The following is a 114,534-nucleotide window of genomic DNA, read 5'->3' as shown; positions in this document are numbered from 1 at the left end:
GGCGCCATCATCAGCCCGTACATCGCGATGCTGGGGATCGTCTGCACGATATTGAGCACCGGCATCGCGACGGTGCGCACCGCCGCGATGCGCGCACAGGCGATGCCGAGCGGCACGCCGGCCACGAGCGCGGCGGCGACCGAGCCACCCGCGAGCGACACGTGACGAATCGCTTCGCGCCAGAAATCGTCGCTGCGCACCGCGTATTCGCGCATCACGGAGAGGCCGTCCCACCAGCCGCTCGCGAGCGGCACGGCAACCGCCGCGATCGCGACGGCGAGCGCGGCGAGACGCCGCCACGGGCCGAACGCGAGGCGCGCGAGCGCGTCGGCGATGAGCACGGCCCACGCGAACAGCAGCAACCAGACGCCGGCGTCGGGCGACACGCGGGCCAGCATGTCGTCGGGCGCGACGACGTGCGTCGCGGCCGCGCCGACCGCATATGCGAGCGTCGCGAGCCCCGCGCAGCCGGCGGCGAGCCGCCACGCGGGGCGGCTCGCCGTCATCGCCCACAGCGCGCCGACGGTCCACAGCGCGGCCAGCGCGGCGCCCTGCATCGCCGGCAGCGCGGCGAACACCGACAGCCCGGTGCCGGCCGCGATCCGGTTCGGCCGCAGCACCGCGAACGACAGGCCGAACACGGCGACGATCGTCAGGATGCCGATCAGGATGCCGACCTTGTCGAGCGTGACGCGCCGCGCGGACGCGGCCGCGCGCTCCGTCATTTCACGAAACCCTTCGCTTTCAGGTAGCTTTTCGCGACGCCGGCCGCCGGCTCGCCGTTGAGCTGGATGCGGGCGTTCAGCGATTGCAGCGTCTTCAGGTCGAGGCTCGCGAACACGGGCTTGAGCAAGTCGGCAATCTGCGGATGCGCTTTCAGCGCGGCTTCGCGGATCACCGGCGCCGGCGCGTAGACGGGCTGCACGTGCTTGTCGTCGTCGAGCACCGCGAGGCCGCTCGATGCGATGCCGCCGTCGGTGCCGTAGACCATCGCGGCGTTCACGCCGTCGGTCTGGTTCGCGGCGGCCTTGATCGTCGCGGCCGTGTCGCCGCCGGACAGCACGACGAGCTGCTCGGGCTTCAGCTTGAAGCCGTACGCTTTCTCGAACGACGGCAGCGCCGATGCGCTGTTCACGAATTCGGCCGAGGCCGCGAGCTTCACCTTGCCGCCGCCGGCCACCCACTTGCCGAAGTCGGAGAAGGTCTTCAGGTGCTGCGACTGAGCGACGGGCGCAAGCAGCGCGACGCCCCACGTGTTGTTCGCGGGCGCCGGGGCGAGCCACACGAGATGGTTCGCCGCGTAGTCGAGTTTTTTCGCGGTGTCGTAGCCCTGGCTCGCGTTCTTCCACACCGGGTCGTCGGCCTTGTTGAAGAAGAACGCGGCGTTGCCCGTGTATTCGGGGTAGACGTCGATCTCGCCGCTCGTGAGCGCCTTGCGCACGATCGGCGTCGTGCCGAGCGCGATCTTTTCGGTGACGGGAATGCCGTGGGCCTTCAGCACCTGCGAAATGAGGTTGCCGAGCAGGTTGCCTTCGGTGTCGATTTTCGACGACACCACGACGGGCGTGTCGGCGTGCGCGCCGGGCGCCACGATGGCGGCGGCGAACGCGAGGCCCAGGATCCGGGCGGGCAGGGCGAGCTTCATCGGGGCCAATCTCCAGGACGGGGGCGTACGCCGAAAGTTACTTGACTGAGCGGGCTTTGGCAAACCGCGTGCGGCGGCGTGTCCACAGCCGGTGTGGGGATAACCCGCATCCGTCATGCGGGCTTGTTACACTGAAATTCGTTCCCCGCCTGCGGACATTTGCTGACATGAAGCCCGAGCTGCTGGTCCTCATCGCGCTGCGCGGCGACGCGCATCGCGAGATCGCCGCGTCGTTCGACGTGCGTTATGCCCCGACGCCCGATACGCGCGAACGCGCGATCGCCGAACACGGCAGCACGATTCGCGCGGTGCTGACCAACGGCAGCACCGGGCTGACCGCCGCCGAGATCGACCGGCTGCCGCAACTCACGTTCGTCAGCGCGCTCGGCGCGGGCTACGAGCACATCGACGTCGCGCATGCGAAGGCGCGCGGCATTGTCGTGGTCACGGGCGCCGGCACCAACGACGATTGCGTCGCCGATCACGCGTTCGCGCTGCTGCTCGCGGCGGTGCGCAACGTCGTGCAGCTCGATGCGAAGACCCGCGCGGGCGTGTGGCGCGACGGGCTGTCGATGCCGCCGAACGTGTCGGGCAAGAAGCTCGGCATCGTCGGGCTCGGCAAGATCGGCGAGAAATGCGCGCGCCGCGCGGCCGGCTTCGACATCGAGATCGGTTATCACAACCGGTCGGAGAAGCCCGTGCCGTATCGCTATTTCGACCGGGTCGACGCGCTCGCGCAGTGGGCCGATTTCCTGATCGTCGCGACGCCGGGCGGCGTGGGCACGCGGCATCTGATCGATCGCACCGTGCTCGACGCGCTCGGCCCCGGCGGCTTTCTCGTCAACGTGTCGCGCGGCAGTGTTGTCGATACCGCTGCTTTGGCGGACGCGCTGCGCGAACGGCGCATCGCGGGCGCGGGGCTCGACGTGTACGAGGGCGAACCGGAGCCGCCGCGTGCGCTGACGGATCTCGACAGCGTCGTGCTCACGCCGCACATGGGCGGCTGGTCGCCCGAGGCGCTCGATCGTTCGGTGCGGCAGTTTCTCGACAACGCGGCGCGGCATTTCGCGGGGCAGCCGGTGTTGACGCCGGTGTGAGCGCCGCGTGGCGGCGTCGAATCAGTCCGCCTGCTTGCAGAATGTCCAGTAGAAATCCGGCAGGTTCGCCGGCTTGTCGGCATCGAGATCGATCCAGCCGAACTGGTGGTGCTCGTCGCTCAGCACGATGTCATGGCGATCGACCTCGCACTGGAAGCACACGATCAGTACGCGCTTGCCCGGCACGACCTCGCACGAGCGGCTGCCCACGTAGCGGATCGCCGACGCGACGATTCCGCATTCTTCCTCCACTTCGCGGGTGACCGCGTCTTCGAGCGATTCGCCCGCTTCGGGCCAGCCGCCCGGCAGCTCCCACTCGTCGCGGGGATTGCGCAGGAACAGGACGGAACGGCCATTGCGGACGATGGCTTTGGCGCTGAGAGGAATCATGGGGGCTCACCGTAGGCATTCGATTGCCGCAGCCTAGCGCAGGTGTTCCCTTCTTGCAGCGATGCCCCCGCCCGCATCGACGCGGATGCGGGCGGGGGAGACGGCAGCGTCAGGCTGCCAGCCGGCGCACGGCTACGCGCCCGTCGATGATGACGCGAGCGGCACCGTCACCGACGTGCCGGCCGGATCGAGCGTCAGGCCCGTGCCGGGCGTCGGTCGCAGCGTCGCCTCGTAGTCGCTGGAGAGGACGACGAGCCCCAGCCGGTGGCCGGCTTCCAGCCGGTAGTCGCGCGGCATGAAGGTCAGCTTCAGGTCGTACGGCATGCCGGGCAGCACCGGTTGCGACACCCACTCGGACAGCCGGTTGCGCGGGTCGGTCCATGCGCGCGTGACGATCGTCGCCGTGCCGTCCGGCGCGCGGTCGACCAGCAGCGCCGTCACGTTCGCGACGCCCGTGAAGGTCAGCCTGACGTGCGCGGTCGCGGTGCCGGAGATGCGCGTGGCGGCTGTCAGCGGGGCCGTCTCGAAGCGGCTGCGGTTTTCGCCGGTCGGCGTGTTCGCCAGCGTGAGCGCGGGAATGCGCGCATCGTCGGTGAAGCGCGCGAGCGGGCCGCCGCTCGGCAGCCGCAGCAGCGTGCCGGTACCGGCGCCGTCGCCGCCCGCGAAGTACGTAACCGGCGTGGCGCGCCGCGCGGCCCAGTCGGCTTCCTTCAGCAGCGTGCCGTCCGCCTGCGCGATCACCGCGCGCGGATCCTGCTCGACGCCGTTGTCATAGCCGATCAGGTAGCGCGTGAACCAGCGGTTCACCTCCGCGGTCCACGCGTCGGCCATGCCCGGCACGCGGGTCGGATCGGTGTGCTTCAGGCGATGCAGCCACAGCTGGGTCGGCACGCCCTGGCGTCGCATCGCCAGATACCACGACGTCGACTGGTCGACGCGCACGTTGTCGTCGGTGAGGCCCTGCGCGACGAGCGCCGGCGCGACCGCGAACCCGGTCGGGATGTCGCGTGCGGCCCAGAACGGCGAATAGTCGCCGGTCTTGCGGTCTTCCTGCTGCAGTGCTTCGTCGATCAGGTGCGTGCAGCGCTCCGGATGCGCGTTGGTCAGCAGCGCCTTGATGTAGACGTCGACGTCCTCGCCCTGATAGCCTTCCGGCGCGCGCACGAGGCCGCCCGAGCGGTAGTAGCCGTACATGTTCGACAGCCCGGCGATCGGCACGATCGCGTCGAGCCCGCGCGTGCGCAGGCTGGCGACCATCTTCGGCAGCGTGCCGTCGTACGACACGCCGTACATGCCGACGTGGCCGGTCGACCAGTTCGCGACGACCGTCTTGCCGTTCGCGTCCTTCGCGGTCGCATCGCGGCCGAGCCAGCGGATCACCGACGCCATCGCGACCGATTCGTCGCGCGTCAGGATCGTCGGGCAGCCGTCCGAGCCGGCGGTGCCGAGCGAATCCGCATAGACGATCGTGAAGCCGCGCGGCACGAAATAGCTTTCGATCCACGAGCGGCCGGCGGCAGCCGCCTCGACCTGCTGCAGCATCCGCGATTGCGGCGCCGCGGCCAGGATGCGGGCGGACGCCGATGCGGGCGCGCCGGCGGTCGCGACTGGATGCGGCGTGCCGTCGAGTTCGACGTCGACGTCGTGATTGGGGCTGTCGGCGAGCCCGGCGTAATACGGGCTCGCGAGCACGATGACGGGCGTGCGCGCGCCGTTCGCGGTTTCGGATGGCCGCACGATGCGTACGTGGATGCGGTCGCGCGTGCCGTCGCCGTCGGAATCGACCGGCGTGTCGACCCACGCGTTTTCCTCGATCGTGCCGCCCGACAGCGACGGCTGCACCTGGCCGTTGCTGATCACCGGCTTGTAGCGTCCGCCGCTCGCCGGATTCGCGTACGGCACGCCGGACGGCGAAAAGCGCGACGCGAGCGATGGCGTATTGGCCGTGTCGGCCGCGGCGGAGGCCCCCTCCTGTTGGCCCTGCGCGAGCGCTGACACGCCCGCCACGCTGCCGCCGTCGTCGCCGCCGCACGCGGCGAGCGTCGCGGCCGCCACGAGCGCGGGCAGCCATGCGCACCGCACTCCGGTTCGATGAATGTTCATTGAATCGACCTCGTCTCTTGTGTTTGTCTGGAACCGGCTGGCTCGCGATACGCCCCCTGCGGCCTGGCCGGGTGCTGCGTCGGATGAAGCGGAACTGCACCATCAAAAAACGGCGGGCGAGATGGATCAGCGTCTCGCCCGGTGCCGGCGCGCGTCAGGCGGCGCGCATCCGGCCGGCGTCGAGGCGAGTGCATCGCCCCGAACGGAAATCGTCAGTGCGGCGGTTCGCTGCGAATGCAGGACTGCGAATCAAATGCGGGCATGCCCGGGATTCCTTCAGGTTTCGAATGAAACGGAACGGCACGATGCAATGAGGCGGGAATGTTGCGAACGGCGGTGCTGCAACGGCAGGAAAGCGCGACGCGAGTCGGCACGCTGGCCGGATTGCTTTCCGGAAGCTTGCGCAAAAGTTATCTCAGCGAAATGCCCGTGTCAAACTTTTTTAGTTCGGGTCAAACAAAGTTTCGGCGTGCGTGGGGCGGGCGATCTCAACTTCCGCGGAATCCGTCCGTAAACAATGAAAAACGCGCTGAAAACGAGAGAGAGGGCAATGACGATTCCGGTCACGGCGGCGGGCGGCCTTACGCTCGCGCAAATGGCACAGGCGGCCCTCGACGGGCGTCAGACGACGGACGCGACCGCGTCCGGCGCACCGCAAGACGAGCCGATCAGCATTCGGGCAATCGATCCGCAAGCGCAGCAGGCGGCGATGACGAAACAGTTGTCGATGGTGGGCGACCTGTCGATGAAGCTGCGCGGCGTGACCGACGCGCTCGCGACGAGCCTGCAGGATATCGTCGCGAAGCGGCCGGACCTGGCCGATGCGCCATTCGATTTCATGACCGACGCCGGCCGGATCAAGGTCGTGTCGAAGACGTTGACCGACAGCGATCGCGCATGGATCGAGTCGACGCTGAATGCGAACGCCGGCCTCGTGCTCGCGACGCGCGCGTTTCACGAGCAGGCCGTCGATATCGCCGCGCAGGGTGCGGCCGTGCGAGGCGACACGTTCACGGACAGCGATCGCGCGGCGGCGAGCCAGGGCGCCGACACGCGCTTTCACTTCATGAGCCTGCTCGACCGGTCGGTCGCGGACAACCCGCCGCCCGTGCCGCCCGGTGGGCACTTCACCACGCAGGACGGCACGACGCTGACGATCGCGCCGTCGGCCGGCAGCGCGCGCGGCACGCTCGCGTTGCTGGACGCCGCACGCCAGCTATCGTCGGGCACGGCGATCTTCGTCGATGCGTCCGGCAACAAGTCCTACGGCATGCGCGTGGAACTCGTCAACGTCGGCTTCGACGTGCTCGCCGGCTACACGCCGGACGGCGGCAACAGCGTCGGTTTCCACGAGATCGCGTAACGCCGCGCCAATCGAGCCGGTTGCGTCTACTCGTCGCGCAACGCTTCGGCGGGCCGCACCCGTGCGGCGCGCCAGCTCGGGTACAGCGTCGCGACGCACGACATCAGGAACGCGGCCGACGCGATCTCGATCACGTCGAGCGCCGACAGCTTCGACGGCAGCGCGCTGAGGAAATACACGGACGGCGTCAGGAAGCGGATGCCGAGCAGTTGCTCGATCGCCGGCAGCACCACCGGGATGCTCACCGCGATCGCGCAGCCGAGCGCGACGCCTGCCAGCGTGCCGGCGAGGCCGATCGTCATTCCCTGGATCGCGAAGATCTTCATGATCGAGCGGGGCGGCGCGCCGAGCGTGCGCAGGATCGCGATGTCGCCCTGCTTCTGCGTGACCGTCATCACGAGCGACGACACGAGGTTGAACGCGGCGACCGCGACGATCAGCATCAGGATCAGCGACAGCATGCGTTTCTGCAGCCGCTCGGCCTCGAACCACGTGCGGTTCTGCCGCGTCCAGTCGCGGATATACAGGTCGCCCGACAGCGTACGCGACAGCGCCAGCGCGACCTCCGGCGCACGCTGCAGATCGTCGACGCGCAGCCGGATACCGGTCGGCGCGGGCACGTTGAACAGTTGCTGCGCATCGCGGATGTGGATGTACGCGAGCGCGCTGTCGTACTGATAGTGGCCCGACTCGAACGTGCCGACCACGTTGAACTGGCGGAACCGCGGCAGCGCGTCGCCCAGGCGCGCACGGTTGCCGGGCGCGAAGAACGTGATGCGGTCGCCGATCTTCACGTGCAGTGCATCGGCGAGCGCGGCGCCGAGCACGATGCCCATCTCGCCCGGCGCGAGCGCGTCGAGGCGCCCGGTCTTCAGCTTGCGCGCGATCTCGGACACGCGCGGCTCGAGCACGGGATCGATGCCGCGCAGCGCGACGCCCGTCACGTTGCCCGCGTTCGTCAGCAGCGCCTGCGCGTCGACGTAGGGTGCGACGGCACGCACCGCCGCGTTCTGTAACGATTCGTGTGCGGTCAGCCGCCAGTCGGGCATCGCGCCGGACGGCGAGAAGATTTCCACGTGCGCGAGCACCGACAGCATCCGGTCGCGCACCTCGGTGCGAAAGCCGTTCATCACCGACAGCACGACGATCAGCGCGGCCACGCCGAGCGCGATGCCGGCCATCGCGGCGCCGGCGATGAACGACACGAAGCCGTCGCCGGCCGAGCGCCGGCCGCCGCGCGCGTAGCGCAGCCCGATCTGCCATTCGAACGGGAGTTTCAAGCGGTTTCCTTTCATTTCGATTCGATCCTGCCGAGCCGCGCATTCTAGCGAACGTGGCGCGACCGTGTGCAGCCGTCGGGTCGCGACGGCCCGCGACCAGCCGATATCCGACCGCCTGCCGGGTCGGCGACGTATCGTGGACGGCGCCCGCGTGGGCCGCAACGGGTCGAAGCCGTGATGCTGCACGAGGACCGCTGGTTCCGGTGGCATCCGGGTTTCAATCCGTACGGGCTCGCGTGCGGCGCATGGATCACCTACGTGCGCGGCGGGCAGGACGCGATCGACCGTGCGCTGGCCGCGTCGCGTAACCGGCTGTATGCGCGCTGGCTGACGACGCATCCGGGCGATGCGTCGCTCAAGCCGCTGTCCGCGTTGCCGTTCGACGCGCCGCATGCGGTCGACCAGACGCTCGCCGCGCGCAACGATACGTGCGACATGGGCGTGAAGGCGCGGGTCGGCCCCGCGAACTTCTTCGATCGCTCGATCGACGGGCAGGTGAACGGCATGCGCGCGCGGCGCTCGCCGGGCTCCACGCTCAAGCCGTTCGTCTATGCGCCCGGCATCGACCGGGGCGTGCTGCATCCGGATTGCCGCGATGCCGGGCAGGTCGAAGGCGACCCGCCGCGCGTCACGTCGTCGCTACGCGGCAGTCCGTATGCGATGCGCGTGAAGACCACCGACGAAACGTGCATCGCGTTCAACGCGACCGCCGATGCGACCGCGCATGCGCTGTACGGGTTCGTCAACGATGCGTACGTCGGTCGCAGCGCGCCGGGCGACGCGCTGTTCTGGCAGCCGCGCACGGCCGGCAGCTATACGGTGCGGGTGGTCGACGATCACGGGCGCAGCGATCAGCGGCCGCCGGGAGTAGGGCTGGAGCAGTAAGCAGGCGCGGCCCGCTCGCGCGGTTCAAACGCTGTAGCCGATCCGCAGCACACCCCATGGCCGTCCGCCGACGACGATCGGCGCGGACACGTCCTTCATCAGCGCGAACTGGCCGTTGCCCATGTCGCGCCGATAGGTCTGCAACAGGAACGGCTTGTCATGCGCCACGGACATGCGCGCCGTGCGGTCCGTGTAGATCCGGCGGTTCCGGCAATTCGCCGCGTTCCACGCGGCGTCCGAGCGCTGAGGCAGCGAGAACTTGCGGTTGTGGGTCGGCAGGTAGCACTGCCGGTCGAAGCTCGCGCAATAGACGATGCGTTCGTCGAGATCGAGCACCGGCTCCTGGACGGCCGGCAGCACGCGATCGGTGAACGCGGTGAAGCGCGTCATGAACTGCTGCGGGTCGGTGCCGGGAATCGGTTCGTAGTGCGCGTCGAAGAGCGCGTCGAGTGCGATGTCGCCGCGCCCGACCGCCTCCTCGAAGAGTTTGCCGATCGCGGCGGCCGTGCTGCGCGCGGCGTCGATCAGGCGCGTGTCGGGCGATTCGATACCGGTCGCGGCGGTGAGCTCGATCAGCGTCTCGGAGACGGAGAGCAGATTGCCGAGCCGGTCCTTGGCCTGCGAGAAGTTCTGGGCCGAGTTCTCGACGCCGGACGCCATCTCGCCCACCTGTTCGTCGAGACGATGGCACTGCGTCTCGATCTCGTCCGTCAGCGACGCGATCTGTTCGGCCTCGCCGGCGAGTTCGGTGATCGCGTGACCGGTCGCGTGCACGACCTCGCCGATCGTGCGCGTGCCCTCGCGCACGCGATGCGCGCGGGCGGCGTTGTCGGTGCCCTCCGCGAGCAGGTGTTCGGTCTGCTCGGCGAGCCGCGCGAGGGTCGTCTCGATCTGGGCCGTCGCCTGCCCGGTCTTCGCGGACAGGTTCTTGACCTCGGCCGCGACGACCGCGAAGCTGCGGCCCGACTCGCCGGCGCGCGCGGCCTCGATCGCGGCGTTCAGCGCGAGCAGGTGGGTCTGGCGCGCGATGACGGAGATTTCCTCGGACACGGCCCGCACGTGATCGAGTGCGTCACGCAGCGCGCCCATCTGGTCGCTGATCGTGGTGACGCCCTCGACGAGGCCGTGAATGTCGGCGAGCGAGGCCTCGATCGTCTGCTGCGACTGCCGGACCGCATTCGACGCATTGGCGCTGACGTCGCGCACCTGCTGCGCGGCCTCGGCGATCCGGTGGTTGCCGCGCAGCGTGAGGGCGGCCGATTCGCGCAGCGTGTGGCACACCTCCGCCTGTCGGGCGACGCGGGCCGCGACTTCCTCGACGTGACCCGACACGTCGCAGATCTCGATGCCCAGCCTGCCGGCCTGTTCGGCGATGTCGCCGACGAGCGCGCGCGACGAACGGCGGCCGCGGCCGATTCCGAAGAAGTTCACGTTGGTGGGTCTCCTTGAGGACATGCGCACCGGGTTCCCGGCGGATGGTGGGCGTGCGTTCCTGACTTGACGGCTGCACGGCCGCGGACTTGAGGTCGGGTAAACATCGAGATCGGCATCCCCGACGGCCGGACCGGCGCCGGGCGGGGCGCGTTTGCACCACGTTTGCGCCACGTTTGCCGTGGCGGCCGCGCGGCGGCGTGACGAGGGACGGGCGGCGCGTGGCGGCCGCCCGTCCACAGGCGCTGCGTCAGAACACGTGGTGAATGCCGGCGTTGACGCCGACCGTCGTGCCCGGCAGCCCGTACAGCGCGCCGCCCGTGATGCCGAGGCCGGTATTCATCGCGCCGTGGTTGTTGACGACGCCGACCTGCGCATACAGGCCGGTTCGCTTCGACAGGCTGTAGTCGGCGCCGATCGCGGCCAGCAGCGAATGATTGTGCGAGTCGTTGCGGTCGGTCGTGTACCACGCGCCGGTGTTCAGGTCGAGGGCCGGCGTGACGCGGTAGTCGAGGCCGGCGCTATACACGTTGTTGCTGAACGAGCCGGCGACCTTGTAGCTCGTGAACGACGCCTTGCCGGTCACCGGCCCGAACGTGTAGGCGGCACCGATCGTGCGGCCGACGAACGCGACCGTGCTCGGCACCGGCGTCGGGGACGTACCGCCGTTGCCGTCGTAGAGCGCCGCGTTGAGCATGAAACCGCCGTTCGTATAGGTGAGGCTGCCGGAATACTGGCGTCCCGCCTGGAAGTCGCCGGCCTTGCCGCCGAAGCCGAACATCGCGCTGGCCGTCAGCCCGGCGATGGTCGGGCTCGTGTACGAAATCGCGTTCGGGTTGAAGAGGCCCGTGACGAGCACGTTGTCGACGTACGGAACCAGCGCGGCGCCGAAGTGCGAGACGTTGCGCGGATCCGATCCGAGGATCGCGAGCACGAACGGCGAGAACTGCAGGCCGACCTTCGTTTCGCCGAAGCCGCCGTCGATTCCGACCCATGCTTGGCGGCCGAAGAAGCTGCCGTTCGAGTGGCCGAACGCGCCGTCCGTGATGTTGAAGCCGCTTTCCAGCTTGAATCGCGCGTGCAGCCCGCCGCCGAGATCCTCGGTGCCCGTGATGCCGAAGTTGGTCGGCGTCATGCCCGTGTCGGTCAGCGCGAACTGGCGTCCGGCGTTGCCGCCGGTCGCCGAATCCAACGAGCGGCTCGTATAGAGCAATGCGGCGTCGAGGTCGCCGTACAGCGTGACGCTGCTCTGCGCGAAACTGCTGCTTGCCGCCGCGCCCAGCAGCGCCGCGCAAATCGTCCATGTCCTGCTCTTCATCGTCTGTCTCCGTTTTGTGAGTGTTGTAATACGCACAACTGATTAAACCTTCGTTGGCGGAAGCGCTGCGAGCCGCCTGCATGCCGTGCCGTCGGGGAACGCACGGCGATGCTTCTCGCCGGCGCGAACGCGGCCGCGAGCCCGGCGTGGGAAACGGGCCAGCGGCCGTGCTGCGACGCCGCGGTGAAGCGATGCGCCCGCCGTGGCGGGCGGCGTTACATCGAACGGTTCAACTGCTCGAGGATGGCCGGGTTCTCGAGCGTGGACGTGTCCTGCGTGATCGCTTCGCCCTTCGCGAGCGAGCGCAGCAGGCGCCGCATGATCTTGCCCGAGCGCGTCTTCGGCAGGTTGTCGCCGAAACGGATGTCCTTCGGCTTCGCGATCGGTCCGATCTGCTTGCCGACCCAGTCGCGCAGCGTCTTCGCGAGCGCCGCCGCTTCGTCGCCTTCCGGGCGCGAACGCTTCAGCACCACGAACGCCACGACCGCCTCGCCCGTCGTATCGTCCGGACGGCCGACCACCGCCGCCTCGGCCACGAGTTCATGCGACACCAGCGCCGACTCGATCTCCATCGTGCCGAGCCGGTGGCCCGACACGTTCAGCACGTCGTCGATCCGGCCCATGATCGTGAAGTAGCCGGTCTCCTTGTCGCGCACGGTGCCGTCGCCGGCCAGATAGAGCGTGCCGCCGAGCTCTTCCGGGTAGTAACTCTTCTTGAAACGCTCCGGGTCGCCCCAGATCGTGCGGATCATCGCGGGCCACGGGCGCTTGACGACCAGAATGCCGCCTTGCCCGTTCGGCACGTCCTGCCCCGTCTCGTCGACCACCGCGGCCGTGATGCCCGGCAGCGGCAGCGTGCACGAACCCGGCACGGTCGGCGTGGCGCCCGGCAGCGGCGTGATCATGTGGCCGCCGGTCTCGGTCTGCCACCACGTATCGACGATCGGGCAGCGCTCGTGGCCGACGTGCTTGTGGTACCACATCCACGCTTCCGGATTGATCGGCTCGCCGACCGTGCCGATGATGCGCAGGCTCGACAGGTCATGGCTCTTCGGATGCACCTTGTCGTCGGCTTCGGCCGCCTTGATCAGCGAACGGATCGCGGTCGGCGCGGTGTAGAACACGGTGACCTTGTGATCGCCGATCATCTTCCAGAAGCGGCCGGCGTCCGGATACGTCGGCACGCCTTCGAACACGACCTGCGTGCCGCCGCATGCGAGCGGGCCGTAGGTGATGTACGTGTGGCCCGTGACCCAGCCGATGTCGGCCGTGCACCAGAACACGTCGTCGGGTTTCCAGTCGAACGTCCACTTCATCGTCTGCGCGGCCCACAGCAGGTAGCCGCCCGTGCTGTGCTGCACGCCCTTCGGCTTGCCGGTCGAGCCCGACGTATACAGGATGAACAGCGGATGCTCGGCGCCGACCCAGGTCGGCTCGCAGCGGTCGGATTCGCCGTCCACCAACTCGTGCATCCACAGGTCGCGGTCTGCATGCCAGTCGATCTTGCCGCCGGTGCGGCGATAGACGATCACGCTCTTGACCGCTTCGCAGCCGCCCAGCGCGATCGCCTCGTCGGCGATGCTCTTGAGCGGCAGCGTCTTGCCGCCGCGCGCCTGCTCGTCGGCGGTGATCAGCGCGACCGCGCCGACGTCGACGAGCCGCTCGTTCAGCGATTTCGCGGAGAAGCCGCCGAACACGACCGAGTGGGTCGCGCCGATGCGCGCGCAGGCCTGCATCGCGACGATGCCTTCGATCGACATCGGAATGTAGATGACGACGCGATCGCCCTTGCCGATCCCGCGTTTCTTCAGCGCATTGGCGAAGCGCGATACGCGCGCGAGGAGATCGGCATAGGTGACGCGGGTGACGGTGCCGTCGTCGGCCTCGAAGATCACCGCGACGCGCTCGCCGTGGCCGGCTTCGACGTGACGGTCGAGACAGTTGTACGACGCGTTCAGCTCGCCGTCGTCGAACCAGGTGTAGAACGGCGCGTTGCGCTCGTCGAGCACCTTCGTGAACGGCTTGTGCCACGTGAGGCCTTCGCGCGCGAGACGCGCCCAGAAGCCTTCGTAATCCTGCTCGGCCTCGGCGACGAGCGCGCGATAGGCCGGCATGCCGGAAATGGTCGCCGTCTTCTCGAGCGCCGCGGGCGGCGCGAACTGACGGGTTTCGTGAAGAACCGATTCGATCTTGGACAAGCGTGTCTCCATGCGTTCATGTGATTCCTGACGGCGCTCGGGAAAACGCAACATGCGTGCCAGTCGCGTGACGGATGGGGGCATGCGGCGCAAGCCGCGACAGTCCGGCGTGTCGCGCCCGCTCCCGGCTAAGCGGCGGCATCGCGGACGGTAGCGCGATGCGGCGCGGCGTTCAGAAATGCAGCAGGTCGTGTTGCAGTCCTGAGCAGTTGAGGCGAGCCGGCGGGTGATCGTCCGGCACCGCCGCGTCAGGCGAGCAACGAGCGAAGTGCCGGTGCGTGCCTGAATTGCCGGATGCGTTCGAGCGCCGATACCTCGAGCTGACGAACGCGCTCGGCCGACAGGTTCAGTTGCCGGCCGATCTCGCGCAGCGAATACTCGTTGTCGACGTCGATGCCGTACCGCAGGCGCAGAATCCACGCTTCGCGTACCGGCAGGCTGTCGATCAGCTCGGCAACCGCCGCGCGCAACTGACCGGCGCTCGCGGCTTCTTCCGGCGTCGGCGCGACGGCGTCGATCGTGACGTCGCACAACGTGAGGTCGTGATCGGGCGAAACCGGCAGGTCGGCGGAGATCGGCTCGCGCACGATGCTCATCAGCTCGCGCACCTTGTCGACCGGCAGTCGCATCTGCGGGGAGAGCGCTCGTGCGTCGGCGACGTCGCCGGTCCGTTGCCGATGGATGCGCGCGAGCCGTGACAGCTTGTTGAGCGAATCGACCGTATGTGCGGGCACGCGGATCGTGCGCCCCAGATCGGCGAGCGCATGCGTGATCGCCTGCCGGATCCACCACGTCGCATACGTCGAGAATTTGAAGCCGCGCCGGTGATCGTAGCGATCGACGGCCTTCATCAGGCCGATATTGCCTTCCTGGATCAGATCGGCGAACGGCAGGCCGCGGTCGGCATAGCGTTTGGCGACCGACACGACGAGCCGCAGATTGCTCTGGAACAGCTTCGTTCTCGCGGGCTGCATCGCGCGCTCGATCCGCGAGAGCCGCGCGTCGAGCGCGATCGCGATGTCGAGCGGCAACGGAGACTGCGCCGCGAGGCGAGCGAGCGCGCCGCGCGCGTCGATCAGCGCCGGCGCGTGGCGGGCTAGGGTGGCGGCGCAGTCGGGATGCGCGGCGCTGCATGTGTGCAGCCATGCGCGTACGTCGTCGCACGGCGTGAAGAGTTCGTGGCGCGCGGCATCGAGCGGGATGCCCGTGGCGACCAGCGTGTCGACGAGCCGTTTTCCGAGCGTGCGCGCCTGAGTCGCGCGCTCGCCGTTCGCTTGCCTGATACGCTCGATCGCGCGCGAGGTGAAGCGGATTCTGCCGGTCGACGCGGCCGCCTCGCGCAGCAGCGCCCGGTAAGCGGTGGACGCGAAGCCGTCCGCGTGCAATGCGTGCTGCATCGCCGATGCCGGTGCACCGGCGCGTTCGAGTGCTTCGACGACCGTATCGCGCCATGCGGGGCTGTCGAGGGCAAGGCCTGCGTCGTCGTCGGGCGCGGGTGAGGCCATGCTTGGATCGTCGGGTAACGTCGTCGGCGCACTTGCGGCCGATTCGGCATCGCCGGCAAACCCCGTCACGTAAACCGACGCCGCCACCTTGCCGGCGCGGATGTCGTCCGCGATCGCCGCGACGGCCGCGAGTGCCGCCGGATCGCGGCTCAACGCGTCGATGCATGCCGCGCGGCCGCTTTCGAGACGAAGCGCGAGCGCGATCTCTTCGTCGCGTTCGAGCAGCGGCGTCGCGCTCATTTCCCGCAGATAGAGCCGGATCGGGTCGTTGGTCCGGCCCGCGAGCAGATCGTCGGCCGCGAGCGGCGTCGATGCGTCGGCGAACGGCGACGCGACTTCCGTCACTTGCGCGAAATGACGGTCGAGCGTCCATGCGGTGTGCGCGCCGGCATGCTCGCGTACGTCGATGCCGAGCTCACGCAGCATCGACGCGGCGGCGTCCACATCCGCGCCGTCGGCCGCGTCGTCGGGCAACGCATCGGCCATTTCGCCGTGCGTCACGTAGCCGCGATCGATGCCCAGCGCGATCAGCGCATGCAGATGCGCGGCGCGGTCGGCGTGGGCGCCGCGACACGGCGACGGCGCGCCGTCGCGTTCGCGAGCGGGCCCGGCGTCAAGCGAGCTTGGCATAGACGTTGCACCAGCCTTCCGCGGCAACCGTCTTGCCCGCGAACATCGGGCACGTCCCCGAGGATTCGCCCGCGGCGGCCTTGTAGAAGCGGCAGTTCGCACACGTCTGGCCGGCCTGGTACTTCGGGAACTTGCCGGCGTCGACGGTCGTCGCCTTGGCGCGGTAGCCGAGCGTCTTCGCCGTCGCGTCGTTTTCGTCGACGGGCGGAGCGGCGGCGAATGCGCGCGTGCCGGCCGCGAGCGCGGCGCACAGGCCGGCGGCCTGCACGAAGAAGGTTCTGCGATGACGGGAGATCATGATGCGGTCCTGAATGAAATGAACGGAAAAAGCCCGGCCCGCGCGCCGGGCATGTTGCCCGGCGCGGCGGTCGATCGAAACGAAAGCGGGTGGAGCGGTTACTTGCGCGGCCCGGCGATCAGCGGCGCCTTCGACGCGTTGGCGATCTCGGCGGTCAGCTTGCTCTTCGACGCGTCGTAGCCGTTCGAATAAAGCAGGAACGCCATCAGATCCTCGTATTCCTGTGCGGTCATCTTGCCGGGGCGATCGGCCGGCATGTTGCTCGACATGTACAGGAAGATGCCGCCGACCGTGATGTGCGACTTGCCTTCGGGCGCGAACGATTCCCCGCTCAGCGCGGGTGCGGTATTGCCCTCGAGCTGGTCGCCGTGGCATTTCGCGCACGCATCGCCGTAGAGCTTCTTGCCGTGCTGCACCTGAGCCTGGTCGAACGACGGGACGCCGCTGCCTTCGCTCGTCGACACCTTGATGAAGCCGGGCCGCTGCGCGGACGCGATCGCGCCGTCGAGAAACCGGCCGGGCACGCGCGAGGCGGCGGCTTGCGCGATGCCGTCGGGCAGCGTCCAGCCGCGCGTGAGCGACGCGAGGCGGCCGTTGCCGCTCAGTTGCGACAGCGTGGCGTCGATGCGCTTTTGCAGCGCGTCCTTGCCCGGCCCGAACGCGAACGACAGTTGCCAGTCGGAGTACGGCGACGACGTCGCCGCCACCTGGAACCGTTGTTTCGGATGCGCACGCTCGTACGCGACGACGCTCGGATACCAGACGATCGCGCGTTGCGCGCGGCCCGCGGCGAGCGCGCCGATCGTTTTCTCGCTCGTGTTCTCGAGATCGAAGCGGGCATTCGTCTGCTGCGCGGCGATCAGCTGCGACGGGCTGCCGTAGGTGGCCGCGATCGTTTCCTTCGCGCCGGACGGCGCGGGCGCATCGCGCAGCGAAACGCTGACGTAGCCGGAGCGCAGATAGCCCTGCGAGAACGTCATCTTCGATCCCGACGCATCGGCGATGGCCGAACGCGGGAAGCCGGCGATCACGTCGCAGTCGCGTTCGAGCGATTTCGTCAGTTCGCTGGCGGAGATGCCGTCGTCGTCGCCGTTGTCGTCGACGCCACGTGTGTTGAAGGTCGCGGCGATGCCCGCGGTGCGGAACACTTCGCGCGCGACGGCGCGATCGAGCGTGGTGGTCGGGCTGCCAGGCAGCGTGCAGATGCGCACGCCGGCCGATGCGGTTGCCGGTGTCAGCGCCACGCCCACGGCGAGCAGACTGGCGACGGCGACGGAAGTGAGACGAGTATTCATGGTCGTGTTTCCGGTTGAAGCGGGTGGGGCGTCGCGCCCGCATCGGGCGCATGCGGGCGCGACTCGGGCGTGGCGCCGGGTCAGTTGAGCGCGAACACGTAGAGCGTGCCGCCGCGCGGAACGTCCTTCGCGATGTCGGCCATCGGGCCGCCCCAGATCGGGTTCGCGCCGCCGTAGCCGGCGAGCACCGCGACATACTCCTTGCCGTCGACCTCGTACACCGACGGCTGCGAAATGATGCCGCTCGCCAGTTGCGGGCTTTCCCACAGCACCTTGCCGGTCGCCGTGTCGAACGCGTACAGGTGGCCGTCGAGCGAGCCGCTGAACGCGAGACCGCTCGCGGTGGTCGCGACGCCGCCGTTCCACGGTTTCTTCGACCAGTGGCTCCACAGCTTCTTGCCGGTGTTCACGTCGATGGCCGTCAGCTCGCCGTAGCCTTCGCTGCCCGGTTCGGGCTTGATCTCGAAGCCTTCGCCGAGATACGGCAGGCCTTCCATGTAGCTGACCGACTTGCCGGTCAGGCTCATGCACGCATGCAGCGCCGGCACGACCGCGATGTTGCGTTCCTGGTCGTACGAGATCGACCACCAGTTCTTGCCGCCGAGGAAGCTCGGGCACGTCTCGATCGTCGTGCCGGCCTTCGGGAACTTCGACGCGTCCTGGATCGGCTTGCCGTCTTCCGTGTAGCCGGTGACCGACAATGCCTTCACGAACGGCGTCGCGTAGATCAGCTTGCCGGTCGTGCGGTCGATCGCGTGGAAGAAGCCGTTGCGGTCGGCGTGGATGATCGCGTCGTAGTCCTTGCCCTTGTACTTGATGTCCGCGAGGACGGCCGCGTTCACGCCGTCGTAGTCCCACGTGTCGTTGTTCGTGTACTGGTAGTGCCACTTCAGGTTGCCGCTCTTCGCATCGAGCGCGAGCAGCGAGTCGGAATACAGGTTGTCGCCCGGGCGCAGCGCCGCGAGCCACGGGCCGGGGTTGCCGACCCCCCAGTACAGCGTGCGCGACGCGGCGTCGTACGTGCCCGTGAGCCACGCGGCGCCGCCGCCATGGCTCTGCATGCCGTCGGGCCAGGTTTCCGCGCCCTTTTCGCCGGCGGCGGGGATCGTGTAGCGTTTCCAGACCTGCGAGCCGTCCTCCGGATTCAGCGCCGCGATGTAGCCGCGAATCCCGTATTCGCCGCCGGACGTGCCGACGACGATCGCGCCGTCGATCGCGAGCGGCGCGAGCGAGAACGCGTAGCCGAGGCCCGGCTCGAACATCTGCTTCTTCCACACGAGATTGCCGGTCTGCGCGTCGAGCGCCGCGACTTCGCCGTTCAGCATCGCGATGTAGACGTTCTTGCCGTACAGCGCGACGCCGCGGTTGACGACGTCGCAGCACGCGGTCTTGAACGAGGCCGCGCCGAGCTTCGGCTCGTATTTCCACAACTGCTTGCCGGTCTTCGCATCGAATGCGTAGACGTTGTCCTTCGGCGTCGTCACGAACAGATAGTTGCCGTTGACGATCGGCGTGGCCTCGAAGCCCTGCTTCAGGTCGGCCGGGAACTTGTACGCCCACACCTGCTTGAGATTCTTCGCGTTCGACGCGTCGATCTGCTTGAGCGGAGAATGCGAGCGGCCGTCGTAGGTGCGGTAGTAGGTCAGCCAGCCCGGGTCGCCGTGTGCATCGGTCAGGCGCTGGTAGGTCACGGCCGGGTAGTCCGCGGCCGCTTCGACGAGGCCGGGGTTCAGCGCGACGGCGGCCGCCACCGCGATTCCGATCGTCGCCAGCCGGCTCGCTGAAGCCGAGAGTTTCTTCATGGTTGTCTCCTGGGTCATTGTGGTCGCACCGCCGCGAACGTTGCGTCGCGCCGGCACGGTTGGGGTTTCCGGGCCGAGTGCCCTGCCCGTTACGCAAGTCGCATGCCATCGCGGCCGGAAGCCGGTACGGTGCGGCACACCGGCGCATCGCAGGCGATGCGTCGAGCGACGGCGTGCGCGGCGACGTCGACGCAGGTGTTGCATTCAGGTACACCGTCGCGCGTGAAGTGTTGCCAAACATGACAGGTGGCGCAGTCGGCCGGACAGCGGCGCGCCGGTCGCGCGCATCGCGTACCCGAGTGATGCGCGGCGCGGCGTGCACCGTTCGTGCTCGCGGTACTGGCACGGTTCTCGCACGCCGGCTTCGCGACAACCCGTCGCCGTGCGGTGCATCGCACGCGCCGGCGGAATAAAAGTGCGGAGACAACGGAATGATCAGGAGACCAAAGGCCGCCGGGTGGTACGGCGCGATGCGGCATGGCCGGCGTGCGCGATGCGTTGGCGTGACCGTTGGCACGTTGGCGCTGTTCGGTTTGCCGCCCGGCAGCGTGCGCGCGCAGCAGCCGGCGGACGGCGGCACGATTGCGCCGGCCGAGCCGCCGGCCGTCGTGCTGCCCGCGGTGGTCGTCGTCGGCACGACGCCGCTGCCCGGGATCGGCACGCCGCTGTCGAAGGTGCCGGCGAACGTGCAGACGGTGCGCGCGGCGGAACTCGACGCGCAGCACCGCGCGACGCTCGCCGATTTCTTCGCCGCGAACCTGCCGAGCGTGACGATCTCGGACGCACAGGGCAACCCGTATCAGGCGGACGTCAACTATCGCGGCTTCGCCGCGTCGCCGCTGCTCGGCACGCCGCAGGGGTTGTCGGTGTTCGTCGACGGCGTGCGCGTGAACGAGCCGTTCGGCGACGTCGTGAACTGGGACATCCTGCCCATGCAGGCGATCGACCGCGTGCAGCTGATTCCGGGCTCGAACCCGGTGTACGGGCTCAACACGCTCGGCGGTGCGCTCGCGATCACGACGAAGAACGGCAGGTCGAACCCGGGCGGCGAAGCGGAGGTGTCGGGCGGCTCATGGGGCCGCAAGACCGCCAGCGTCGAGCAGGGCGGCACGATCGGCTCGAACCTCGACTACTACGCGACCGCGAACGTCGCGAACGACGGCGGCTGGGCCGACCATAACGCGAGCCGCGTGCGGCAGGCGTTCGGCAAGCTGCGCTACACCGATGCGGACACGACGCTGTCGATTGCCGCGGGCGGCGCGGACAACACGCTGTCCGGCACCCAGACGATCCCGCGCTCGTTCCTCGACAACCGGAAGCAGGCGTATACGTATCCGGACCGTAACCGCAACAGCGCCGGCTACCTGACACTGTCGGGCGAGCGATTTTTCGGCGAGCACGTCGAGCTGAGCGGCAACGCGTACTACCGGCACCTGCGCAACACCAACACGAGCAGCAACAACAATACGGACTACGGATCGGTGGACGAGGACGGCGCGATCGACACGGTGCAGGGCAGCAATGCGCAATCGACGATCGTCACCGACAGCTACGGCGGCAGCGTGCAACTCACGCTGCTCGGCAAGCTCGGCGGGATGGCGAACCGGCTGGTCGCGGGCGTCTCGGCCGATGTCGCGAATTCGAGCTACGTCGCGTCGTCGCAGGACGCATCGTTTACCGATGCGCGCGCGGCGATCGGCATCGGCGATTTCGTTCCGCAGACCAGCGCGAAGACGCGCAATGCGAACGTCGGTGTGTACCTGAGCGATGCGCTGTCGCTGACGCCGCACTGGACGCTGACGCTGTCGGGCCGCTACGACTGGTCGAAAGCGCGGATCGGCGACGAGAGCGGCGTGCAGCCGCTGCTCGACGGCAGCCATGTGTTCTCGCGCTTCAACCCGGCTGTCGGACTCAACTGGAACCCGGTGCCGGGCTTGACCGCCTATGCGACGTACAACGAAGGCATGCGTTCGCCGACCGCGATCGAGCTCGCGTGCGCGGACCCGGCCGCGCCGTGCTCGCTGCCGAACGACTTCATCGCCGACCCGCCGCTCGAGCCGGTGATCTCGAAGACGTTCGAGGCCGGCATGCGCGGCCGCATCGGCGCGGCGACGACCTGGAGCGCCGCAGCCTACCGCACGACGCTGACCGACGATATCCAGTTCATCAGCAGCCCGGCCAGCGCACAGGGCTACTTCCGCAACGTCGGCGATACGCGGCGGCAGGGTATCGAGCTCGCCGGCCGCACGCGGGTCGGCCCGCTCGGTGTCGGGCTGTCGTACAGCTATGTCGACGCAACCTACCGATCGTCGTGGACCGAACACAGCCCGGCGAATTCGACGGCCGACGCGAACGGCAACGTGACGGTCAAGCCGGGCGATCGCATCCCCGGCATTCCCGCGCATACGGTGAAACTGCGGCTCGACTACGCGGCGACGCCCGCGTGGGACATCGGCGCGAACGTGACCTGGCGCGGCGGCGTGTATGCACGCGGCGACGAGAACAACGGGGACGTGAACGGCCGGCTTGCCGGCTACGTGCTGGTCGATCTCGACATGCGTTACCGGATCACGAAGCGGTTCGAGGTGTTCGCGAGCGTGACGAACCTGCTCGACAAGCGCTACGCGAGCTTCGGCGCACTCGGCCAGAATTTCTTCAACGGGCCGAACCATACATTCGACGGCGCCCGTCCGGTGAACGAACAGTTCGTCGGGCCGGGTGCGCCGCGCGGCGCGTGGGTCGGCGTGCGCTACGCGTGGGATTGAGCGGCGCGCGATCGCGTGTGGCGCGCTTGCGTGTGTCGTCGCGTCATGACACGAACGGGCGCGGGGCCGTCACGTGAGCGGCACCGTCGCGAACATCGCATTGACGGCGCGTGCGACGCTGCGCGCCAATGCCGGGTCGCTTGCCAGATGCCCGGCCTGCACGCGTTCGATTTCCGCTTCGGGTGTGGCCCGCGCGAGACGTTCGACGTTGCCGACCGGGCACACGGGATCGTGCCTCCCGTGCGCGGCGAACAGCGGCACGCCGGCTTGCGCGGCGCGTCGCGCGAGCGCGAGCACGCGGCGCTCGCCCAGCCAGCAGTCATGTTGCAGGTAGTGCGCTTGAACCCGGTATTTGTCGATCAGACGGCCGACGGTCTGGTTCGAACGGATCGTGCGGGCGGGCGAGCGGCGCGTTCGCACTGATGCGAGGATCGCGCTTTCGTATGCGTGCCACGCGAGCGCCACTGCGCGCTGGCGGGCTGTGTTCGCGCCGGGGCGCAGCCCGGCAGCGCAGCGCGACAGCAGGCGATCCGGCCGGCCGCCGCCGGCCGCTGCATGCAGGCGCCGCCACTCGCGCGGCGCACGCGTGCGGGACGTCATGAAGAGTCCGCGGATTTCGCGTCGCGACGTCAGGAACAGGCCGCGCAGCACGACGCCCGAGACCCGCGCCGGATGCGTGCCCGCATATGCGAGCGCGAGCGCCGCGCCCCACGATCCGCCGACGACTCCCCAGCGTGCAATGCCGAGCTGCTCGCGCACCGCCTCCAGATCCGCGATCAGCCGGGCGGTGGTGTTGTGGCGCGTGCCGCCGCGCGGCCCCGACGCACCCGCGCCGCGCTGGTCGACGAGCACGACGCGCAAGCGGCTGAGGTCGAACAGCCGCAGGATGCCGGCCTGGCTGCCGCTGCCGGGGCCGCCGTGCAGCACGACGACCGGGTGGCCCTGCACGGCGCCGGCCACGGCGAAGGCGATCGATTGCGCGTCGCGGTGCAGGTGCCGGCGCGCGGGCGTGGCCGATGACGCTGGGGTATCGGGCAAGGCCCGCGGCGCGGGCGATGGCGTGGATCGAGTCGGGCGACGCGTCATGTCGATAGGGTACGAGAGGGGGAATCATCGGCGGCGTGGCGGTGGCCGGGCTTGCCCTGCGACAAAGCGAGAAGCGCGCCAGAAACGCGTCAGCCGCGAAGATCCGGATTCGCACGGGTAGTCACGCGTCGGGAAATCACGGTATCACGAAGGCCTGGCCGTCGCGCGACGCGACACGCTCCGCCCGGACGATTCATTACATCGAGCTTTCAATGTGTGCCGCGGCGCCGGTGTGGCCCGATGCTTGCTTGCAACGACGGCAAAGAGTCCGGCAGTTGACCGGAAGGATCCCCCGGAGGAGACAATGCGCGATGACGTAGAGCAGGCGGCCGGATCACGGGCCGCGCATCCCGCTGGCTGGCCCGCGCCGTCGATCCAGAAGGCCCACGAGCGCTCGGAGACGTTCGGCCTGCAGGTATCGGCACGGCCCGACTACGACGTGCTGTCGAACGCGGCACTGGTGCTCAAGCGCGAGCAGAGCCGGGTGCTGTGCGTGCACGCGATGCCGGTGATGGAGACGCTGCACGAGCAGATCGGCAACACGCAGAGCATGATCGTGCTGACCGATGCGGAAGGGCTGATCCTGCATTCGATCGGCGACGACGATTTCCTGCGCCGCGCGGAGAAGGTCGCACTGCGTCCCGGCGCGAACTGGGCGGAGAGTCGCCAGGGCACCAACGCGATCGGCACGGCGCTGGCCGAGCTGTGTCCGATGGTCGTCCACGGCGACCAGCACTTCCTGGCCGCGAACCGCTTCCTGACCTGTTCGAGCGTGCCGATCCTCGATCCGTACGGCGACGCGATCGGCGTGCTCGACGTGACGGGCGACCACCGCAGCTATCACCAGCACACGATGGCGCTCGCGAAGATGTCGGTGCAGATGATCGAGAATCATCTGTTTACGACGACCTTTCAGGAAACGCTGCAGGTGTCGTTCCATGGCCGCCCGGAGTTTCTCGGCACGCTGATGGAGGGGATCGTCGCGTTCACGGCCGACGGCCGCTTCCTGTCGGCCAATCGCAGCGCGCAGTTCCAGCTCGGCATGCCGCTCGCCGCGCTGCGCGCGCATACGCTGTCGTCGCTGTTCGACGTCACCAGCGCGCAGCTGATCGACCGCATGCGCGCGAGCACCGACCGGCACCTGATGCTGAATCTCGGCAACGGCGCGGTGGTCTGCGCGCGCGTGCACTTTCGCCGCGCGACGCTCGCCGAAGGCAGCCGGCCGACCGACGTGCACGACGCGGCGGCGCCGGCCGCGCGCGCGAACGCGGTGCCCGCGCCGGCGGCGGGCACGTCGGCCGGCCTGTCGCGGCTCAACTATCTCGACACCGGCGATGCGCAGGTCGCGTGCGTGATCGCGAAGGTGCGCAAGGTGATCGGCAAGGACATCCCGATCCTGATCACCGGCGAGACCGGCACCGGCAAGGAGCTGCTCGCGCAGGCGATCCACAACGACTCGCCGCGGCGCGACGCGCCGTTCGTCGCGGTCAACTGCGCATCGATTCCGGAGACGCTGATCGAGTCCGAGCTGTTCGGTTACGAGGAAGGCGCGTTCACCGGCGCGCGCCGCAAGGGCGCGATCGGCAAGCTGCTGCAGGCGAACGGCGGCACGCTGTTCCTCGACGAGATCGGCGACATGCCGTATCCGCTGCAGGTGCGGCTGCTGCGCGTGCTGCAGGAGCGCCTCGTCAACCCGCTCGGGTCGACGAAGACGATCGCCGTGGACATCGCGATCATCTGCGCGACGCACCGCGATTTGCGCGACATGATCGCGCAGAACCGTTTTCGCGAGGATCTCTACTACCGGCTGAACGGCCTCGTGGTGCGCCTGCCGCCGTTGCGCGACCGCACCGATCTCGCGGTCGTCGTGCAGAAGATGCTGCAGCGGGAAGCGTTCGCGGGCCCGGGCCGGCCGCCGCTGTCGGTCGCGCCGGACGTGATGGAGTTGTTCGTGCGCTGCACGTGGCCGGGCAACTTCCGCCAGCTCGGCAACCTGCTGCGCACGGCGGCCGCGATGGTCGACGACGACGGCGAAATCCGCCGCGAGCACCTGCCGGACGATTTCTTCGACGACCTGCGGCGCGGCGATGCGCAGCCCGTGCAGGCGGCGCCCGATTCGCTTGCCGCGGCGAGCGCCGGGCCTGGCGTCGCGGACGCGTTGCCGCTCGCCGACGCGCGCTTGCAGGACGTCGCCGCGTCCGCGATCGCCGCCGCGCTCGCGCGTCATGGCGGCAACGTGTCCGCCGCGGCGCGCGCGCTCGGCGTGTCGCGCAACACGATCTACCGGAAGATGCCGGCCGCCGACGCGGGACGCCATCCGTCGGAAGAGAGCTGACGCGCGGCCGTCGCGCCGTGCGCGACCTGTCACAGCCGGTGTGTCAAGTTGCAACACCGGTGTTCAACGATTCAACACCTGTCACCACTCGCGGACATCGCGTCGCCGGGGTGGCGGACCGCATTCGCGCGAATCGTGTCGGCGATTCGTAAGGTTTCCGCGCCGATGCCCGGACGACGGCCGTCTACCGCCGCGGCGCCGCCGAAATACCGCTTCGGCACGCTCCTTGCTGAAGAGGAACCGACCGCTCGATTGCCGCGGTCGTTCGATTCATCCGGCAACACATCAACTCATCAACTCAACAGGAGACACACCATGCAGTGGACGACACCGTCTTACACCGACCTGCGCTTCGGCTTCGAAATCACGATGTACATCGCCAACCGCTGATCGCCGTGCGTGCCGCCCGTTTCGCCGTGGTCGGCGCGGGCGGCCTCGGGAGCTGACGCCCATGAAGATCAAGATACTCGGCTCGGGAGCCGGCGGCGGGCTGCCGCAATGGAACTGCAATTGCGCGAACTGCCGCCGTGCACGCAGCGGAAGCGGCCACGTGCTGCCGCGCACGCAGTCGTCGATCGCGGTCAGCGACGACGGCATCGACTGGGTCCTCGTCAATGCGTCGCCCGACATTCTTTCCCAGTTGCGCGCGGACCCGGACCTGCAACCGGCACGCGCGATCCGCGACAGCGGCATCGCCGCCGTCGTGCTGTGCGACGCGCAGATCGATCACGTGACGGGCCTGCTGATGCTGCGCGAGCGCTCGACGCCGCTGCCGCTCTACGCGAGCGCGCCGGTGCTCGACGACCTGTCGACCGGCTTGCCGCTCGTGCCGCTGCTCGGCCATTACTGCGGCGTCGCCGCGCATACGATCGCGCCCGGCGAGCCGTTCGCGGTGCCGGCGGCGAGCGGGATCCGGTTCACCGCGATCGCGGTCGACAGCAAGCCGCCGCCTTATTCGCCGCGGCGTGCGTCGGCCGCACCCGGCGACAACATCGCGCTGTCGATCGAGGACGTCGCGAGCGGGCGGCGCGCGTTCTATGCGCCGGGGCTCGCGTCGGTCACCGACGACGTACGCGCGGCCATGGACGGCGCCGATCTCGTGCTGGTGGACGGCACGTTCTGGACCGGGACCGAGATGATCGATCTCGGCCTGTCGCACAAGCATGCGGCCGACATGGGGCATCTCGCGCAGTGCGCGGAACACGGGCAGCCCGGCATGATCGACTGGCTCGACACGCTGCCTGCGCGAACGCGCAAGGTGCTCACGCACATCAACAACACGAACCCGATTCTCGATCCGCATTCCGTCGAGCACGCGCACCTGCGCGCGCACGGCATCGACGTCGCGCACGACGGCATGCAATTCCAGGTCTGACGATGAACGCACCGATCCCCGCTACGGCGTTGCACGCGACGCCCTGGACCGCGACCGAATTCGAGGCGCGCTTGCGTGCGCTCGAATCGCGCTATCACATCCATCATCCGTTCAACCGGCGGCTCAACAGCGGCGCCTGTTCGCCCGCGCAGATCCGCGGCTGGGTCGCGAACCGCTTCTACTACCAGATCTGCATTCCGCTCAAGGACGCGGCGATTCTGTCGAACTGTCCCGATCGCGACACGCGGCGCCGCTGGATCCAGCGGCTGATCGACCACGACGGGCAGGGCGACAACGCAGGCGGCATCGAGGCGTGGGTGCGGCTCGGCGAAGCGTGCGGCCTGACGCGCGACGAACTGTGGTCGCTCGAACACGTGCTGCCCGGCGTGCGTTTCGCGGTGGACGCGTACGTGAACTTCGCGCGGCGCGCGCCGTGGCAGGAAGCCGTGTGCTCGTCGCTGACCGAGATGTTCGCGCCGCAGATCCATCTCGACCGGCTCGCCGGCTGGCCGTCGCATTACCCGTGGATCGAGCCGGCCGGGCTGCATTACTTCCGCAGCCGCGTGCCGCTCGCGCAGCGCGACGTCGAGCATGGGCTCGCGGTCACGCTCGCGCATTTCACGACACCGGACGCGCAGCAGCGCGCGCTCGGCATTCTGCAATTCAAGCTCGACATCCTGTGGTCGATGCTCGACGCCGTCGAAAAGGCCTACCCGTGATGAACGCGATCGAAGCCGCCAGCGGCGTGCCGCTGCGCCCCTGCCTCAGGGGCATGTACCGCCTGCAATGGGAGGCGGCCCAGGATGCGTACGTGCTGCTCTATCCGGAGGGCATGGTCAAGCTCAACCCGAGCGCGGGCGAGATCCTCGCGCGCTGCGACGGCACGCGCGAACTGGACGACATCATCGGCGAGCTCGAGCGCCTGTTCATGCAGTCGGATCTCGCGACCGACGTCTACCGTTTTCTCGATCATGCGCGACTGCGCGGCTGGCTGGACTGACATGACGCCCGACACCCCCCGTCCGTCCGCGCCGCTGTGGCTGCTCGCGGAACTCACGTACCGCTGCCCGCTGCACTGCGCGTTCTGCTACAACCCGGTCGACTTCGCGACGCACGGCGCGGAACTCGACACCGACGCGTGGCGCACGGTCATCAGCGACGCGCGCGCGCTCGGCGCCGCGCAAATCGGCTTCTCGGGCGGCGAGCCGCTGCAGCGCGGCGACCTCGAGACGCTCGTCGCGCATGCGCGCGGGCTCGGCTTCTATACGAACCTGATTACGTCGGGCATCGGGCTGAACGTCGCGCGCATCGAGCGGCTCAAGGCCGCCGGGCTCGACCACATCCAGTTGTCGCTGCAGGATTCGACGCGCGAGCTGAACGATTTCCTGACCAGCACGCGCACGTTCGAACGCAAGCGCGACGTGGCGCGACTGATCAAGGCGCACGGCTATCCGATGGTGCTCAACTGCGTGCTGCATCGCTACAACCTGCCGCACGTGGGGCAGATCATCGAGATGGCGCTCGATCTCGGCGCCGATTACCTGGAACTCGCGAACACGCAGTACTACGGCTGGGCGATGCTCAATCGCGACCAGTTGATGCCGACCGTCGAGCAGGTGCGCGAGGCCGAGGATACGGTCAACCGCTATCGCAAGCTGATCGGCGAGCGCTGCAAGATCCTGTTCGTCGTGCCCGACTATTTCGAGCGCCGCCCGAAGGCCTGCATGAACGGCTGGGGCTCGGTGTTCCTCGGCGTCGCGCCGGACGGCACCGCGCTGCCGTGCCATGCCGCGCGGTCGCTGCCGGGGCTCGCGTTGCCGAACGTGCGCGACCGCTCGCTGCGGGACATCTGGTACGACAGCGACGCGTTCAACGCGTTTCGCGGCGACGACTGGATGCGCGAGCCGTGTCGGACGTGCGACGAGCGGCATGCGGATCACGGCGGTTGCCGGTGTCAGGCGTACCTGCTGGCCGGCGATCCGAACGAAGCCGATCCGGTGTGCGCGAAATCCGCCCATCACGGCCAGGTCGAACAGGCCGTGCAGTTCGCGCGCCGGCGCGCGCCGCCCGACGAACGGCCGCTGGTTTTTCGCAGCAGGGAGAATTCGCTCGCGCAATGCGGCGTGACGTGCGACGGTTGACGGGGCACGGCCGGGACGACGGCAGGCCGCGTCGTCGCCGCGCGTGTCGCTGCCGCCGGCAGCGGCTATCCGCGCTTCGATGCGGTGCTGCGCGATGCGTGGCTCACGAGCCGCTGCGCCACGCATGTAGAGAACGGCGCGCCGTCGCCGATCCGGGCGCGCGTGCCGATCACGTTCAATCTCGATGAATGACGGGGCCCGTCGCCGCCATTACCCGTCATCCGCCTTCGCCTGCAAATCCTTCAGCCCCTGAATCACGACCAGCAGCGCGCGCCCGTGCTCGTCCGAGCCGTCCCACGCGTCGACGATCGCGTCGCGCAGCAGGTCGTTGTACCGGCGGCGCGACGGCTCCGTGTCGACACCGTAGAAACTGCATAGCTTGTTGAATGGCGCGCTGCGGCGCAGCCGGCGCCCGTTCGACAGCCGAAGGCGCGACACGGTGGGCTGGCTGACCCCGGAAAGTCGCGCGATTTCGCTGGACGAGCGTGTATCTGCCAGCAGGCGGCGCAACAGGTCTTGAACGGGAAAATCTTGGTCCGGGGCTTCCATGCGATGCATTATACCTATACAGTTACGGCTGTTGAATGGGCTTGCTGTCACCAGCGAGGCTGTATCCCGAGAAAGTTGATGACACTGAAACACCTCCCTCCCACGTTCTGCTGGACCAAGATCGGTACCGAGTCCGGCGAGGAACTGCCGACCGTCGTGCTCCGCAAGGAATGGGAGCGCCGGCTCGGGGGCGGGCGTTTTCTGTGGGGCATCAACCAGCCGCTCGGCAGCAGCGCGCAAGTCGCCGCGCATCGCACGGGTTCGCTGCTCGCGCTGTTTTCGCCGGTCGCGTCGCGTCCGCGCGCGGGCGAGCGCAAGGACGCGCTGCTGTGGAATGCTTGGGTCGACGCAAGCGGCCAGGTGCGGCCGTTGCCGCCGCATACGTTCATCGCCAGCCGCTCGACGTTGCCGTCGGGCCGGCGTCGCGAGCAGCACTACGCACTCGTGTGCGCGTCGTCCACCGCGCTGACGGTCGGCACGCAGTTGCGCGTGTTTCCCGACCACCTGCGCAGCGTGAGCACCGGCAAGCCGCTGGGCGCCGCGCAAGGGGCGGCCGTGGTCGACTGCATCGGGCGGGCGAAGGAGCAGACGGGCAAGAGCTATCCGCTCGCGCTGTCGGTCGAGCTCGAAGCACCGTATTTCGTGCGGCTCGCGCAGCCGTGCGTGCTGAAGGCGCGCGATCTCGCGGAAGTGAACAAGGCCACGCGCGCGGGCGATTTCGATCGCTTCGTCGAGCTGGTCGCGCGCTTGCGCGGCCGTTCGCCGACGGACGCCGTGCGCGGCGTCACGCGCGATCTGTTCGACGTGCCGCCGCTCGAAACGGCGGCCGCGTATGTGCCGCCCACCCACGTCGCGCGCCTGCGCAACCGGCCGGCGGCCGAGCATCCGCGCGATCTCACCGGCGATCTGTTCGACCTGTCGCCGGGCGAGGCGGCCGCGTTCGCGGGGCTGGCGCATCCGCGCGTCGGGCGCGCGTGACGCCACGCGCGGAGCCGTTCGCGCAAGAATTTGTTGCAATCTCGCCGTAGCGGATCGGCGAGCGCGGAGGGACAATCGGCACGAAGCGCGCGGTGCGGCGGCCGATGCGTCGACAAGCGACGGGTCGTGGTTCACGCCGCCGACATGCGTACCACGCACACTGAGCGTCGGCGTGCTTCACACTGCAATCCTGAGGGAGGAGTGTCGATGTCGACCCACATCTGTTCGCCGGAAGCACGGGCCGCACAACGCTTCGTCGAAGCGACGCGCAACGTCGATCAGGCGTTTCGCGCGGTGCGCGGCGAAAGCGACGACGACGGCTCGTCGACCGAATACGCACGCGCGATGTCGCGTCTCGATCGCGCGCTCGACGAGCTGGCGCGTGCACAGGAATTCTTCGATCGCGTCGTCGGCGCGGACACCGCGCACGACAACTGACCGGCTCGCCGCTTTCGTTTGCCGCGCGCGTCGGGCGACGCGCGTTCATCTTCTTGCCGGGCGCGCTGCGCGGCATGCCGGTTCGTCATCCCGTTTCGACTTTCGACGTCAGGCTTTGCCGTCTCGGGCGGTAGCCGCGCCTCGGCCCGCGCGCGTCATGCCCGGCGCGGCGGGCGTGGCACGAACGCGTAGCCGCGATGCTGGAACGACGTCGCGAAGAACCGCATCTGATAGCGGATCGCGTTCGCCCAGTAGTCCCACGTATGGCCGCCTGGCCGCTCCGCATAGTCGTGCGGCACGCCGAGCGCGACGAGCCGTTCGTGCAGCGTGCGGTTCGAGCCGACGAAGGCATCGTCGCGGCCGCAATCGATCGTCAGGTCGAGATGCGCGCGCACGAATGACCGCGCGCTTTCGACGATCACGTTGCGGTTCCAGAATGACGGATGGCGGTCGGGATCGCCGAACACGTGGGCGATCCCCGGCTCCTCCGTGCAGCAGCGCGGATCGACCGCGCCGCTGATGCTGCCGACCGCGCCGAAGGTGTCGGGCCGGTCGAGCGCGATGCGCAGCGCGCCGAAGCCGCCCATGCTGAGCCCGGTGATCGCGCGCGCGTGCTGGGTCGCGATCGTGCGGAAATGCAGGTCGACGTAGGACACGACTTCGTCGCCGATGAAGGTCTCGTAGCGGCTGCCCGAATCGAACGGGCTGTCGATGTACCAGCTTTCATGTCCGCCGTCGGGCATCACGAGGATCACGCGGTAGCGGTCGGCCAGCGCGGCGATGTGCGTGTTCGACGTCCAGTCGGTATGGTCGCCGCCCGAGCCGTGCAGCAGATACACGACGGGGTAGCGTTCGCCGTGGTTGTCGCGCGCGTAATCGTCGGGCAGCACGATGGTGGCCTTGAGCGTCTCGCTCATCGCGGCGCTCGGGATCGCGACGACCCGTGCATGGAATGCGAACGCAGGGGGCGTGACGGCGAGCAGCAGAAGCAGCCAGAAGGTACGTGCCAGGCGCATCGATCCTTGCATGTGTCGACCCAGTCCGGCCGGATGCCGGGAAAACCCTGTTGCGACGACTCTAGCAACCGCGCCTTTCAACCATATTTCGGCGAATCCTACGGGTTGTCAGGCGGCCGGCTTGCATACGATGCGCGCGAGGGCGGCGCGCAACGCATCGGGCCGCTCGGCCGCGATCAGGTGGCCGCAGCCGGCGATCGTGTCGAAGCCGGCGCAGCGGGCGAGCGCGTATTCGGGCACGTGCCAGCCCGCGCGCGAGCGTTCGCCGGCGATCAGCCAGACCGGATGACGCTCGAACACTTGCGCGAGCGCCGGCAGGTAACCCGCGTCGCCGGTCGTCTCGACCACCGAGCGGCCCATCGCGCGCAGCGTCGATGCCGGCTGATGCGCGAGCCAGCGGCGTGCGTCGTCGAGCTGACTCGGCGACGGTGCGTCGATCGCGCCGCGCAGCCAGTCGAGCGGCGCCGCGCGCAGGCCGTCGAGCATCGCGTCGGCTTCGTCGGGCGTCATGCGCCCGACCGATGCGGACCAGAACGCATCGTCGAGCGTGAAATTGCCTTCGACGTTGACGATGCGCCGCACGCGTTCGGGGTGCGCATGCGCGAACAGCATCCCGATCGCGCCGCCGACCGAATGGCCGACGACATCGACCGGCTGCATGCCGACGTGCATCTCGACGGTTTGCCGCACGTGCTCGACCTGTGCGGCAAGCGAGATCGCGTCGGGCGGCGTGGCGCGATGCGCGCCGTAGCCGAGCAGGTCGGGGCACAGATGCGGGCCGTGCCATCCGCGCACGTCGAACGTGCCGATGAAGCCGTGAATGAAGACGACGGGCGTGGGCTGGATCATGCGGCGTGTGCGGAAGGAAGCGGCGGCAATTCGAGTTCGGCGAGCAGTTCGTCGAGCTCGAGCAGGTGCGTGCGGTCGTGGTCGAGCAACTCGCGCACGAGTTCGTCGAGCGACATCCGGCGAATGCCGTCGCGCAGCCCGCAGCGTGCGAGTTGCGATGGGTCCAGCGCGGCCGCGGTGGCGCACAGCGCGGCGCGGCCGCTGCGGAACGCCACGACGGCGAGATCGAGCGGCTGCGCGAGATAGTCGCGTTGCGCGGCGAGCGCGGTGCCGTCGACGGATTCGATCACGGGCAGCTCGGCCGTGCGCACGGCGTCGATGCGTGCGGCGAACACCGCATCGAGATCGCGCAGGTGGCACGCATGTTCGACGAGCGAGAAGCCGGTGCCGGCCGGGCGGCGCGTGGCCAGCGCCGCCGGTACATGCGCGGCACGGGCGGCGAGCCGGGCGGGCATGCGGGCCAGCGCGGCGACGACGTCGGCGAACGGCAGCCGCTGCGGGTGCGCGGCGAACACCGCGCCGTAGCTGAACAGCGCGCCGCCGAGCCGCCCGCGCGCCTGCACGACCTCATGGCCGTGGCGACGCATCACGTCGGCGACCATTGCGCCGCAGAACTGGCGGGCCGTCGTGTCGGCTTCGACTTCGGGGAATTTGCGTGCGATCTCGTCCTGGATCGCGCCGATCGCGGCGACGCCGACGCGCGACAGCGCCGCGAACTCGAGATAGCGCTCGGGCTGCTCGATCAGCGCTTCGAGCTGGGCGCCGAGCGCGGTCGAGCGGAAACGGTCGAAACGGGAATGCATGACGAAGCCCTGCCGAGTAACGTGACAAAACGATACGTTACTCGGCAGGGCTTCGTCAACGGGCTCGTCCGGGCGCGTGCGAGATTCGCGTGCGCCGCCCGCTTGCGGTTCAGGACTTCTGCCGGGCGTCGACCTCCGCACGCATCCGCGCCTCCTGCTCCTGCAACTCCGGCGTGAATGCGTCGCCGAAATCTTCCGCCTCGAACAGCGGGCGGATCTCGATGTCGGAGTCGCCGGGCATCGGGTTCGGGCAGCGCTTCACCCATTCGACCGCTTCTTCCATCGATTTCACTTGCCACAGCCAGTAGCCGGCGACGAGTTCCTTCGTTTCGGCGAACGGGCCGTCGATGACGGCGCGGCTCTTGCCGGAAAAGTGCACGCGTTTGCCGTGGCTGCTCGGGCGCAACCCGTCGGCGGCGAGCAGGATGCCGGCTTTCACGAGTTCTTCATTGAAGCGGCCCATTTCGGCCATGATTTCGGTGTCGGGCATTTGGCCGGATTCCGAATCGGCGGTGGCTTTGACGATGACCATGACGCGCATTGTCGTATCTCCTTGAACGTGAATAGGACGTTTGCCGGCGGTGCGACGGCAAAACGATCGGTTACGACAACACGACGCGCGACGGCGACGCGAATCGACATCGCGGGTAAAAAAATTCAGCGGCGATCGGAATGGCGAGGGGCGCCGTGTCGGCAATGCGTCAGGCCGCGTCGGCCTGCGCATCGAGCACGCTGCGGATCCGCGCGGCGAGTTCGTCGCGCCGGTAAGGTTTGCCAAGCAGCATCACGCCGGGGTCGAGCCGCCCCGCATGGAAGATCTCGTCGCGTGTGTAGCCCGAGGTGAACAGCACCGGCAACGGCGGCTTGCGCAGCGCGGCGCGGCGTCCGAGTTCGCCGCCCTTCACGCGGCCCGGCATGATCACGTCGGTAAACAGCAGATCGATCGGCGTCTCGCTGTCGAGCACGCGCAGCGCGGCTTCGCCGTCGGACGCCGTGATGACCTTGTAGCCGAGCTGCGCGAGCATGTCGACCACCGTCAGCCGGACATCCGCATCGTCCTCGACGACGAGGATCGTTTCGCGGCCGCGCATCGCGTCGTGCTGCGGCGTGCGGGCAGGCTCGTCGGCCGCCTCGTGGCAGCGCGGAAACGTGAGGCGCACGGTGGTGCCCTGGCCGGGCGTGCTGTCGATCGACACGTGGCCGCCGCTCTGCTTGACGAAGCCGAACACCATGCTGAGCCCGAGCCCGGTGCCTTCGCCGTCCGGCTTGGTCGTGAAGAAGGGTTCGAAGACGCGTTCGAGCACGTCGGCCGTCATGCCGACACCCGTGTCGGCGATCTCGAACGTCACGTATTCGCCGGGCGGCATCGGCGCGCGGCGCGTGCCGGCCGCGGGGCCGGGCTGCGTGCTGTTGTATGCGGCGATCGTCAGCGTGCCGCCGCCGCGCATCGCATCGCGCGCGTTGATCGCGAGGTTCAGCAGTGCGTTTTCGAGCTGGTGCCGGTCGGCGAGTACGTTGCCCACGTCGGGCGACAGCGCGGGGACGATTCGCACCGCTTCGCCGAGCGCGTGGTGCAGCATCTCGTGCATGCCGTCGATCAGCCGGCACGGGTTCAGCGTGGTCGGCGCAAGCGGCTGGCGTCGCGCGAACGCGAGCAGGTGCGACGCCAGTTGCGCGCCGCGCCGCACGGCGTTGTTCGCGTTCTCGATCCGTGGCTGCGCGCTCGCATGCGCGCCGAGTTCGACGGAGAGGATCTGCAGGTTGCCGCTGATCACCTGCAGCACGTTGTTGAAGTCGTGCGCGATGCCGCCGGTCAGGCTGCCGATCGCTTCCATCTTCTGCGCGTGACGCAACTGTTCCTCGATCGCCGCGCGCTCGGCGATCGCGTCGGTCACGCGCTGTTCGAGCGTTTCGGTCAGGTTGCGCAGCTCGGCATTGGATGCCTGCAGCGCCGCTTCCGCGCGATCGCGATGGCGCGTGGCGAGCACGCGCTCGGTGGTCTCGACGACGACGGCGAGCACGCCGCCCGGCGCGCCGTCGTCGTCGGGCAGCGGGCTGTAGTGCAGATCCATCCACACGTCTTCGGGTCGGCCGCTGCGCAGCAGCACGAGCGCCTTGTCGCGATAGGACAGCGTGCCGCCGGCGAGACAGGTGTTCATCACGTTGCGGTTGAAATCGGCGACTTCGGGCCAGCCGAGTTCGACCGGCTGGCCGAGCAGATACGGATGGCGGCCGCCGGCGAACCCGGCATACGCGTCGTTGTAGATCATGTAGCCGGGGCGGCCCCACAGCATCACCAGCGGCAGCGGCGAGGCAAGCACGGCGCGGACTGCCGCGACGAGGCTGGCGGACCAGCCGTCGATCGGGCCCAGCCCGGTGGCCGACCAGTCGAATGCGGTAATGCGTCGGGCCATGTCGCCCTGCCAGCCGGGGCAAGCGTGATGCTGCGCGAACAACTCGACATGCATGGAAGCGCTCCGATGAGGACATGCGGCCGCGGGCGGTGCGGCAGGTCGCGTAAGCGTGGTCCATTTTAGAGCAGATCGATCCGCGCGGCCGCTGTCACGGAGCGCCTCGGCAAAACTGGTATGCTGGTCCACACCACGTTTACGCGGAGGGCGCCATGGCTGCTAAGGAAGTCTCGAAGAAGAAGTACCTGAAGATCCTGAACAAACGCCTGCGTGCGGAGCCGGCGGCCCCGGCCGGCGCGTCGTTCGTCTTTTTCCCGCTGGGTGCGAAGGCCAAGCACGCGACGGGCGTCGTGTCCGGCGACGCGCGCAGCAAGCGCGAACTGGCGGTGATGGCCGCGGTTCAGCGCAAGGCGGCCGAAGAGTTCATCGTCGCCGGCGCCTGACCGGCCCCGGCCCCGGCCGTCGCGCCGCCGGAAGACCGCCGCCGCGGCTTACGCGGCGCGGCTTCGCGATGAGCGAGCGCGCCGGCGAGCACGCGCGGGATGTCGTGCGCGATCACCGGGCCGTGCATCGGCAGGGCGATGTCGAGATCGAGCGCGTGGATCCAGCGCGCTCGCCAGGTGCGTGAGCGACGGCAGGTAGGCCGAGCGTGCGATCGAATCGACGATCGCCGGCAGCGGGTCGTCCGTTTCCTCGTCGCCGAAACGCATCAGGATGTCCGACGACAGCAGCAGCGTGTACGCGGGCCAGCCCGGTGATCAGGACGCCTTGTCCGCCGCCGTCGCCGGATACCGGCCGCTGCCGCCCGCGTCGTCGCCTGCCGCCAGTTGCTCCAGCGCGAGGCCCTTCGTCTCGATTCCCAGTGTCCACACGGCGATGGCCGCCGCGACGAACGACAGCGCGCCGAGCGTGAACACGCCGCCCTGGCCGAACACCGGCAACACGACGCCGACCACGTAAGGCCCGATCAGCGAACCGACGCGACCGATCGCCGACGCGAAGCCCGAACCGGTCGCGCGTGCGCCGGTGCCGTACAGCTCGGGCGTGTACGTGTACAGCGCCGCCCACATCCCGAACAGGAAGAACTGCATCGCGAGGCCCGTGACGATCAGCAGCGTCGTGCTGCCGCCGTACAGCGCGCTCTGGCCGTATGCGTACGCCATCGCACCGCCGCCGATCAGCGATGCGATGCAGGTCGGCTTGCGGCCCCAGCGTTCGACGAGCCACGCGGCGCACAGGAAGCCCGGCACGCCGCCGAGCGAGATCAGCACCGTGTAGAACACCGATTTCGTGACTTCGAAGCCGGCCTGCTGCAGCAGCGCGCCGAGCCACGACGTGAGGCCGTAGAAGCCGAGCAGCGCGAAGAACCACAGCAGCCACACCATCACCGTGCGGCGACGGTACACGCCGCTCCAGATCTCGCGCAGCGCGCCGCGACCGCGTGCGGCGGCCGGCTCGGCGAGCCGCGACGGCGGCGGCAGCGTCGTGACGCCGGCCGAGCGCATCACCTTCGCCTCGATCGAGTGCATCACCGTGTCGGCTTCCGCGTGCCGGCCCGCATGTTCGAGCCAGCGCGGCGATTCCGGCACGATGCGGCGTACGACGAGCACGAACACGGCCGGAATCGCGAGCAGCGCGAACACGGTGCGCCAGCCGAACTGCGGCAGCACGAAATACGCGACGATGCCGGCCGTGATGAAGCCGAGCGGCCAGAAGCCGTCCATCAGCGCGATCAGGCGGCCGCGTTTCTCGGTCGGCACGAATTCGGACAGCAGCGTCTGCGCGACCGGAAACTCCATCCCCATCCCGATGCCGAGCAACACGCGATAGACGATCAACGCGTCGACGCTCTGCGCGGTCGAGCACAGGTACGACGCGGCGCCCCACAGCACCATGCTCCACTGGAACACCGGCCGACGGCCGAAACGGTCGGCGAGCAGGCCGGCGACGGCCGCGCCGAGCACCATCCCGAAGAAGCTCGCGCTCGCGACGAGGCCGGCGGCCGCGGTCGACAGCCCGAACTCCTTGCGAATCGAGCCGAGCACGAACGTCATCGTGCCGAGGTCGACCGAATCGAAGAAGAACGCGATCGCGATGATGAAGAAGATGCGCTTGTGATAGCCGGAGAACGGCAGGCGTTCGAGCCGGGCGGCGGCGGAGGCGGGAGCGGTGGCGGCGGGCATGGCGTCCTCTGAAATGAAAAAGGGGCCGCGCAGCGCATGCTCGAGGGCCCCGATGCTTCGTATTCAGTAGACGCGACCACAAACTGCCGCATCGGAGGAAAAGCGCCGCCCGCTTGCCGAAATGCGTCATCGGCGGGCGGCGCGCGACGCCCGCTCGCGTCAGTTCTTCAGCTTGTAGCCGGTGCGGAACATCCACGCGACGATCGCGAGCAGGATCACGAGGAACAGCGCGGTCGCGGCGAGGCTGATCCACACGTGCACGTCGGCGATCCCGTAGAACGACCAGCGAAAGCCGCTGATCAGGTAGACGATCGGGTTGAACAGCGTGACCACGCGCCACGCTGGCGGCAGCATGTCGACCGAGTAGAAGCTGCCGCCCAAGAAGGTGAGCGGCGTGATGATCAGCAGCGGCACGAGCTGCAGTTTCTCGAAGCTGTCGGCCCAGATGCCGATCACGAAGCCGAACAGGCTGAACGTGACGGCCGTCAGCACCAGGAACAGCACCATCCAGAACGGATGCAGGATGTGCAGCGGCACGAACAGGCCGGCCGTGGCGAGGATGATCACGCCGAGCAGGATCGACTTCGATGCGGCCGCGCCGACGTACGCAATCACGATCTCCCAGTACGACACGGGCGCGGACAGGATCTCGTAGATCGTGCCGGTGAAGCGCGGGAAGTAGATGCCGAACGACGCGTTCGAGATGCTCTGCGACAGCAGCGACAGCATCACGAGGCCCGGCACGATGAACGACCCGTAGCCGATGCCGTTCACGTCGCTGATGCGCGAGCCGATCGCGGAGCCGAACACGACGAAATACAGCGACGTCGAGATCACCGGCGCGATGATGCTCTGCATCAGCGTGCGGCGCGTGCGGGCCATTTCTGCGCGGTAGATCGCGCGGATTCCATGCCAGTTCATGGGTCAGGCTCCTTGCACGCCGTTGCGGCGGTTGTCGATCAGGCTGACGAAAATGTCCTCCAGCGAGCTCTGCGTCGTGTGCAGGTCGCGAAAGCCGATGCCGGCCGAGCCGAGCGCGTTGATCAGCTTCGCGATGCTCGCGTCGTCGCGCTGCGAGTCGTACGTATAGACGAGCGCGGCGCCGTCTTCCGCGCGTTCGAGACCGAACGGCGCGAGCGCGGGCGGCACCTCCGCGAGCGGCTGCTCGAGTTGCACGGTCAGCTGCTTCTTGCCGAGCTTGCGCATCAGTTCGCGCTTTTCCTCGACGAGCACGAGCTCGCCGCCGAGGATGATGCCGATCCGGTCGGCCATCTCTTCGGCTTCCTCGATGTAGTGCGTGGTCAGCAGGATCGTCACGCCGCTTTCGCGCAGCGAATCGACGAGCTTCCACATGTCGCGGCGCAGTTCGACGTCGACGCCGGCCGTGGGTTCGTCGAGGAACAGGATGCGCGGCTCATGCGACAGCGCCTTCGCGATCATCACGCGGCGCTTCATGCCGCCCGACAGCGTCATCAGCTTGTTGTCGCGCTTGTCCCACAGCGACAGCGCCTTCAGCGTCTTCTCGATGTACGCGGGATCGGGCGCCTTGCCGAACAGGCCGCGGCTGAACGACACGGTGGCCCAGACGGTTTCGAACGCGTCGGTGGTCAGCTCCTGCGGCACGAGGCCGATCATTTCGCGGGCCGCGCGGTATTGATCGCGGATGTCGTGGCCGCCGACCGTCACGCGGCCTTCGGTCGGCGTGACGATGCCGCAGATCGAGCCGATCAGCGTCGTCTTGCCGGCGCCGTTCGGCCCGAGCAGCGCGAAGATCTCGCCGGGGCGGATGTCGAGGGTCACGTGCTTCAGCGCCTGGAAGCCGGACGCGTAAGTCTTGGAGAGGTCGGAGACGGAAAGGATCGGTTGCATGCTCACGGATGGCACGGCCGCCCGGCGCGACGGCGGGCGCCGCGCGTGCCCGGCGCCGCCGCCGCTGCGAAGCGGCCGGGACCGGGGACGGCATGGCGAACGGGCGTCATGTCGAACGGCAGGGTAGTGCGGGATCGCGGGACCGCCATATTAGCAATCGGCAGATCGAAATGCATTCTGATGGAAAGGCTGGGCTGGACTGGCGCCGGATTTGCGGGAATTGCGGTGATATCGCTCAACGATTTGGCGTTTTATTTGAATGATGCGAATAATCCGGATGGTTTTCCGCGAATCGGGCCGCGAGCGCGTTGCCGCTCGACGGGCGGGCCGACTGTGCTGCCTGCCGTCCCTCGCGCCGTACCGGGACGGCACGCGTGGCGCTCGCGATAATGCGTGCCTTTCACGGTGATACGGAGCGGGGCGCATGTCTTTGATCGATTTCAAGTCCGTGGCGGACGCGCAGGCCGCCGCATGGAAATCCACGATCGTCGGCGAAGTCGGGCCGGCCCGGATCAAGGTGCTGCGCATGGATGCGCAGCCTTACGAAGCGGAAGTGCACGACTACAACGAGGGGCTGCTGGTGCTCGACGGCACGCTGAGGCTCGAGGTCGAGGCGGAAACGGTCGTGGTCGGCGCCGGGCAGATGTATCTCGCGCGCGCCGGCACGCGCCACGCGGTGCTGCCCGGCAGCCACGGCACGCTCGCGATCATCGACGTATGAGGTGCGCCGCAACATGCGTGCGGGCCGCCGAGGGCCGGCTGGCCTGGCTCGGCGCGGATTGTCGTCCGTCGTTCAAACGCGTGTTCCATGGTCCGTGTATTTGTCTGAGCAAATAAAATGAAGGCTGTTTGAAAATCTGTCAAATACCGTATGAACGCTAGGATCGCGCGGTTTCATCCGTTTGGAACTCTGCATCCATTTACTTGTGGGAATGGTCCGATCATAGTCTCGACAAACGACGCATCACGATAACGAATCAAGCGTACGTATGGAGACCACACCATGAGACGCCTATCCGCGGGGCCAGCCGGACTGCCGTTTCCCGATTTTTCGCTGAATGCAGGCGCGACGCAGGTCGCGTGCCTGCCTCGTCACCACGCCGTGTAGCGGCGAACCGTAGCGACAAGCTACTTTCCGTTTCGATCGTTCCGACGGCGCCGTGCCGCATGACGGCGCTGCGGGAGCGCGCTCGTCTGCCGCCGCGGCATGTGCCGCATCTGCCTGACCGGCATCGCGGCGGCCTTGCGTGCATCGTCATGCGCCGCGCCTTCGTGCGGCGGCGCGATACCAACCGGCGGGCCATGCAGCCCGGCCGGACGAGACTTGTCGTACCTGAAAAGGAGGGGTTGATGATTTGCATTCCTGAATGGCGGAAGGCGGTCCTGTCGTGCGCGGTACTGGCGCTGCCGTTCGTCGCCGGTTGCGGCGGCGGCGACGATCCGGGGCCGATCACCGTGCCGCAGTGCTCGGGTAGCGCCTGCGGGCCGAGCGGCGCCGACACGACGCCGCCCGTCGTGACGAAGCTGTGTCCCGACGCGCTCGATTACACGACGACGTACACGGGCGGCGCCGGCAGCGGCGAATACGTGAAGGTGAAGTTCGACACGACGAAGCTCACCTACCAGCTGCAGTTCATCGAATCGTCGGTGCCGACGTCGGCGGGGCAAGTCAACAACACGCGCGCGGGCCTGACGATCAGCGGTGCATTCCATCATCCGACTAATCTCCCGACGGCCGAGCAGAACCGTTGCGCGTTCGTGCTCGACAGCGGCGCGACGAGCGACGGCGCGTATTCGGTGACGATCAACCGCGCCGACCCGCCGATGCTGTTCGTCGGCAATGGCGTGGTGGGCGGCGGGATTCCGGGGGCGACGATTGCGTTCGCCGGTATCCCGCTGCTTCCGGGCATCACGCTCGGCGTCGTACCGTCGCGCACCTTCGATTTCTATCCGTTCATCGGCTTCACCGACACGGAAACGGACTTCAGGAAAGTGGCGGGCAACTACAACGAGGTAGGCATCCATCTGTCGCCCATCGGCGGTGACGGTCAGAGCCCGACCGGGGCGGTCGGCTGGGAATCCGACGTCGTCAACTGGAATCAGACGTTGAACGCGGACGGTTCGTGTTCGATCACGCAGGGCAGCGACTACTCGTGTCAGACGACCGGGACGCCGTGGGCGCTGCGCAAGAACGCGGACGGATCGGCGGACAATGTGTTCGTGAGCAATCCGGCCAGCGGGGCAGGGTATCCGATCGCGGGACAGGGCTCGACGCTGATCATTGCACCGAGCCAGGCGAAAGGCATCATGATCGTCGGCAGGCTGAACGGCGTACTGGTGCCGATCGTGATTCGTGTCGGCTACACGCACGTCGATACGGTCAATCTGCTCGCATCGGTCGCCGACGCCGAAGTCGGCATCTCGATGCTGTCGTCGACGAAAGCGATTGCCGCGAACTCCCTGAAGGGCGGGTACATCGGCGCGACCAGCGCCTCTGCATGCGGCATCGTGACATCCAGCGGCCAGGGGAACAAGTTGGCGTCGGCGGGGCCGAGCTTCAACCCCAACGTGCCGCACCCGGACCTGCCCGGCATCTTCGCCAACAACGCCTTCTATTCGGTAGCCGGCAGTTGCAACGACGGCACCGCGGTGTCGACGCTGGCCGCGAACTATACGTCCACGCTGTTCCAGGGCAGTACCGCGGCGTTCATCGATCCGCAGACGTCGTCGGTCACCTCGCAGTTCGCGCTGGACTATACGCAGGCCACGCCCGGCAAGATCAAGGTGACGGCCGCGCAGGACTTCAACGCGAAGGGCGCGAACGGCAACGCGGCGATCTTCGGCAAGGGCGACACGGGCTGGCTCGTGACGGCCGGCAACGTCTACGCGATGGTCGTCAACAACAACAAGGTCAACCCGTTCTTCACGATCGGCGCGTTCGTCCAGTAACCCCGCATTGAACACGTCACACCGGCGGCGCATGCGTCGCCGCCGGCGAATCGAATTTCAAGAGGATTCCTATGAATGTGAAACATTGGATGGTCGCGGCGTCGCTCGCGCCCGTGCTGGCCGCCTGCGGCGGTGACGGCGACCCGCCGCCCGCGCCGGTGGTCCGGCTGTGCCCGCAGACGATCGACTACAACACGGTGTTCATCGGCGGCTCCGGGTCGGGCGAGCTCGTGAAGGTGCAGCTCGACACGACGAAGATGACGTACCGGATGACCTACCTCGCGTCGCCGGTGCCCGCCACCACCGGTACCGTGCAGCCGACGCGCGACACCGCGCCCGCGAACGTGGTCGACGGCACGCTGGCCGACGAGACGGGGCTGCCGACGGTGAAGCTGAACCAGTGCACGTTCCGGATGCAGAACGCGAGCCTCGACCCGAGCCGGCCCGCGCGGCTGTTCCTCGGCGAAGGCGTGCTGGGCGGCGCGATCCCCGGCGCGACGATCCAGTTCGACGGCGTGATCGGCGTCGGCAAGATCACGAAGACGACGTTCCCGTACTACCCGTTCATCAGCTTCTCGTCGCTGGAAACCGACCTGACGAAGATCGCCGGCACGTACAACCAGCTCGGCTATCACCAGGTGCCGTCGCAGAACTTCCAGCCGGTGGCGCTCGACCAGCAGGTGACGATCAACGCGGATGGCAGCTACACGGAAACCGACAACTTCGGCAAGAAGAACGGCGGGCAGCCGCTTGCGTCGAACGCGACGGTGAACCAGCCGTTCACGCTGCGCCCCGATGCGCCGGCATTCCAGTCGCTGAACTACCAGCCGCAGATTCCACCGACGCTCGCCGCGCTCGATCCGGCGAAGGCCGGCAAGGGGATCCTGATCGTCGGCAAGCTGCGCAACCAGCTCGTGCCGATCTTCATCCGCACCGGCGCCGCGAACGCGGACCTTACGCAAGGCCCGCCGAGCGCGGACGACGAATCGGGGATCTCGTTCCTGAGCCCGCGGACGGCGATCGCGCAGGGCTCGCAGGACGGCGAGTACACGGGCGTCGACAGCGCGTTCAACTACCGCGCGACCGCGCTCGTTGGCGCACAGGCCACGCTGCTCGATCCGTTCAACGCATCGCAGGCCGCGCTCACGCGCGCGCTGAACCTCGACTACACGCAGAAGGCGCCGGGCGTCGTGACGACCGTGCATGCGGATGCGGCGTCGGGGCCGGCGACCGGCAAGTTCGTGTTCACCGGCGGCGTGTTCGGATTCCTCGACATGGCCGATACGAGCAACCCGTACTTCACGGTCGGCGCGTTCGTGCAGTGACCGCGTGTGGATGGAGACACGGCGGCGCCGCGCGCGAAGGCGCGGCGCCCGGACAGAATGAGGGGGAGACTTCATGAAGAAGCTGATTGTCGCGGGTGTCGTCGCAGGCGTATCGACGCTCGCATCGGCCCAGCAGGCGGGCGACAACGTCGCGACGCTGGGCTGGCTGCACATCATGCCGCAGGATTCGACCAACGGGCTGACGACGAATCTCGCGAACATGCCGATCAACGGACCGTTGCGCCTGCCCGGTTCGTTCACGTCGCCGGGCACGAGCCTGACGGTCAACAACGCCGATACGGTTGGCCTCACGCTCACGCACTTCTTCACCGACCACATCGCGGTGACGTCGGTGCTCGGCGTGCCGCCGGAATTCACGCTGACCGGACACGGGGTGATCAAGCCGCCTGGCCCGGCCGGCGCGCTCGGTTCGGTCAACATGGACAATCCGGCGAACCAGCCGGCCGTGAAGAACGCGCGGCAGTGGAGCCCGACGATCATCCTGCAGTACTACTTCAATTCGTCGACGGCGAAGTTTCGTCCGTTCGTCGGGATCGGCGTGGCCTACAGCTGGTTCAGCAACATCGAACTGAACGGCAACTTCGCGAGGGACATCAACGAGAACCTCGGCAGCGTGCTCGCCGCCGGCGCCGGCAAGCCGGGGGCAACGTCGGTGGAGGGCAAGGCGTCGTCGTCGTTCACGCCGGTCTACAACATCGGCGCGAGCTACGCGATCGACAAGCACTGGGGGCTCACGGCGACGCTGACGTACATGCCGCTGAAGACCTACTCGTCGCTCGTGATCAAGGCGGCCGACGGGTCGACGCTCGCGACCACGCGCACGAAGTTGAAAGCCGATCCGCTGATCACGTTCGTCGGGATTTCCTACAAGTTCTGAGCCGACCGGCGCGCATGACGCGTGCCGGCGGCTTCCTGCGACCGGCTGGCCGGATCGTTCCGGCCGGACGGTCGCGTTCCTGGCGGCGTGCCGCCATTTGTGAAGAGAGGGGGCAGTTCAAATGAGCATTCGCAAAATCGTATCGCTTGTTGCTGCAGTGGCTTTCACCGCGGTTTCGGCCGCGCCTGCTTTCGCCGCCACCGTTTCGCGTGCCGACGGCCAGCCGATGAATCCGAACGGCGAGCCGTTCTCGGCGACGGGGCTCACGAATCTCAGCAAGGGATCGATCAACGCCAGCTGTACCGCGACCTTCAACGGCACGATCACGTCGACCGGCATCGTCAACATCACGTCGACGACGTTCGCGGGCGGCGCGACGTGCGGCCTGATCAGCGGCAGCGCGAGCAGCACGTCGCCGTGGACGGGGCAGGCCGACAGCACGACGCAGCTGTCGATCAACAACGTGAAGGTCAACGTCACGCTGCTCGGCACCTGCGGGCCGAGCAAGGTCGTGACCGCGTGGAGCGACGCGAACTCGTCGCTGGCGTTCAACAACTCCGTGCTGACGCCGGACTGCACGGTGACCGGTACGGTCCTGACGTCGCCGAAGTTCCACGTGCAGTAAGCGTCGCGCGAGCGAAGCGGGAACCCGCCGCGCGCGAGGGCCGTGCATGCGGTATGCGCGGCGGGTTTTCGCGGCTTCGATGGGTTCGCGCCGTCGCGCGTATCGGCGCGGCGGCCGGATTCGTCCGACAGCGTGGTCGTGTATGCCGCCATCCATGTATTGCCGAAGCGCCGCGTGCAGTAGGCGCCGCGAAGCGGGGCGCCCGCCGCGCATGTGAACCGCGCGGCGCATACGCGAGTTTCCGCATCTCCGATTCATGCGAGCCGTCATGCTTACCAGCGCGACGGCCGGTTGCCCGCCCGTGTCGCGATCCGATACGGGCGGACTTGCAGGGCCGGCGTGGCGTGTATTGCGCCACCCGATCCGATTGAAACAAAACCAGGCCAATTGACCAGAACCATCCCGGACGACCCATGCTGACCGATCCAGCAAAGTATGGCGATGCCCGCGGCGCGACGCCCGACCGGCTGCGCACGGCCGCGTGGTTGCAGTACCTGATCGACCATATCGACACGCCGGTTTGCGCGATGGCGCCAACCGGCGTGGGCGACGCGACCGTCGCCGCTTCGCACGCGATCCGTGCGGGCGCAGGCGCGAACCTCTCCCGCGAAGCGACTGCGGTTCTTCATCGGCTCGTCCCGTGGATCGCGACGGACGGCGGCGGTTGCGCATGCGACCCGACCGATCCGCCCGGCGCGTGCTCGCATGTGCCTTCGGTCCAGCAACTCGCCGAGGCCGAGCGTTGCTGCCCCGGCTCGCGTGCCGTATTCGACACCGCGCACGGCGTGATCGGTGCATGCTCGTTCGACGATCCCGACGTCGGCTGGGCCGCGCTTGAACGGATTGCCGATGGCGTCGAATGCGCAGGCCGCGACTCGGGCGCGCGCATCGCGGCTCGACATGACGGGCGGTGCGAGACGCCGCCTGCAAAGAACCTGAGAGACAGGCTGGCCGCTATCGCGGCAACACCGACTCGTCCCGGCGCGGTCATCGATGCGACCGTGTTGCGCGTATGCGGCCCGCGCGACGACGCGGCGCGCGTCGACGAGATGGCCGCACTCGCGATGTTCGCGGCCGAACTCGCCGCGGGCAACGGCGTTTCCATTCAGGCGTACGGCGGTCGGCACAACTTCGTCGCGCAAGCGATCAGAATGCATCGCACCGATCTCGCGTCGAAGGACGGGCTGCTTGCTGCACTTGCCGTGTGCCGGCTCGATCGACTCGTTGGCGCCGGCAGCTTCTGGGCCTGCTACCTGCTGGCGGGCATCGTGATCGCCGCGCCGGGGACGGTTCGGGAAATCGGCCACCGGTTTTGGGGCGACACATGGCAAACGTGGCTCGACCACGTGCTCGCATGGCCGGCGGTCAGCCGCTTCGGGGTGAAGGAAGATGTCGCATTCGACCGCCTGCGTGACGCGATGAGCCTGACGTCGCGCAGGAACCCGATCGTCCGCGCCAAGCGGATGCGCGGTGTTTCGGCAGCCCGGCCACGCAGCGCAAACGAGAAGGCGCAATGAAATGCGGCTCGCGGCGAGAACGCCGCGAGCCGCGCGGGTGGTATCGCGGCGCCCGGGCAGGCGCCTGCCTGCATCAGACCGTCTCGGGTTGCCGCACGGCCTTCGCGACATTCCTCGCCGGTGCGCCGTTCGCGACGAAGTACGGCACGTCGACCCGCGCGAGCGGCGTGCGGCCGCGGATCTTGTCGGCGATCTTCTCGGCGATCATGATCGTCGGCGCGTTCAGGTTGCCGGTCGTGATGATCGGCATGATCGACGCGTCGACGACGCGCAGCCCGTCGAGCCCGTGCACGCGGCCTTCTTCATCGACCACCGCCATGTCGTCGTAACCCATCTTGCACGAGCACGACGGATGGAATGCGGTTTCGGCGCGGGCGCGCACGAATGCGTCGAGTTCCTTGTCGGTCTTGCAGTCGGCGCCCGGATTCAGCTCGCGGCCGCGATAGCGGTCGAGCGCAGGCTGTCGCATGATCTCGCGCGTCGCGCGGATCGCATCGCGGAACTCGCGCCAGTCGAGCGCTTCGGCCATGTAGTTGAACAGGATGCTCGGATGGTCGTTCGGATCGCGCGAGCGCAGCTTCACGCGGCCGCGGCTCGGCGAACGCATCGAGCCGACGTGCGCCTGGAAACCGTGCATCTCGATCGCGTTCGAGCCGTTGTAGTTGATCGCCACCGGCAGGAAGTGATACTGGATGTTGGGCCACGGATCGTCGTCGCGCGTGCGGATGAAGCCGCCCGCCTCGAAGTGGTTGCTCGCGCCGAGGCCCGTGCCGTTCAGCATCCATTCGAGGCCGATCTTCGGCTGGTTCCACCACTTGAGCGCCGGGTACAGCGAGACGGGCTCCTTGCATTCGTACTGGATGTACATCTCCAGGTGGTCCTGCAGGTTCTGGCCGACGCCGGGCAGGTCGAGCACGACGGGAATGTCGAGTGCCTTCAGCCATGCGCCGGGGCCGACGCCCGAGCGCTGCAGCAGTTGCGGCGATGCGATCGCGCCGCTGCACACGAGCACTTCGCGACGCGCATGCGCGGTCGCGCGCTCGCTGCCGCGCAGGTAGGTGACGCCCGACGCGCGCTTGCCGTCGAACAGGATGCGGTCGGCGAGCGCGTGCGTGACGATCTCGAGGTTCGGCCGCGCCTTCGCCTGGTCGAGGTAGCCGCGCGCGGTGCTCGCGCGGCGGCCCTTCGGCGTGACGGTGCGGTCCATCGGTCCGAAGCCTTCCTGCTGGTAACCGTTCAGGTCGTCGGTGCGCGGATAGCCGGCCTGCACGCCTGCGTCGACCATCGCTTCGAACAGCGGGTTCACGCCCGGCTTGCTGGTCGTGACCGACACGGGGCCGCTGCCGCCGTGATAGTCGTTCGGGCCGACGTCGCGCGTCTCGGCTTTCTTGAAGTACGGCAGGCAGTCGAGATACGTCCAGTTCTCGAGGCCCTTGTGCGTCGACCAGTTGTCGTAGTCGAGCGCATTGCCGCGGATGTAGCACATCCCGTTGATCAGCGACGAGCCGCCGAGCCCCTTGCCGCGGCCGCATTCCATCCGGCGGTTGTCCATGTGCGGCTCGGGATCGGTCTCGTACGCCCAGTTGTAGCGGCGGCCCTGCAGCGGATAGGCGAGGGCGGCCGGCATCTGCGTGCGGAAGTCGAAGCGGTAGTCGGGGCCGCCCGCTTCGAGCAGCAGCACCGTGACGTCCGGATCTTCCGTCAGGCGCGTTGCGAGCACGTTGCCCGCGGAACCCGCGCCGCAGATGATGTAGTCGTATTCGCGTGTCGTCATGACGGATCTCCTTGTCTTAAAACACCGGGTTGTAGCGGCCGAGCTCGACCTGCACCGACTTGATGCGAGTGTAGTGCTCGAGCGTCGTGATGCCGTTCTCGCGCCCGACACCGGATTGCTTGTATCCGCCAACCGGCATTTCGGCCGGCGACTCGCCCCACGTGTTGATCCAGCAGATGCCGGCTTCGAGGCGATGGATCGTGCGGTGCGCGCGCGACAGGTTCTCGGTCACGACCCCGGCCGCGAGCCCGTAGTGCGTGTCGTTCGCACGCGCGATCACTTCGTCCTCCGATTCGAAATCGAGGATGCTCATCACCGGCCCGAAGATTTCCTCGCGCACGATCTTCATGTCGTCGCGGCAATCGCCGAACACGGTCGGCGCGACGTACTGGCCGCTGCCGAAATGGCCGTCGGTCAGGCGCGTGCCGCCCGCGAGCAGCTTCGCGCCTTCGGCCTTGCCGCTTTCGATGAAGCCGAGCACCTTGTCGAGTTGCGCGGCCGACACGAGCGGGCCGAAGTTGGTGTCGGCATCGGTCGGCTTGCCGACGCGGATGCGTTTCACGCGTTCGAGCACCTTCTGCGTGAAGGCGTCCTTGACCGAGCGGTGCACGAACACGCGCGTGCCGTTCGTGCAGACCTGGCCGGAGCTGAAGAAGTTGGCGGTGACCGCGATGTCGGCCGCGCGGTCGAGGTCCGCATCGTCGAACACGATCAGCGGCGACTTGCCGCCAAGCTCCATCGTCACTTCCTTCAGCGACGAGGCGCCGGCCAGCGACATCACCTTCTTGCCGGTTTCGACGCCGCCGGTGAACGACACCTTCGCGATGTCCGGATGGCCGGTGAGCAGCGCGCCGACCGAGCCGTCGCCCTGCACGACGTTGAACACGCCGGCCGGCACGCCGGCTTCCGTATAGATTTCCGCGAGTTTCAGCGCGGTGAGCGGCGTGACTTCGCTCGGCTTGAACACCATCGCGTTGCCGGCCGCGAGCGCGGGCGCCGTCTTCCAGCAGGCGATCTGGATCGGGTAGTTCCACGCGCCGATGCCCGCGCACACGCCGAGCGGCTCGCGGCGCGTATAGACGAACGACTCGGCGCGCAGCGGCACCTGCAGCCCTTCGATCGCGGTCGCGAGGCCCGCGTAGTACTCGATCACGTCCGCGCCGGTGACGATGTCGACCGCGAGCGTCTCGCCGATCGGCTTGCCGGTGTCGCGCGTTTCGATGGCCGCGAGTTCGTCGTTGCGTTCGCGCAGCAGGTCGACCGCGCGGCGCAGGATGCGCGAGCGCTGCATCGCGGTCATCGCGGCCCATTCGCGCTGGCCTTCCCGAGCGGACGCCACGGCGCGGTCGACGTCGGCCGCGCTCGCCTGCTGCACCTGCGCGAGCAGTTCGCCGGTGGCGGGATCGAAGGTGTCGAAAGTCTTGCCGCTGGTGGCGTCGACGTAACCGCCGCCGATGTAGAGGCGCTGCAAACCGTATACGGACATGAGGATCTCCTTGAGGGCGACTGCGTGACGCGTCAGTCGGACGCGAGCAGCAGGTCGATGTAATCGTGGGCGAGCTTCAACGCGGCTCGGGTGTCGATCGGGCCGCCGGCGAGTGCGCCGCGCAGCCACAGGCCGTCGATCAGCGCGGCGAGGCCGCTGGCGGCTTCGCGCGCTTTCGTCCGCGGCAATGCTTTCGCGAACTCGGCGCACAGGTTCGAATGAAGGCGCCGCGTGTTCACGTGCTGCAGGCGCTTGAGCATCGGGTCGTGCATGCTCTGCGACCAGAATGCGAGCCACGTCTTCATCACCGGCGCGCTGACCTGCGTGTCGTCGAAGTTCGCGGCGACGACCGCGCGCAGCCGCGAACGCGGGTCCTTGCGTGCGGCGACGCGGCGACGCGTGGTGGCCGACCACAGGTCGCGCAGCACATGCCGCATCGTCGCTTCGAGCAGGCCGTCCTTGTCGCCGAAGTAATGGCTGACGATGCCCGTCGAGATGTTCGCGCGTTGCGCGACCGATGCGAGCGTCGTGCCGGGCAGGCCCGCTTCGTCGATCGAGCGCAGCGTGGCGTCGATCAACTGTGCGCGGCGTATCTCCCGCATTCCGACTTTCGGCATCGCGACTCCCTTCGCCCGGGCGGGCCGTCCATGGAAGTCGAGAGCTTATCGGTTTTTTATTGATCGTTCAATCAACAAAAAATCGGGGCCGAACGAGGTGCGGTGTTCTAAACGGGGCACGGTCGTTCGTCGCGAGCGTCATGTGCAGGTGCGGAAAAATGCCTTGAAAGAACGTTAATTAAGTTTGAATCTGTTTAAAACGGTTCATGAAAAAATGACGCAATGCGATGGACCGTTTCCCCACCTGTTTCTATTACAAATCGAAAGAGTGTCGAAATCTGCAACATTATTCACGATGTGAAATTGTCAAATCGGATTGTGAAGATGCGCGGTTTTCTAAAAACCGTTTCAATCGGTCGATTGAAATGATGTAATTGATTGAAAACAATGCGTATTTACGGATTTGTGAATGCCGGCGTGGACTGCTCGCAAACGATTGCGTTCGTTCTTTTTGGGATTCCGCATACCATAGAAATTGATGAAAAAATTTGAATCCGGCGTATTTCCGGGCCGAGTAGAGGGATTTTTGGAATGACTTGAGTCAGTAATATCGACCGTATTAGTATGGCGCCGCACTACGAGGAATGAATGGCGCCGCCGGTCATTGCCGCGGTGCGTCGGCAATGGTCGCGCGGACGGATCGCGCGCCTGGCCGGCGCCAGCCATTGCGCACCTGCAGCATGCCGCGACGTCGAGACGCCGCATCCACCGGAGAACGACGATGCCGACCGAAAAACACGTGGTCCCGCTGCCGAATGGTCTGAAGGTCTACGTCGAACGGAACGTGTTCGACCCGGCGTTCGACACGGCGATGCTCGTCAACGGCGCGCTCGCGACGACCGCGTCGTTCGGCCAGACCGTCCAGTATCTCGGCGAGCGGATGAACACGATCTGCTTCGACCTGCCGTATGCGGGGCAGTCGCGCCAGCACAATCCCGGCTGCTTCATCCTGACCAAGGACGACGAAGCCGCGATCCTCCAGTACCTGGTCGAGCACTTCGCGCCGTCGTTCCTCGTGTCGGTGTCGTGGGGCGGCGTCGCGTCGCTGTTCGCGCTCGCGCGCGGCTGCCCGAGCGTGCGGCGCGCGGCGATCTGTTCGTTCTCGCCGTTCCTGAACGACGCGATGGTCGACTACGTGACGCGCGCCCGCGACCACATCGCGGCCGGCGAGAACCTGAAGGCCGCGCAGTTGCTGAACGACACCGTCGGCCGTTATCTGCCGCGCATCATGAAGCTGTACAACTACCGGTATCTGACGCGCCTGCCGCGCGACGAGCAGGACCAGGTCGCGTTCCACGTCGACCAGATCCTGTCGCTGCAGCCCGAGCGCTATTTCAGCGAATTCGCGAACATCGGCTGCGAGCTGCTGTTCCTGAACGGCGAGCGCGACGAATACACGACGCCGGCCGACGTGCGGCAACTCGGCGCGCACGTGGCGCGCGCGCGGTTCGCGACGGTGCCGGACGCCGGCCACTTCCTCGACATCGAAGGCCGTGCGCAGCGCGAATACACCCGTGCCGCGTTGCTCGATTTCTTCTGTGGCGAAGCGTCCGTCGCGGCCGGCATCGCACGTGCGACCGCGCCGGCGTGCATACCCGCACCGATGCACGCGCTGTCGTCGTGACGCCATCCGCCGCGCATCGCGTTCGTCCCGCGTATCCGAATTCCCATCCCAACGAGGCAGGCCAGCCGTGAATATCGTTCAGACCATCGCCATCGTCGTTCCGTGGGCCGCGTGGCTCGCGTACTGGATCGCCACGTCGCAGGGCGTCAAGACGACCGTGCGCAAGGAGGCGTCGCGCTCGCGCACGCTGCAGTCGATTCCGCTGATCGTCGGCGGCGCGCTGATCATCCTGCCCGATCCGTCGTGGCAGGCGCTCGTGCCCGACTGGCAGCGCTTCGGGCTGCAGGCGCAGTGCGGGCTCGCGGTGCTGGTGGCCGGCCTGCTGTTTTCGGTGTGGGCGCGGCTGCATCTCGGCACGAACTGGAGCGTGTCGGTCACGCTGAAGGAAAACCACGAACTCGTGCGCACGGGGCCGTATGCGCTCGTGCGTCATCCGATCTACACCGGCTGCCTGATCGCGCTGGTCGGCGCCGCGCTGATCGGCGGCGAATGGCGCGGTGCGATCGGCGTGCTGCTCGTGTTCGCGTCGCTCGCGTACAAGGTGCGCGTCGAGGAGAGCTGGCTGACCGGATATTTCGGGCCGGCGTATACGCAGTACCGCCGCGAGGTCGCGGCGCTGATCCCCGGCTTCTACTGACACCCGCGAGGCGCGCGATGGCGAAGATGATCGTGACCGCGATCGGCTCGGCGGGCGACGTGCATCCGCTGCTCGGCGTCGCGCGCACGCTCGCCGCGCGCGGTCACGACGTCGTGTTCTGCACGCATGCGCCGTTCGAGGCGGCCGTGCGCCGCTGCGGGTTCGCGTTCGTGCCGGTCGGCACCGCGGCGGAATACGACGCGGCGATGGCGAACCCCGCGCTGTGGGATCCGCGCACGTCGTTCCGCACGCTGTGGCAGGTGATCGCGCCGACGTTGCGCCCGCATTACGATGCGCTGCGCGCGCTGACCGATGCCGACACGGTGCTGGTCGGCACGCTGTGGGCGTTCTCCGCGCGCTTCATGCAGGAACTGCACGGCACGCCGTACGTGTCGGTGCAGGTGTCGCCGTCGACACTGCTGTCCGCGCATGCGCCGCCCACTCACCCGCGCCTGACGATTCCCGCGCGCTGGCCGCTGCCGGTGAAATCGGCGCTGATGACGCTGATCGAGCGGCAGGTGCTCGACCGCGTGTGCGGCCCCGCGCTCGACGCGGTACGCCGCGAGCTCGGGCTGCCACCCGCGCGGCGCGTGCTCGGCCGCTGGCTGCATTCGACCGACGGCGTGCTGTGCCTGTTCCCCGGCTGGTTCGCGCCGCCGCAGCCCGACTGGCCGTCGAATCATCTGCAAAGCGGTTTTCCGTTGTTCAACGATATCGCGACACCCGACGATGATGTGGCACTCGATGCGTTTCTCGCGGCCGGCGAAGCCCCGGTCGTGTTCACGGCCGGGTCGACGCTCGTCGATCATGCGGCGTATGCGCGTGCGGTGGCGGACGCGCTGCGCGCGACCGGCGCGCGCGGCATCCTGCTGACGCCGCACGATGCGGCGCCCGGCGGCGACCGGCTGCTCGTGCGCCGCTTCGTGCCGATGCGCACGTTGCTGCCGCGTTGCCGCGCGCTCGTGCATCACGGCGGGATCGGCACGGCGGCGCTCGCGTGCGAAGCCGGCATCGTGCAGGTCGTCACGCCGTTCGCGCACGATCAGTTCGACAACGCGCAGCGCGTCGTCGCAAACGGCTGCGGCGTGCGGGTCGACGGCCCGCTCGACGGCGCGCGGCTCGGCGCGGCGCTCGCGCGCGTACTCGACGAACCCGCGTTCGCGGTGCATGCGGAACGTACGCGCGCGCTGCTCGCGGCCGCGCCGGACGGCTGCGACGCGGCCGCCGGTTTCATCGAACGGTTCGTGCCCAGGCGCGGGCGCCTGGCCGCGCGGGCCGATGTCGCGGTGGCCGGCGCATGAGCGCCGCGTCGCCGCTTCACGACGGGCCCGTCGCGCCGTCCGCGTTCGACGCGCCGGCGCCCGCGCCCGCGCCCGCGCCCGCGCCCGCGCCCGCGCCCGCCGCGCAGCCGGTAAGCGGCATCCGGCTCGCTCTGCTGACGTTCGCGCTGTCGCTCGCGACCTTCATCGAGGTGCTCGACTCGACCGTGACGAACGTCGCGGTGCCGGCGATCTCGGGCAGTCTCGGCGTATCGAACAGCCAGGGCACGTGGGTGATCAGCTCGTATTCGGTCGCGGCCGCGATCGCGGTGCCGCTCACCGGCTGGCTGGCCCGCCGCGTCGGCGAGCTGCGGCTGTTCGTCGGCGCGGTGCTGCTGTTCACGCTGACGTCGCTGCTGTGCGGGCTCGCGCGCGACCTGCACGTGCTCGTGATCTGCCGCGCGCTGCAGGGATTGTGTTCGGGGCCGATGGTGCCGCTGTCGCAGACGATCCTGCTGCGCACCTTTGCGCCGGCCAAACGCACGATCGCGCTCGCGCTGTGGGCGATGACGGTGCTGCTCGCGCCGATCTTCGGGCCGGTGGTCGGCGGCTGGATCGTCGACAACTTCTCGTGGCCGTGGATCTTCCTGATCAATTTGCCGATCGGGCTGTTCTCGTTCGCGGTCTGCACCGCGATGCTGCGCCCCGACGCGCAGCGCGGCGCGGCCGGCCCGATCGACGTGCCGGGCATCGTGCTGCTCGTGATCGGCGTCGGCTCGCTGCAGGCGATGCTCGATCTCGGCCACGACCGCGGCTGGTTCGATTCGCCGCTGATCGTCACGCTCGCGGTGGTCGCGGCGCTCGCGATCGTGTCGCTGCTGATCTGGGAAGCGGGCGAAGCGCATCCCGTGGTCGACCTGAGCCTGTTTCGCGACCGCACGTTCTCGTTCTGCGTGCTGATCATCTCGCTCGGGATGATGAGCTTCTCCGTGGTCGGCGTGGTGTTTCCGCTGTGGATGCAGGCCGTGATGGGCTACAACGCGTTTCATGCGGGGCTCGCGACCGCGTCGCTCGGCGTGCTCGCGCTCGTGTTCTCGATCCTCGTCGGGCTGCATGCGCACCGCTTCGACGCGCGGGTGCTCGCGACGTTCGGCTTTCTCGTGTTCGCCGCCGTGCTCGCATGGGACGCGCATTTCACGCTGAAGATGACGTTCGCGCAGATCGCGGCACCCGGGTTGATCCAGGGCATCGGGCTGCCGTGCTTCTTCATCCCGCTGACCGCCGCGACGCTGTCGCGCATTCCGGACGACCGGCTCGCCGCCGCGTCGAGCCTGTCGAATTTCCTGCGCACGCTGTCGGCCGCGTTCGGCACCGCGATGAGCGTGACGCTGTGGGACAACCGCGCGACCTATCACTACGACGTCGTGTCGCAATCGGTCACGCATGCGTCGGCGAACACGCAACGCTTCGTGCATGCGCTGAACGCGATGGGCGTGGACGGCGTGCGCGAGCTGACGACGCTGCACCACGTCGTGATGCAGCAGGCCTACATGATGGCGACCAACGACATGTTCTGGATGGCGAGCATGACGTGTCTCGCGCTCGCGGCGATGATGTGGCTGACGCGCCCCAAGCGCGGCGCGGCCGCGTCGTTCGGGCATTGAGGAGCGGACCATGACGACACTCGGCGCACTCGTGATCCTGTATCACCCGAGCGACGCGCAGCTCGACGCGCTGCGCGGATGGCGGCACGCGTGCGACGCGCTGCTCGTCGTCGACAACACGCCGCAGCCCGATGCGCGGGCTCGTGAACTGTGCGCACGCGAAGGCATCGCGCTGCTGCATCACGGCAATCGCGGCGGCATCGCGGGGGCGTACAACGCGGGGCTCGCGGCGCTGTTTCGCGACCGCGTCGACGCAGTCGCGCTGTTCGACCAGGATTCGTCGGTGCCGGCCGCGTATTTTCCGACGATGCGCGACGTCTGCGCGGGGCTCGCGGGGCGCGCGTTCCTGGCCGGCCCGCGCATCTTCGACGAGAACGCGCGCAGCTTCCTGCCCGAACTCGCGACCAACGGCATCGGCCTGCGCCGCCTGCGCATCGAGCCGGGCACGCCGATGCAGCGCTGCGCATTCCTGATCTCGTCCGGCTGCGTCGTGTCGCGCGACGCGTTCGACGTGCTCGGCCGGTTCGACGAGACGCTGTTCATCGATCACGTCGATACCGAATACAGCTTCCGCGCGCTGGCGCGCAACGTGCCGCTCTACGTCGTGCCGTCGCTGGTGCTGCCGCACCGGATCGGCGCGAAGCAGCGGCACGCGATCGGCCCTTTTGAAATGACGTCGATGAATCACTCGTGGCAACGGCGCTACTACAGCGCGCGCAATGCGGTGCAGCTCGGGATGCAGTACGGGCTGCGCTTTCCGGTGGCGCTCGTGCCGAACCTGCTGACCGTGTGGCAGGTCGTGCAGATCGCGCTCGTCGAGCGCGACAAGCGGGCGAAGCTGGCCGGCATCCTGTTCGGCGTCGCGGACGGCCTGTTCGGCCGGCTCGGCCCGCTCGAGCGCACGCGGCCGCGTCTGGCCGCGCGGGCGCAGCGCGTTCGACAGGGGTGACGATGCAGCCGACGAAGCAAGCGGCGGGTGTGCCGCGGGGCGTGAAGGGCGGTTCGTTGATCGCGGCGGCCGCCGCGGCAATGCTCGCACTGGGCGGATGCGTGCCGTCGGGCTTCCTGCCGTCGCTGTCGCTGCGCGCGCCGGCCGACGATGCGCTCGCGCATACCGCCGGCCCGGGCGCGAACGGCGCGTGGCCGGCGCCCGACTGGGTGAAGCAGTTGCAGGATCCGCAACTCGACGATCTGGTCGCCGAGGCGTCGCAGCACAACCCCGACCTGCAGGTCGCGCAGGCGCGGCTGAGGATCGCGCAGGCACAGCTTCAGCAATTCGATTCTCTGACCGGTTTGACGGGCACGGCCGGCGCGACGATCAGCCGGGCACGGATGCCGAAGCCCGGCGACATCGCCGACGTGACGGCCGGCGGCTATCGCGTGCCGGTGCAGATTTTCGGCGATCCGAACGTGTCGCCGTCTTCGATCTTCGTCGGGCTGAACTACCAGCTCGATCTGTGGGGCAAGAACCGCGCGGCGACGAAGAGCCTGATGTCGTTGCGCGACGCGGCCGGCGTCGAGGCCGAGCAGGTGCGGCTCACGCTCGCCGTCGCGATCGTCACCGTGTATTGCCAGCTCGACCAGGCGTACGCGGTGCGCGACCTGTTGCAGCAGAAGCTGAAGATCAGCCAGCGCGTGACGGCCGTGCTGCGCGAGCGCACCGCGCGCGGCCTCGACAACGCGTACGACGCGAGCGATGCGTCGATCAAGCGCAGCCGCCTGCTCGAACAGATCGCGCTGAACGACGAGCAGATCAAGCTCGCGCAATTGCAACTCGGCGTGCTGTCCGGCCGTGGCCCGGAGCGCGGGCTCGCGCTGCAGCGGCCGCGCGTCGGCGCGTTCGCGGGCGGCGCGGTGCCGGCGCGGCTGCCGGCCGATCTGCTCGGCCGCCGGCCCGACATCGTCGCCGCGCGGCTGCGGGTCGAGGCCGCGTTCGCGAATGCCGACTCGACGCGCGCGCAGTTCTATCCGGACGTGAATCTCGTCGCGCTCGGCGGCGTGTTCGCACTGACGCCCGCGTCGCTGTTCTCGCGCGATTCGCTCGCGGGCTCCGTCGGCCCGGCGATTTCGCTGCCGATCTTCGATCGCGGCCGGCTGAAGGCGAAGCTCGGCGCGGACGTCGCGCAAGCCGACGTCGCGATCGGGTTGTACAACAAGACCGTCGACGACGCGCTCGGGCAGGTCGCGCAACTCGTCACGTCGCTGCAGACGTCGCAGACGCTCGTCGCGCAGCAGCAGGACGCGGTCGCGGCCGCGCAGAAGATCGTGCAGATCGCGGCGGACCGGCATCGGCGCGGCGTACTGATGCAGAAGGACGTCGATGTCGCGGATCTCACGCTGATCGACGAGCGCACGCAGATGATCGCGTTGCTCGGCAAGCAGCGCACGCTCCGCGTGGGGTTGATCGGCGCGCTGGGCGGCGGGTTCGATGCGGGCGCAACGGTCTCGCAGGCGCAGACGCCGGCCGTGCATCAGGCGCGCGGCGGGGCGGCCCGCCGCGGGGCCGCGACTGCCGTGGCCGCGAACCGGGCGACGGTGGCGGGGCCTTCGAACGACTCGCCGGCGGCCAGTACGGCGCGCACGGCGATGTCGCCGGCCTTCGCCACGACGCGGGCCGCGCCCGCCCCTGAATCCGCGCGACGCGACGACACGGCGCGCCCGTCGACGATCGGCGCGACCCGTCCCGACGCAGCGCCTCGCGGCACGCCCGTGCTCGCGCGCACGGCCGCGGCGAGTCCGGCGCGGAGCGCGTCGCCGATGCCCGCGATTCCCGTCTTCCAGCACGATCGTCTGATCGTTACGCAAAGCGACTGATGCACCACGACAACCTTCATTCCGCCGCGCCGCCTGCCGCGCTGAACGACCCGGCCCTCGATGCGCACCGCGCGACGCGCCGCAAGCGCTTCACCGTGTTCTTCGCGATCGTGCTGCTGGCCGCGATCGCATGGACCGCGTACTGGCTGTTGAGCGACCGCTATTACGAAGACACCGACGACGCGTACGTCGCGGGCAGCATCGTGCAGGTCGCCGCGCAGATCCCGGGCGCCGTGACCGACGTGGTGGTCGCCGATACGCAGGCCGTGCGCGCCGGGCAGGCGCTCGTGCGGCTCGACGACACCGAGGCGTCCGTCGCATTCGCGCAGGCGAAGGCGCAGCTCGCGCAGGCCGTGCGCCAGGTCGCGAACGCGAAGATCTCGAACACGATGTACGTCGAGGCCGTGAATGCGCGGCGCGCCGACCTGTCGCTGGCGCAGCGCGCGCTCGCCGCGCGTTCGGGTGCATCGGTCGAGATCGTCGCGCCCGAAGAACTGGCACGGGCCCGCGCGGCCGTGGCCGGTGCGCAGGCGAACCTTGCGGCCGCGCAGGCGCAGCTCGACGCGGCGCGCGCGCTCGGCGGCAAGCTGCCCGTCGACGAAAGCCCGGCCGTCGTGCAGGCGGCCGCGCAGTTCAAGCTCGCGTACCGGAACCTGAAGCGCACGACGATCGTCGCGCCCGTCGACGGCACGGTCGGGCAGCGCTCGGTGCAGGTCGGCCAGCAGGTCGGGCCCGGCGTGCCGCTGATGTCGATCGTGCAGCTCGACCGGCTGTGGATCGAGGCGAATTTCAAGGAAGGGCAGATCCGCCACATGCGCGTCGGGCAGCCGGTCGAGGTCGTGTCGGATCTCTACGGCTCGCGCATCGCCTATCGCGGCCGCGTGCAGGGCTTCTCGGCGGGCACGGGCAGCGCGTTCTCGATGCTGCCGTCGCAGAACGCGGCCGGCAACTGGATCAAGGTCGTGCAGCGCGTGCCGGTCGTGATCGCGCTCGATCCGCGCGATCTCGCCGCGCATCCGCTGCGCGTCGGGCTGTCGATGCGCGCGACGGTCGACACGCACGACCGCAACGGCCACGCGCTCGACAGCGAGCCGCCGACGCCCGCCGTCAGCACGCGCGTGCACGACGGCGTCGCGAGCGACGCGGAAGCGGCCGCCGCCGCGATCATCCGCGAGAATCAGGGCGGGTAGCGCCGGCCCGTCGAGGTTGGGCCGGCCGCAAGGGCCGGTCCGGCCCCCGGTAGATTCCCGCCCGACTTTCGTATTTCCGCCATCGATGTCGGCGCCGATCAAACGCATGTCGCGTTTGAGACATCGGCGCCCCTGCCTCCCGGACTACTCTCGAACAGCACGTTGCGCGTGCGCCGCAAGGGCCGGCGCGCCGCGGCGCCATCCAACGAGACATGGAGACAATACGATGAGCAGCAATCGAGGTGTCGTCTATCTTGGACCGGGCCAGGTCGAAGTCCAGAAAATCGATTATCCGAAGATGGTCGACCCGAGCGGCCGCGCGATCGGCCACGGCGTGATCCTGAAAGTGGTCAGCACGAACATCTGCGGCTCCGACCAGCACATGGTGCGCGGCCGGACGACCGCGCCGGTCGGCCTCGTGCTCGGTCACGAGATCACCGGCGAAGTGGTCGAAGTGGGCCGCGACGTCGAGACGCTGAAGCTCGGCGATCTCGTGTCGGTGCCGTTCAACGTCGCGTGCGGCCGCTGCGCGATGTGCAAGGACACGCATACGGGCGTGTGCCTGAACGTGAACCCGTCGCGTGCCGGCGGCGCGTACGGCTACGTCGACATGGGCGGCTGGATCGGCGGCCAGGCCGAGTACGTGCTCGTGCCGTATGCCGATTTCAACCTGCTGAAATTCCCGGATCGCGACCAGGCGATGGCGAAGATCCGCGACCTGACCTGCCTGTCCGACATTCTGCCGACCGGTTATCACGGTGCGGTGAGCGCCGGCGTGAAACCCGGTTCGACGGTCTATATCGCGGGCGCGGGCCCGGTCGGGATGGCGGCGGCCGCATCGGCGCGCCTGCTCGGCGCGGCCGTGACGATCGTCGGCGACATGAACGCGGAACGTCTCGCGCATGCGCGGGCGATGGGGTTCGAGACGGTCGATCTGTCCAAGGACGCGTCGCTCGGCGAGCAGATCGAGCAGATCCTCGGCGTGCCCGAGATCGACTGCGCGGTCGATTGCGTCGGCTTCGAGGCGCACGGCCACGGCTCGTCGGGCCATGCGGAGGAAGCGCCCGCGACGGTGCTGAACTCGCTGATGGAAATCACGCGCCCGGCCGGCGCGATCGGCATCCCGGGCCTGTACGTGACGGACGATCCGGGCGCGAAGGACAAGGCCGCGCAGCACGGCAGCCTGAGCATCCGCTTCGGCCTCGGCTGGGCGAAGTCGCATTCGTTCTTCACGGGCCAGACGCCGGTGCTCAAGTACAACCGCAACCTGATGCAGGCGATCCTGTTCGACCGGCTGCCGATCGCGAAGATCGTCAACGTCGAAGTGATCTCGCTCGATCAGGCGCCGGAAGGGTACAAGAAGTTCGACGGCGGCGCGCCGCGCAAATTCGTCATCGACCCGCACGGGTTGCTGGCGGCGTAATGCACTAGCGTTCGACACGCGCCACACGAAGCGGGCGGTTCCGGAAACGGGCCGCCCGTTTTCGTTGCCGGAGCAAAGGCGGGGCCGCGCAATTGCTGCGATAATCATCGCCCGTTCCCGAACCCTCCACCGCCGCGCGGCGGCGCTCCACGGATGGCCAAGTCACTTCCCCTCGCCGCGTTGCACACGTTCGTCGAAGTGGCGCGTTGCGGCAGCATGAAACAGGCGGCCGACCTGCTCTGCATTTCGCCGGGCGCCGTCAGCCAGCATGTCCGCAATCTCGAGGATCGCCTCGCCGTGCGCCTGTTCGAGCGCACCGGCCGCGAACTCGAGCTGACCGGCACCGGCCGCGCGCTGTTCGACCAGCTCGCCGGCGGCTTCAACGAGATCGAGGCCGCGTGGGCGAGCGTGCACGGCGCGAACCGGCGCATCGTCCGGCTCGCGGTGACGACCACCGCGTCGTTCGCGAACACGTGGCTCGTGCAGCGGCTCGGTTCGTTCCATGCCGCGTACCCCGAAATCGAAATCACCGTCGAGACGCGCGCGCAACTGGTCGACTTGCGCCGCGACTACGTCGACGTCGCGATCCGGCACGGGCTGGGCCGCTATCCCGGGCATGCATCGTTCCGCATCTGGACGCCGGAGCTGTGGCCCGTGTGCAGCCCGCAACTGCTGGATCCCGCGCGCCCGATCGACGCCCCCGCCGATTGCCTGTCGTACCCGCTGCTGCAGGACGCCGACCGCGCCGACTGGGTGCTGTGGCTGCGCACGCAGGGCATCGAGGACGCACGCGCGCCGCGCGGCGCGAGCTTCAGCGAGGATGCGTTGCTGATCAGGGCCGCGGTCGCCGGGCAGGGCATCGCGCTGGTGCGCGACATCTATGCGCGCGACGAAGTCGCGGCCGGGCGGCTGGTTCGCGTGCTGGCGCGGCCCTGGCCGACCGAGTTCTCTTATTACGTCGTGTGCAGCGAAGTGCGCCAGCACGAGTGGAAGATCGCCGCGTTCCGCGACTGGCTGGCGCGGGAGATCGGCCGCGACGAGCGCGACGCCCCCGATCTACTGGCTTGACCCGCGCACGGGAGCCGAGGCGAAGCCCTTGAGCTTGCCGGTCGCGAGCGCCGTGCCGAGCAGGATGATCGCGCACCCGGCGACCGTCTGCACGGTGATCGTCTCGTGCAGGAAGATCGCGCCCCACACCACGCCGAAGACCGGGATCAGGAACGTGACCGACGCCGCGTATTGCGCGCCCGCACTGCGAAGCAGCCCGAAATACAGCAGGTAGGCCACCGCCGTGCAGATCGCACCGAGCAACACCACCGCGATCCATGCGGACGCATGCACGGGACCGTGCGGCCACATCGGCAGCGCGAGCGGCACGAGTGCGACGGCCGCGAACAACTGGCTGCCGAACGCGGACACGAACGGCCGCACGTTCGCGAGCTTGCGCTTCGAGTAATGCGCCGCGAACCCGTACGACAGCGTCGCGAGCATCGCGGCGGCGATCGCGCTCGGCGCGCCGGGCGTGCCGGTGCCGAGCGCCGAACCGGCGAGCACGACGACCCCGGCGAAGCCGAGCGCGAGACCGATCGCCTGCGGTTTCGTCAGCGGCGCGCGCAGCCACACGTACGCGACGATCGCGGTCCACAGCGGGGTCGTTGCATTCAGGATCGAATCGGTGCCGGCCGTCACGAACAGGGCCGCATAGGTCAGCAGGCAGAATGGCAGCGCCGAGTTCGCGATGCCGACGACGAACAGCGGCACGACGTGCGCGCGGAATTCGTGCCGCGCTTGCGCATCGCGCAGCACCGGGGACAACAGCACGGCCGCGATCGCGACGCGCAATGCGATCAGCGGGACGACGCCGAATTCCGGCGCGCCCATGCGCATGAACAGGAAGGACGCGCCCCAGATGGCAGCCAGGGTCACGAGCTGCAGTGCATTCATCGACAGACTCCGTTCGGTGGATCGGACTGCGCCGGCGTGCGATACGCGCCGGCGCGGGCGAATGACCCATTGAACGTCATGCGTCCGTCGCGGCACAAACGAGGTTTCGTGAGGGGCGGTTTAGAAAATTGAATCGACGGGCACGCGGGCCCGGATCGCGCGCTCAGTGGCCGCGATAGAGCTTCGCGAGTTCGGCGTTGCTGGCCGCGGCGCGACGTGTCCGCCCGGTGTGCAGGCTGACGCGGCGGATCGCACGCGTGCGATGGGCGGTGTCGGGGTTGCCTTTCCAGTCGGCGACGCGGACCGCGCCGGTGCGCGTCCGGTCAGGCGCGCGCAACGACGGCGCGGCCTGTGCAACCGCCATCCGGCGCGCGGGTTTGCCGGCGAGCGGGGCGTCCTGTGGCGGATTGGCCAGTGGCGGACGGGCTGCCACCGCCGTTTCATCGGTCGAATGAAACGGGTAGACGGGTGCCGGCACGACCGGTATCAATGGCTCGTTCGACGCTTGAAGTACGGCTCCGGTCGCGACGGCGCCCGGCACACCGGAGCCCCGACAGACGGGATCGGCCTTGCAGGTCTGGTCGACCATCACGTAGCCGCCGACCAGCAGCACGAGCGTCAGTATGCTCAGGATTGGCGCGCTCGAGGCGCGCGGCCGCTGGAAAGCCGCGTTGCGCAGCGCGCGGGCGACGCGCGACGACCATGTATGGAACGACCGCGGCGCATGCGCGGCACGCGCGTCGGCCGGTGTGTGGCCAATCGACTCGAACGGCCAGTTCCACTGACCGCAGACGGGGCAATGCTCGAGCGCGCGGAACGCCACGAAACCGCATTCGCGGCAGCGGCAGCAAGCGGCGTGCCGCGATTCGGCGCGCGTGTTCAGCACGGCCCGCCAGGCATCGCGCGCGCGGACACGCCGGTTGGGCAGGACGCGCATCGTCAGCTGCCGGCGCGCGCCATCGTCGGGTTACACATCGGCGGTCGTTCGCATGCGGTGTTCATGTCATTCTCCATAACATCGGACGCGTGGAACCCGTTCGTCCGCGGCTGCCTGCCGCTTCATTCTTGGTCGTTCGCGCGTGAAACGCAAGGCGCATGTCGCGCGTCGCGTGCCGCACATTTCGTGCCGCCCGTCTTGTGCTAGCCGCCGTGCCGTTGCCGGGACGCGAGCGTGCCGAGCGTCTCCAGCGCGCGCTCGACGGCCGGTGTCCACGGCCGCCCGTAATTGAGCCGCAGATAGCGGCGAAAGCCGCCGGTCGCGGAGAAGATCGGCCCGGGCGCGATGCTGACACCGCTCTCCATCGCGTCGTCGAACAGGTGCATCGCATCCATGTGCGGCGGCAGTTCGATCCACAGAAAATATCCGCCGCGCGGCGCGAACACTTCGGTGTCAGCCGGAAAATACGCGCGCACGGCCGACAGCATCTGCGCCTGGTGCGCGGCGAGATTGCGCCGCAGCTTGCGCAGGAACCGGTCGTATGCACCGTCGCGCAGGTAACTCGAAATCGCCATCTGCGCGGGTACGTCGGCGGCCGGCCCGCTCGCGCCTTTGGCCTGACGGATCTGCCGCACGAAGCGGCCGGCCGCGACCCAGCCGATCCGGAACCCGGGCGCGAGACATTTCGAGAACGACCCGCAATGCAGGACGAGCCCGCTGTCGTCATACAGTTTCGCGGGGCGCGTGGGGGCCGTGCCGAACTGCAGTTCGCCATACACGTCGTCCTCGATCAGCGGCACGCCGCGCGACGCGAGCAGCTCGATCAGCGCGCGCTTGCGCTCGTCGGTCAGCGTCGCGCCGGTCGGGTTGTGGAACGACGTCATGAACCAGCACGCGCGCACCGGATGCGTGTCGAGCGCTTCGGCGAGCGCGTCGAGATCGAGGCCCGTGCGCGGGTCGACCGGAATCTCGACGGCCTTCAGGTGCAGGCACTGGACGACCTGCAGCACCGCGTGGAATGCCGGCCGTTCGATCGCGACGATGTCGCCCGGGCGCGTCAGCGCCTGCAGGCTGAGCGTCAGTGCCTCGATCGCTCCCGTCGTGATGACGATCTCCTCCAGCGGCAGCGACGCGCCCGCATTCAGGTAACGCAACGCGATCTGGCGGCGCAGCGCGTCGTAGCCGGGCGGCAAGCCCGCCAATAGCTTGCCGCGGTCCATGTTGCGGGCGGCCGACGCGACGTGACGCCACAGGCTGCTCATCGGGAACAGCGAATAGCTCGCGAATGCCGAGCCGAGCGGCACGACGTCGTCGCATTTGAGCGAGTCGAGCAGGCGGAACAACGCGTCGTCGTCGCCGGTTTGTGCCGCACCTGGCTTGCGCGGCGGATCGTGGCCGAACCGCACGTGCTTGTCGGCCAGGTTCGCCACGAAATAGCCGGAGCGCGCCCGCGCGACGATCAGGCCCTCGCTTTCGAGCGCGTAGTACGCGCGAAACACGGTGGACGGACTCACGCGATACGCGCGGCATGCCGCTCGCACGGTCGGGATGCGCGCGCCGGCCGCGAGGTCGCCGCGCCGGATGGCGTCGGCGATCGTCTGTGCCAGCACCGCATAGCGCTTCATGCCTGTCCCCCGGGCCGATCGGGCCTCGATGACAAAGAGTAGTACGGCAGCCGTCACGTGCAAGCGCGCCCCAAATCGCTGATCCGTATGTTTCAGGCGTGCTCTGATCCTTTTCTTTCGTCTGACCAGAAGGCACACTCCCGCAAGTTTTGTTCCCGATGTCCGACCGATACGGAATTCACGCTGCCCGACGGCGGATCCGTGGCGCCCGCGCTTTCCGCGCGGGTCCTTTTCTGCGGCCGTCCTAGTCCTTACCTTACCCGGAAGTATCCAGCGTGAAATTGAAGACCCTCGTCGCGGGCCTCGTGGCCGGCCTCGCCCTCAACCTGTTCAGCGGCGTGGCAGCCGCAGCCTGCGTCAACAATCCCGCCGCCCAGCCGAATGCGACGTTCCCCGCCGCGCTGACCGGCAAGCTCGTCTATCACAGCTACGTCAAGTACGGCGACGGCACGAGCCAGCTGTTCCTCTACGATTTCTCGGCCCGCACGCTGACGCAACTCAGCAAGAGCGCGTGGGGCATCACCGATCCGATGAACGGCGTGTTCAGTCCCGACGGCAAGTGGCTCGCGTTCATGGGCATCAGCAACGGCGCATGGAACGTGTTCATGCTGCAGCTCGGCGCCGGCACGCCGCCCGTCAACATGACGCACAGCACGGGCGCCACGCGCAACGAAGACCCGAAGTTCAGCGCGGACGGCAAGACGCTCGTGTTCAAGCAGAACGGCGACGTCAAGCAGGCGACGCTGTCGTACACGAGCGCGGGCCCGGTGTTCACGTCGATCGTGAGCCTGACGAACGCGCCGGCCGGCGCCGAATACTCGATGCCGTTCCTCGCGCCGGACGCGAGCGCCGTGTACTACGCGACCGGCACCGGCTCGAACATGGGGCTGATGAAGCGCACGATCGCGACCGGCGTCACCGCCGTGTTCGATCGTCCGGCCGGGCTGCAAACGTACTACCCGACCGTGCGTGCGGACGGCATGGTGTACTACGCGCGCTGGAAGGACAGCGGCGGGGCCGACCAGATCTATGCGAAGACGGCGGACCCGGCGTCGACGCCGAGCGCGCTGGCGCTCAACGACTGCATGAGCAACAACTCGGATCCGGCGCCTGTCAGTGGTACGAACTACCTGTTCTTCTCCTCGACGACGGCGGGCGGCTATCAGCTCTACGTCGGCGACGTGACGACCGGCCAGCGCTGGAGCCTGTCGCAGTTCGGCGTGAATGCGGATGCGACGAAGGCGAAGCTCGGGGCGAACTACTACGGCGGCCCGGCCGCTGCGCGCACGCTGCTGTCGCAGGGGCGGCCGGCCGCGGCGTCGGCGAGCTACAACGCGTCGCTCACGCCGGACAAGGCATTCGACGGCAACACGACGAGCACGCGCTGGGATTCGCCGGAAGGCGCGGGCGTCGATCCGCAATGGATCTCCGTCGATCTCGGCGCGACGAAGACGATCAGCAGCATCGATCTGTACTGGGACGCGGGCGCGCTCGTCTACCAGATCCAGACGTCGAACGACAATGCGAACTGGACGACGATCTACTCGACGAGCAACGGCGTGTCGTACGGCCATGTGACGCTGCCGAACCTGAACGGGCAGGGCCGTTACGTGCGGATGCTCGGCACGAAGCGGGCGACGCAGTGGGGGTACTCGCTCGATGAAATGCAGGTGTGGGGATCGTAAGTACCAGCAAAAAGCGGCCTTGATTGAAGGCCGCTTTTTTTGCTTCAAATGCTGCCCGCTTCACGCATGCAGCACATGCGCCGGAAACGCCGGCGCTGCGCTCGCCGCCCCCTGCGCGAGCGGCGCGACCTGCTTGCGGCGCTCGCGCGTCGGCGCGACGCCGAACGCGTCGCGATAGCTCTTGCTGAAGTGGCATGCCGACTGGAACCCGCACGCCATCGTGATGTGCATGATCGACATGTCGGTCTGCAGCAGCAGCTCGCGCGCGCGGCGCAGCCGCAACGTCAGGTAGTAGTGCGTCGGCGTCATCCCGAGATGCTCGCGGAAGAGGCGCTGCAACTGCCGCTGCGACATGTTCGCGAGCCGCGCGAGTTCCTCGCGCGACAGCGGCTCCTCGATGTTGTTCTCCATCAGCGCGATCACTTCGAACAACGACTTGTTTGCCGAGCCGAGGCGCGCGACGAGCGGCATGCGCTGCTGCGCGCTCGTGTCGCGCACGTGTTCGACGATGAACTGCTCGGCGATCTGCGTGACGCGTGCGGTGCCGACGCGCGCGGCGATCAGGTTCAGCATCATGTCGAGCGGCGCGACGCCGCCCGTGCACGTGATGCGGTCGCGGTCGATCACGAACAGTTCCTTCAGGAAGCGCGTGTCCGGAAACTCCTCCTTCAGCGCCGACATGTTCTCCCAGTGGATCGCGCATGCGTAGCCCGCGAGCAGCCCCGACTTCGCGAGCGCATAGGTGCCCGTGCACAGGCTGCCGAGCGGGATGCCCGCGCGCGCGAAGCGGCGCAGGGTCGAAAGATGGGCAGGCGTGGTCGCACGCTGCACGTCGACGCCGCCGCAGACGAACACGATGTCGGGTTGCCCCGCGCATTCGGCCGGGCCCGTATCGACCGTGAGGCCGTTGCTCGCCGTGACCGGGCCGCCGTCCGGACTGATCACCGACCAGCGGTAGAGCGGCTGGCCGCTCAGGTAGTTCGCCATCCGAAGCACCTCGATCGCATTGGTGAACGCGATCATCGTGAAGTTCGGTAAAGGCATGAACGCGAAGTGGGACAGCGACGCTGTGCGGTCGGGCGACATGGGGAGCGTTCCTTGAATCTCTAATAGCTTTTCGCCCGGGGCACGGATCGGGCTGCGGTATTGTGTGAGCGAGCGCAACAAGCGTGCCATACGGCTAAACCCTAGCTCCATACGTTGTCTGGGCGTAAGGCCGATGCTGCACTGCACCGTATCCGGGACAAGCCGCACCCCGAATGAGCGGCAAACGCACTGCCGGTGTGCGTGTCCATAGGTGAATCATCGATACCGTTTCGGCAGGTCATCCCGAAAAGCACGACCGGTCACTTGTATAAAACGGACGTGCATGGCGGAAAAGGCAAAGAACGCGTCTAAATTCATCAATCCGCCGAAAATCCGAACGACAAGAATAGAGCCGTCGGCAGCCTTGCACTGGACGAGCGGGAAACCCAGGCACGGCGGGCCTTGAGCTTCGGTTACAGCCCTTTATTCTTCGTCACGGACGCACTATGTCGAACACCCAGCCTTTCTTCTCGCAGCCCCTTGCCGAGCGCGACGCGCCGGTGCGCAGCGCCATCCTGAAGGAACTCGAGCGTCAGCAGTCGCAGGTCGAGCTGATCGCGTCGGAAAACATCGTGTCGCGCGCCGTGCTCGAGGCGCAGGGCTCGGTACTGACCAACAAGTACGCGGAAGGCTATCCCGGCAAGCGCTACTACGGCGGCTGCGAATTCGCCGATGAAGTCGAGGCGCTCGCGATCGACCGCGTGAAGCAGATCTTCAACGCCGGCTATGCGAACGTACAGCCGCACTCGGGCGCGCAGGCGAACGGCTCGGTGATGCTCGCGCTGGCGAAGCCGGGCGACACGGTGCTCGGCATGTCGCTCGACGCGGGTGGTCACCTGACGCACGGCGCGAAGCCGGCGCTGTCGGGCAAGTGGTTCAACGCGGTCCAGTACGGCGTGAACCGCGACACGATGCGGATCGATTACGACCAGGTCGAGGCGCTCGCGCACGAGCACAAGCCGAACCTCATCATCGCCGGCTTTTCGGCGTACCCGCGCGCGCTCGACTTCGCACGCTTTCGTGCGATCGCCGACAGCGTCGGCGCGAAGTTGATGGTCGACATGGCGCACATCGCGGGCGTGATCGCCGCGGGCCGCCACGCGAACCCGGTCGAGCACGCGCACGTCGTCACGTCGACCACGCACAAGACGCTGCGCGGCCCGCGCGGCGGCTTCGTGCTGACCAACGACGAGGAGATCGCGAAGAAGATCAACTCGGCCGTGTTCCCCGGCCTGCAAGGCGGCCCGCTGATGCACGTGATTGCCGGCAAGGCGGTGGCGTTCGGCGAGGTGCTGCATGCGGACTTCAAGACCTACATCGACAACGTGCTCGCGAACGCGCAGGCGCTCGGCGAAGTGCTGAAGGCCGGCGGCGTCGATCTCGTCACGGGCGGCACCGACAACCATCTGCTGCTGGTCGACCTGCGCCCGAAGGGCCTGAAAGGTGCGCCGGTCGAGCAGGCGCTGGAACGCGCGGGCATCACCTGCAACAAGAACGGCATCCCGTTCGACACCGAGAAGCCGACCGTCACGTCGGGCATTCGCCTCGGCACGCCGGCGGGGACGACGCGCGGTTTCGGCGTCGCGGAGTTCCGCGAGATCGGCCGCCTGATCCTCGAAGTGTTCGACGCGCTGCGCGCGAACCCGGAAGGGGACCACGCAACCGAACAGCGCGTGCGTCGCGAGATCTTCGCGCTGTGCGAGCGCTTCCCGATCTACTGATCGCCCCCCCCACAAGAACAGTCACACGAGCGAGAGCAGATATGAGCACGCTGCATCAGGACAGCATCATCATCGACGGACTGAACATCTCGAAGTTCGAGAAGCCGGTGTTCGAGGACATGCGCCGTGGCGGCATCACGGCCGCGAACTGCACGGTGTCGGTGTGGGAGAACTTCACCAAGACCGTCGACAACATCGGCGTGATGAAGAAGAAGATCCGCGACAACGGCGAGCTGCTGACGCTCGTGCGCACGACGGACGACATCTTCCGCGCGAAGAAGGAAGGCAAGACCGGGATCATCCTGGGCTTCCAGAACGCGCATGCGTTCGAGGACAACCTCGGCTACATCGAAGCATTCGCCGACATGGGCGTGCGCGTCGTGCAGCTTTGCTACAACACGCAGAACCTGGTCGGCACCGGTTGCTACGAGCGCGACGGCGGCCTGTCGGACTTCGGGCGCGAAGTGATCACCGAGATGAACCGCGTCGGCATCATGGTCGACCTGTCGCACGTGGGCGGCAACACGTCGTCGGAAGCGATCGCGTTCTCGAAGAAGCCGGTGTGCTATTCGCACTGCCTGCCGTCGGGCCTGAAGGAGCATCCGCGCAACAAGAGCGACGCGCAGCTGAAGGAGATCGCCGATGCGGGCGGCTTCGTCGGCGTGACGATGTTCGCGCCGTTCCTGAAGCGCGGGATCGAAGCGAACATCGACGACTACATCGAGGCGATCGACTACGTCGTGAACCTGATCGGCGAGGACGCGGTCGGCATCGGCACGGACTTCACGCAGGATTTCGCGAAGGAATTCTTCGACATGCTGACGCATGACAAGGGCCGCTATCGCCAGCTGACGAACTTCGGCAAGGTGATCAACCCGGACGGCATCCGCACGATCGGCGAATTCCCGAACCTGACCGCGGCGATGGAACGCCACGGCTGGAAGGAGTCGCGTATCCGCAAGATCATGGGCGAGAACTGGGTGCGCGTGTTCAAGGACGTGTGGGGCGCGTAAGCGCCACCCCCGCCGAACCCGCTACTCGCGTTTCAACATAAAAAAATCGGGACGTGCCAACGCTTGCCGCGTTGGCGCGCGGACGATGTCGCGCCTGCGCACTGAACCGCGCGGCCACTTTCCTCACGGAGTCACCACGATGCAACCGCAACTGCCGATCAACGTCGATCCCGATACCGGCGTCTGGACCACCGACGCGCTGCCGATGCTGTACGTGCCGCGCCACTTCTTCACGAACAACCACGTCGCCGTCGAGGAAGCGCTCGGCGTCGAAGCGTATGCCGAAATCCTCTACAAGGCCGGCTACAAGTCCGCGTACCACTGGTGCGACAAGGAAGCGAAGCTGCACGGCCTGACCGGCATGGCCGTGTTCGAGCACTACCTGAAGCGCCTGTCGCAACGCGGCTGGGGCCTGTTCTCGATCATCGAGGCCGATCCGGCGAGCGCCCGCGCGAAGATCGAACTGCGCCACTCGTCGTTCGTGCTCCAGCAGCCGGGCAAGGAAGGCAAGCTCTGCTACATGTTCGCGGGCTGGTTCGCCGGTGCGATGGACTGGGTCAACGACACGACGCCGGAAGGCAAGGGCGCGCCGCGCGCGCAATCGAAGGAAGTGCAGTGTGCGGCCGAGCATCACGACCACTGCGTCTTCGAAGTGTCGCCGATCGCGCACTGACGCATTGATTCACTGAAACAGAACAACACCCGCAACACGAGACATTCGAACGCCAGAGGTCGCCAGCGATGCGTTATCCCCACCTGTTCAAACCCATGCAGCTGAACCAGCTGACGCTGCGCAACCGGATCGTCAGCACCGCGCACGCGGAGGTGTACGCCGAGCCGGGCGGCCTGCCGGGCGACCGCTATATCCGCTACTACGAAGAAAAGGCGAAGGGCGGCGTCGGCCTGGCCATCTGCGGCGGTTCGAGCCCGGTGTCGATCGACAGCCCGCAGGGCTGGTGGAAATCGGTGAACCTGTCGACCGACAAGATCATCGACCCGCTCACGCGCCTGGCCGACACGATGCACAAGCACGGCGCGAAAATCATGATCCAGGCGACGCACATGGGCCGCCGCTCGTCGTTCCACGGCGAGCACTGGCCGCACCTGATGTCGCCGTCGGGCGTGCGCGAACCCGTGCACCGCGGCAATGCGAAGATCATCGAGATCGAGGAAATCCGCCGCATCATCGGTGATTTCGCGGCGGCCGCGAAGCGCGTGAAGGCGGCCGGCATGGACGGCATCGAAATCTCCGCCGCGCACCAGCACCTGATCGACCAGTTCTGGAGCAAGCGTTCGAACCATCGCACCGACGAATGGGGCGGCAGCCTCGAAAACCGCCTGCGCTTCGGCATCGAAGTGCTGACGGCCGTGCGCGAGGCGGTCGGCAAGGATTTCTGCGTCGGCCTGCGCATGTGCGGCGACGAATTCCACGAGGACGGCCTCGATCACGAGGCGCTGAAGGAAATCGCGCAGGCGATGTCGGAGACGGGCCTGATCGACTACCTGAGCGTGGTCGGCTCGGGCGGCGACACGCACAACACGATCGCCAACTGCATGCCGCCGATGGCGTTGCCGCCGGAGCCGTTCGTGCACCTCGCGGCCGGCATCAAGTCGGTCGTGAAGATTCCGGTGATGCACGCGCAGAGCATCCGCGATGCGGGCCAGGCCGAGCGCCTGCTCGCAAACGGGATGATCGACCTGGTCGGCATGACGCGCGCGCAGATCGCCGATCCGCACATGGTGATCAAGATCCGCGACGGCCGCGAGGACGAAATCAAGCAGTGCGTCGGCGCGAACTACTGTATCGACCGTCAGTACAACGGCCTCGACGTGCTGTGCATCCAGAACGCGGCGACGTCGCGCGAAGCGACGATGCCGCACATCATCGAGAAGTCGCGCGGCCCGAAGCGCAAGGTCGTGGTGGTCGGCGCGGGCCCGGCGGGCCTCGAGGCCGCGCGTGTCGCGAAGCTGCGCGGCCACGACGTCGTGCTGTTCGAGAAGAACGCGGAAGTGGGCGGCCAGGTGATGATCGCCGCGAAGGCGCCGCAGCGCGAGCAGATGTCCGGGATCATCCGCTGGTTCGACATGGAAACGAAGCGCCTGGGCGTCGACCGGCGCCTCGGCGTGGCCGCCGACGAGAAGATGATCATGGCCGAGAAGCCGGACATCGTCGTGCTCGCGACGGGCGGGTCGAGCTTCACGTGGCAGGTGCCGGCGTGGGGCGTGGCCGAAGGCCTCGCGGTCAGCTCGTGGGACATCCTGACCGGCAAGGTCGAGCCGAAGCAGAACGTGCTGCTGTTCGACGGCGTGAGCACGCATGCCGGCGCGGGCGTGGCCGACTTCATGGCGAGCCGTGGCTCGAAGGTCGAGGTGGTGACGCCCGACGTGAAGGTGGCCGACGACTGCGGCGGCACGACGTTCCCGATTTTCTACCGTCGCCTGTACGCGTTCGGCGTGATTCCGACGCCGAACACGATGCTCGATCGCGTCTATGAAGAGAACGGCAAGATGATCGCCGTGCTGCGCAACGAATACACGGAAGAACTGGAAGAGCGCGCCGTTGACCAGGTGGTGATCGAGAACGGTTCGTCGCCGAACGACGAGCTGTACTGGAAGCTCAAGCCGGAATCGGTGAACCGCGGCCAGATCGATCCGCACACGCTGTTCGCGGCCGAGCCGCAACCGTGCCTGTCGGAAGAGCTCGGCAACGGCCGTTTCCTGCTGTTCCGTGTCGGCGACTGCATCTCGATGCACAACGTCCACGGTGCGATCTACGACTCGCTGCGTCTCGTGAAGGATTTCTAAAAGATGAACCCGTCCTTCCTCATTACCGCCCTGTTGTGGCTGTCGGTGGCGGGGCTCGCGTTCGCGGTCGCGAAGCGCTCGTCCTACTGGCGTCTGGGCCGCGCGACGGCGCCCGGCTCGTTCGGCGTCGCGAACCTGTTCGCGATTCCGAAGCGTTATTTCGTCGACCTGCACCACGTGGTCGCCCGCGATCCGTACATCGCGAAGACTCACGTCGCGACCGCCGGCGGCGCGATCGGCGCGCTCGCGCTGGTGTTCGTCAACTACGGCCTCGCGATCTACTCGCCGTGGCTCGACAAGCTGATCTTCGTCGCGGCGCTCGCGATGCTGGTCGGCGCGGTGTTCGTGTGGCGCCGCCGCGCGGCGAAGGACGTGCCGGCGCGCCTGTCGCGCGGCCCGTGGAACACGCTGCCCTGGCTGCTCGGTTCGTTCGCGCTCGGCCTCGTGCTGTTCATGCTGGTGCCGACCGGCGCGATGTCGGGCGCGTTCGCGGTGCTCTGCGCGCTGCTGATCGGCATCGGCGCGTTCACGATGACGGTCGGCGCCGCGAAGGGCGGCCCGATGAAGCACGCGATCGCCGGCCTGCTGCATCTCGCGTTCCACCCGCGCCAGGAGCGTTTCGCGGCCACCCGTGAATCGTTCACCGGCAACGGCACGGCCACGCCGCCGACCGCACTGAAGCTGCCGGACATCGAGCATCAGGAGTACGGCGTCGCGAAGCCGGTCGAATTCCGCTGGAACCAGTTGCTGAGCTTCGACGCATGCGTGCAGTGCGGCAAGTGCGAAGCCGCGTGCCCCGCGTTCGCGTCGGGCCAGCCGCTGAATCCGAAGAAGCTGATCCAGGATCTCGTGGTCGGGATGGCCGGCGGCACCGATGCGGCGTACGCGGGCAGCCCGTCGCCGGGCCTCCCGGTCGGCCAGCATCGCGGCGAGCCGAACGGCCCGATCGTGTCGGGCCTGATCGAGGAGCAGACGCTGTGGTCGTGCACGACCTGTCGCGCATGCGTGCAGGAATGCCCGATGCTGATCGAGCACGTCGACGCGATCGTCGACATGCGCCGCAACCGCACGCTCGTGCACGGCACGGTGCCGGGCAAGGGCCAGGAAGTGCTCGCGAATCTGCGCGAGACGGGCACGATGGGCGGCTACGACACGGCCGCGCGCTACGACTGGTCGGTCGACCTGAGCGCGCCGGTCGCGCAGCCGGGCAAGCCGGTCGACGTGCTGTTCGTCGCGGGCGAAGGCGCGTTCGACATGCGCTACCAGCGTACGCTGCGCGCGTTCGTCAAGGTGCTGAACAAGGCGGGCGTCGATTACGCGGTGCTTGGCCCGACCGAGACCGACACGGGCGACGTCGCCCGCCGGCTCGGCGACGAAGCGACGTTCCAGCAGATGGCGAAGCGCCTGATCGGCACGCTCGGCACGCTGTCGTACCAGCAGATCGTGACGGCCGACCCGCACGTGATGCACAGCCTGCGCAACGAATACCGTGCGCTCGGGCTGCGCGTGACGGTCAAGCATCACACGACCTATCTGGCCGAACTCGCCGACAGCGGCAAGATCGCGCCGAAGGCGGTCGAGGCGCTGCAGGAGAAGCGCACCACGTATCACGATCCGTGCTACCTCGGCCGCTACAACGGCGAGATCGAAGCACCGCGCAAGCTGTTGAAGACGATCGGCATCCAGGTCGTCGAGATGGAGCGCAACGGCATGCGCGGCCGCTGCTGCGGCGGTGGCGGCGGTGCGCCGCTGACCGACATCCCCGGCAAGCAGCGCATTCCGGACATCCGCATCGCCGACGCGCGCACGATCGGCGCGGACGTGGTCGCGGTTGCGTGCCCGAACTGCACGGCCATGCTCGAAGGTGTCGTGGGCCCGCGCCCCGACGTGCTCGACGTCGCCGAACTCGTCGCTGCCTCGCTGGAGTGAATCGATGAATACGATCAAACGAATCGATCCGCGCCGGCCGTTCATCATCACGGCCGCCGGCCTGAAGCGCATCACGCTCGGCGAGGAAGGCAGCGCCGATGCGAACGCCGCGCAGTGGTCCGCGCACGGTCATGGCGGCGCGGCGGCGAAGCCGCGCCGCGCGCTGCAGGACCCGAAGCACGTGATGCTGGTGGTCGCGCACAGCGAACGCGGCGCGCTCGACGACCATTCGCGGCAGGCGATTGCCGCTGCCGCCGTGCTCGCCGATGCGCAGACGGAAGTCGCGCTGCTCGCGTTCGGCGAACTGAAGGATGACGTCGCCGAACTCGGCGTCGACAAGCTGATCGAGCTGGCCGGCTTCGAGCGCCGTGCGTTCGATCCCGAAAGCGAACTGAAAGCATTGCAGGCCTGCGTGGCCGCGCTCGCACCGAAGCACGTGTTCGTGCCCGACAACGCGACAGGCGATGGCGATCTCGGCCGGCGTTACGCGGCGGCCGCCGGCGCGAGCGTCGCGACCCACGTCGTCGAAATCGACGCGAAGCATGTGGGCGCGTATGCGCAGGCCGGGCGTGCGTTTGCCACCCGGGCGCTGCCCGACGTGATCCTGCTCGCGCAGAACGCGGTGGACGCGAAGCTGCCGTTCGTCGGTGCGGGTGAGCGCGTCGCCGCCGACTTCATCCGCCCGGCGCGGGATGCCGCGCAGCCGTACCGCGATCTCGGCCTCGACGAAATCGACGCAGCCCAGGTCGCGCTCGAGGAAGCCGATTTCATCGTGTCGGCCGGCAACGGCGTGTCCGACATCGGCGCGTTCGAGCGGCTGGCCGGTGTGTTCGGCGCGGCGATCGGCGCGAGCCGCGTCGCGGTCGACAACGGCCACTTCACGCGCGACAAGCAGGTCGGCGCGACCGGCAAGACGGTCGAGGCGAGCGTGTACATCGCGTTCGGCATCTCGGGCGCGGTGCAGCACCTGCAGGGGATCAAGGACTGCCGCCACGTGATCGCGGTCAACCTCGACGGCAGCGCGCCGATCGCGAAGCGCGCGAACCTGACGGTGGTCGGCGACGCGCAGGCGACGATCGCCGCGCTGATCGAACAGGTCCAGGCCGCGCGGGCCGCGCGCGGCGAATCGCCGGCCGCGGTCGGTACCCGTGAACCCGAAGGAGTCGCCGCATGAACGCCCCTCGTCCCTTGCAACGCATCGCGGTGCTCGTGTCCGTCGGCCGGCATCCGGTCAGCGGCGTCGCGCGCTACAGCCGCAACGATGCGGCCGCGCTCGAAACCGGCCGACAGCTCGCCGACAAGCATCGCGCGACGCTCGATGTGATTCATGCCGGCGACCCCGCGAATGCGGCGCTCGCCGAGTATCTGGCGCTCGGTGCGCGAGAGGTCGAAGTGCTGGCCTGCCGCGACGGCGACGATGCCGTGCACGCACTCGCCGCGCGCCTCGACGGCTACGACCTCGTGCTGACCGGTACGCGCGCCGAGGGCGCGTACGACACCGGGATGCTGCCGTATCGCATCGCCGCGGCGCTCGGCTATCCGCTCGTGGGCTCGGCCGTCGACGTGACGGTCGACGGCGGCCGCGCGGCGGTTCGGCAATTTTTGCCGAAAGGGCTGCGGCGGCGTGTCGACGCGGCGCTGCCGGCCGTCGTCGCCGTGCATCCGCTTGCGAGCGTGGAGCCGCGCTATGCGTATGCACGGCTGCGCGCCGGCGCGATCCGGCCCGCGCTCGCGGCGCCCGGCGCGGACGCCGATGCGGCCGCGTGGAAGGTCGGCCCGGTCGAGCGTAAACCCGTAAAGCTGGTCGCCGCCGAGAAGCGCTCCGGGCATGCGCGGATGCTGTCCGCGACGACGACCGAAAGCCGTGGCGGCAACGTCGTAAATGAAGGGAGTTCGGTCGAAAAAGCACAAGTGATCCTCGCGTATTTGCGCGAGCATCAGCTCATCGACTACTGATTTTGATGCCTGTCGGCAAGAACCCAGGGATGCAAGGAATCCGGAGCAAACGATGAAAGTATCGGCAGACATTCGTGCATTGATCGAGCGGCGCAAGGAAGGGCACAGCCTCGACGCACCGTTCTACACGAGCGAGGACATCTTCGCGCTCGACATGGAGGCGATTTTCCGCCAGCACTGGATCCAGGTGGCGATCGAACCGGACATTCCCGAGCCGGGCGACTACGTGACCGTGGAGCTGGGCAGCGATTCGATCCTGATCGTGCGTGACGACGACATGGCGATCCGCGCGTTCCACAACGTGTGCCGTCACCGCGGCGCGCGCCTGTGCAACGAAGATAAAGGCTCGGTCGGCAACATCGTGTGCCCGTACCACAGCTGGACCTACAACCTGACGGGCCAGCTGATGTTCGCCGAGCACATGGGCGAGAAGTTCGATCGCTGCAAGCACAGCCTGAAGTCGGTGCACGTCGAGAATCTCGCGGGCCTGATCTTCATCTGCCTCGCGGACGAGCCGCCGGTCGATTTCGCGCAGATGCGCGCCGAGATGGAGCCGTACCTGCTGCCGCACGACCTGCCGAACACGAAGATCGCCGCGCAGATCGACATCATCGAGGAAGGCAACTGGAAGCTCACGATGGAGAACAACCGCGAGTGCTATCACTGCGTCGCGAACCATCCGGAGCTGACGATCTCGCTGTACGAATACGGCTTCGGCTACCAGCGTTCCGACGCGAACGCCGAAGGCATGGACGCATTCGCCGAAACGTGCGTGCGGCGCGGCAAGGAGTGGGCCGAGATGGGCCTGCCGTCCGCCGAAATCGAGAAGCTGCTCGACGTGACGGGTTTCCGCACGCAGCGCCTGCCGCTCGATCGTCATGGCGAATCGCAGACGCTCGATGCGAAGGTCGCGTCGAAGAAGCTGCTCGGCGGCTTCGACAAGGCCGATCTCGGCGGGCTGTCGTTCTGGACGCAGCCGAACTCGTGGCACCACTTCATGAGCGATCACATCGTGACGTTCTCGGTGATCCCGCTGTCGGCCGGCAAGACGCTCGTGCGCACGAAGTGGCTCGTGCACAAGGACGCGAAGGAAGGCATCGACTACGACGTGAAGAACCTCACGGCCGTGTGGAACGCGACCAACGACCAGGATCGCGCGCTCGTCGAATTCTCGCAGCGCGGCGCGACCAGCAGCGCGTACGAGCCGGGCCCGTATTCGCCGTACACGGAAGGTCTCGTCGAAAAATTCTCGGCCTGGTACATCGGCCGGCTCGCCGAAAAAACCGGCGCGTAGTACTTAGCAGCGTATATGCGGAGCAAGACATGATGCGAGATGCGGCCAATTTCGAGCCGGCGGACAGCCGGGTGACGCACCCGGCGTTCTGGAACGCGCTGCCCGAGCGCTGGACGAGCGACGTCGAGGAAACGCTGGTGTGCTGCCACGTGCGGCAGGAAACCCACGACGTGAAGAGCTTCTTCTTCCGTTCGCCGCAGGGCCGCACGTTTTCGTTCGAGCCCGGGCAGTTCATCACGCTCGAGCTCGACATCGACGGCGAGACGATCAATCGCTGCTACACGATCTCGTCGTCGCCGGCGCGGCCGCACACGATCTCGATCACGGTCAAGCGCGTGCCGGGCGGCAAGGTGTCGAACTGGCTGCACGACAACCTGCAGCCGGGCGCGGCGGTACGCGTGCTCGGCCCGGCCGGCGAATTCACGTGCGCACGGCATCCGGCGCGCAAGTACCTGTTCCTGTCGGCCGGCTCGGGCGTCACGCCGCTGATGTCGATGAGCCGCGCGCACCATGATCTCGCCGAGGATCGCGACATCCTGTTCGTGCACAGCGCGCGTACGCCGGACGACATCATCTTCGCGCGCGAGCTCGACCTGATCGCGTCGAACCACACGAATTTCCGCACGTCGTTCGTCGTCGAGCGCGTCGGCGCACGTACCAACTGGCCGGGCGTCACGGGCTTCCTGACGCTGCCGCTGCTGAAGCTGATCGCGCCGGATTTCATGGAGCGCGAGATCTTCACGTGCGGCCCCGCGCCGTACATGAAGGCGGTGCGCGACCTGCTCGACGAAGCCGGCTTCGATCGCAAGCAGTATCACGAGGAAAGCTTCTCGTTCGAGACGCTCGCGCAGACCGCGAGCGACGAAGTGCTCGCCGAGCTCGTGCCGGCCGCCGACGGTGTCGACGCCGCGACGAAGCAGTACACGGTCAGCTTCGCGAAGAGCAACCGCGAGATCGCGTGCGGCTCGGAGCAGCACGTGCTCGACGCGGCGCGCCAGTCGGGCGTGCGGCTGCCGGCCTCGTGCACGCAGGGCATGTGCGGCACCTGCAAGGTGAAGCTGGTGTCGGGGCAGGTCGAGATGAAGCACAACGGCGGCATCCGCCAGCGCGAGATCGATCAGGGGATGGTGCTGCTGTGCTGCAGCAAGCCGCTGTCGGATCTCGTGATCGACAAGTAGTCGAAACAGGCCATCGGCTGTCCGGGCGCGTCGCGTCCGGACAAGCTTCCGTCGGAAAACAACGATACCGCGGATTTGTGGTTGAAGAACCTAGAGAGACAACGCGCACGGTGCGCAGACCAAGGAGATCGACCATGAAACTGTTCGGAAAGCTGTTGTGGACCGGCGCTCTGTCGGCAATGGTGGCATTGAGCGCATCGGCGCTCGCCGATACGAAGCCGACGCTGAAAATCGGCTACGTCGAAGGCTGGGACGACAGCGTCGCGACGTCGAACGTCGCGGCCCGCGTGATCGAGAAGAAGCTCGGCTACGAAGTGAAGCTCGTGCCGGTCGCGGCCGGCATCATGTGGCAGGGCGTTGCACGCGGCGATCTCGATGCGACGCTGTCCGCGTGGCTGCCGGTCACGCACGGCTCGTACTGGGACGAGTACAAGGCCAAGGTCGTCGACCTCGGCGCGAATTTCCCCGATGCGAAGATCGGCCTGATCGTGCCCGCGTACGTGAAGGCGAAGAGCATCGACGACCTGAACGCCGAGAAGGGCAGCTTCGGCGGCCGGATCGTCGGCATCGATGCGGGCGCCGGCGTGATGCGCAAGACCGACGACGCGATCAAGAGCTACGGGCTGAACTACACGCTGATGCCGAGCTCGGGCAGCGCGATGACGGCCGAGTTGTCGCGTTCGGTGGGCGCGAACAAGCCGGTGATCGTGACGGGCTGGGCGCCGCACTGGATGTTCGCGAAATGGAAGCTGCGCTTCCTCGAGGATCCGAAGAAGGTGTTCGGCGGCGCCGAGCACGTCGACAGCGTCGTGAATCCGGGCCTCGAAACCAAGGCGAAGCCGGTCGTCGCATTCCTGAAGAAATTCCAGTGGAAGCCGGGTGAAATCGACAGCGTGATGCTGGCGATCCAGAACGGCTCGAAGCCGGAAGCAGCCGCCGACGCGTGGATCGCAGCCCATGCGGACCGCGTGAATTCGTGGACGGAAAGCGCGCAGTAAGCACCTCGACATACGTCGTACGAATCATCATAAAAACACGCCGGGAATGGCATGCAGGAATCCGAAACAATCAGGATGTAATGCGGCCATATCCCGGAATTCTTTTTCAGATTCTGCAAAAAAGCCCGTAAGTTGTTACACTACGGCGCTTGTGCAGAATCATCACAGGAGGAACTGGATGAGTCAGGCAGGACTGCGTGCGAACCGCACCAGTGATGTTGGAACACCCATCTCACATGATTCGACGGGCCACACGCTGCATCGTGGCCTGACCTGGAAAGACGCTTTTTGGGTGACGAGCGGCGTGCCGGCAGGCGTGCTGTTCACGATCGGCGGCGTATGCGCGACGATCGGCCAGCCCGCGTGGGCGATCTGGATCGCCGCGATCACGATGGGGCTGATTCAAAGCGCGACTTATGCGGAAATATCGGGGCTATTTCCCCATAAATCGGGCGGCGCGTCGGTGTACGGCGCGATTGGCTGGGTCCGTTACAGCAAGCTGATTGCCCCGGTGTCCGTGTGGTGCAACTGGCTCGCGTGGTCGCCGATGCTTGCGCTCGGCTGCGGCCTCGCGGCGAGCTATGCGCTCACGAGCCTCTTTCCCGCCGATGCGGCGGTGCTGCACTGGCAACTCAAGGTTGCGGATCTCGGTTTCATCAAGCCGGGTCTGTCTCTGCGAATCAACGCGACGTTCATCATCGCGACGATTCTGCTTCTCATCACGTTCAAGCTTCAGCATAGCGGCGCATCGAAGGCTGCGCGTACGCAGCGCATTCTCGGGATTGCATCGCTCACGCCGCTCCTGATCGTCGGCATCGTGCCGTTCGTCACCGGCGACGTGCCGATGTCGAACCTGCTCCCGTTGCTGCCGCTCGGTCACGACGCGCAGGGCAACCTCACGGCCGCGACCTTCGGCTCGTGGAACGGGCAGGGCGTGACGATGGCGCTCGGCGCGATGTTCATGGCCGGCTGGGCCTCGTACGGCTTCGAGACGGCCGTCTGCTATACGCGCGAATTCCGCGATCCGCGGCGCGATACCGCCAAGGCGATTTTCTGGTCGGGTGCGTTGTGTCTCGTCGTGATGACGCTCGTACCGATGGCGTTCCAGGGCGCGCTCGGCACGCAGGCGATGCTCGATCCGGCGATTGGCGACGGCACCGGCGTCGCGGCCGCGATGGCGAAGATCGTCGGCGGCGGCGCGTGGGTCGCGAACGCGGTAGTCGTGATGCTGATGCTGTCGATCCTGCTGATCGTGATGACGTCGATGATGGGCTCGTCGCGCACGCTGTACCAGGCATCGGTCGACGGCTGGCTGCCGAAGTACCTGTCGCACGTGAACGAGCACGGCTCACCCACGCGTGCGATGTGGACCGATCTCGGCTTCAACCTCGTGTTGCTGACGATGTCGGACTACATGACGGTGCTGTCGATCTCGAACGTCTGCTACATGCTGTTCGTATTCCTGAATCTCCAGTCCGGATGGATCCACCGGATGGATCGCGGCAACTGGGACCGGCCGTTCCGCTGCCCGACCTGGCTGCTCGTCGCGGGCTCGATCTGCGGCTATGCGAACCTCGTCTACGTCGGCGCGGGCGCGAACCTGCAGGGTGAAGGCACGCTGCGCAACGGGCTGATTGCGATGCTGCTGATCGTGCCGGTGTTCCTGTTCCGCCACTACTGGCAGGATCGCGGCCGTTTCCCCGCGCAGATGCAGCGCGACATGGAGCTCGAAGTGCCGCAGCGCGCGATGTGGCTGAGCCTGATGCCGTATGCGGCGCTGATCGGTGCGGGGCTGACGATCTGGCTGTCGTATTACTTCGCGTGGGTGAAGTGACGCGGTAACGCATGCCGATGCGTGCGTGTGGCAGCACGCGATGGCTCCGGAAACCGCACACAGGGCCATCGCGCGAAGCGCCGGCGCAACACGACGGCAAAAAAAGGCCCGAACGGAACACGCCGGTCGGGCCTTGTTCGTTTCTGCCGCTTTCGAACGCGACGGCGGTCTGCTTACGGAAACACCACCGTCCGGTCGCCGTTCAAAAACACCCGCCGCTCGATGAACGCCTTCACCGCACGCGCGAGCGTGAGACTTTCGACGTCACGTCCCACCGCGAGCAGTTGCTCGGGACGCAATGCATGATCGACACGCTCGACGACCTGCTCGATGATCGGGCCTTCGTCGAGATCGTCGGTGACGAAGTGCGCGGTCGCGCCGATCAGCTTCACGCCGCGCGCATGCGCCTGGTGATACGGCTTCGCGCCCTTGAAGCCGGGCAGGAACGAGTGGTGGATGTTGATCGCGCGATTCGCGAGCTTCGCGCTCGTCTCCTGCGACAGCACCTGCATGTAGCGTGCGAGGATCACGAGCTCGGCGCCGCTCGATTCGAAGAAGTCGAGCCATTGCGCTTCCTGCTGCGCCTTGGTCTCGGCCGTGATCGGGAAGTGCCGGAACGGCAGTCCGTGCTGCGCGGCGAGCGGCTCGAAGTCGGGGTGGTTCGACACGATGCCGACGATGTCCATCTTCAGCTCGCCCATCCGCCAGCGGAACAGCAGGTCCGCGAGGCAGTGCTCGAGCTTCGACACCATGATCAGCACCTTCGGCCGCGCATTGACGTCGTGGATCGCCCATTGCATGTCGCCCGCGTGGCCGCCGAGTCCGGCCGCGATCGGGGCGAATTCCTGGCGCAGCGCGTCGATCTGCAGCGTTTCATCCGTCGGATGAAACACGCAGCGCACGAAGAAGCGGTTGCTGAGATCGTCGTCGAACACGTTCAGCGCATCGACATAGCAGCGATGGCGATCGAGAAAGCCGACGACGGCGGCGACCTGGCCGGCCGCGCTCGGGCACGACAGTGTCAGGACGAATTGATCGGGGCGGTGCTCGGCGGTCATGAGACTCCTCGGATGGCAGGGGCGCACGGCCGCGCGGCGGCGCACGACAGCGCCGCGCCGCGCGGGTAGCGGGAGACTCAAGTAAATCAGGACGATTTCGGGCGGGATAGAACCAACCCGCCGTGTGGCTGGTATCGGTGCGCCAGCGGGCCGGCAGCTGCGTCAGGCCTCCGCGCACGCGTCGAGCAGCCAGCGCCGGAACACGTGCGTCGCGTCCGGCTCGGGCCGCTGCGGCGGCCGCACCAGGAAGTAGCCGCGCGACGTGACGACGGGCGCATCGACCAGTTTCACGAGCTGGCCGCACGCGACGAGTTCGTCGACGAGCGGCGACCAGCCGAGCGCCACGCCTTCGCCGAGCAGCGCCGCATGGATCACGAGCGCATAGCTGTTGAAGGTCACGCCGCGGGCGGCGGGTGGCGGTTCCAGGCCGTGCGCGTCGAACCAGCCCGACCACGACAGCCAGCGCTCGGGGCGCGTCGGCTGCACGTGCAGCAGCGGTAGCGCGAGCAGATGGTCGGGCCGCGTGACGCCCGGGTGCGCGTCGCGGAACGCGGGCGCGCAGACGGGCGTCACGGATTCCGGAAACAGCCGCGCGGCCGTGCACGACGGCCAGTGGCCGTCGCCGAACAGGATCGCGATGTCGCCGTGGTCACGCTGCGCGTCGTAATCCTGTGACGTGACGACGCGCACGTCGACGTCCGGCATCACGCGCTTCAACCCGGCCAGACGCGGCATCAGCCAGTAGGTCGCGAAACCGAAGTCGGTGACGATCGTGAGCGCGCCGTGCTCGCGGCGCGCGCGCAGCGTCGCGGTCGCGCCGCGCAGCGTGTCGAGGCTCAGGCGCACGGCTTCGTACAGGCACTCGCCATCGGCGGTCAGCGTGACGCCGCGCGGGCTGCGTTCGAACAGCGGCACGCCGAGTTCGGCTTCGAGTTGATACACCTGCTGGCTCACGGCCGGTTGCGTCGAGCCGAGCTCGCGTGCGGCGGCCGTGAAGCTCGCGAGCCGGGCGGCCGATTCGAACGCGCGCAGCGCCTGCATCGACGGTAACGGTTCGGGTTTCGACATAAGTCCCTCTAATGGCCCCATAAGGGCCGGACGCCTACCCGCGCGAATTCGGGCGGGCGATAGTGCAGCGGACGGTGCGGCACATGCGCTCCGTGGCGGCCGACAGGCCTCCCGCGATTCTAGCCAGCGCGGCCCGCCCGTGCGGCAGTTTCTTCAGGCCGCCTCCGTCATGCCGGACGTCTCGCTGCCCGAACGGCGAGCCGTTCCATTCGAACACCGCTTTCCCCACGACCGCCGATGACGAACCCGACACCCAACATCCTGATCCTGATGGCCGACCAGCTCACGCCGTTCGCGCTGCCGGCCTACGGCAACCGCGTCGCCCGCACGCCGACGCTCGACCGGCTCGCCGCCGAAGGCGTGGTGTTCGACGCCGCTTACTGCGCGAGCCCGCTGTGCGCGCCGTCGCGCTTCTCGCTGCTGACCGGCAAGCTGCCGTCGGGGATCGGCGCCTACGATAACGCCGCCGAATTGCCGGCGCAAACGCTGACGTTCGCGCACTACCTGCGCGCGGGCGGCTACCGGACGATGCTGTCCGGCAAGATGCATTTCTGCGGACCCGACCAGTTGCACGGCTTCGAGGAACGCCTCACGACCGACATCTATCCGGCCGATTTCGGCTGGGTGCCCGACTGGGACAGCCCGACCGAGCGGCCGAGCTGGTATCACAACATGAGTTCGGTGCTCGACGCCGGCCCGTGCGTGCGCACGAACCAGCTCGACTTCGACGACGAGGTCACGTTCGCCGCGAAGCAGAAGCTGTACGACGTCGCGCGCGAGCGCGCGGCCGGGCACGATGCGCGGCCGTTCTGCATGGTCGTGTCGCTGACCCATCCGCACGACCCGTATGCGATCACGCGCGAATACTGGGATCGCTACGACGATGACGAGATCGACATGCCGGCCGTGCGGCTCGATGCGGCCGACAGCGATCCGCATTCGCAGCGGCTGCGCTTCGTCTGCGAGAACGACCGCACGCCGCCGACCGACGCGCAGATCCGCGCCGCACGCCGCGCGTATTACGGCGCGACGTCCTACGTCGATACGCAGTTCGGCAGCGTGCTGGCCGCGCTCGAGCAATGCGGGTTCGCCGACGACACGATCGTGATCGTCACGTCCGACCACGGCGACATGCTCGGCGAGCGCGGCCTCTGGTACAAGATGACGTTCTTCGAAGGCGGCTGCCGCGTGCCGCTGATCGTGCATGCGCCGGGCCGCTTCGACGCCGCGCGCGTGCGCGGCCCCGTGTCGCACGTCGACCTGCTGCCGACGCTCGTCGAGCTGGCCGGCGCCGCGCCCGCCGGCGGCTGGCCGGACCCGGTCGACGGCGCGAGCCTCGTGCCGCATCTGCACGGCACGCCCGCGCACGATGTCGCGCTCGGCGAATACCTCGCGGAAGGCGCGCTCGCGCCGGTCGTGATGATCCGCCGCGGCGACTGGAAATACGTGCATTGCCCGGCCGATCCCGATCAGCTCTACAACCTGTCCGACGACCCGCGCGAACTGACGAACCTGGCCGGCCGGCCGGAAGCCGCCGACGTGCTCGCCGCGTTCCGCGCGCACGCCGCGCAGCGCTGGAACCTGCCCGAGCTGGACAGGCAGGTGCGCGCGAGCCAGCGGCGCCGGCGTTTCCATTACGCGGCGACGACGCAGGGCCGCATCCAGGCGTGGGACTGGCAGCCGTTCACCGACGCGAGCCAGCGCTACATGCGCAATCACATCGAACTCGACACGCTCGAGGCGATGGCGCGTTTTCCGCGCGTCGGGCGCTGAGCGTCCGGCATCGCGGTCATTGAAAAACGACGGAGGAAGCGAACCATGAAACGGCAAGGCAATGCAGCAATCCGAAGGATCGGCGCGGCGTTCGCCGCCGCCGCGTGCGTGGTGGCGATGCAGCCTGCGTCTGCCGCCGATCCGCAGACGTGCAGCGACGTGAAGATGGCGGCGCCCGGCTGGACCGACATCGACGCGACGAACGCGATGGCGGGCGTCGTGCTGAAGGCGCTCGGCTATCGGCAGGACGTGGCGAACCTGTCGGTGCCGATCACGTACCAGGGGTTGAAGAAGGGGCAGGTGGACGTGTTCCTCGGCAACTGGATGCCCGCCCAGGCGCCGCTCGTGAAGCCGTTCGTCGACGAGAAATCGATCGACGTGCTGCATGCGAACCTGAGCGGCGCGAAGTTCACGCTCGCGGTGCCCGACTATGTGGCCGCCGCCGGCGTGCATACGTTCGCCGATCTCGCGCGCTACGCGGACCGCTTCGGCGGCAAGATCTACGGGATCGAGCCCGGCGCGCCCGCGAACCAGAACATCAAGCGGATGCTGTCCGACCACGCGCTCGGGTCCGCGAACTGGTCGCTCGTCGAATCGAGCGAGACGGGCATGCTCACGCAGGTCGAGCGCGCGGTGCGCGACAAGCGCTGGATCGTGTTTCTCGCGTGGGAGCCGCATCTGATGAACACGAAGTTCCATCTGACGTATCTGTCGGGCGGCGATGCGTATTTCGGCCCGAACTACGGCGGCGCGACGGTCAACACGGTCACGCGTTCCGGGTTCGCCGGCCAGTGCGCGAATCTCGCGCGGCTGTTCCGGCAGATGACGTTCTCGGTCGACGTCGAGAACCGCATGATCGCCGACATGCTCGACAACAAGACGTCGCCCGCGCTCGCGGCGCAGCATGCGCTGAAGGCCGAGCCCGCGCTGGTTGCCGCCTGGCTCGACGGCGTGACGACGGCGGCCGGCGCACCGGGCCTGCCGGCCGTGCGCGCGGCCCTCGACGCGCGCTGATTCCCTCCCATCGGGCGGCCGGTTTTCACCGTGCCGCCTGTCTACGTGTTTTCCCGATCCGTCGCATCGTGACCATTTAGTGTCGCCTTCAGACGGGTGACGCGAAATATGGGTTTGTATTTTTCGCCAATGGCTGCGTTATTGCGGAAAACGAAATGCCGAAGCCAGCGGGGCGGTCTGAATTCGAATCCACCGGCGCATCGCGGCACGCGTCGGGAAGCGATTCTATCCATCGAACGGTTCAGGGAGGGTGGTCGACAATGAAGCACACGAAAGTTGCCGTAGCCGCCGCGCTTGCATGCGCGGCCTGTATTCCCGCCATCGGGCATGCGCAAAGCAGCGTGACGCTGTACGGGATTCTCGACGCCGGGATCACCTACGTGAACAACACGGGCGGTTCGCACGTGGTCAAGTTCGACGACGGCGTCGCATACGGAAACCGCTTCGGCCTCAAGGGCACCGAAGACCTGGGCGGCGGCCTGAAGGCCGTGTTCGCGCTCGAGAGCGGCTTCCGTCTCGGCAACGGGCAACTCGGCTTCGGCGGCGCCGAATTCGGACGGCAGGCGTATGTCGGCCTGCAGAACGACTGGGGCACGCTGTCGTTCGGTAACCAGCTCGACATCACGAACGAACTGGTGTCGATCTACAACATCTCGGCGTGGGGCAGCGGCTATGCGATCCACCAGGGCGACTTCGACCGCTTCAACGGCGACCGCCTGCCGAACTCGGTGAAGTTCCTGTCGAACGACATGAGCGGCTTCAAGTTCGGTGCGATGTACTCGTTCGGCAACGTCGCGGGCAACTTCCATCGCAACAGCGCATGGAGCGCGGGCGCGAGCTTCACGAAGGGCGACTTCTCGATCGGCGCCGCGTACACGCGCCTGAACAACCCGAACGGCATCTACGCGTTCGATCCGTACGCGATGATCGGCACGCACACGTTCCTCGGCCAGCAGACCGTCACCGTCGATCCCGCGACCGGCGCGCGCACCGACCTGTTCGCGAACACGCCGATGGACGTCGACAGCCAGGGCACGTTCGGCATCGGCACGAGCTACACGATCGGCAAGCTGACGCTCGACGCCAACTACTCGTATACGACGATCAAGGGCTTCGGCCAGTCGTCGCACATGCAGGTGTACGAAGGCGGCGGCCTGTACCAGTTCACGCCGGCGCTGAGCTTCATCGCGGGCTACCAGCACACGCGCTTCGAAGGCCATCACTGGAACCAGGGCACGGCCGGCCTGCATTACCTGCTGTCGAAGCGCACCGACGTGTACATCTCCGGCGACTATCTGCGCGCGTCGCAGGGTGTCGATGCGGTGATCGGCTACAGCTTCACGCCGTCGACGACGCAAACGCAGGCCGACGTGCGGATCGGGATGCGGCATTCGTTCTAAGCGGGGTGGTGGGGTGGTGTGACGTCTTCAGCGAGGTCTCTCTTTGGCGCGAACCGCGGTTCGCGCTTTTTTTTTGTGCGGTGTGCCGGCTCGACGGCGCGCGTGCCGGCGGCCGGCCGGTTTTCAGCCGTTGGCATATCATCGCGATTTGGCCGCGTCCGCACCGTTACCGCACGCCCACTCGCGTGCGGCGTCGCTTTTCCCGAACGGTTGCAGTGCGCACCGCCAACCGCCGAGACCCCGATGACTACCCCCGTGCCCGATTCCAGTTCGTTGTCCATGTTACCCGCCAACCTGTTCCGCCACGCGCCGTTCCAGCGTTTCTGGGGCACGCGCGTGATGTCGTCGCTGGCCTTCCAGATCCTGTCGGTGGCCATCGGCTGGTACGTGTATGCGCTCACGCACAGCGCATTCGCGCTCGGTCTCGTCGGCCTCGCGCAGTTCGTGCCGATGTTCGCGCTGACGCTCGTCGTCGGGCAGGTGGCCGACCGCTACGACCGTCGGCGCATCGCGACGATCTGCCAGAGCGTCGAGGCGCTGGCCGCCGGCGTGTTCCTGCTCGGCGCGATGCAAGGGTGGCTCGCCGCGCCGGCCGTGTATGCGCTCGCGGCGATCGTCGGCACGGCCCGCGCGTTCGAGTCGCCGTCGGTGTCGTCGCTGTTGCCGGCCGTCGTGCCGCGCAGCGACCTGCCGCGCGCGACCGCATTGTCGACGTCCGCGAACCAGGCCGCGCAGATTCTCGGGCCCGCGTTCGGTGGGCTGCTCTACGGTGTCGGCGCGCCCGTCGCGTTCGGCACGAGCGTCGCGGCATTCGCGATCGCGGCGATGCTGAGCGGCACGATTCCGCTGCGCGGCGCGCCGCCCGCCCGCGAGCCGGTCACGCTGCGCTCGGTGTTTTCCGGCATCGCGTTCATCCGGCGCGAACCGGCGATTCTCGGCGCGCTGTCGCTCGACCTTTTCGCCGTGCTGTTCGGCGGCGCGACCGCGTTGTTGCCGATCTATGCGCGCGACATCCTGCAGGTCGGCCCGTGGGGGCTCGGTGCGTTGCGCGCGGCGCCGGCAGTCGGCGCGCTCGCGGGCACGCTGTGGCTCACGCGTTTTCCATTGAAGGGGCGGCCGGGCCGCGCGATGTTCGGCGGCGTGATCGCGTTCGGCGTCGCGACGATCGTGTTCGGGCTGTCGACGCATTTCGCGCTGTCGCTCGTCGCGCTGGCGGCGCTCGGCGCGTCGGATGTCGTGAGCGTCGTCGTGCGACTGTCGCTCGTGCAGCTGCGCACGCCCGACGACATGCTCGGTCGCGTGAGCGCGGTCAATTCGTTGTTCATCGGCACGTCGAATCAACTCGGCGAATTCGAATCGGGCGTGACGGCTGCGTGGTGGGGCGCGCCCGCGGCGATCGTCGTCGGCGGCGCGGCGACGATCGCCGTCGCGCTGACGTGGATGCGGCTGTTCCCGAGCTTGCGGAACATGGCGTCGCTGGAGCGCGATCATTGAGCCGACGCGAGAGGCCGATGCTTTCAGGTGAAGCCGGCTTCTCGTTCACTGCAGTTCATTTCAAATTGCTTTCTCGTTTCAGTCACATGCCAAACGACGGCCGTGCCGGATAATCATCCGACAAAACGGTTTTTCCGCACCCGGTTCGGTCGAATGGCAGTGTGTGCGGCCAGCGCGTCGCGGCGGATGGTCAGGCGCCGGCGGCGCGTGCGACCTGCACGGCCGTGCCGTAGCAGATGACTTCGGTTACGCCCGAGCCGATCTCGGTCGAGTCGTAGCGCATCGCGACGATCGCATTCGCGCCGAGCTTGCGCGCCTCGGCGAGCATCTTGTCGAACGCCTGCTCGCGCGCCTTTTCGCACAGCGACGTATAGAGCGTGATGTTGCCGCCGAAGATCGTTTGCAGCGACGCGCCGAACGAACCGACGATCGAGCGCGAGCGCACGACGATGCCCTGGGCGACGCCGAGCGAGCGGACGGTCGTATGGCCGGGCAAGTCGAATGCGGTCGTGACGCGGGCGGGCGACAGGTCGTCGAGGGAGCGGTTGGATTCGGTCATGGTGCGAAAGCGTGTAGCGAGTGGTCGAACGACGATTCTAGCCGGCCGGAGACAACGTATTCGAACGGGCGCACCCGTGCGGGTGAACGCCCGTTTCGTCGCCGAACGCGACAACCGCTCGATGAAGGGCGCTCAGCGCTTGACCGTCGCGCCGGCAAGGCCGCCGAGATCGACCGCGTAGGCGAGCGCCAGCTTGCCGAACTTCAGCGCATGGTTGGCCTGGCGATCCGAGTTCTCCAGCGTGTCGTTCACCGTGTGAATGTACGGGCTGTCGTTCTGGTCGGCCTCGAACGGGAATGACGCCGGATACCCCTGCGCATTCCACGACGCGTGATCCGAGCACGCATAGCCGCATTGCGACGTGCCGACCGCGAGCTCCGGCAGGTAGGTCGCCGCGAGGTTCTTCACGTAGGTGTTCTGCGCCGCGTTCGTGTAGTCGGTGATCAGGTAGATATCCTTCGGATCGCCCTTGTAGTTCGTCATGTCGAGCTGCAGCACGCCGACCACGTTCGCATTCTGCGTGCGGAACTGCTTCGCGATCGCCTTCGAACCGAGCAACCCGGCTTCCTCGGCCGCATACCCGACGAACTTGATCGTCCGTTTCGGCCGGTAATTGTTCGCGAGCAGCACGCGCAGCGCCTCGGTCAGGCTGGCGATGCCCGACGCATCGTCGTCCGCGCCGGGCGAGCGCGTGTTCTCCGTCGTGCGGCCCACGGTCGAATCGAGGTGGCCGCCGAGCACGACGGTGCCCGCGGCCGGGTCGCTGCCGCGGATCGTCAGGATCACGGATTTCTGCGGAAAGCCCGTGTGCGCGACCTGTTCGACGGTGATGTCGGCGCGCGCCCCCGCCAGCTGCTTCCACTGCAGCGCGAGCCAGTCGGACGCGGCGACGCCGTGCGACGTCGTGTAGTAGCGGTTCGTGAAGCCGGACAGCGACGTGATCGTGCCGACGATGTTGCTGGCCTGCAGTTGCTGGACCCACGTACCGATCTGCGGCACGTTCGACACCGTGTACGCGGCGGCGGCCTGTTTCGCGAGCGTCGCCGGCAACGGTTGCAGCGCCTGGCGTGCGTCGTCGAACGAATCGTGCACGACGTAGCCGGGCCCGTGGCCGCGCGTGCGCTGGACGGCGCGGGCCAGTTCGCCGAGGCGGGAATCGTCGATCTCGACGACGTGAACGGTCTCGCGACGCGCGGCGCCGTCGGCCGCCTTGCCGGCGTCGACGGTCGTGCTGTATTGCGCGGTTGCGCTTGCATCGATGCGTTGAAGCTGGCGGAACGCGGTGTCGCCGAGCGTGATCCAGACGGGTGTCGCGTGCGCGGCGGCGGTCAGCAGCATGCCGCCCAGCGCGGCGCTCAGGCGGGTCGGTTTCAGAGTGGGCATGGTCGATCTCGTGAGGATGGCGATGTCGATGAAGGGAGCGCGCCGCAGATCGTGCGAGGCGCTCCCGCCTGCTGCGGTATTACGACTTCTGCGGGACGGTCACGCCGTACGTGCAGCTCTTGTTGTACGCGTTGCCGATCGCGGTGAGCTGCGCGCTGCTGTAGCCGAGCGCGGACGCGGCCGTCAGCACGGCCTGCGCGGCGGCCTTCTGGTTGGTCGAGCCGTTGGTCATCGACAGCCCCTTCAGGAACGCCTTGTCCATCGCCTGCGCGCCGATCGCGTCGCGCGCGACGAGGTTGCACGACGCCCAGTACTGGCCGGCCGTGTGGATCTCCGCGCCGCGCGCCTGCGCATAGGTGCGCCCGACGTTCCAGTTGGTCACGCGGCCGCCCCAGAACTCGTTGTGGCCGTCCCAGTTGTAGACCCAGTGATACTGCGCATCCGACGGGCTCCACTGGTTGAAGTCGCGGCTGTACGCGGCGGCGAGATAGTCGCCGGTGCCTTCCGACAAGCCTTCCTGTTGCGACAGGCCGCCGTTGGTGATCCAGTCGTGGATACCGTGGCCGAGCTCGTGGATCACGACGTCCGCGTCTTCCGCGTCGTCGACGCCGCCTTGCCCGAAGGTCAGCCGGCCGCTGCTCGACGAATACGACGAGTTGTCGTCGCCCGATTCGCCGTGCGGGTCGTACTGCACGCCGCCCGTGTACTGGTACGGCAACGCCTTGATGCCGAGGGTCTGGTTCACGTAGCGCAGGAACGTGTCGATGTGGTAGTACACGTTCACGGCCTCGAAATACAGGTTGCCGCGCGTGAATTCGAACGCGGGCGTCGACTGCGACGGGCACGCCTTGTCGAGCGGCGCATCGAAATCGACGCACGCCGCGTACGGGCCCGTCAGCGTGTAGCGGGTGCCCGACTGCGCGAGATCCTTCAGCGTCACGCGCACGCGTGCGGCCGTGAGCTGCGTCGAGTCGGCGTCGTTGCTGTCCTTGTAGCCCGTGCTGCCGTAGCTGCTTTTCGTCGGCGACAGCGGATCGGGGCGGAACACGAAGCCGGTGCCGTCGGTCGCGTAGAACGCCTTGTCCTCGGCGCGCAGCACTTCGCCGCTGCCCGAATCGATCAGCAGTTCCCAATCGCCCTTCGGGCCGTCCTGCGGGCGGCCGCGCACCTTCCACGCGGTATGCGTGCCGGCCTTGTCGACGAACGCGACGAGTTGCGCATCGAGATGCGTGAAGCCGCTCACGCCGAGATACGCACGGGCGCGGTCGAGCGCCTGCTGCTGGTCGACGGCCTGCGACTTGCGCGTCGTCGCGACCACGCCGTTGATCGTGTTGCTCGCGACGTACAGGATGCGGCCGTCCTTCGCGACGGTCACCGCGATCTCGCTGCCGTACACGGGCAATCCGGCGGCTTGCTGCTGCAGGCGCACGACGGTGAAGTCGGCGTCGTTGCGTTCCGACGTGACGACGAGGCTCGCGAGCGCGGCCGCGTCGAGCCCGAGTTGCGCCGCCTGCGACGCGACGAAGTCGCGCGCGGTGGCGGCAGGCGTCGCGGCGGCCTTCCTGGCGCGGTAGGCCGGGTTGTACAGCGTGACGGCGACGCCGTCCGCGCGGAATTGCCCGGCGGCCGTGTCGGCCTTCGCGGCCGGCGGCGCGACGCCGCGCGTCAGGCTTTCGCGCAGGCTCGCGGCCTGCGGGTTCGATACTTTCGTATCGGCCACGGTGCCGCCGACGATGCCGAAACCGAGCGCGAGACCCAGGGCGAACGGCAATGCTTTGCGTGATGTCTGCATACGTGATCCTCATCTCAACGGTTGGACACGCCCGCACGCTCGTGGCGAACAGGCACGACACGGCCCGCGCGCCGGTTCGATGGAACCGGTGCGGCGAAGCGGTGTGGAGAGTCTCGACTGACTAAGGAAACCTAAATGTCAGGTCGAAAAGAAGCGGGCAGGCGAAGCGGGGGACGCGCGTGAAGGGATGCGAACGGCAGGCAGGTGCGGCGACGGCGAAGCGAGCATCGTCATGTCATACCCCTCGGATCGGATCGATATCGGTTGGCAGCCTGCGTGGCGCGATGCGCGTCGAGACGCGGCGTGCCGGTCAGTTAGGCTGCCTATCTAACTTTTTTTGGTATGTTACAGAATATTTTCAGCGACATTCCAAATTATTTTCGACGATCGCTTCGGTCGGTCGATCAATCGCCGGCATTGTTCAGCGGGCGGCGGGAAACGCTGCCGGAACGCGCAATACCGCGCCGGATTGTGATTAAAAGCTGCGACGATCAGCGTGTCGCCCGCCGGTCGCTGCGCGGGCTCATCCCGAATCGCGCGCGATAGGTACGCGAAAAATGCGACGGCGATTCGAAGCCGCACGCGACGCACACCGACGTGATGCTCATGTCGGTCTGCTGCAGCAGTTCGCGGGCGCGATCGAGACGCAGGTTCAGGTAGAAGTGCGTCGGCGTGTCGTTCAGCGTCGCGCTGAACAGCCGCTCGAGCTGGCGCCGCGTGATCGAGACTTCCCGCGCGAGCGCGTCGGAGCCGAGCGGGTTGTCCATGTGCCGCTGCATCGTGCCGATCACCTGGATCAGCTTGCGGTTGTGCACGCCGTAGCGCGCGGCGATCTCGAGCCGCTGGCTGTCCGAGCGCTGCCGGATGCGGCTCACGACGAACTGCTCGGAGATCGCCGCCGCGAGGTCGGCGCCGTGCCGGCGACCGATCAGGTCGAGCATCATGTCGATCGACGCGGTGCCGCCCGCACAGGTGATGCGCCGGTCGTCGATCTCGAACAGCTCCTGCGTCGCGTTCAGGCCGGGATAGCGCTCGCGGAATGCGGCCAGCGCTTCCCAGTGCAGCGTGAGCGGCTGCGACGCGTCGAACAGCCCGGCTTCCGCGAGCACGAAGCTGCCCGTATCGATGCCGCCGAGCGTTGCACCATGCCGGTGCTGGCGGCGCAGCCAGTCGCCGAGCGTGCGCGTGTAGCACACGAGCGGATCGAAGCCCGCGACGACGAACACCGTATCGACCTGCGGGACGTCCGCGCACGCGGCCTCGGCGGCGACCGGAATGCCGTTGCTCGCGGTGACGGGCGCGCCGTCCGCGCTGATCACGTGCCAGCGATACAGTTCGGTGCGAAAGCGATTCGCGACGCGCAGCGGCTCGACCGCGGACATGAAGCCGAGCGCGGAAAAGCCGGGCAGCAGCAGGAAATGGAAATCCTCGGGCATCGGGGCAGGGGATCGAATCCGGTGGTCGTCGCGTATCGCGCGACGCGCCGAGCGAGCCGGCGCGGGCCGCGCCCGGTTCGCAGGCGCAGAACGGTCAAGCCGGGATTATCGCGGGTTTTGCCGGTGCTCAGCGCGTTTTTGCGTCGCGCATCGTGCGGCGCGCCGTTGCCGACGGCAGTTCGCCGAACTGGGCCTTGTACGCTTTCGCGAAATGCCCGAGATGAATGAAGCCCCAGCGTGCGGCCGCCTCGCTGATCGGCAGGTCGGATTGCCGCGTGTCGAGCAGCAGGCGTCGGACTTGCGCGAGGCGCAGCGAGCGTGTGTAGTTGAGCGGGCCCGTCTGCACGACCGACTGGAAGCTGTTCTGCATCGTGCGCCGGCTGACGCGCAGTTGCGCGCACAGGCTCAGGATGTCGACGGGCGCTTCCGGGTGCTCGATCACGTAGTCATGCACGCGGCGCACGATGTCGGCGTGGCATGCGTGCGTGAGCCGGTTCGGCGGCTCGGGCATCCGGTACGTGAGGAGATCGACCAGCACATTGCCGACCTCGGCGCGGATCGCGCACTGCGCGCGTGCCGCGTCGAACGTATCGGGTGCCGACAGCACGCGCTCGAGCAGCGTCGCGAGTTGCATGCTCGCACGTTCGCGCGCGGCGACCGGCACCTCCACGACGCCGTGCCGCAGCGTGCGTGCGTCCAGCCGGACGTCGGCGGCATCTTCGATCTGCTGCATCAGTTCGGGGTGGACGACCACCCCGATCAGCGACATCTCGTCCGGTGAATGGAGTTCGAACGGTGTGCCGCCACGCGCCATCACGATCGTGCCGCGCTCGACGCGCGCGCCGCCGAACGCGAAGGCGCCCGAGCCGGTGAGCGGCATCCCGAACACCGTATGGCCGTGTGGCAGACATCCGCGCTGGATGATGCGCACGTTTGCCGTTTCCTGGAACAGCTGCACGCCGTCGAGCACCGCGTGTTTGACCGCGCTGCGATACGCGCCGGAACCGATCTGGTCGTAACGCTGGTTCCAGCCGCGCAGCGCCTCGGCATGCCGGTCTGCGTCGTCGAACCTCTGATGTAACACGAGCACGGTGCCTCCGGCGATCGTTCGGACCGCGCAAGATTAAACCGACCGAGCGGTCGGCGCAATCAGGGCGAGCGCTATTCCGCGCGGGTGTTTCAGAGGGGCGGAAGGCACGCGGCCGCGCGGCTTTCACACGCATTTCCAATATCCCGAATCGGCACGCACACGTTGCCGGTCCGGGTGCTGACGGCATTTATTGTCGAACTACAGTCGCCCCACATAACGTGAATTCCCACTGGAGGCGGCATGAGGACAAGGCGACGAACCGCGGCGCTCGCGGCGACGCTGGCGTTGGCGGCGGCATGGGCCGGCAGCGCGAACGCGACGGAAAAACCCGAGGAACTGGTCGTGCAGAAGATGCCGCCGTGGCATCCGCACGAGATCTATATCGTCGACATCTCGATGCCGTCGATGACGGACGGGCGCATCTACGTCTACGACGCCGACGCGAAGAAGCTGCTCGGCCAGATCGACGGCGGCTTCGGTCCCGGCTTCGCGATCGCGCCCGACCGCAAAGCGAGTGTCGTCGCGACGACCTACTTCTCGCGCGGTTCGCACGGCACGCGTACCGACGTCGTCGAAATCATCGACAACACGACGCTCGATCATGCGGGCGAGATCGTGATTCCGGCGAAGCATGCGCAGCACGTGCCGTCGCCGTACAACACCGCGTTCAGCGCCGACGGCAAGCGGTTGTACGTCGCGAACATCACGCCGGCCGCCTCGGTGACCGTGATCGACGCCGTATCGAAGAAGGTGCTGTCGGAGATCGACACGGCCGCATGCGTGCTCGCGTATCCGGCCGGTAACGACCGCTTCACCGCGCTGTGCGAAAGCGGCAAGGCGCTGACCGTCACGCTCGACGCGAACGGCAAGGAGGCGAAGCGCACGATGTCGGACGCGTTCATCGACGTCGACAAGGATCCGGCGTTCGTGAACGCGTCGCGGTACAAGGGCGATTACCTGTTCACCACCTACGTCGGCAACGTGCGCAGCGCCGATTTCAGCGGCGACAAGCCGGCATTCGGCAAGCCGTGGTCGCTGCTGACGGACGCCGAGCGCGCCGAAGGCTGGCGGCCGGGCGGCATGCAGCAGACGGCCGTGCAGGCGAAGCAGAACCGTTACTACGTGCTGATGCACAAGGGCGCCGACGGGTCGCACAAGGATCCCGGCACGCAGGTGTGGGTGTACGACCTGAAGTCGAAGCAGCGCGTCGCGCGCTGGGATCTCGCGCAGCAGAAGGTCGAGCCGCTCGTGTCGATCCAGGTCAGCGAGGACGACAAGCCGCTGTTCTACGGGCTGACGGCGACCTCCGATCTCGTCGTGATGGATGCGCGTACCGGCGCGCTGCAGCACGTCGAGAAGCAGATCGGCAACACGTCGTCGCTGCTCGTCAACCCGTGAGGCCGCGATGACCCTCGATCCCGTACTCGCCACCAGCGCGCAGGCCGGCGCGGCCGTCGTGGTGCTGCTCGGCGCCTTCGCGAAGATGCGTCGGCCCGCCGAATTTCGCCAGGCACTCGCCGGCTACCGGCTGCTGCCCGACGCGCTGACCGCGCCCGTCGCGTTCGCGCTTCCGCTCGCGGAAGCGCTCGGCGCCGCGGCGCTGCTGTTTCCCGACACGCGCACGGCCGGCGCGATCGGCCTGATCGCGCTGCTCCTGGCGTTCGCGGCCGGGCTCGCGATCAACCTGCTGCGCGGCCACACCGACATCGACTGCGGCTGTTCCGGCTTCACCGCCGCCCGTGCGGACGCACCGCGCGGCATCGGCTGGCTGCATGTCGGCCGCGTGCTGCTGCTCGTCGCGCTGGCCGCGACCGCGTTCGTCGAGCCGGGCACGCGCGTCGTCGTGTGGTTCGACTACCTGACGCTGTTCTTCTCCGTGCTGCTGATCGTCTGCGCGCTGCTCACCGTCGACGTGCTGCTCGCCAACGTCCCGCGCCTTTCCCACCTGAGGAATTCATGATGCAAACCGCTCTCACCGTTTCCACCGCCCTGCTGTGGGTGGCCGTCCTCGCGCTCGGCGCGATCTGCCTCGCGCTGGTGCGCCAGATCGGCATCCTGTACGAACGCATCATGCCGGCCGGCGCGCTGATGATCGACAAGGGGCCGGCCGTCGGCGCGATCGCGCCGACGTTCGAACTGACCGACATTCGCGGCGCGCACGTGAAGGTCGGCGGCATCGACGCCTCGGGCAAGGCCACGCTGCTGTTCTTCCTGTCGCCGACGTGCCCCGTCTGCAAGAAGCTGCTGCCGCTGCTGCCGTCGCTGCAGGCCAGCGAAGCGACGCCCGTGAACATCGTGCTCGCGAGCGACGGCGATGCCGACGAACACACGCGCTTCGCGCGAAAGCACGACCTCGGGCGCTTCCCGTACGTGCTGTCGCAGGAGCTCGGCCTCGCGTACCAGATCGGCAAGCTGCCGTATGCGGTGCTGCTCGACGAAACCGGCACCGTGCGCGCGAAGGGGCTCGTCAACACGCGCGAGCACCTGGAGAGCCTGTTCGAGGCGAAGGAGCGCGGCGTCGCGTCGCTGCAGCAGTTCGTGCACGGCGATCACAGCCACGATGCGCACGATGCGCACGCGCAGCACGCATGACCGGCCGAACCTTTTTCAACGTCATTGGAGAACGACGACATGGGCGTGTTTGATTCATGGTTCGAGCGGTCGGCGCGCGGCGTCGCGCAGCACAGTTCGCGGCGCAGCGCGATGGCAAGGCTCGGCAAGGTGCTGATCGGTTCGGCGCTGCTGCCGTTGCTGCCCGTCGATCGCACCGCGTATGCGGCCGATGCGTCGTCGGGTCCGTCGGGCGCATCCGGCACCGCCGCCGCGGGTGCGAGCGACGATCCGATGAACTGCGACTACTGGAAATACTGCGCGATCGACGGCTGGCTCTGCAGCTGCTGCGGCGGCACGTCGAGCAGTTGCCCGCCGGGCACGACGCCTTCGCCGATCACGTGGATCGGCACCTGCCGCAACCCGCACGACGGGTCGGACTACATCGTGTCGTACAACGACTGCTGCGGCAAGACCTCGTGCGGCAAGTGCTTCTGCAACCGCAACGAGCGCGAGAAGCCGCTGTACAAGCTGTCGCTGAACAACGACATCAACTGGTGCATGGCGAACGGTAACTCGAATTACCACTGTTCGGTTTCGGTTCTGCTGGGAGCGGCGAAGCAATGAAAGTGAAGCAAGCAGGAAAGCGCATCGTTGCATGCATGACGGTCGCGACGGCCTTCGCGTTGCCCGGCGCGGGCAACGCACAGGAAACCGTGCGTTATCCGGCCGGGAAAGGCCTGTTCGACGCCCAGTGCGCGGTGTGCCACCAGGCGGGCGGGAAAGGGCAGGACGGCCTCGCACCGCCGCTGACCGAGTATCCGGGCAAGTACGCGACGGTGGAAGCCGGGCGTGCCCAACTGATCGCGACGCTGCTGCACGGGATGTTCGGCGAGATCGAGGTGCACGACAAGCACTACAACTTCAAGATGCCGTCGTTCGCGAGCGCGAGCGACGACGACATCGCGCACTTGCTCAATTACGTCGTGTTCGACCTCGATGCGCAGCACGGCGACGCGAAACCGTTCACCGCGGCCGATATCCGGGCGGCGCGCGCGAAGCCGATGGACGGCGCGGCCGTGCATGCGCAGCGCGCGGTGGTGATCAAGGGGCTCGGCCTGTGAGCGGCGCGTGCTCGCCGGCGCGGCGCACGCGCTGCGCGGTGGCGTCGCGGCTGGGCAGCGTGGCGCGTCGCGTGTCGGCCTGGCTGCTGCTGGCGGGCGCGTCGGCGTGCGCGTTTGCCACGTCCGCGCGGGCCGACGGCGCGGCCGACGCCGCGCTCGCCCGGCAACACTGGGTGCTCAACTGCATGGGCTGCCACACGGCAACGGGCGGCGGCATTCCCGGCAAGGTGCCGCCGCTCGCGAATTCGCTCGGCTATTTCACGCATGTGCCGGCCGGGCGCGAGTACGTGATGCGCGTGCCCGGCGCGTCGAACTCGGCGCTGTCGGATCGGGAACTGGCCGACGTGCTGAACTGGGTGCTCACGACGATGAACCGCGATGCATTGCCGCGCGACTTCAAGCCTTATACGGCCGCGGAAGTCGCCGCGCACCGCCGTCCCGCGCTGTCCGACGTCGCGACCGAGCGCGCTGGTCTCGTCCGCGCGTTGCAGGCGCGCGGCATCGACGGCGTTACGGATCGCTACTGACCGACTCACTCAACGAATGAAGGAAACGTGAACATGGAGACGAACGAAACCTTTGCGCTGCTCGACGCGACGCGCGCGTTTCTCGCGAAGCCGAAGCAGATGCTGATCGGCGCCGAATGGAGCGATGCCGCGTCGGGCCGCCAGCTCGATGTGGTGAACCCGGCCGACGGCACCGTGATTGCGCGCGTGCCCGAAGCGGACGAGCGCGACGTGCAGCAGGCGGTCGCCGCCGCGCGCCGCGCCTTCGATGCGGGCCCGTGGCGCACCGCGAAGACCACCGACCGCGAGCGCCTGATGCTCGTGCTGGCCGACCTGATCGAAGCCAACGCGCGCGAGCTGGCCGAGATCGAATCGCTCGACAACGGCAAGCCGGTGATGGTCGCGCAGGGTCTCGACGTCGCGATGGCCGCGCAGTGCTTCCGCTACATGGCCGGCTGGGCGACGAAGATCGAAGGCAGCGTGATCGATGCCGGCATGCCGTACCTGCCGGACAGCGAGATCTTCGCCTATACGAGAAAGGAACCCGTGGGCGTGGTCGGCGCGATCATCCCGTGGAATTTCCCGCTGCTGATGGCCGCGTGGAAAATCGCGCCGGCGCTCGCGACCGGCTGCACCGTCGTGCTGAAGCCTGCCGAGGATACGCCGTTGAGCGCGCTGCGGCTGGGCGAGCTGATCCAGGCGGCCGGGTTTCCGGACGGTGTCGTCAATATCGTCACCGGCTACGGTCACACGGCGGGCGCCGCATTGTCGCGCGATCCGCGCATCGACAAGATCGCGTTCACCGGATCGACGCAGACGGGCAAGACGATCGGCCACGCGGCGCTCGACAACATGACGCGGATGTCGCTGGAACTCGGCGGCAAGTCACCGGTGATCGTGCTGCCCGACGTCGATCTCGACAAGGCCGCCCAGGGCGTCGCGAACGCGATCTTCTTCAACCAGGGGCAGGTGTGCACGGCCGGCTCGCGCGCCTACATCCATTCGAAGGTGTTCGACGGCGTGATCGAGCGCGTCGCGAAGATCGCCGCGAGCCTGAAGATCGGCCCGGGGATGGACCCGGCAACGCAGATCGGCCCGCTCGTCTCGGCGAAGCAGCGCGAGCGCGTGTGCGGTTACATCGACTCGGGGTTCGGCGAGGGCGCGCGTGCCGCTGCGGGCGGCCGCGCGATCGACGGCCCCGGCTTCTTCGTCGAACCGACGGTGCTGGTGGATACGACGCAGGCGATGCGCGTGGTGCGCGAGGAGATCTTCGGGCCGGTGCTCGTCGCGATGCCGTTCGACGACGTCGATACGGCCGTGCAGCTCGCGAACGACACGCCGTACGGCCTCGGCGCGAGCATCTGGTCGAACGATCTGTCCGCGATCCACAAGCTGGTCCCGCGTATTGCCGCGGGCACCGTGTGGGTCAACTGCCACTCGCTGCTCGACAACGCGCTGCCGTTCGGCGGGATGAAGCAGTCGGGCTTCGGCCGCGAACTCGGTCGCGCGGTGATCGACCAGTACACGGAAAGCAAGTCGGTGATGATGAACTACGCGTGAGCGTCGCGGCGAGCGCGTGCGTGACCGGCGGATCGGGAACGCACGCACGCGCTGTCACGCGCGGATCAGCACGACCCCGAGGATGAGGCACGCCGCGCCCGCGACGCGGATCGGGCTCGCCGAATGCTGCTGGATGCCCAGTACGCCGAAGTGGTCGAACACGAGCGCGCCGGTCATCTGGCCGACGACGATCAGCGCGAGCGTCGTCGCCGCGCCCAGGCGCGGCACCATCAGGATCGCGACGCCGACGAATACCGCGCCGAACACTCCCCCCGTCCAGCTGAACCACGACCCCGCCCCGGAAAACGTGCCGCTCAGGCGCGGATGAGGCGACAGCAACGCGACCGCCAGCATCGCGGCGAGGCCGACGAGATAGCTGACCGAGCCGGCCCACCACGGTGAGCCGATCTGCGCACGCAGGTTCGCGTTGAGCACCTGCTGCAACGCCACGCTGATGCCGGCCGCCACGACCAGCAGGTAAGACAGGAGGGTAGCCACGACGATGAACGCTCCGCAAGGATGGCCGCAACGGTGATTCCGGCACGGAAGGCTTTCATTCTGCGGAGCACGCCGGTATAACGCAAATATCGAATCTGGCGTTCATCCATCTCGTTTCGGCATGCCATCACTCCGGCAAATCCAGTATTTCCTGACCGTGGCGGACCTCGGCGGCTTCACGCCGGCCGCGGGCGCGCTTCATGTCGCGCAGTCGGCGCTCAGCCGGCAGATCGGCCAGCTCGAGGACGAACTCGGTTTCGTGCTGTTCGACCGCGAGCCAAGGGGCGTGCGGCTCACGCCGGCCGGCGCGATCTACCGCGAGCGCGTGGCGTCGATCCCGGCCACGCTGACGGCGGCTGCCGACGAAGGCTCGCAATTGTCGCGCGGGGAAGCCGGCGTGCTGCGGCTGCTGCATTCCAGTACCGTGCCCGTCAGCAGCCTGATGCCGGATCTCGACCGCTTCATGCGGGATTGTCCGGGCGCGCGGATCGATCTCGACCGCGCGTCGTCCGAGGATCAGGTGACCGAAATCGCGAACGGCCATGCCGATATCGGGATCGTTCGGCTGCCGGTGCTGCGGCGCGATGCACGCGTGCGCTTCGTCGAACTGGCGGCCGAGCGCCTGTGCGCGGCGGTGCCTGCCGATCACGCGCTCGCGGGCCGCAAGCGCATCGCGATCGCGCGGTTGCGGCGGGAGCCGTTCGTGTCGGCCGTGTATCGCGAGCGGGGCGGCCTCGCGCGCGTCGTCATCGATCTGTGCCTGAAGCGGGGCTTCGTGCCGGTGGCCGCGCGGATCGTGTCGCCGAAGACGTCGATGCTGAATCTCGTCGCGGCCGGCCGGGGCGTGGCGATCGTGCCGGCGCGGATGGCGAGCGTCGGGATCGACGGCGTCGTGTTCGTGCCGATTTCCGATGAAGACGCGAAGTCGGTATGCGCGCTGGTGCTGCCGGCGCAGCCGACGGTGCTGGCGCAGGCGTTCGCACGGATGGTGACGGCGGGCTGAACGGCGCGCTTCCTGATCGACACGCGGGTTCGATCGAACCGACGTCATGACTCAGACGCGGTACCCCGCGTCGCGCATCAACCGCCGCGATAGCTCGCCGCGCGGGCCTTCCGCGTCGAATCGCGCGCCAAGTTTCGCATTCGCACCGCGCGTCACGCCGCGATGCATGGCCACGATGATGGCAAAAAGGGCGACGACGAAGAAAGCGACAAGCATCGTATTGCTCCTGGCCGAAGAAACCGGAGACGGACATCGCGACGGCCGGTCATGTTCGTCTCCGTCCATTTCAGTGATACGCAGTACCCGGGCCCGGGGCGGCGCGGCAACTGGCGGGCCGCGCGCGATCGCCCGGCGGCTTCCAGCATAGGGCCCGCCCACGGCATCCGGCGACGTGTCGGAAGTCTGTCAGCCAGGCCGTGGCGGAATCGAAAGGCGTGCGCCGCTTCCGGACAATCCCGCCGATCCCCCAAAAAACCCAAAACCCCCGTCAGGAAAGCCTCAAGCGCAAGCTAGTGGTTTCCACTCATAGTCGCAAACAGGCAAGAACAGGTCGCCGCCGGTCTTCTCGCGGCGAATATGGCTCGTTACTTTTACTCCCACGATGCAGGCCGGCGCACACTCCGCGCACCGGCTGCCGCGAGACCAACCGGGAGGAATCGAACCATGAAGTCGACGAAGATCGCCGCGCTCGCCGCGGCCGTGCTGGCGACCGGCGCGTTCACGAACGCCGCGCTTGCCGAGACGGAGGCCGCGACCTGCCGCACCGTGCGTTTCGCGGATATCGGCTGGACCGACATCACGTCGACCACCGCGCTCGCGTCGACCGTGTTCGAGGCGCTCGGCTACAAGCCGACCACGACGATCGCGTCGGTGCCGATTTCGTTCGCCGGCCTCAAGAGCAAGCAGCTCGACGTGTCGCTCGGCTACTGGTGGCCCGTGCAGCAGAAGCAGCTGCAACCGTTCCTCGACAGCAAGTCGATCAACGTCGTCGAACCGCCGAACCTGTCCGGCGCGAAGGCGACGCTCGCGGTCCCGAGCTATGAATACCAGGCCGGCCTGAAGACCTTCGACGACATCGCGAAGCATCGTGCGGAGCTCGACGGCAAGATCTACGGGATCGAGCCGGGCAGCAGCGCGAACGCGACGATCCAGAAGATGATCGACACGAACCAGTACGGGCTCGGCGGCTTCAAGCTCGTCGAATCGAGCGAGGCCGGGATGCTGGTGACGGTCGAGCGCGCGATCCGCGACAAGAAGTGGGTCGTGTTCCTCGGGTGGGAGCCGCATCCGATGAACATCCAGCTCAGCATGAACTACCTGTCCGGCGGCGACGCGGCGTTCGGCCCGAACTACGGCGAAGCGCGCGTGTACACGCTGACCGCACCCGACTTCATCGCGCGTTGTCCGAACGCGGGCAAGCTCGTGACGAACCTGCGCTTCTCGACGCAGCTCGAGAACCAGCTGATGCAGTCGGTGATGAACAAGACCAAGCCGGCCGAGGCCGCGAAGGCATACCTGAAGAAGAACCCGCAGGTGCTCGATCCGTGGCTCGCGGGCGTCAAGACGTTCGACGGCAAGGACGGCCTGCCTGCCGTGAAGGCGTATCTCGGCCTGTAACGGCCGGCGCCCACGCGCTATCTGCAATGCGACACAACCCGAATCAAGCGAGGCATCCAGCATGAACCACGAAGTCATCATCACCTGCGCCGTCACGGGCGCGGGCGATACGGTCGGCAAGCATCCGGCGATTCCGGTCACGCCGAAGGAGATCGCGGCCGCCGCGATCGAAGCCGCGAAGGCCGGCGCGACCGTCGCCCACTGCCACGTGCGCGATCCGCAGACGGGGCGCGGCAGCCGCGACCCGAACCTGTATCGCGAGGTGGTCGACCGCATCCGCTCGGCCGACGTCGACGTGATCATCAACCTGACGGCCGGCATGGGCGGCGATCTCGAGATCGGCCCGGGCGAGGACCCGATGCGCTTCGGCAAGGGGACCGACCTGGTCGGCGGCCTCACGCGCCTGGCGCACGTCGAGGAGCTGCTGCCCGAGATCTGCACGCTCGACTGCGGCACGCTGAATTTCGGCGACGGCGACTACATCTACGTGTCGACGCCCGCGCAGTTGCGCGCCGGCGCGAAACGCATCCAGGAACTCGGCGTGAAGCCGGAACTGGAGATCTTCGATACGGGCCATCTGTGGTTCGCGAAGCAACTGCTGAAGGAAGGGCTGCTCGACGATCCGCCGCTGTTCCAGCTGTGCCTCGGCATTCCGTGGGGCGCGCCGGCCGACACGGGCACGATGAAGGCGATGGTCGACAACCTGCCGCCGGGCGCGCACTGGGCCGGCTTCGGGATCGGCCGCATGCAGATGCCGATGGTCGCGCAGGCGATGCTGCTCGGCGGCCACGTGCGCGTGGGCCTCGAAGACAACATCTGGCTCGACCGCGGCGTGCATGCGACCAACGGCACGCTCGTCGAACGCGCCCGCGAGATCGTCGAACGCCTCGGCGGCCGCGTGCTGACGCCGGCCGAGGGCCGCCGCAAGCTCGGCCTGCCGGCGCGCGGCGAGCGACTGCTCGAACGCCGTGCGGTTGCCGAATTCGCGTGAGCCGTTTCACCGTCTCGCCGACTGACATGACATGGCGGCGTGCGTCCCCGCGCGGCCGCCCCGATTTCCCCTGATTTGAAGGATGCGTTGACATGGCTGTGAAGACCGACATCAAGACGTTTGCCGCCATCGGCACCGGCGTGATCGGCAGCGGATGGATTTCCCGCGCGCTCGCGCACGGTCTCGACGTGGTCGTGTGGGACCCGGCGCCGGGCGCCGAAGCGCGGCTGCGCGCGAACGTCGCGAACGCGTGGCCCGCGCTCGAACGCGTCGGCCTCGCACCGGGCGCCGATCCCGCGCGATTGCGGTTCGTGTCGACGATCGAGGCGTGCGTCGCCGATGCGGATTTCATCCAGGAAAGCGCGCCCGAGCGCGAAGCGCTGAAGCTCGAACTGCACGAGCAGATCAGCCGCGCGGCGAAGCCCGACGCGATCATCGCGTCGTCGACGTCGGGGCTGCTGCCGACCGATTTCTACGCGCGGGCGACGCATCCGGAGCGCTGCGTGGTCGGCCACCCGTTCAACCCCGTGTACCTGCTGCCGCTCGTCGAGGTGCTCGGCGGCGCGCGCACGTCGCCGGAAGCGGTCGAAGGCGCGATGGAGATCTATCGCAAGCTCGGCATGCGGCCGCTGCACGTGCGCAAGGAAGTGCCGGGCTTCATCGCGGATCGTTTGCTCGAAGCGTTGTGGCGCGAGGCGCTACATCTCGTCAACGAAGGCGTCGCGACCACCGGCGAGATCGACGATGCGATCCGCTTCGGCGCGGGCATCCGCTGGTCGTTCATGGGCACGTTCCTCACCTACACGCTGGCCGGCGGCGACGCGGGCATGCGACACTTCATGCAGCAATTCGGCCCCGCGCTCGAACTGCCGTGGACGAAGCTGGTCGCGCCGACGTTGACCGACGCGCTGATCGACAGTGTCGTCGAAGGCACGACCGAACAGCAGGGCACGCGCAGCATCAAGGAGCTCGAACGCTATCGCGACGAGTGCATCACCGAGGTGCTGAAATCGATCGCCGCGGTGAAGGCGCGGCACGGGATGCGATTCGAGGACTAGACGATGACGGGCGATACCCCGCTGACGATTTACCGCGACGTGGTGCGGCCCGAATGGGTCGACTACAACGGCCACCTGCGCGATGCGTTCTATCTGCTGATCTTCAGCTTCGCGACCGATGCGCTGCTGGATCGCATCGGCCTCGACGACGCCGCGCGTCGCGAGCGGGGCCGCTCGGTCTATACGCTCGAAGCGCACGTGAACTACCTGCACGAGATCAAGGAAGGCGCGCCGGTGCGCGTCGATGCGCGCGTGCTGGCGCACGACGCGAAGCGGCTGCATCTGTATCTCGAACTGTTCGCCGACGGGCATGACGACGCGGTATCGGCGAGCGAGCAGATGCTGCTGCACGTCGATACGCGCGGCGGTGCGAAGTCGGCGCCGTTCGACGACGACGTGGCCGCGCGCGTGGCCGAACTGCACGCTTTGCAGCGCGATTGCGCGGCGCCTGCTTATGCGGGCCGCGTGATCGGGTTGCCGCCGCGGCGCTAGCAACGCGCGTCATCTTTTCCATCGTCGTCCTCGATCGCGGAGCGCACACGATGCTCGAACCGGAAATCGCGGCGTTCGTCGCGGCCGTCGACGCGTGGTATCCGGCCGATGCGGCGGCGCGCTCGCCCGACGAGCAGCGCCGCCTCTACGACCGCTTCGCGGCCGAATGGACGCCGGCCGCGCTGCCGGCCGGCATCGTGCGGCGGGACGCCGTGTGGCACGCGCCGGACGGCCGCCCGATCGCGCTGCGGCGCTATACGTCCGCGCACGGCACGCCACGCGGCACGGTGTTGTTTTTTCATGGCGGCGGTTTCGTCGTCGGCTCGCTCGACAGTCATGCGCTGATCACCGCGCAACTGGCGGCCGATACCGGCCTCGACGTGATCGCGGTCGACTATCGGCTGGCGCCCGAATACCGCGCGCCGGCCGCGCTCGACGATTGCGCGGAAGTCACGCGCGCCGCACGCGATGCGCGCTGGCCGTTCGGGCCGTGCGCGCATCCGCTGACGCTCGCGGGCGACAGCGCGGGCGGGATGCTCGCGGCGGCGGTGGCGACCGCGCTGCGCGATGCGGGCGAACGCAACGTGGACGGCATCGCGCTCGTCTATCCGATGCTCGGTTTCGAACCGCAATCGCCCGCGCGCGAAACGGAAGCGCACGCGCCGATGCTGACGCTCGACGACGTGCATCGCTACCGCGCGCTGTACTGGAACGGCGACCTGTCGGCCGTGCTGCTGAACGATGACCCGCTGCTGCGCGCGTCGGTGCCGCTCGAAGCCACACGCTTCGACGGCTTGCCGCCGGTGCTCGCGATCGGCGCCGAGCACGATCCGCTGCGCGACGATGCGCGCGTGTACGTCGAGCGGATTCGCGCGGCCGGCGGGGTCGCGCACGGCTGGATGGGAGAGGGGCTGGTGCATGGCTGCTGGCGCGCGCTCGGAACGAGCCCGCAGGCCGCACGGATGCACCGGATGGTCGGCGGGTTCTTGCTCGCACCACACGCGTAGCGGGCGTTTTCGGGGAGGCAACGATGCAGGCAGCGGCGCAACACCGTATCGAGGACTGGCGGACGTTTTCGGCCGACGCGGCCATCGCGGCGGCGACGATCGGCGATGGCGCGGTGGACGTCGAGTGGAGCGACGCGCGACGCTCGCCGTTCCATTTCGACTGGCTGCGCGACAACTGCGCGTGTTCCGCGTGCGTGCACGCGATCACGCGCGAACAGGTGTTCGAGATCGCCGATGCGCGCGAGGATCTGTCCGCGCTCACCGTGCACGTCGAAGCCGATGGCGCGCTGCATGTGGAATGGAACGACGGGCACCGCAGTGCGTGGTCGCCGGGCTGGTTGCGTGCGCACGCGTACGACGACGCATCGCGCGCGGAGCGTCTGGCCGTGCATCGGCGGCACGTATGGACCGGCGACGATGCGACGGCGATCGGCGTGTTCGCGTGGCGCGACGTGATGGAGGACGACCGCGCGTTGCTGGCATGGCTCGGCGCGTTGCAGCGCACGGGGTTGACGCTCGTCGAAGGCGTGCCGGCCGAGCGCGGCCGTGTCGACGAGATCGCGCGCCGCGTCGGCCTGATCCGCGAAAGCAATTTCGGCGTGCTGTTCGACGTCGAATCGAAGCCGCGCCCGGACAGCAATGCGTATACGTCGCTGAATCTTCCGCCGCACACCGATCTGCCGACGCGCGAATTGCAGCCGGGCGTGCAGTTCCTGCACTGCCTCGCGAACGACGCGACGGGCGGCGACAGCATTTTCCTCGATGGCTTCGCGCTCGCGGATGCGTTGCGGCGCGAACATCCGGACGATTTCGAGCGGCTCGCATCGACGCCGTTCGAGTTCTGGAACAAGAGCGCGAACAGCGACTACCGCTGTTCGGCGCCGGTGATCGGGCTCGATGCGCGCGGCCATGTGACGGAAGTGCGTGTCGCGAATTTCCTGCGCGGCCCGCTCGATGCGCCGGCCGGCGCGGTGCCGGCCGTCTATCGTGCGTATCGGCGGTTCCTCGCGCTGGCGCGCGAGCCGCGTTTTCGCGTGCAGCGCCGGTTGCGGGCAGGCGACATGTGGGCGTTCGACAACCGGCGCGTGCTGCACGCGCGCACCGAGTTCGACCCGTCGACGGGCCGCCGGCACTTGCAGGGCTGTTACGTCGATCGCGACGAGTTGCTGTCGCGGTGGCGCGTGCTGTCGCGATCGGCGCCGGCCGGGGCTGCGGCCGCGGCGCGCTGACCGGCACGCACGGCGCCTTCTCGCACACCTGTTCGGGAAAAAGCACCCGGACGCCAGGCGTCCGGGCGAAGCCACCCGCTGCCGGGCGGCGGAGGTATGCGTTTCACAAAAAAGACGAGCCCCGCGAAGGGGGCTCGTCCGGATTGCTTGACTTCAGCGCGCGACGCGCGGCGCCCGCCGGGGGCGCGTCGGCTTACTGGCCGAAGAAGATCGAGTCGCGTGCGTTCGACGACGCGGCAGCCGGTGCGCCCGAGTGGACGAGCGGAGCCGGTTGCGCGCCGTAGCCGCTGGTGTCGGCGCCATGAACGCGCGCTTCGGCGCTCTGGATGTCGTTCGGGTAGTACGGGCTCGACAGACCCGGCTTGTAGCCGGCCTTTTCGAGCTGGACCAGTTCGTTGCGCACTTGAGCGCGCGTCACGGTGCTTTGAGCGAATGCGCCGAACGAAGCGGACAGGGCGGCAGCGGCAACGACTGCGGAAACGAGCGATTTCATGGTGACCTCCGGTGTTTTATTGAGTTCGCTCTCGACACCATGTCTTGAGCGATTGATCAAATCTTAGTCACCGGGCGGTTCAGGGTAAACGCTGATTTTGACGATAGATTGTTTCCTGTCTGGTAACAGTGGAGCGCTGAATCAGTCTTTCAATGGGCTTTCTTTTCGGTTGCCGTAATAAGTATGAAGAATATCGAGATCGCGTGCGGGCGGTTCAGCGTGCTTCGACCGCCGCATCGAACGGCCGGCCCGGCGCGCGTCCTGCGGGCGCCCCGGCGCTGAGGAAGCGCACGCCCGTGGCGGCTTCCGAGGCCTCCCACAGCAATGCCGCCGACGCCACGTTGCGTGCCGCGCGCGGTACGCTCGCCGGCGCCGGCAGCCCGCGCGACTCGAACCAGCCGGACGGGCCGATGTACGCGCCGCCCGCCAGATCGGGCGACGTTGCCGCATGGATCGCGGGCAGCGCGCCCTGGTCGGCCGGCTGCGCGAGATAACGGTTCGCGGCACGCATCAGCGCGGCGCGGGCCGGGGAACTGTCCATCGCCGGGCCCGCGAACTGCAGGTTGGTCGCCGCGTAGCCGGGGTGTGCGGCGACGCTGATGCCGGCGAACGCCGCGCGCTCGAAACGGCGCTGCAACTCGATCGCGAACACGAGGTTCGCGAGCTTGCTGTCGCAGTAGGCGAGATAACGGTTGTAGCGCTGCGTGGCGCGCAGGTCGTCGACACGAATCCGGCCGCCGCGGTTGAAGCCGCTCGACATCGTGACGACGCGCGCCCGGCGCGCGGCGCGTAGCGCCGGCAGCAACTGGCCGGTCAGCGCGAAATGGCCGAGGTGGTTGGTGCCGAATTGCATCTCGAAGCCGTCGCGCGTGTGCCGCAGCGGCAGGAACATCACACCGGCGTTGTTGCAGAGGATGTCGACGCGGCCGTGGCGTTCGCCGACGTCGGCGGCGAAGCGGGCGATCGACGCGAGATCGGCGAGATCGAGCGGATCGACTTCGACGCGGGCATGAGGATGAAGCCGGCGGATCGCGTCGGCCGCCTGCGCGCCGCGTGCGGCGTCGCGGCAGCCCATCACGACCGTCGCGCCTTTCGCGGCCAGCGTTTCCGCGAGCTGCCAGCCGAGACCGCTGTTGGCGCCCGTCACGACCGCGATCTTGCCGCCTTGCGCCGGGACGTGGCGCGCGCTCCATGCATGCATGTCTGCCTCCATTGGCGCAGCCGGTCGGCCGCGGCACGTAATCGTTACATTGAGTGGTGTAACGATAGTGCGGGCGGACGGAGCAGACAAGCGGGGGAACTAGACCGGCGCTTCTAGGGCTGGCGCGTGGCGCCGCGAGCCCGGCGCGCGGCCGGCAGGTGTTACCTGCTGCCGGCCAGCGCGAGCACTTCGGCGGCGGAGATCATGGCGGCGGCGTTCGCGGGGGCCGGGCGCTCGGCCGGGCGGAACACTTCGTCGCCGCGATGGATGACCTGGCGCGACAGCGCGCAGGTGCCGGTGCGCTGCGCGAAGCGGCGGCGCCAGCGCTGTTCGCCGTAGTGACAGCGGCCGGGTTCGACCCAGCGGACGACGAGCAGCGTATCGGAACGTTCGAGGATTTCGACGTGGACGTCGGCGGGATCGAGCGCAGGCAGGGATTTGGAGGCCTTCATTTTGCCGTTTCCTAAAGCCCGTGCGGGTTCGGCCATGGCAGTGGGGTGTCACTACCCAAGGGGGAATCCGTAGGGGTTTCCATGAGTGGTGCGCTAAATGTAAGCGTCTGTGACCGGAAAAAACATCCTGTCTGGCTCAAATTACCTTTTGCCGATTTAGAAACAATCCACGCTTATTTTCTTGAAAAACCAAGGACAAAAAGCCCCGGACGGGGACGTCCGGGGCGGAAAATCGGCCCGCGCGCCGTGTCTGCTCGCCCAGTCACGGGATACATCGCCGGAGGACGGAGGTGCCCGCAGGGATCCTGCGCGGGCGCGGAGGCGATGTACCGGAAGCGCGGTCCGGCAACGCCATGATGGCGTGCGCCACCCGTTGACACCCTGACGCGAACATGACTTTTTTGTCAGGTTGCGCCGTTCGCCGTGCCGAACGGCGCCGAAGAATCGGCGCAAAGGCCCGCCCGTATTGGCTTTGCGCGGATCGCCCAAGCAAAGCCTCGACGCCGCTCTCACGCCGAATCCTCATCCGCCGGACGGGTTCGCCAGCCCCGGGTAAATACTGAATTCCGATTTCGTGACAAACGCGGGATCCGTTCCTATGATTGGTTGGACCTTTAGTCCTTTGTGCCAATCGGCCGACTGGCGGCCGGCTTTTTCGGAGAGTGCTCATGAGATTGCAGGGCAAACGCGCGCTGGTGACGGCGGCCGGGCAGGGCATCGGCCGTGCGACCGCGCTGCGGTTCGCGCGCGAGGGCGCCGACGTGCTGGCGACCGACATCAACGAAGCCGCGCTGGTGCGGCTCGAAGCCGACGCCGAGCGCGCGGGCGGCCGGCTGGTCAC

At 67.9% G+C, this 114,534-nt stretch carries 101 protein-coding genes (2 of these 101 running past the window's edge); 60 read left to right on the top strand and 41 right to left on the bottom strand.

The window, feature by feature from the left end; all coding sequences use genetic code 11:
• Together KU887_RS23660 and KU887_RS23655 are read right to left on the bottom strand one after the other, a co-directional pair.
• Window positions 1–725, bottom strand: the 5' portion of a protein-coding gene (locus tag KU887_RS23660) for an ABC transporter permease (protein WP_012493541.1). It extends 454 nt beyond the left edge of the window; only the first 725 of its 1,179 coding nucleotides appear in the window; it begins with the start codon at window positions 723–725; the stop codon falls past the left edge of the window.
• Window positions 722–1,645, bottom strand: a complete 924-nt coding sequence (locus tag KU887_RS23655; RefSeq protein ID WP_006493662.1) for an ABC transporter substrate-binding protein — start codon at window positions 1,643–1,645, stop codon at window positions 722–724. The genes KU887_RS23660 and KU887_RS23655 overlap by 4 nt, the downstream gene beginning before the upstream one ends.
• Before the next feature lie 167 nt (window positions 1,646–1,812).
• Between KU887_RS23655 and KU887_RS23650 the strand changes: the two genes are divergently transcribed.
• Complete coding sequence (locus KU887_RS23650; protein ID WP_258255591.1) at window positions 1,813–2,742, top strand: 2-hydroxyacid dehydrogenase; 930 nt, start codon at window positions 1,813–1,815, stop codon at window positions 2,740–2,742.
• 21 nt (window positions 2,743–2,763) lie between these two features.
• Here KU887_RS23650 and KU887_RS23645 read toward each other — a convergent pair whose 3' ends face one another.
• Window positions 2,764–3,132: an NUDIX domain-containing protein gene (locus tag KU887_RS23645; RefSeq protein ID WP_006486124.1), complete on the bottom strand. Its 369-nt coding sequence runs from the start codon at window positions 3,130–3,132 to the stop codon at window positions 2,764–2,766.
• Window positions 3,133–3,264: 132 nt separating this feature from the next.
• Complete coding sequence (locus KU887_RS23640) at window positions 3,265–5,235, bottom strand: Xaa-Pro dipeptidyl-peptidase (protein WP_060211776.1); 1,971 nt, start codon at window positions 5,233–5,235, stop codon at window positions 3,265–3,267.
• 550 nt (window positions 5,236–5,785) lie between these two features.
• On the opposite strand from KU887_RS23640, the gene KU887_RS23635 reads away from it, so the two are divergent.
• Window positions 5,786–6,598, top strand: a complete 813-nt coding sequence (locus KU887_RS23635; RefSeq protein WP_258255590.1) for a hypothetical protein — start codon at window positions 5,786–5,788, stop codon at window positions 6,596–6,598.
• A gap of 26 nt (window positions 6,599–6,624) precedes the next feature.
• On the opposite strand, the gene KU887_RS23630 is transcribed toward KU887_RS23635, so the two are convergent.
• Complete coding sequence (locus KU887_RS23630; protein WP_080431228.1) at window positions 6,625–7,893, bottom strand: lipoprotein-releasing ABC transporter permease subunit; 1,269 nt, start codon at window positions 7,891–7,893, stop codon at window positions 6,625–6,627.
• A gap of 162 nt (window positions 7,894–8,055) precedes the next feature.
• Between KU887_RS23630 and KU887_RS23625 the strand changes: the two genes are divergently transcribed.
• A complete protein-coding gene (locus KU887_RS23625; RefSeq protein WP_258255589.1) occupies window positions 8,056–8,763 on the top strand; it encodes a transpeptidase-transglycosylase in 708 nt (235 codons plus the stop codon).
• A 24-nt stretch (window positions 8,764–8,787) separates the two neighbouring features.
• Here KU887_RS23625 and KU887_RS23620 read toward each other — a convergent pair whose 3' ends face one another.
• The 7 genes from KU887_RS23620 to KU887_RS23590 form a co-directional block, all read right to left on the bottom strand.
• Window positions 8,788–10,194, bottom strand: coding sequence for a methyl-accepting chemotaxis protein (locus tag KU887_RS23620; RefSeq protein ID WP_080332003.1), 1,407 nt, complete (start codon window positions 10,192–10,194; stop codon window positions 8,788–8,790).
• Window positions 10,195–10,444: 250 nt separating this feature from the next.
• Window positions 10,445–11,512, bottom strand: a complete 1,068-nt coding sequence (locus KU887_RS23615) for a porin (protein WP_258255588.1) — start codon at window positions 11,510–11,512, stop codon at window positions 10,445–10,447.
• A gap of 215 nt (window positions 11,513–11,727) precedes the next feature.
• A complete protein-coding gene (gene acs / locus KU887_RS23610; RefSeq protein ID WP_258255587.1) occupies window positions 11,728–13,710 on the bottom strand; it encodes an acetate--CoA ligase in 1,983 nt (660 codons plus the stop codon).
• A gap of 248 nt (window positions 13,711–13,958) precedes the next feature.
• Window positions 13,959–15,845 (bottom strand): sigma-70 family RNA polymerase sigma factor, encoded by a 1,887-nt coding sequence (locus KU887_RS23605; protein ID WP_309138188.1) that lies wholly within the window; start codon window positions 15,843–15,845, stop codon window positions 13,959–13,961.
• On the bottom strand, window positions 15,829–16,143 hold the full coding sequence (locus KU887_RS23600) for a high-potential iron-sulfur protein (protein ID WP_006486122.1): 315 nt from the start codon (window positions 16,141–16,143) through the stop codon (window positions 15,829–15,831). Before KU887_RS23600 ends, KU887_RS23605 begins: the two co-directional genes overlap by 17 nt.
• Before the next feature lie 98 nt (window positions 16,144–16,241).
• The gene (locus KU887_RS23595) at window positions 16,242–17,438 is read right to left on the bottom strand and encodes a c-type cytochrome (protein WP_060212000.1); all 1,197 of its coding nucleotides are present in this window, start codon (window positions 17,436–17,438) and stop codon (window positions 16,242–16,244) included.
• 80 nt (window positions 17,439–17,518) lie between these two features.
• A complete protein-coding gene (locus KU887_RS23590; RefSeq protein WP_006486135.1) occupies window positions 17,519–19,240 on the bottom strand; it encodes a methanol/ethanol family PQQ-dependent dehydrogenase in 1,722 nt (573 codons plus the stop codon).
• Between the two features lie 431 nt (window positions 19,241–19,671).
• Between KU887_RS23590 and KU887_RS23585 the strand changes: the two genes are divergently transcribed.
• A complete protein-coding gene (locus KU887_RS23585) occupies window positions 19,672–22,005 on the top strand; it encodes a TonB-dependent receptor (protein ID WP_059721807.1) in 2,334 nt (777 codons plus the stop codon).
• 69 nt (window positions 22,006–22,074) lie between these two features.
• Here the strand turns inward: KU887_RS23585 and KU887_RS23580 are convergent, their stop codons facing one another.
• Window positions 22,075–23,091, bottom strand: a complete 1,017-nt coding sequence (locus KU887_RS23580; protein ID WP_077056640.1) for an alpha/beta fold hydrolase — start codon at window positions 23,089–23,091, stop codon at window positions 22,075–22,077.
• Window positions 23,092–23,395: 304 nt separating this feature from the next.
• On the opposite strand from KU887_RS23580, the gene KU887_RS23575 reads away from it, so the two are divergent.
• From KU887_RS23575 to pqqE, 6 genes are all read left to right on the top strand, one after another.
• On the top strand, window positions 23,396–25,426 hold the full coding sequence (locus tag KU887_RS23575) for a sigma-54-dependent Fis family transcriptional regulator (protein WP_258258399.1): 2,031 nt from the start codon (window positions 23,396–23,398) through the stop codon (window positions 25,424–25,426).
• 315 nt (window positions 25,427–25,741) lie between these two features.
• Complete coding sequence (pqqA, locus tag KU887_RS23570; RefSeq protein WP_006485436.1) at window positions 25,742–25,816, top strand: pyrroloquinoline quinone precursor peptide PqqA; 75 nt, start codon at window positions 25,742–25,744, stop codon at window positions 25,814–25,816.
• A gap of 61 nt (window positions 25,817–25,877) precedes the next feature.
• Window positions 25,878–26,801, top strand: coding sequence for a pyrroloquinoline quinone biosynthesis protein PqqB (gene pqqB, locus KU887_RS23565; protein WP_048985145.1), 924 nt, complete (start codon window positions 25,878–25,880; stop codon window positions 26,799–26,801).
• A gap of 2 nt (window positions 26,802–26,803) precedes the next feature.
• Window positions 26,804–27,520 (top strand): pyrroloquinoline-quinone synthase PqqC, encoded by a 717-nt coding sequence (pqqC, locus tag KU887_RS23560; RefSeq protein WP_043206078.1) that lies wholly within the window; start codon window positions 26,804–26,806, stop codon window positions 27,518–27,520.
• The gene (pqqD, locus tag KU887_RS23555) at window positions 27,520–27,801 is read left to right on the top strand and encodes a pyrroloquinoline quinone biosynthesis peptide chaperone PqqD (RefSeq protein ID WP_006480620.1); all 282 of its coding nucleotides are present in this window, start codon (window positions 27,520–27,522) and stop codon (window positions 27,799–27,801) included. Before pqqC ends, pqqD begins: the two co-directional genes overlap by 1 nt.
• Window position 27,802: 1 nt before the next feature.
• Window positions 27,803–28,942, top strand: coding sequence for a pyrroloquinoline quinone biosynthesis protein PqqE (pqqE, locus tag KU887_RS23550; RefSeq protein WP_060263864.1), 1,140 nt, complete (start codon window positions 27,803–27,805; stop codon window positions 28,940–28,942).
• Window positions 28,943–29,152: 210 nt separating this feature from the next.
• On the opposite strand, the gene KU887_RS23545 is transcribed toward pqqE, so the two are convergent.
• Window positions 29,153–29,491 carry a helix-turn-helix transcriptional regulator gene (locus tag KU887_RS23545; RefSeq protein WP_006493567.1) on the bottom strand — a complete coding sequence of 113 codons (339 nt, stop codon included), beginning with the start codon at window positions 29,489–29,491 and terminating at the stop codon, window positions 29,153–29,155.
• Between the two features lie 78 nt (window positions 29,492–29,569).
• On the opposite strand from KU887_RS23545, the gene KU887_RS23540 reads away from it, so the two are divergent.
• Both KU887_RS23540 and KU887_RS23535 read left to right on the top strand, forming a co-directional pair.
• Window positions 29,570–30,469, top strand: a complete 900-nt coding sequence (locus tag KU887_RS23540; protein ID WP_006485430.1) for a hypothetical protein — start codon at window positions 29,570–29,572, stop codon at window positions 30,467–30,469.
• Between the two features lie 207 nt (window positions 30,470–30,676).
• A complete protein-coding gene (locus KU887_RS23535) occupies window positions 30,677–30,907 on the top strand; it encodes a hypothetical protein (protein WP_048985139.1) in 231 nt (76 codons plus the stop codon).
• A 155-nt stretch (window positions 30,908–31,062) separates the two neighbouring features.
• On the opposite strand, the gene KU887_RS23530 is transcribed toward KU887_RS23535, so the two are convergent.
• From KU887_RS23530 to KU887_RS23510, 5 genes are all read right to left on the bottom strand, one after another.
• A complete protein-coding gene (locus KU887_RS23530; protein WP_006498721.1) occupies window positions 31,063–31,923 on the bottom strand; it encodes an alpha/beta hydrolase family protein in 861 nt (286 codons plus the stop codon).
• A gap of 108 nt (window positions 31,924–32,031) precedes the next feature.
• Window positions 32,032–32,772: an alpha/beta fold hydrolase gene (locus KU887_RS23525; protein WP_060211988.1), complete on the bottom strand. Its 741-nt coding sequence runs from the start codon at window positions 32,770–32,772 to the stop codon at window positions 32,032–32,034.
• Window positions 32,769–33,575 carry a DinB family protein gene (locus KU887_RS23520; RefSeq protein ID WP_058903473.1) on the bottom strand — a complete coding sequence of 269 codons (807 nt, stop codon included), beginning with the start codon at window positions 33,573–33,575 and terminating at the stop codon, window positions 32,769–32,771. The genes KU887_RS23525 and KU887_RS23520 overlap by 4 nt, the downstream gene beginning before the upstream one ends.
• 109 nt (window positions 33,576–33,684) lie before the next feature.
• Window positions 33,685–34,116 carry a YciI family protein gene (locus KU887_RS23515; RefSeq protein WP_006481960.1) on the bottom strand — a complete coding sequence of 144 codons (432 nt, stop codon included), beginning with the start codon at window positions 34,114–34,116 and terminating at the stop codon, window positions 33,685–33,687.
• A gap of 160 nt (window positions 34,117–34,276) precedes the next feature.
• Window positions 34,277–36,043, bottom strand: coding sequence for an ATP-binding protein (locus KU887_RS23510; RefSeq protein ID WP_006481958.1), 1,767 nt, complete (start codon window positions 36,041–36,043; stop codon window positions 34,277–34,279).
• Window positions 36,044–36,198: 155 nt separating this feature from the next.
• Between KU887_RS23510 and KU887_RS23505 the strand changes: the two genes are divergently transcribed.
• Complete coding sequence (locus tag KU887_RS23505) at window positions 36,199–36,429, top strand: hypothetical protein (protein WP_006481962.1); 231 nt, start codon at window positions 36,199–36,201, stop codon at window positions 36,427–36,429.
• A 315-nt stretch (window positions 36,430–36,744) separates the two neighbouring features.
• Here the strand turns inward: KU887_RS23505 and KU887_RS23500 are convergent, their stop codons facing one another.
• The 3 genes from KU887_RS23500 to KU887_RS23490 form a co-directional block, all read right to left on the bottom strand.
• The gene (locus KU887_RS23500) at window positions 36,745–38,169 is read right to left on the bottom strand and encodes an MFS transporter (protein ID WP_062884942.1); all 1,425 of its coding nucleotides are present in this window, start codon (window positions 38,167–38,169) and stop codon (window positions 36,745–36,747) included.
• A gap of 159 nt (window positions 38,170–38,328) precedes the next feature.
• Window positions 38,329–39,090 carry an ABC transporter permease gene (locus KU887_RS23495; protein WP_006481964.1) on the bottom strand — a complete coding sequence of 254 codons (762 nt, stop codon included), beginning with the start codon at window positions 39,088–39,090 and terminating at the stop codon, window positions 38,329–38,331.
• 3 nt (window positions 39,091–39,093) lie between these two features.
• Complete coding sequence (locus KU887_RS23490; RefSeq protein ID WP_006481959.1) at window positions 39,094–40,038, bottom strand: ABC transporter ATP-binding protein; 945 nt, start codon at window positions 40,036–40,038, stop codon at window positions 39,094–39,096.
• 424 nt (window positions 40,039–40,462) lie between these two features.
• On the opposite strand from KU887_RS23490, the gene KU887_RS23485 reads away from it, so the two are divergent.
• The 6 genes from KU887_RS23485 (at window position 40,463) to KU887_RS23460 (ending at window position 47,352) form a co-directional block, all read left to right on the top strand.
• Complete coding sequence (locus tag KU887_RS23485) at window positions 40,463–40,759, top strand: cupin domain-containing protein (protein WP_006482698.1); 297 nt, start codon at window positions 40,463–40,465, stop codon at window positions 40,757–40,759.
• A 629-nt stretch (window positions 40,760–41,388) separates the two neighbouring features.
• Entirely contained in the window at window positions 41,389–42,987 is a 1,599-nt protein-coding gene (locus KU887_RS23480; protein ID WP_012493533.1) for a DUF2957 domain-containing protein, read from the top strand.
• 71 nt (window positions 42,988–43,058) lie between these two features.
• Window positions 43,059–44,312, top strand: coding sequence for a DUF2957 domain-containing protein (locus KU887_RS23475; RefSeq protein ID WP_258258377.1), 1,254 nt, complete (start codon window positions 43,059–43,061; stop codon window positions 44,310–44,312).
• A 73-nt stretch (window positions 44,313–44,385) separates the two neighbouring features.
• Window positions 44,386–45,210, top strand: a complete 825-nt coding sequence (locus KU887_RS23470; RefSeq protein ID WP_006482693.1) for an OmpW family protein — start codon at window positions 44,386–44,388, stop codon at window positions 45,208–45,210.
• Window positions 45,211–45,331: 121 nt separating this feature from the next.
• Window positions 45,332–45,835 (top strand): activator protein, encoded by a 504-nt coding sequence (locus KU887_RS23465; RefSeq protein ID WP_258258374.1) that lies wholly within the window; start codon window positions 45,332–45,334, stop codon window positions 45,833–45,835.
• Window positions 45,836–46,248: 413 nt separating this feature from the next.
• Window positions 46,249–47,352, top strand: coding sequence for a hypothetical protein (locus KU887_RS23460; protein ID WP_258258372.1), 1,104 nt, complete (start codon window positions 46,249–46,251; stop codon window positions 47,350–47,352).
• A gap of 73 nt (window positions 47,353–47,425) precedes the next feature.
• Here the strand turns inward: KU887_RS23460 and betA are convergent, their stop codons facing one another.
• From betA to betI, 3 genes are read right to left on the bottom strand one after another with little or no spacing between them, the layout of a single operon-like run.
• A complete protein-coding gene (betA, locus tag KU887_RS23455; RefSeq protein ID WP_006482695.1) occupies window positions 47,426–49,126 on the bottom strand; it encodes a choline dehydrogenase in 1,701 nt (566 codons plus the stop codon).
• Window positions 49,127–49,142: 16 nt separating this feature from the next.
• The gene (betB, locus tag KU887_RS23450; RefSeq protein WP_006498731.1) at window positions 49,143–50,612 is read right to left on the bottom strand and encodes a betaine-aldehyde dehydrogenase; all 1,470 of its coding nucleotides are present in this window, start codon (window positions 50,610–50,612) and stop codon (window positions 49,143–49,145) included.
• A 32-nt stretch (window positions 50,613–50,644) separates the two neighbouring features.
• Window positions 50,645–51,229: a transcriptional regulator BetI gene (betI, locus tag KU887_RS23445; RefSeq protein ID WP_006482690.1), complete on the bottom strand. Its 585-nt coding sequence runs from the start codon at window positions 51,227–51,229 to the stop codon at window positions 50,645–50,647.
• A 721-nt stretch (window positions 51,230–51,950) separates the two neighbouring features.
• Between betI and KU887_RS23440 the strand changes: the two genes are divergently transcribed.
• From KU887_RS23440 to KU887_RS23400, 9 genes are all read left to right on the top strand, one after another.
• Window positions 51,951–52,853 carry an alpha/beta fold hydrolase gene (locus KU887_RS23440; RefSeq protein WP_006498732.1) on the top strand — a complete coding sequence of 301 codons (903 nt, stop codon included), beginning with the start codon at window positions 51,951–51,953 and terminating at the stop codon, window positions 52,851–52,853.
• 67 nt (window positions 52,854–52,920) lie between these two features.
• Window positions 52,921–53,490, top strand: coding sequence for an isoprenylcysteine carboxylmethyltransferase family protein (locus KU887_RS23435; protein ID WP_006482692.1), 570 nt, complete (start codon window positions 52,921–52,923; stop codon window positions 53,488–53,490).
• 17 nt (window positions 53,491–53,507) lie between these two features.
• Window positions 53,508–54,791 carry a glycosyltransferase gene (locus tag KU887_RS23430; RefSeq protein WP_006498733.1) on the top strand — a complete coding sequence of 428 codons (1,284 nt, stop codon included), beginning with the start codon at window positions 53,508–53,510 and terminating at the stop codon, window positions 54,789–54,791.
• The gene (locus KU887_RS23425) at window positions 54,788–56,413 is read left to right on the top strand and encodes a DHA2 family efflux MFS transporter permease subunit (protein ID WP_258258366.1); all 1,626 of its coding nucleotides are present in this window, start codon (window positions 54,788–54,790) and stop codon (window positions 56,411–56,413) included. The genes KU887_RS23430 and KU887_RS23425 overlap by 4 nt, the downstream gene beginning before the upstream one ends.
• 10 nt (window positions 56,414–56,423) lie before the next feature.
• On the top strand, window positions 56,424–57,362 hold the full coding sequence (locus KU887_RS23420; RefSeq protein WP_006482184.1) for a glycosyltransferase family 2 protein: 939 nt from the start codon (window positions 56,424–56,426) through the stop codon (window positions 57,360–57,362).
• 80 nt (window positions 57,363–57,442) lie between these two features.
• On the top strand, window positions 57,443–59,227 hold the full coding sequence (locus KU887_RS23415; RefSeq protein WP_375167911.1) for an efflux transporter outer membrane subunit: 1,785 nt from the start codon (window positions 57,443–57,445) through the stop codon (window positions 59,225–59,227).
• Complete coding sequence (locus KU887_RS23410) at window positions 59,227–60,417, top strand: efflux RND transporter periplasmic adaptor subunit (RefSeq protein WP_062884936.1); 1,191 nt, start codon at window positions 59,227–59,229, stop codon at window positions 60,415–60,417. The genes KU887_RS23415 and KU887_RS23410 overlap by 1 nt, the downstream gene beginning before the upstream one ends.
• 226 nt (window positions 60,418–60,643) lie before the next feature.
• Window positions 60,644–61,840 (top strand): formaldehyde dehydrogenase, glutathione-independent, encoded by a 1,197-nt coding sequence (fdhA, locus tag KU887_RS23405; protein ID WP_006488979.1) that lies wholly within the window; start codon window positions 60,644–60,646, stop codon window positions 61,838–61,840.
• 153 nt (window positions 61,841–61,993) lie between these two features.
• On the top strand, window positions 61,994–62,908 hold the full coding sequence (locus KU887_RS23400; RefSeq protein ID WP_006498737.1) for a LysR substrate-binding domain-containing protein: 915 nt from the start codon (window positions 61,994–61,996) through the stop codon (window positions 62,906–62,908).
• On the opposite strand, the gene KU887_RS23395 is transcribed toward KU887_RS23400, so the two are convergent.
• Together KU887_RS23395 and KU887_RS23390 are read right to left on the bottom strand one after the other, a co-directional pair.
• On the bottom strand, window positions 62,897–63,784 hold the full coding sequence (locus tag KU887_RS23395) for a DMT family transporter (RefSeq protein WP_258258359.1): 888 nt from the start codon (window positions 63,782–63,784) through the stop codon (window positions 62,897–62,899). The genes KU887_RS23400 and KU887_RS23395 overlap by 12 nt on opposite strands.
• Before the next feature lie 163 nt (window positions 63,785–63,947).
• On the bottom strand, window positions 63,948–64,721 hold the full coding sequence (locus tag KU887_RS23390) for a hypothetical protein (protein ID WP_212066063.1): 774 nt from the start codon (window positions 64,719–64,721) through the stop codon (window positions 63,948–63,950).
• On the opposite strand from KU887_RS23390, the gene KU887_RS23385 reads away from it, so the two are divergent.
• Window positions 64,641–64,928 (top strand): hypothetical protein, encoded by a 288-nt coding sequence (locus tag KU887_RS23385; protein ID WP_230205454.1) that lies wholly within the window; start codon window positions 64,641–64,643, stop codon window positions 64,926–64,928. The genes KU887_RS23390 and KU887_RS23385 overlap by 81 nt on opposite strands.
• Here KU887_RS23385 and KU887_RS23380 read toward each other — a convergent pair.
• On the bottom strand, window positions 64,925–66,346 hold the full coding sequence (locus KU887_RS23380) for a PLP-dependent aminotransferase family protein (protein WP_006498742.1): 1,422 nt from the start codon (window positions 66,344–66,346) through the stop codon (window positions 64,925–64,927). The genes KU887_RS23385 and KU887_RS23380 overlap by 4 nt on opposite strands.
• A gap of 275 nt (window positions 66,347–66,621) precedes the next feature.
• Here KU887_RS23380 and KU887_RS23375 point away from each other — a divergent pair, with 275 nt between their 5' ends.
• Window positions 66,622–68,031: a discoidin domain-containing protein gene (locus KU887_RS23375; RefSeq protein ID WP_006488982.1), complete on the top strand. Its 1,410-nt coding sequence runs from the start codon at window positions 66,622–66,624 to the stop codon at window positions 68,029–68,031.
• A 60-nt stretch (window positions 68,032–68,091) separates the two neighbouring features.
• On the opposite strand, the gene KU887_RS23370 is transcribed toward KU887_RS23375, so the two are convergent.
• Window positions 68,092–69,207, bottom strand: coding sequence for a GlxA family transcriptional regulator (locus KU887_RS23370; RefSeq protein ID WP_077175816.1), 1,116 nt, complete (start codon window positions 69,205–69,207; stop codon window positions 68,092–68,094).
• 356 nt (window positions 69,208–69,563) lie between these two features.
• Here KU887_RS23370 and KU887_RS23365 point away from each other — a divergent pair, with 356 nt between their 5' ends.
• The 11 genes from KU887_RS23365 to KU887_RS23315 all read left to right on the top strand — a co-directional run bounded on the left by KU887_RS23365 (window position 69,564) and on the right by KU887_RS23315 (window position 83,845).
• Window positions 69,564–70,838 (top strand): serine hydroxymethyltransferase, encoded by a 1,275-nt coding sequence (locus KU887_RS23365; protein WP_006488995.1) that lies wholly within the window; start codon window positions 69,564–69,566, stop codon window positions 70,836–70,838.
• Window positions 70,839–70,879: 41 nt separating this feature from the next.
• The gene (locus tag KU887_RS23360) at window positions 70,880–71,851 is read left to right on the top strand and encodes a dipeptidase (RefSeq protein WP_006488981.1); all 972 of its coding nucleotides are present in this window, start codon (window positions 70,880–70,882) and stop codon (window positions 71,849–71,851) included.
• A 139-nt stretch (window positions 71,852–71,990) separates the two neighbouring features.
• Window positions 71,991–72,524 (top strand): DUF5943 domain-containing protein, encoded by a 534-nt coding sequence (locus KU887_RS23355; protein WP_006488993.1) that lies wholly within the window; start codon window positions 71,991–71,993, stop codon window positions 72,522–72,524.
• A 68-nt stretch (window positions 72,525–72,592) separates the two neighbouring features.
• Entirely contained in the window at window positions 72,593–74,656 is a 2,064-nt protein-coding gene (locus KU887_RS23350) for an NADH:flavin oxidoreductase (RefSeq protein WP_006488987.1), read from the top strand.
• Window positions 74,657–74,659: 3 nt separating this feature from the next.
• Window positions 74,660–76,585, top strand: a complete 1,926-nt coding sequence (locus KU887_RS23345; protein ID WP_034201981.1) for a (Fe-S)-binding protein — start codon at window positions 74,660–74,662, stop codon at window positions 76,583–76,585.
• Between the two features lie 4 nt (window positions 76,586–76,589).
• Window positions 76,590–77,759, top strand: coding sequence for an electron transfer flavoprotein subunit alpha/FixB family protein (locus KU887_RS23340; RefSeq protein WP_194131811.1), 1,170 nt, complete (start codon window positions 76,590–76,592; stop codon window positions 77,757–77,759).
• The gene (locus KU887_RS23335; RefSeq protein ID WP_006498748.1) at window positions 77,756–78,541 is read left to right on the top strand and encodes a drug:proton antiporter; all 786 of its coding nucleotides are present in this window, start codon (window positions 77,756–77,758) and stop codon (window positions 78,539–78,541) included. The genes KU887_RS23340 and KU887_RS23335 overlap by 4 nt, the downstream gene beginning before the upstream one ends.
• 52 nt (window positions 78,542–78,593) lie before the next feature.
• Window positions 78,594–79,835, top strand: a complete 1,242-nt coding sequence (locus KU887_RS23330; RefSeq protein WP_006486272.1) for an SRPBCC family protein — start codon at window positions 78,594–78,596, stop codon at window positions 79,833–79,835.
• Between the two features lie 29 nt (window positions 79,836–79,864).
• On the top strand, window positions 79,865–81,013 hold the full coding sequence (locus KU887_RS23325) for a hybrid-cluster NAD(P)-dependent oxidoreductase (RefSeq protein ID WP_006498749.1): 1,149 nt from the start codon (window positions 79,865–79,867) through the stop codon (window positions 81,011–81,013).
• 134 nt (window positions 81,014–81,147) lie between these two features.
• Window positions 81,148–82,011, top strand: a complete 864-nt coding sequence (locus tag KU887_RS23320) for a glycine betaine ABC transporter substrate-binding protein (protein WP_258258330.1) — start codon at window positions 81,148–81,150, stop codon at window positions 82,009–82,011.
• A 178-nt stretch (window positions 82,012–82,189) separates the two neighbouring features.
• The gene (locus tag KU887_RS23315) at window positions 82,190–83,845 is read left to right on the top strand and encodes an APC family permease (RefSeq protein WP_258258329.1); all 1,656 of its coding nucleotides are present in this window, start codon (window positions 82,190–82,192) and stop codon (window positions 83,843–83,845) included.
• A gap of 173 nt (window positions 83,846–84,018) precedes the next feature.
• On the opposite strand, the gene purU is transcribed toward KU887_RS23315, so the two are convergent.
• Together purU and KU887_RS23305 are read right to left on the bottom strand one after the other, a co-directional pair.
• Window positions 84,019–84,903, bottom strand: a complete 885-nt coding sequence (gene purU / locus KU887_RS23310; RefSeq protein WP_006486276.1) for a formyltetrahydrofolate deformylase — start codon at window positions 84,901–84,903, stop codon at window positions 84,019–84,021.
• Between the two features lie 162 nt (window positions 84,904–85,065).
• Window positions 85,066–85,971 (bottom strand): choline sulfate utilization transcriptional regulator, encoded by a 906-nt coding sequence (locus KU887_RS23305; RefSeq protein ID WP_258258328.1) that lies wholly within the window; start codon window positions 85,969–85,971, stop codon window positions 85,066–85,068.
• 237 nt (window positions 85,972–86,208) lie between these two features.
• Between KU887_RS23305 and betC the strand changes: the two genes are divergently transcribed.
• From betC to KU887_RS23285, 4 genes are all read left to right on the top strand, one after another.
• Window positions 86,209–87,744: a choline-sulfatase gene (gene betC / locus KU887_RS23300; RefSeq protein WP_006491381.1), complete on the top strand. Its 1,536-nt coding sequence runs from the start codon at window positions 86,209–86,211 to the stop codon at window positions 87,742–87,744.
• 45 nt (window positions 87,745–87,789) lie between these two features.
• Window positions 87,790–88,758, top strand: coding sequence for a choline ABC transporter substrate-binding protein (gene choX, locus KU887_RS23295; protein ID WP_006483794.1), 969 nt, complete (start codon window positions 87,790–87,792; stop codon window positions 88,756–88,758).
• 260 nt (window positions 88,759–89,018) lie between these two features.
• A complete protein-coding gene (locus KU887_RS23290) occupies window positions 89,019–90,158 on the top strand; it encodes a porin (protein WP_048985105.1) in 1,140 nt (379 codons plus the stop codon).
• 243 nt (window positions 90,159–90,401) lie between these two features.
• Entirely contained in the window at window positions 90,402–91,652 is a 1,251-nt protein-coding gene (locus KU887_RS23285) for an MFS transporter (protein ID WP_258258326.1), read from the top strand.
• Window positions 91,653–91,842: 190 nt separating this feature from the next.
• Here the strand turns inward: KU887_RS23285 and KU887_RS23280 are convergent, their stop codons facing one another.
• The 5 genes from KU887_RS23280 to KU887_RS23260 form a co-directional block, all read right to left on the bottom strand.
• The gene (locus KU887_RS23280) at window positions 91,843–92,211 is read right to left on the bottom strand and encodes a YbjQ family protein (RefSeq protein ID WP_048985103.1); all 369 of its coding nucleotides are present in this window, start codon (window positions 92,209–92,211) and stop codon (window positions 91,843–91,845) included.
• Between the two features lie 132 nt (window positions 92,212–92,343).
• Window positions 92,344–93,594, bottom strand: a complete 1,251-nt coding sequence (locus tag KU887_RS23275; protein WP_060263701.1) for a M20/M25/M40 family metallo-hydrolase — start codon at window positions 93,592–93,594, stop codon at window positions 92,344–92,346.
• A gap of 79 nt (window positions 93,595–93,673) precedes the next feature.
• Window positions 93,674–95,386, bottom strand: a complete 1,713-nt coding sequence (locus KU887_RS23270; protein ID WP_006498754.1) for a M36 family metallopeptidase — start codon at window positions 95,384–95,386, stop codon at window positions 93,674–93,676.
• A 491-nt stretch (window positions 95,387–95,877) separates the two neighbouring features.
• Window positions 95,878–96,822: a GlxA family transcriptional regulator gene (locus tag KU887_RS23265; protein ID WP_006483802.1), complete on the bottom strand. Its 945-nt coding sequence runs from the start codon at window positions 96,820–96,822 to the stop codon at window positions 95,878–95,880.
• Between the two features lie 127 nt (window positions 96,823–96,949).
• On the bottom strand, window positions 96,950–97,912 hold the full coding sequence (locus KU887_RS23260) for a helix-turn-helix domain-containing protein (RefSeq protein WP_060263707.1): 963 nt from the start codon (window positions 97,910–97,912) through the stop codon (window positions 96,950–96,952).
• 240 nt (window positions 97,913–98,152) lie between these two features.
• On the opposite strand from KU887_RS23260, the gene KU887_RS23255 reads away from it, so the two are divergent.
• Genes KU887_RS23255 through KU887_RS23225 form a run of 7 tightly spaced genes read left to right on the top strand, consistent with a single transcriptional unit; the run spans window position 98,153 to window position 103,652 of the window.
• Complete coding sequence (locus KU887_RS23255; RefSeq protein ID WP_060263711.1) at window positions 98,153–99,310, top strand: amine dehydrogenase large subunit; 1,158 nt, start codon at window positions 98,153–98,155, stop codon at window positions 99,308–99,310.
• Window positions 99,311–99,317: 7 nt separating this feature from the next.
• On the top strand, window positions 99,318–99,872 hold the full coding sequence (locus tag KU887_RS23250; protein WP_124633251.1) for a MauE/DoxX family redox-associated membrane protein: 555 nt from the start codon (window positions 99,318–99,320) through the stop codon (window positions 99,870–99,872).
• A complete protein-coding gene (gene mauD, locus KU887_RS23245) occupies window positions 99,869–100,504 on the top strand; it encodes a methylamine dehydrogenase accessory protein MauD (protein ID WP_043206082.1) in 636 nt (211 codons plus the stop codon). The genes KU887_RS23250 and mauD overlap by 4 nt, the downstream gene beginning before the upstream one ends.
• Before the next feature lie 39 nt (window positions 100,505–100,543).
• On the top strand, window positions 100,544–101,089 hold the full coding sequence (locus tag KU887_RS23240; protein WP_258258322.1) for a methylamine dehydrogenase light chain: 546 nt from the start codon (window positions 100,544–100,546) through the stop codon (window positions 101,087–101,089).
• Window positions 101,086–101,586 (top strand): cytochrome c, encoded by a 501-nt coding sequence (locus KU887_RS23235; protein ID WP_059721840.1) that lies wholly within the window; start codon window positions 101,086–101,088, stop codon window positions 101,584–101,586. Before KU887_RS23240 ends, KU887_RS23235 begins: the two co-directional genes overlap by 4 nt.
• A 38-nt stretch (window positions 101,587–101,624) precedes the next feature.
• Entirely contained in the window at window positions 101,625–102,113 is a 489-nt protein-coding gene (locus KU887_RS23230) for a cytochrome c (RefSeq protein ID WP_124633252.1), read from the top strand.
• A gap of 33 nt (window positions 102,114–102,146) precedes the next feature.
• Entirely contained in the window at window positions 102,147–103,652 is a 1,506-nt protein-coding gene (locus tag KU887_RS23225; protein ID WP_006484740.1) for an aldehyde dehydrogenase family protein, read from the top strand.
• Window positions 103,653–103,706: 54 nt separating this feature from the next.
• Here the strand turns inward: KU887_RS23225 and KU887_RS23220 are convergent, their stop codons facing one another.
• Window positions 103,707–104,150 carry a DMT family transporter gene (locus tag KU887_RS23220; RefSeq protein WP_006498764.1) on the bottom strand — a complete coding sequence of 148 codons (444 nt, stop codon included), beginning with the start codon at window positions 104,148–104,150 and terminating at the stop codon, window positions 103,707–103,709.
• A 121-nt stretch (window positions 104,151–104,271) separates the two neighbouring features.
• On the opposite strand from KU887_RS23220, the gene KU887_RS23215 reads away from it, so the two are divergent.
• The gene (locus KU887_RS23215) at window positions 104,272–105,153 is read left to right on the top strand and encodes a LysR family transcriptional regulator (protein ID WP_258258321.1); all 882 of its coding nucleotides are present in this window, start codon (window positions 104,272–104,274) and stop codon (window positions 105,151–105,153) included.
• A 51-nt stretch (window positions 105,154–105,204) separates the two neighbouring features.
• Here the strand turns inward: KU887_RS23215 and KU887_RS23210 are convergent, their stop codons facing one another.
• Window positions 105,205–105,438 (bottom strand): hypothetical protein, encoded by a 234-nt coding sequence (locus KU887_RS23210; RefSeq protein WP_124550714.1) that lies wholly within the window; start codon window positions 105,436–105,438, stop codon window positions 105,205–105,207.
• Between the two features lie 378 nt (window positions 105,439–105,816).
• Here KU887_RS23210 and KU887_RS23205 point away from each other — a divergent pair, with 378 nt between their 5' ends.
• The 6 genes from KU887_RS23205 (at window position 105,817) to KU887_RS23180 (ending at window position 111,547) form a co-directional block, all read left to right on the top strand.
• Window positions 105,817–106,770 carry a choline ABC transporter substrate-binding protein gene (locus KU887_RS23205; protein ID WP_062884928.1) on the top strand — a complete coding sequence of 318 codons (954 nt, stop codon included), beginning with the start codon at window positions 105,817–105,819 and terminating at the stop codon, window positions 106,768–106,770.
• Between the two features lie 61 nt (window positions 106,771–106,831).
• Entirely contained in the window at window positions 106,832–107,761 is a 930-nt protein-coding gene (locus KU887_RS23200) for a 3-keto-5-aminohexanoate cleavage protein (protein WP_006484708.1), read from the top strand.
• A 92-nt stretch (window positions 107,762–107,853) separates the two neighbouring features.
• Window positions 107,854–108,819 (top strand): L-carnitine dehydrogenase, encoded by a 966-nt coding sequence (locus KU887_RS23195; protein ID WP_006484739.1) that lies wholly within the window; start codon window positions 107,854–107,856, stop codon window positions 108,817–108,819.
• A gap of 3 nt (window positions 108,820–108,822) precedes the next feature.
• On the top strand, window positions 108,823–109,311 hold the full coding sequence (locus KU887_RS23190; RefSeq protein ID WP_006498767.1) for a thioesterase family protein: 489 nt from the start codon (window positions 108,823–108,825) through the stop codon (window positions 109,309–109,311).
• Between the two features lie 50 nt (window positions 109,312–109,361).
• Complete coding sequence (locus KU887_RS23185; protein ID WP_258258311.1) at window positions 109,362–110,318, top strand: alpha/beta hydrolase; 957 nt, start codon at window positions 109,362–109,364, stop codon at window positions 110,316–110,318.
• 23 nt (window positions 110,319–110,341) lie between these two features.
• The gene (locus KU887_RS23180; protein WP_080322411.1) at window positions 110,342–111,547 is read left to right on the top strand and encodes a TauD/TfdA family dioxygenase; all 1,206 of its coding nucleotides are present in this window, start codon (window positions 110,342–110,344) and stop codon (window positions 111,545–111,547) included.
• A 193-nt stretch (window positions 111,548–111,740) separates the two neighbouring features.
• On the opposite strand, the gene KU887_RS23175 is transcribed toward KU887_RS23180, so the two are convergent.
• The 3 genes from KU887_RS23175 to KU887_RS23165 form a co-directional block, all read right to left on the bottom strand.
• Entirely contained in the window at window positions 111,741–112,040 is a 300-nt protein-coding gene (locus KU887_RS23175) for a DUF4148 domain-containing protein (protein WP_006484704.1), read from the bottom strand.
• A 214-nt stretch (window positions 112,041–112,254) separates the two neighbouring features.
• Complete coding sequence (locus KU887_RS23170) at window positions 112,255–113,241, bottom strand: oxidoreductase (protein WP_062885617.1); 987 nt, start codon at window positions 113,239–113,241, stop codon at window positions 112,255–112,257.
• A gap of 161 nt (window positions 113,242–113,402) precedes the next feature.
• Complete coding sequence (locus tag KU887_RS23165; RefSeq protein ID WP_006484717.1) at window positions 113,403–113,693, bottom strand: DUF3331 domain-containing protein; 291 nt, start codon at window positions 113,691–113,693, stop codon at window positions 113,403–113,405.
• A gap of 668 nt (window positions 113,694–114,361) precedes the next feature.
• Between KU887_RS23165 and KU887_RS23160 the strand changes: the two genes are divergently transcribed.
• Window positions 114,362–114,534, top strand: partial view of an SDR family oxidoreductase gene (locus KU887_RS23160; RefSeq protein ID WP_006484753.1) — the start only. The gene runs 592 nt beyond the window's last position; only the first 173 of its 765 coding nucleotides appear in the window; it begins with the start codon at window positions 114,362–114,364; the stop codon falls past the right edge of the window.

It is taken from the genome of Burkholderia sp. EMB26, from assembly GCF_024730645.1.
Lineage (GTDB): Bacteria > Pseudomonadota > Gammaproteobacteria > Burkholderiales > Burkholderiaceae > Burkholderia > Burkholderia cenocepacia.
Note: the sequence above shows the minus strand (reverse complement) of the source record. Positions and strands in the feature narration are given on the sequence as shown.

Coding starts and splice junctions, on each gene's coding strand:
- KU887_RS23215 (WP_258258321.1), top strand. CDS start 104,272: ATGCCATCACTCCGGCAAATCCAGTATTTCCTGACCGTGGCGGACCTC.
- KU887_RS23430 (WP_006498733.1), top strand. CDS start 53,508: ATGGCGAAGATGATCGTGACCGCGATCGGCTCGGCGGGCGACGTGCAT.
- KU887_RS23170 (WP_062885617.1), bottom strand. CDS start 113,241: ATGCATGCATGGAGCGCGCGCCACGTCCCGGCGCAAGGCGGCAAGATC.
- KU887_RS23615 (WP_258255588.1), bottom strand. CDS start 11,512: ATGAAGAGCAGGACATGGACGATTTGCGCGGCGCTGCTGGGCGCGGCG.
- KU887_RS23535 (WP_048985139.1), top strand. CDS start 30,677: ATGTCGACCCACATCTGTTCGCCGGAAGCACGGGCCGCACAACGCTTC.
- betA (WP_006482695.1), bottom strand. CDS start 49,126: ATGACGACACGCGAATACGACTACATCATCTGCGGCGCGGGTTCCGCG.
- KU887_RS23265 (WP_006483802.1), bottom strand. CDS start 96,822: ATGCCCGAGGATTTCCATTTCCTGCTGCTGCCCGGCTTTTCCGCGCTC.
- KU887_RS23395 (WP_258258359.1), bottom strand. CDS start 63,784: ATGAATGCACTGCAGCTCGTGACCCTGGCTGCCATCTGGGGCGCGTCC.
- KU887_RS23545 (WP_006493567.1), bottom strand. CDS start 29,491: ATGGAAGCCCCGGACCAAGATTTTCCCGTTCAAGACCTGTTGCGCCGC.
- KU887_RS23350 (WP_006488987.1), top strand. CDS start 72,593: ATGCGTTATCCCCACCTGTTCAAACCCATGCAGCTGAACCAGCTGACG.
- KU887_RS23605 (WP_309138188.1), bottom strand. CDS start 15,845: ATGCCAAGCTCGCTTGACGCCGGGCCCGCTCGCGAACGCGACGGCGCG.
- KU887_RS23335 (WP_006498748.1), top strand. CDS start 77,756: ATGAACGCCCCTCGTCCCTTGCAACGCATCGCGGTGCTCGTGTCCGTC.
- KU887_RS23520 (WP_058903473.1), bottom strand. CDS start 33,575: ATGCATTCCCGTTTCGACCGTTTCCGCTCGACCGCGCTCGGCGCCCAG.
- KU887_RS23460 (WP_258258372.1), top strand. CDS start 46,249: ATGCTGACCGATCCAGCAAAGTATGGCGATGCCCGCGGCGCGACGCCC.
- KU887_RS23330 (WP_006486272.1), top strand. CDS start 78,594: ATGAAAGTATCGGCAGACATTCGTGCATTGATCGAGCGGCGCAAGGAA.
- mauD (WP_043206082.1), top strand. CDS start 99,869: ATGATGCAAACCGCTCTCACCGTTTCCACCGCCCTGCTGTGGGTGGCC.
- KU887_RS23210 (WP_124550714.1), bottom strand. CDS start 105,438: ATGGACGGAGACGAACATGACCGGCCGTCGCGATGTCCGTCTCCGGTT.
- KU887_RS23255 (WP_060263711.1), top strand. CDS start 98,153: ATGAGGACAAGGCGACGAACCGCGGCGCTCGCGGCGACGCTGGCGTTG.
- KU887_RS23340 (WP_194131811.1), top strand. CDS start 76,590: ATGAATACGATCAAACGAATCGATCCGCGCCGGCCGTTCATCATCACG.
- KU887_RS23205 (WP_062884928.1), top strand. CDS start 105,817: ATGAAGTCGACGAAGATCGCCGCGCTCGCCGCGGCCGTGCTGGCGACC.
- KU887_RS23575 (WP_258258399.1), top strand. CDS start 23,396: ATGCGCGATGACGTAGAGCAGGCGGCCGGATCACGGGCCGCGCATCCC.
- KU887_RS23360 (WP_006488981.1), top strand. CDS start 70,880: ATGAGCACGCTGCATCAGGACAGCATCATCATCGACGGACTGAACATC.
- pqqC (WP_043206078.1), top strand. CDS start 26,804: ATGAACGCACCGATCCCCGCTACGGCGTTGCACGCGACGCCCTGGACC.
- KU887_RS23285 (WP_258258326.1), top strand. CDS start 90,402: ATGACTACCCCCGTGCCCGATTCCAGTTCGTTGTCCATGTTACCCGCC.
- KU887_RS23240 (WP_258258322.1), top strand. CDS start 100,544: ATGGGCGTGTTTGATTCATGGTTCGAGCGGTCGGCGCGCGGCGTCGCG.
- KU887_RS23580 (WP_077056640.1), bottom strand. CDS start 23,091: ATGACGCGTCGCCCGACTCGATCCACGCCATCGCCCGCGCCGCGGGCC.
- KU887_RS23645 (WP_006486124.1), bottom strand. CDS start 3,132: ATGATTCCTCTCAGCGCCAAAGCCATCGTCCGCAATGGCCGTTCCGTC.
- KU887_RS23225 (WP_006484740.1), top strand. CDS start 102,147: ATGGAGACGAACGAAACCTTTGCGCTGCTCGACGCGACGCGCGCGTTT.
- KU887_RS23275 (WP_060263701.1), bottom strand. CDS start 93,594: ATGCCCACTCTGAAACCGACCCGCCTGAGCGCCGCGCTGGGCGGCATG.
- KU887_RS23180 (WP_080322411.1), top strand. CDS start 110,342: ATGCAGGCAGCGGCGCAACACCGTATCGAGGACTGGCGGACGTTTTCG.
- KU887_RS23280 (WP_048985103.1), bottom strand. CDS start 92,211: ATGACCGAATCCAACCGCTCCCTCGACGACCTGTCGCCCGCCCGCGTC.
- KU887_RS23190 (WP_006498767.1), top strand. CDS start 108,823: ATGACGGGCGATACCCCGCTGACGATTTACCGCGACGTGGTGCGGCCC.
- pqqB (WP_048985145.1), top strand. CDS start 25,878: ATGAAGATCAAGATACTCGGCTCGGGAGCCGGCGGCGGGCTGCCGCAA.
- KU887_RS23250 (WP_124633251.1), top strand. CDS start 99,318: ATGACCCTCGATCCCGTACTCGCCACCAGCGCGCAGGCCGGCGCGGCC.
- KU887_RS23440 (WP_006498732.1), top strand. CDS start 51,951: ATGCCGACCGAAAAACACGTGGTCCCGCTGCCGAATGGTCTGAAGGTC.
- KU887_RS23650 (WP_258255591.1), top strand. CDS start 1,813: ATGAAGCCCGAGCTGCTGGTCCTCATCGCGCTGCGCGGCGACGCGCAT.
- KU887_RS23600 (WP_006486122.1), bottom strand. CDS start 16,143: ATGATCTCCCGTCATCGCAGAACCTTCTTCGTGCAGGCCGCCGGCCTG.
- KU887_RS23320 (WP_258258330.1), top strand. CDS start 81,148: ATGAAACTGTTCGGAAAGCTGTTGTGGACCGGCGCTCTGTCGGCAATG.
- KU887_RS23515 (WP_006481960.1), bottom strand. CDS start 34,116: ATGCGCGTCATGGTCATCGTCAAAGCCACCGCCGATTCGGAATCCGGC.
- KU887_RS23595 (WP_060212000.1), bottom strand. CDS start 17,438: ATGAATACTCGTCTCACTTCCGTCGCCGTCGCCAGTCTGCTCGCCGTG.
- KU887_RS23400 (WP_006498737.1), top strand. CDS start 61,994: ATGGCCAAGTCACTTCCCCTCGCCGCGTTGCACACGTTCGTCGAAGTG.
- KU887_RS23525 (WP_060211988.1), bottom strand. CDS start 32,772: ATGATCCAGCCCACGCCCGTCGTCTTCATTCACGGCTTCATCGGCACG.
- KU887_RS23305 (WP_258258328.1), bottom strand. CDS start 85,971: ATGTCGAAACCCGAACCGTTACCGTCGATGCAGGCGCTGCGCGCGTTC.
- KU887_RS23490 (WP_006481959.1), bottom strand. CDS start 40,038: ATGCAACCGATCCTTTCCGTCTCCGACCTCTCCAAGACTTACGCGTCC.
- KU887_RS23235 (WP_059721840.1), top strand. CDS start 101,086: ATGAAAGTGAAGCAAGCAGGAAAGCGCATCGTTGCATGCATGACGGTC.
- betB (WP_006498731.1), bottom strand. CDS start 50,612: ATGTCCGTATACGGTTTGCAGCGCCTCTACATCGGCGGCGGTTACGTC.
- KU887_RS23345 (WP_034201981.1), top strand. CDS start 74,660: ATGAACCCGTCCTTCCTCATTACCGCCCTGTTGTGGCTGTCGGTGGCG.
- KU887_RS23590 (WP_006486135.1), bottom strand. CDS start 19,240: ATGAAGAAACTCTCGGCTTCAGCGAGCCGGCTGGCGACGATCGGAATC.
- KU887_RS23425 (WP_258258366.1), top strand. CDS start 54,788: ATGAGCGCCGCGTCGCCGCTTCACGACGGGCCCGTCGCGCCGTCCGCG.
- KU887_RS23625 (WP_258255589.1), top strand. CDS start 8,056: ATGCTGCACGAGGACCGCTGGTTCCGGTGGCATCCGGGTTTCAATCCG.
- KU887_RS23380 (WP_006498742.1), bottom strand. CDS start 66,346: ATGAAGCGCTATGCGGTGCTGGCACAGACGATCGCCGACGCCATCCGG.
- KU887_RS23485 (WP_006482698.1), top strand. CDS start 40,463: ATGTCTTTGATCGATTTCAAGTCCGTGGCGGACGCGCAGGCCGCCGCA.
- KU887_RS23640 (WP_060211776.1), bottom strand. CDS start 5,235: ATGAACATTCATCGAACCGGAGTGCGGTGCGCATGGCTGCCCGCGCTC.
- betI (WP_006482690.1), bottom strand. CDS start 51,229: ATGCCGAAAGTCGGAATGCGGGAGATACGCCGCGCACAGTTGATCGAC.
- KU887_RS23470 (WP_006482693.1), top strand. CDS start 44,386: ATGAAGAAGCTGATTGTCGCGGGTGTCGTCGCAGGCGTATCGACGCTC.
- choX (WP_006483794.1), top strand. CDS start 87,790: ATGAAACGGCAAGGCAATGCAGCAATCCGAAGGATCGGCGCGGCGTTC.
- purU (WP_006486276.1), bottom strand. CDS start 84,903: ATGACCGCCGAGCACCGCCCCGATCAATTCGTCCTGACACTGTCGTGC.
- KU887_RS23420 (WP_006482184.1), top strand. CDS start 56,424: ATGACGACACTCGGCGCACTCGTGATCCTGTATCACCCGAGCGACGCG.
- KU887_RS23165 (WP_006484717.1), bottom strand. CDS start 113,693: ATGAAGGCCTCCAAATCCCTGCCTGCGCTCGATCCCGCCGACGTCCAC.
- KU887_RS23370 (WP_077175816.1), bottom strand. CDS start 69,207: ATGGCACGCTTGTTGCGCTCGCTCACACAATACCGCAGCCCGATCCGT.
- KU887_RS23480 (WP_012493533.1), top strand. CDS start 41,389: ATGATTTGCATTCCTGAATGGCGGAAGGCGGTCCTGTCGTGCGCGGTA.
- pqqE (WP_060263864.1), top strand. CDS start 27,803: ATGACGCCCGACACCCCCCGTCCGTCCGCGCCGCTGTGGCTGCTCGCG.
- KU887_RS23270 (WP_006498754.1), bottom strand. CDS start 95,386: ATGCAGACATCACGCAAAGCATTGCCGTTCGCCCTGGGTCTCGCGCTC.
- KU887_RS23355 (WP_006488993.1), top strand. CDS start 71,991: ATGCAACCGCAACTGCCGATCAACGTCGATCCCGATACCGGCGTCTGG.
- KU887_RS23175 (WP_006484704.1), bottom strand. CDS start 112,040: ATGAAATCGCTCGTTTCCGCAGTCGTTGCCGCTGCCGCCCTGTCCGCT.
- KU887_RS23365 (WP_006488995.1), top strand. CDS start 69,564: ATGTCGAACACCCAGCCTTTCTTCTCGCAGCCCCTTGCCGAGCGCGAC.
- betC (WP_006491381.1), top strand. CDS start 86,209: ATGACGAACCCGACACCCAACATCCTGATCCTGATGGCCGACCAGCTC.
- KU887_RS23410 (WP_062884936.1), top strand. CDS start 59,227: ATGCACCACGACAACCTTCATTCCGCCGCGCCGCCTGCCGCGCTGAAC.
- KU887_RS23540 (WP_006485430.1), top strand. CDS start 29,570: ATGACACTGAAACACCTCCCTCCCACGTTCTGCTGGACCAAGATCGGT.
- KU887_RS23495 (WP_006481964.1), bottom strand. CDS start 39,090: ATGAACTGGCATGGAATCCGCGCGATCTACCGCGCAGAAATGGCCCGC.
- KU887_RS23630 (WP_080431228.1), bottom strand. CDS start 7,893: ATGAAAGGAAACCGCTTGAAACTCCCGTTCGAATGGCAGATCGGGCTG.
- KU887_RS23465 (WP_258258374.1), top strand. CDS start 45,332: ATGAGCATTCGCAAAATCGTATCGCTTGTTGCTGCAGTGGCTTTCACC.
- fdhA (WP_006488979.1), top strand. CDS start 60,644: ATGAGCAGCAATCGAGGTGTCGTCTATCTTGGACCGGGCCAGGTCGAA.
- pqqD (WP_006480620.1), top strand. CDS start 27,520: ATGAACGCGATCGAAGCCGCCAGCGGCGTGCCGCTGCGCCCCTGCCTC.
- KU887_RS23315 (WP_258258329.1), top strand. CDS start 82,190: ATGAGTCAGGCAGGACTGCGTGCGAACCGCACCAGTGATGTTGGAACA.
- KU887_RS23200 (WP_006484708.1), top strand. CDS start 106,832: ATGAACCACGAAGTCATCATCACCTGCGCCGTCACGGGCGCGGGCGAT.
- KU887_RS23195 (WP_006484739.1), top strand. CDS start 107,854: ATGGCTGTGAAGACCGACATCAAGACGTTTGCCGCCATCGGCACCGGC.
- KU887_RS23390 (WP_212066063.1), bottom strand. CDS start 64,721: ATGCGCGTCCTGCCCAACCGGCGTGTCCGCGCGCGCGATGCCTGGCGG.
- KU887_RS23655 (WP_006493662.1), bottom strand. CDS start 1,645: ATGAAGCTCGCCCTGCCCGCCCGGATCCTGGGCCTCGCGTTCGCCGCC.
- KU887_RS23505 (WP_006481962.1), top strand. CDS start 36,199: ATGGCTGCTAAGGAAGTCTCGAAGAAGAAGTACCTGAAGATCCTGAAC.
- KU887_RS23185 (WP_258258311.1), top strand. CDS start 109,362: ATGCTCGAACCGGAAATCGCGGCGTTCGTCGCGGCCGTCGACGCGTGG.
- KU887_RS23510 (WP_006481958.1), bottom strand. CDS start 36,043: ATGCATGTCGAGTTGTTCGCGCAGCATCACGCTTGCCCCGGCTGGCAG.
- KU887_RS23415 (WP_375167911.1), top strand. CDS start 57,443: ATGCTCGCACTGGGCGGATGCGTGCCGTCGGGCTTCCTGCCGTCGCTG.
- KU887_RS23290 (WP_048985105.1), top strand. CDS start 89,019: ATGAAGCACACGAAAGTTGCCGTAGCCGCCGCGCTTGCATGCGCGGCC.
- KU887_RS23325 (WP_006498749.1), top strand. CDS start 79,865: ATGATGCGAGATGCGGCCAATTTCGAGCCGGCGGACAGCCGGGTGACG.
- KU887_RS23530 (WP_006498721.1), bottom strand. CDS start 31,923: ATGCGCCTGGCACGTACCTTCTGGCTGCTTCTGCTGCTCGCCGTCACG.
- KU887_RS23585 (WP_059721807.1), top strand. CDS start 19,672: ATGATCAGGAGACCAAAGGCCGCCGGGTGGTACGGCGCGATGCGGCAT.
- KU887_RS23475 (WP_258258377.1), top strand. CDS start 43,059: ATGAATGTGAAACATTGGATGGTCGCGGCGTCGCTCGCGCCCGTGCTG.
- KU887_RS23635 (WP_258255590.1), top strand. CDS start 5,786: ATGACGATTCCGGTCACGGCGGCGGGCGGCCTTACGCTCGCGCAAATG.
- KU887_RS23500 (WP_062884942.1), bottom strand. CDS start 38,169: ATGCCCGCCGCCACCGCTCCCGCCTCCGCCGCCGCCCGGCTCGAACGC.